The 111,165-nt window shown below is 66.7% G+C and carries 109 protein-coding genes (2 of these 109 cut by a window edge); 59 read left to right on the forward strand and 50 right to left on the reverse strand.

What is annotated here, in order from left to right:
• From E5CHR_RS05525 to E5CHR_RS05560, 8 genes are all read left to right on the forward strand, one after another.
• Window positions 1–627, forward strand: the 3' portion of a protein-coding gene (locus tag E5CHR_RS05525; protein ID WP_162578754.1) for a 2,5-dihydroxypyridine 5,6-dioxygenase. 417 nt of this gene lie to the left of the window's left edge; the window shows 627 of its 1,044 coding nt (coding positions 418–1,044); the start codon falls outside the window, past its left edge; the stop codon is at window positions 625–627.
• The gene (locus E5CHR_RS05530; protein WP_162578755.1) at window positions 624–1,247 is read left to right on the forward strand and encodes an isochorismatase family protein; all 624 of its coding nucleotides are present in this window, start codon (window positions 624–626) and stop codon (window positions 1,245–1,247) included. Before E5CHR_RS05525 ends, E5CHR_RS05530 begins: the two co-directional genes overlap by 4 nt.
• A gap of 107 nt (window positions 1,248–1,354) precedes the next feature.
• Complete coding sequence (locus E5CHR_RS05535; protein ID WP_162578756.1) at window positions 1,355–2,533, forward strand: ABC transporter substrate-binding protein; 1,179 nt, start codon at window positions 1,355–1,357, stop codon at window positions 2,531–2,533.
• A 15-nt stretch (window positions 2,534–2,548) separates the two neighbouring features.
• A complete protein-coding gene (locus tag E5CHR_RS05540; protein ID WP_162578757.1) occupies window positions 2,549–3,418 on the forward strand; it encodes a branched-chain amino acid ABC transporter permease in 870 nt (289 codons plus the stop codon).
• Window positions 3,415–4,428 (forward strand): branched-chain amino acid ABC transporter permease, encoded by a 1,014-nt coding sequence (locus E5CHR_RS05545; RefSeq protein WP_162578758.1) that lies wholly within the window; start codon window positions 3,415–3,417, stop codon window positions 4,426–4,428. Before E5CHR_RS05540 ends, E5CHR_RS05545 begins: the two co-directional genes overlap by 4 nt.
• Complete coding sequence (locus E5CHR_RS05550) at window positions 4,425–5,189, forward strand: ABC transporter ATP-binding protein (RefSeq protein ID WP_162578759.1); 765 nt, start codon at window positions 4,425–4,427, stop codon at window positions 5,187–5,189. Before E5CHR_RS05545 ends, E5CHR_RS05550 begins: the two co-directional genes overlap by 4 nt.
• Window positions 5,170–5,892, forward strand: coding sequence for an ABC transporter ATP-binding protein (locus tag E5CHR_RS05555; protein WP_162578760.1), 723 nt, complete (start codon window positions 5,170–5,172; stop codon window positions 5,890–5,892). The genes E5CHR_RS05550 and E5CHR_RS05555 overlap by 20 nt, the downstream gene beginning before the upstream one ends.
• 52 nt (window positions 5,893–5,944) lie before the next feature.
• Complete coding sequence (locus E5CHR_RS05560; RefSeq protein ID WP_162578761.1) at window positions 5,945–6,817, forward strand: LysR substrate-binding domain-containing protein; 873 nt, start codon at window positions 5,945–5,947, stop codon at window positions 6,815–6,817.
• Window positions 6,818–6,988: 171 nt separating this feature from the next.
• On the opposite strand, the gene E5CHR_RS05565 is transcribed toward E5CHR_RS05560, so the two are convergent.
• From E5CHR_RS05565 to E5CHR_RS05600, 8 genes are all read right to left on the reverse strand, one after another.
• Window positions 6,989–7,975: a Bug family tripartite tricarboxylate transporter substrate binding protein gene (locus tag E5CHR_RS05565; protein WP_162578762.1), complete on the reverse strand. Its 987-nt coding sequence runs from the start codon at window positions 7,973–7,975 to the stop codon at window positions 6,989–6,991.
• 46 nt (window positions 7,976–8,021) lie between these two features.
• The gene (locus tag E5CHR_RS05570; protein WP_162578763.1) at window positions 8,022–8,981 is read right to left on the reverse strand and encodes a tripartite tricarboxylate transporter substrate-binding protein; all 960 of its coding nucleotides are present in this window, start codon (window positions 8,979–8,981) and stop codon (window positions 8,022–8,024) included.
• A gap of 125 nt (window positions 8,982–9,106) precedes the next feature.
• Window positions 9,107–9,883 (reverse strand): enoyl-CoA hydratase/isomerase family protein, encoded by a 777-nt coding sequence (locus E5CHR_RS05575; RefSeq protein ID WP_162578764.1) that lies wholly within the window; start codon window positions 9,881–9,883, stop codon window positions 9,107–9,109.
• Window positions 9,884–9,893: 10 nt separating this feature from the next.
• Window positions 9,894–11,084, reverse strand: coding sequence for a CaiB/BaiF CoA transferase family protein (locus E5CHR_RS05580; RefSeq protein WP_162578765.1), 1,191 nt, complete (start codon window positions 11,082–11,084; stop codon window positions 9,894–9,896).
• 5 nt (window positions 11,085–11,089) lie between these two features.
• Complete coding sequence (locus tag E5CHR_RS05585; RefSeq protein WP_162578766.1) at window positions 11,090–12,043, reverse strand: Bug family tripartite tricarboxylate transporter substrate binding protein; 954 nt, start codon at window positions 12,041–12,043, stop codon at window positions 11,090–11,092.
• Window positions 12,044–12,069: 26 nt separating this feature from the next.
• Window positions 12,070–12,849, reverse strand: coding sequence for an SDR family NAD(P)-dependent oxidoreductase (locus tag E5CHR_RS05590; RefSeq protein ID WP_162578767.1), 780 nt, complete (start codon window positions 12,847–12,849; stop codon window positions 12,070–12,072).
• 11 nt (window positions 12,850–12,860) lie between these two features.
• Window positions 12,861–13,997, reverse strand: coding sequence for a thiolase family protein (locus tag E5CHR_RS05595; protein WP_162578768.1), 1,137 nt, complete (start codon window positions 13,995–13,997; stop codon window positions 12,861–12,863).
• Window positions 13,998–14,003: 6 nt separating this feature from the next.
• Window positions 14,004–14,360, reverse strand: coding sequence for a Zn-ribbon domain-containing OB-fold protein (locus E5CHR_RS05600; RefSeq protein ID WP_162578769.1), 357 nt, complete (start codon window positions 14,358–14,360; stop codon window positions 14,004–14,006).
• Between the two features lie 171 nt (window positions 14,361–14,531).
• Here E5CHR_RS05600 and E5CHR_RS05605 point away from each other — a divergent pair, with 171 nt between their 5' ends.
• Window positions 14,532–15,737, forward strand: coding sequence for a 2-methylaconitate cis-trans isomerase PrpF family protein (locus E5CHR_RS05605; RefSeq protein ID WP_232061969.1), 1,206 nt, complete (start codon window positions 14,532–14,534; stop codon window positions 15,735–15,737).
• The gene (locus tag E5CHR_RS05610; RefSeq protein WP_162578770.1) at window positions 15,734–16,513 is read left to right on the forward strand and encodes an SDR family oxidoreductase; all 780 of its coding nucleotides are present in this window, start codon (window positions 15,734–15,736) and stop codon (window positions 16,511–16,513) included. The genes E5CHR_RS05605 and E5CHR_RS05610 overlap by 4 nt, the downstream gene beginning before the upstream one ends.
• Before the next feature lie 38 nt (window positions 16,514–16,551).
• Here the strand turns inward: E5CHR_RS05610 and E5CHR_RS05615 are convergent, their stop codons facing one another.
• Window positions 16,552–17,307, reverse strand: a complete 756-nt coding sequence (locus E5CHR_RS05615; RefSeq protein WP_162583579.1) for an AraC family transcriptional regulator — start codon at window positions 17,305–17,307, stop codon at window positions 16,552–16,554.
• A 214-nt stretch (window positions 17,308–17,521) separates the two neighbouring features.
• On the opposite strand from E5CHR_RS05615, the gene E5CHR_RS05620 reads away from it, so the two are divergent.
• The 5 genes from E5CHR_RS05620 to E5CHR_RS05640 are packed head-to-tail and all read left to right on the forward strand — an operon-like array spanning window position 17,522 to window position 23,204.
• Window positions 17,522–19,543, forward strand: a complete 2,022-nt coding sequence (locus E5CHR_RS05620) for an FUSC family protein (protein ID WP_162578771.1) — start codon at window positions 17,522–17,524, stop codon at window positions 19,541–19,543.
• Complete coding sequence (locus E5CHR_RS05625) at window positions 19,540–19,746, forward strand: DUF1656 domain-containing protein (protein WP_162578772.1); 207 nt, start codon at window positions 19,540–19,542, stop codon at window positions 19,744–19,746. Before E5CHR_RS05620 ends, E5CHR_RS05625 begins: the two co-directional genes overlap by 4 nt.
• A gap of 27 nt (window positions 19,747–19,773) precedes the next feature.
• Complete coding sequence (locus E5CHR_RS05630) at window positions 19,774–20,763, forward strand: efflux RND transporter periplasmic adaptor subunit (RefSeq protein WP_162578773.1); 990 nt, start codon at window positions 19,774–19,776, stop codon at window positions 20,761–20,763.
• Window positions 20,760–22,214 (forward strand): efflux transporter outer membrane subunit, encoded by a 1,455-nt coding sequence (locus E5CHR_RS05635; RefSeq protein WP_162578774.1) that lies wholly within the window; start codon window positions 20,760–20,762, stop codon window positions 22,212–22,214. Before E5CHR_RS05630 ends, E5CHR_RS05635 begins: the two co-directional genes overlap by 4 nt.
• A gap of 54 nt (window positions 22,215–22,268) precedes the next feature.
• Window positions 22,269–23,204: a LysR family transcriptional regulator gene (locus E5CHR_RS05640; RefSeq protein WP_162578775.1), complete on the forward strand. Its 936-nt coding sequence runs from the start codon at window positions 22,269–22,271 to the stop codon at window positions 23,202–23,204.
• 59 nt (window positions 23,205–23,263) lie between these two features.
• Here E5CHR_RS05640 and E5CHR_RS05645 read toward each other — a convergent pair whose 3' ends face one another.
• Genes E5CHR_RS05645 through E5CHR_RS05675 form a run of 7 tightly spaced genes read right to left on the reverse strand, consistent with a single transcriptional unit; the run spans window position 23,264 to window position 30,673 of the window.
• Window positions 23,264–23,974, reverse strand: a complete 711-nt coding sequence (locus E5CHR_RS05645; protein ID WP_232061970.1) for an isochorismatase family protein — start codon at window positions 23,972–23,974, stop codon at window positions 23,264–23,266.
• A gap of 4 nt (window positions 23,975–23,978) precedes the next feature.
• Entirely contained in the window at window positions 23,979–25,196 is a 1,218-nt protein-coding gene (locus tag E5CHR_RS05650) for an FAD-dependent oxidoreductase (RefSeq protein WP_162578776.1), read from the reverse strand.
• Complete coding sequence (locus E5CHR_RS05655; protein WP_232061971.1) at window positions 25,193–25,705, reverse strand: (2Fe-2S)-binding protein; 513 nt, start codon at window positions 25,703–25,705, stop codon at window positions 25,193–25,195. The genes E5CHR_RS05650 and E5CHR_RS05655 overlap by 4 nt, the downstream gene beginning before the upstream one ends.
• Window positions 25,702–26,565, reverse strand: coding sequence for an FAD binding domain-containing protein (locus E5CHR_RS05660; RefSeq protein ID WP_162578777.1), 864 nt, complete (start codon window positions 26,563–26,565; stop codon window positions 25,702–25,704). Before E5CHR_RS05660 ends, E5CHR_RS05655 begins: the two co-directional genes overlap by 4 nt.
• A complete protein-coding gene (locus E5CHR_RS05665; RefSeq protein ID WP_162578778.1) occupies window positions 26,565–27,365 on the reverse strand; it encodes a CoxG family protein in 801 nt (266 codons plus the stop codon). Before E5CHR_RS05665 ends, E5CHR_RS05660 begins: the two co-directional genes overlap by 1 nt.
• A 10-nt stretch (window positions 27,366–27,375) precedes the next feature.
• Window positions 27,376–29,676: a xanthine dehydrogenase family protein molybdopterin-binding subunit gene (locus E5CHR_RS05670; RefSeq protein ID WP_162578779.1), complete on the reverse strand. Its 2,301-nt coding sequence runs from the start codon at window positions 29,674–29,676 to the stop codon at window positions 27,376–27,378.
• A gap of 31 nt (window positions 29,677–29,707) precedes the next feature.
• Entirely contained in the window at window positions 29,708–30,673 is a 966-nt protein-coding gene (locus E5CHR_RS05675) for a Bug family tripartite tricarboxylate transporter substrate binding protein (RefSeq protein ID WP_162578780.1), read from the reverse strand.
• Between the two features lie 145 nt (window positions 30,674–30,818).
• Here E5CHR_RS05675 and E5CHR_RS05680 point away from each other — a divergent pair, with 145 nt between their 5' ends.
• Complete coding sequence (locus E5CHR_RS05680; RefSeq protein ID WP_162578781.1) at window positions 30,819–31,595, forward strand: IclR family transcriptional regulator; 777 nt, start codon at window positions 30,819–30,821, stop codon at window positions 31,593–31,595.
• A gap of 7 nt (window positions 31,596–31,602) precedes the next feature.
• Here the strand turns inward: E5CHR_RS05680 and E5CHR_RS05685 are convergent, their stop codons facing one another.
• Together E5CHR_RS05685 and E5CHR_RS05690 are read right to left on the reverse strand one after the other, a co-directional pair.
• Window positions 31,603–32,646 (reverse strand): leucyl aminopeptidase, encoded by a 1,044-nt coding sequence (locus E5CHR_RS05685; RefSeq protein ID WP_162578782.1) that lies wholly within the window; start codon window positions 32,644–32,646, stop codon window positions 31,603–31,605.
• Window positions 32,643–33,470: an alpha/beta fold hydrolase gene (locus E5CHR_RS05690; RefSeq protein WP_162578783.1), complete on the reverse strand. Its 828-nt coding sequence runs from the start codon at window positions 33,468–33,470 to the stop codon at window positions 32,643–32,645. Before E5CHR_RS05690 ends, E5CHR_RS05685 begins: the two co-directional genes overlap by 4 nt.
• A 252-nt stretch (window positions 33,471–33,722) precedes the next feature.
• Here E5CHR_RS05690 and E5CHR_RS05695 point away from each other — a divergent pair, with 252 nt between their 5' ends.
• From E5CHR_RS05695 to dctA, 6 genes are all read left to right on the forward strand, one after another.
• On the forward strand, window positions 33,723–34,319 hold the full coding sequence (locus E5CHR_RS05695; protein ID WP_162578784.1) for a DUF938 domain-containing protein: 597 nt from the start codon (window positions 33,723–33,725) through the stop codon (window positions 34,317–34,319).
• 244 nt (window positions 34,320–34,563) lie between these two features.
• Window positions 34,564–35,424, forward strand: a complete 861-nt coding sequence (locus E5CHR_RS05700) for an FAS1-like dehydratase domain-containing protein (protein WP_162578785.1) — start codon at window positions 34,564–34,566, stop codon at window positions 35,422–35,424.
• Between the two features lie 27 nt (window positions 35,425–35,451).
• Window positions 35,452–36,642, forward strand: coding sequence for a CaiB/BaiF CoA transferase family protein (locus E5CHR_RS05705; RefSeq protein ID WP_162578786.1), 1,191 nt, complete (start codon window positions 35,452–35,454; stop codon window positions 36,640–36,642).
• Between the two features lie 10 nt (window positions 36,643–36,652).
• Window positions 36,653–37,483, forward strand: coding sequence for an HpcH/HpaI aldolase/citrate lyase family protein (locus tag E5CHR_RS05710; RefSeq protein ID WP_162578787.1), 831 nt, complete (start codon window positions 36,653–36,655; stop codon window positions 37,481–37,483).
• Between the two features lie 36 nt (window positions 37,484–37,519).
• Window positions 37,520–38,866: a class-II fumarase/aspartase family protein gene (locus E5CHR_RS05715; protein WP_162578788.1), complete on the forward strand. Its 1,347-nt coding sequence runs from the start codon at window positions 37,520–37,522 to the stop codon at window positions 38,864–38,866.
• 86 nt (window positions 38,867–38,952) lie between these two features.
• Window positions 38,953–40,287, forward strand: coding sequence for a C4-dicarboxylate transporter DctA (gene dctA / locus E5CHR_RS05720; RefSeq protein WP_162578789.1), 1,335 nt, complete (start codon window positions 38,953–38,955; stop codon window positions 40,285–40,287).
• Window positions 40,288–40,323: 36 nt separating this feature from the next.
• Here dctA and E5CHR_RS05725 read toward each other — a convergent pair whose 3' ends face one another.
• Window positions 40,324–41,253, reverse strand: a complete 930-nt coding sequence (locus E5CHR_RS05725; RefSeq protein WP_162578790.1) for a LysR family transcriptional regulator — start codon at window positions 41,251–41,253, stop codon at window positions 40,324–40,326.
• Between the two features lie 147 nt (window positions 41,254–41,400).
• Here E5CHR_RS05725 and E5CHR_RS05730 point away from each other — a divergent pair, with 147 nt between their 5' ends.
• Both E5CHR_RS05730 and E5CHR_RS05735 read left to right on the forward strand, forming a co-directional pair.
• Window positions 41,401–42,372, forward strand: a complete 972-nt coding sequence (locus tag E5CHR_RS05730) for a Bug family tripartite tricarboxylate transporter substrate binding protein (protein ID WP_162578791.1) — start codon at window positions 41,401–41,403, stop codon at window positions 42,370–42,372.
• Window position 42,373: 1 nt separating this feature from the next.
• Window positions 42,374–44,401: a 4-oxalomesaconate tautomerase gene (locus E5CHR_RS05735; RefSeq protein WP_162578792.1), complete on the forward strand. Its 2,028-nt coding sequence runs from the start codon at window positions 42,374–42,376 to the stop codon at window positions 44,399–44,401.
• A gap of 14 nt (window positions 44,402–44,415) precedes the next feature.
• On the opposite strand, the gene E5CHR_RS05740 is transcribed toward E5CHR_RS05735, so the two are convergent.
• Window positions 44,416–45,312 carry a LysR family transcriptional regulator gene (locus E5CHR_RS05740; protein WP_162578793.1) on the reverse strand — a complete coding sequence of 299 codons (897 nt, stop codon included), beginning with the start codon at window positions 45,310–45,312 and terminating at the stop codon, window positions 44,416–44,418.
• A gap of 150 nt (window positions 45,313–45,462) precedes the next feature.
• Window positions 45,463–45,828, reverse strand: a complete 366-nt coding sequence (locus tag E5CHR_RS05745; protein WP_162578794.1) for a TIGR02444 family protein — start codon at window positions 45,826–45,828, stop codon at window positions 45,463–45,465.
• A 62-nt stretch (window positions 45,829–45,890) separates the two neighbouring features.
• Here E5CHR_RS05745 and E5CHR_RS05750 point away from each other — a divergent pair, with 62 nt between their 5' ends.
• The 14 genes from E5CHR_RS05750 (at window position 45,891) to E5CHR_RS05815 (ending at window position 62,295) form a co-directional block, all read left to right on the forward strand.
• On the forward strand, window positions 45,891–46,508 hold the full coding sequence (locus tag E5CHR_RS05750) for a UbiX family flavin prenyltransferase (RefSeq protein WP_162578795.1): 618 nt from the start codon (window positions 45,891–45,893) through the stop codon (window positions 46,506–46,508).
• Window positions 46,505–47,374, forward strand: a complete 870-nt coding sequence (locus E5CHR_RS05755; protein WP_162578796.1) for an FAD binding domain-containing protein — start codon at window positions 46,505–46,507, stop codon at window positions 47,372–47,374. The genes E5CHR_RS05750 and E5CHR_RS05755 overlap by 4 nt, the downstream gene beginning before the upstream one ends.
• Complete coding sequence (locus E5CHR_RS05760) at window positions 47,371–47,883, forward strand: (2Fe-2S)-binding protein (protein WP_162578797.1); 513 nt, start codon at window positions 47,371–47,373, stop codon at window positions 47,881–47,883. The genes E5CHR_RS05755 and E5CHR_RS05760 overlap by 4 nt, the downstream gene beginning before the upstream one ends.
• The gene (locus tag E5CHR_RS05765) at window positions 47,880–50,192 is read left to right on the forward strand and encodes a xanthine dehydrogenase family protein molybdopterin-binding subunit (protein ID WP_162578798.1); all 2,313 of its coding nucleotides are present in this window, start codon (window positions 47,880–47,882) and stop codon (window positions 50,190–50,192) included. Before E5CHR_RS05760 ends, E5CHR_RS05765 begins: the two co-directional genes overlap by 4 nt.
• The gene (locus E5CHR_RS05770) at window positions 50,189–51,340 is read left to right on the forward strand and encodes a CobW family GTP-binding protein (RefSeq protein ID WP_162578799.1); all 1,152 of its coding nucleotides are present in this window, start codon (window positions 50,189–50,191) and stop codon (window positions 51,338–51,340) included. The genes E5CHR_RS05765 and E5CHR_RS05770 overlap by 4 nt, the downstream gene beginning before the upstream one ends.
• Before the next feature lie 36 nt (window positions 51,341–51,376).
• The gene (locus E5CHR_RS05775; RefSeq protein ID WP_162578800.1) at window positions 51,377–52,312 is read left to right on the forward strand and encodes an amidohydrolase family protein; all 936 of its coding nucleotides are present in this window, start codon (window positions 51,377–51,379) and stop codon (window positions 52,310–52,312) included.
• A gap of 23 nt (window positions 52,313–52,335) precedes the next feature.
• Entirely contained in the window at window positions 52,336–53,250 is a 915-nt protein-coding gene (locus E5CHR_RS05780) for an amidohydrolase family protein (RefSeq protein WP_162578801.1), read from the forward strand.
• A 61-nt stretch (window positions 53,251–53,311) separates the two neighbouring features.
• Window positions 53,312–54,709: a UbiD family decarboxylase gene (locus tag E5CHR_RS05785; protein WP_162578802.1), complete on the forward strand. Its 1,398-nt coding sequence runs from the start codon at window positions 53,312–53,314 to the stop codon at window positions 54,707–54,709.
• Window positions 54,710–54,740: 31 nt separating this feature from the next.
• Entirely contained in the window at window positions 54,741–56,135 is a 1,395-nt protein-coding gene (locus E5CHR_RS05790; RefSeq protein ID WP_162578803.1) for a nucleobase:cation symporter-2 family protein, read from the forward strand.
• Between the two features lies 1 nt (window position 56,136).
• Window positions 56,137–57,750, forward strand: a complete 1,614-nt coding sequence (locus E5CHR_RS05795) for an ABC transporter ATP-binding protein (protein ID WP_162578804.1) — start codon at window positions 56,137–56,139, stop codon at window positions 57,748–57,750.
• Window positions 57,734–58,825 carry an ABC transporter permease gene (locus E5CHR_RS05800; RefSeq protein WP_162578805.1) on the forward strand — a complete coding sequence of 364 codons (1,092 nt, stop codon included), beginning with the start codon at window positions 57,734–57,736 and terminating at the stop codon, window positions 58,823–58,825. Before E5CHR_RS05795 ends, E5CHR_RS05800 begins: the two co-directional genes overlap by 17 nt.
• Window positions 58,810–59,742, forward strand: coding sequence for an ABC transporter permease (locus E5CHR_RS05805; protein WP_162578806.1), 933 nt, complete (start codon window positions 58,810–58,812; stop codon window positions 59,740–59,742). The genes E5CHR_RS05800 and E5CHR_RS05805 overlap by 16 nt, the downstream gene beginning before the upstream one ends.
• A gap of 37 nt (window positions 59,743–59,779) precedes the next feature.
• Window positions 59,780–60,880 (forward strand): BMP family ABC transporter substrate-binding protein, encoded by a 1,101-nt coding sequence (locus E5CHR_RS05810; RefSeq protein WP_162578807.1) that lies wholly within the window; start codon window positions 59,780–59,782, stop codon window positions 60,878–60,880.
• Entirely contained in the window at window positions 60,877–62,295 is a 1,419-nt protein-coding gene (locus tag E5CHR_RS05815; protein WP_162578808.1) for an amidohydrolase family protein, read from the forward strand. Before E5CHR_RS05810 ends, E5CHR_RS05815 begins: the two co-directional genes overlap by 4 nt.
• Window positions 62,296–62,297: 2 nt before the next feature.
• On the opposite strand, the gene E5CHR_RS05820 is transcribed toward E5CHR_RS05815, so the two are convergent.
• Genes E5CHR_RS05820 through E5CHR_RS05830 form a run of 3 tightly spaced genes read right to left on the reverse strand, consistent with a single transcriptional unit; the run spans window position 62,298 to window position 65,137 of the window.
• On the reverse strand, window positions 62,298–63,566 hold the full coding sequence (locus tag E5CHR_RS05820; protein ID WP_162578809.1) for an NAD(P)/FAD-dependent oxidoreductase: 1,269 nt from the start codon (window positions 63,564–63,566) through the stop codon (window positions 62,298–62,300).
• Window positions 63,563–63,904 carry a non-heme iron oxygenase ferredoxin subunit gene (locus E5CHR_RS05825; protein ID WP_162578810.1) on the reverse strand — a complete coding sequence of 114 codons (342 nt, stop codon included), beginning with the start codon at window positions 63,902–63,904 and terminating at the stop codon, window positions 63,563–63,565. Before E5CHR_RS05825 ends, E5CHR_RS05820 begins: the two co-directional genes overlap by 4 nt.
• A 9-nt stretch (window positions 63,905–63,913) precedes the next feature.
• Window positions 63,914–65,137 carry a Rieske 2Fe-2S domain-containing protein gene (locus E5CHR_RS05830; protein ID WP_162578811.1) on the reverse strand — a complete coding sequence of 408 codons (1,224 nt, stop codon included), beginning with the start codon at window positions 65,135–65,137 and terminating at the stop codon, window positions 63,914–63,916.
• A 333-nt stretch (window positions 65,138–65,470) separates the two neighbouring features.
• Between E5CHR_RS05830 and E5CHR_RS05835 the strand changes: the two genes are divergently transcribed.
• From E5CHR_RS05835 to E5CHR_RS05865, 7 genes are all read left to right on the forward strand, one after another.
• Entirely contained in the window at window positions 65,471–66,325 is an 855-nt protein-coding gene (locus E5CHR_RS05835) for a MarR family winged helix-turn-helix transcriptional regulator (protein ID WP_162578812.1), read from the forward strand.
• 142 nt (window positions 66,326–66,467) lie between these two features.
• Window positions 66,468–67,676 (forward strand): ABC transporter substrate-binding protein, encoded by a 1,209-nt coding sequence (locus E5CHR_RS05840; protein ID WP_162578813.1) that lies wholly within the window; start codon window positions 66,468–66,470, stop codon window positions 67,674–67,676.
• Window positions 67,676–68,497 (forward strand): ABC transporter ATP-binding protein, encoded by an 822-nt coding sequence (locus E5CHR_RS05845; RefSeq protein ID WP_162578814.1) that lies wholly within the window; start codon window positions 67,676–67,678, stop codon window positions 68,495–68,497. The genes E5CHR_RS05840 and E5CHR_RS05845 overlap by 1 nt, the downstream gene beginning before the upstream one ends.
• Entirely contained in the window at window positions 68,494–69,213 is a 720-nt protein-coding gene (locus E5CHR_RS05850; protein ID WP_162578815.1) for an ABC transporter ATP-binding protein, read from the forward strand. The genes E5CHR_RS05845 and E5CHR_RS05850 overlap by 4 nt, the downstream gene beginning before the upstream one ends.
• 12 nt (window positions 69,214–69,225) lie before the next feature.
• Entirely contained in the window at window positions 69,226–70,098 is an 873-nt protein-coding gene (locus E5CHR_RS05855; protein ID WP_162578816.1) for a branched-chain amino acid ABC transporter permease, read from the forward strand.
• Window positions 70,091–71,128, forward strand: a complete 1,038-nt coding sequence (locus E5CHR_RS05860) for a branched-chain amino acid ABC transporter permease (protein ID WP_232061973.1) — start codon at window positions 70,091–70,093, stop codon at window positions 71,126–71,128. Before E5CHR_RS05855 ends, E5CHR_RS05860 begins: the two co-directional genes overlap by 8 nt.
• An 18-nt stretch (window positions 71,129–71,146) precedes the next feature.
• Window positions 71,147–71,992 carry an SDR family NAD(P)-dependent oxidoreductase gene (locus tag E5CHR_RS05865; RefSeq protein WP_162578817.1) on the forward strand — a complete coding sequence of 282 codons (846 nt, stop codon included), beginning with the start codon at window positions 71,147–71,149 and terminating at the stop codon, window positions 71,990–71,992.
• Between the two features lie 36 nt (window positions 71,993–72,028).
• Here the strand turns inward: E5CHR_RS05865 and E5CHR_RS05870 are convergent, their stop codons facing one another.
• From E5CHR_RS05870 to E5CHR_RS05920, 11 genes are all read right to left on the reverse strand, one after another.
• Window positions 72,029–72,748, reverse strand: a complete 720-nt coding sequence (locus tag E5CHR_RS05870; RefSeq protein WP_162578818.1) for a type 1 glutamine amidotransferase — start codon at window positions 72,746–72,748, stop codon at window positions 72,029–72,031.
• A complete protein-coding gene (locus E5CHR_RS05875; RefSeq protein WP_162578819.1) occupies window positions 72,745–74,514 on the reverse strand; it encodes an amidohydrolase in 1,770 nt (589 codons plus the stop codon). Before E5CHR_RS05875 ends, E5CHR_RS05870 begins: the two co-directional genes overlap by 4 nt.
• Window positions 74,489–75,262 carry an ABC transporter ATP-binding protein gene (locus E5CHR_RS05880; protein ID WP_162578820.1) on the reverse strand — a complete coding sequence of 258 codons (774 nt, stop codon included), beginning with the start codon at window positions 75,260–75,262 and terminating at the stop codon, window positions 74,489–74,491. The genes E5CHR_RS05875 and E5CHR_RS05880 overlap by 26 nt, the downstream gene beginning before the upstream one ends.
• The gene (locus E5CHR_RS05885) at window positions 75,255–76,034 is read right to left on the reverse strand and encodes an ABC transporter ATP-binding protein (protein ID WP_162578821.1); all 780 of its coding nucleotides are present in this window, start codon (window positions 76,032–76,034) and stop codon (window positions 75,255–75,257) included. Before E5CHR_RS05885 ends, E5CHR_RS05880 begins: the two co-directional genes overlap by 8 nt.
• Window positions 76,031–76,993, reverse strand: coding sequence for a branched-chain amino acid ABC transporter permease (locus tag E5CHR_RS05890; RefSeq protein WP_162578822.1), 963 nt, complete (start codon window positions 76,991–76,993; stop codon window positions 76,031–76,033). Before E5CHR_RS05890 ends, E5CHR_RS05885 begins: the two co-directional genes overlap by 4 nt.
• Entirely contained in the window at window positions 76,990–77,850 is an 861-nt protein-coding gene (locus E5CHR_RS05895) for a branched-chain amino acid ABC transporter permease (RefSeq protein WP_162578823.1), read from the reverse strand. Before E5CHR_RS05895 ends, E5CHR_RS05890 begins: the two co-directional genes overlap by 4 nt.
• A gap of 52 nt (window positions 77,851–77,902) precedes the next feature.
• Window positions 77,903–79,102: an ABC transporter substrate-binding protein gene (locus E5CHR_RS05900; protein ID WP_162578824.1), complete on the reverse strand. Its 1,200-nt coding sequence runs from the start codon at window positions 79,100–79,102 to the stop codon at window positions 77,903–77,905.
• 69 nt (window positions 79,103–79,171) lie between these two features.
• Window positions 79,172–80,413 carry an NAD(P)/FAD-dependent oxidoreductase gene (locus E5CHR_RS05905; protein WP_162578825.1) on the reverse strand — a complete coding sequence of 414 codons (1,242 nt, stop codon included), beginning with the start codon at window positions 80,411–80,413 and terminating at the stop codon, window positions 79,172–79,174.
• Complete coding sequence (locus tag E5CHR_RS05910; protein ID WP_162578826.1) at window positions 80,413–80,736, reverse strand: 2Fe-2S iron-sulfur cluster-binding protein; 324 nt, start codon at window positions 80,734–80,736, stop codon at window positions 80,413–80,415. Before E5CHR_RS05910 ends, E5CHR_RS05905 begins: the two co-directional genes overlap by 1 nt.
• Window positions 80,737–80,743: 7 nt before the next feature.
• Entirely contained in the window at window positions 80,744–82,183 is a 1,440-nt protein-coding gene (locus tag E5CHR_RS05915) for a glutamine synthetase family protein (protein WP_162578827.1), read from the reverse strand.
• A 16-nt stretch (window positions 82,184–82,199) separates the two neighbouring features.
• Window positions 82,200–83,522 (reverse strand): aromatic ring-hydroxylating dioxygenase subunit alpha, encoded by a 1,323-nt coding sequence (locus tag E5CHR_RS05920; RefSeq protein WP_162578828.1) that lies wholly within the window; start codon window positions 83,520–83,522, stop codon window positions 82,200–82,202.
• Window positions 83,523–83,784: 262 nt separating this feature from the next.
• On the opposite strand from E5CHR_RS05920, the gene E5CHR_RS05925 reads away from it, so the two are divergent.
• On the forward strand, window positions 83,785–84,516 hold the full coding sequence (locus tag E5CHR_RS05925; RefSeq protein WP_162578829.1) for a GntR family transcriptional regulator: 732 nt from the start codon (window positions 83,785–83,787) through the stop codon (window positions 84,514–84,516).
• An 84-nt stretch (window positions 84,517–84,600) separates the two neighbouring features.
• On the opposite strand, the gene E5CHR_RS05930 is transcribed toward E5CHR_RS05925, so the two are convergent.
• Window positions 84,601–85,605 (reverse strand): LysR family transcriptional regulator, encoded by a 1,005-nt coding sequence (locus tag E5CHR_RS05930; RefSeq protein ID WP_162578830.1) that lies wholly within the window; start codon window positions 85,603–85,605, stop codon window positions 84,601–84,603.
• Between the two features lie 100 nt (window positions 85,606–85,705).
• Here E5CHR_RS05930 and E5CHR_RS05935 point away from each other — a divergent pair, with 100 nt between their 5' ends.
• The 6 genes from E5CHR_RS05935 to E5CHR_RS05960 all read left to right on the forward strand — a co-directional run bounded on the left by E5CHR_RS05935 (window position 85,706) and on the right by E5CHR_RS05960 (window position 89,865).
• Window positions 85,706–86,359, forward strand: coding sequence for an NAD(P)-dependent oxidoreductase (locus E5CHR_RS05935; protein WP_162578831.1), 654 nt, complete (start codon window positions 85,706–85,708; stop codon window positions 86,357–86,359).
• A gap of 318 nt (window positions 86,360–86,677) precedes the next feature.
• Complete coding sequence (locus E5CHR_RS05940; RefSeq protein ID WP_162583583.1) at window positions 86,678–87,145, forward strand: low affinity iron permease family protein; 468 nt, start codon at window positions 86,678–86,680, stop codon at window positions 87,143–87,145.
• Window positions 87,142–87,597 (forward strand): DUF6766 family protein, encoded by a 456-nt coding sequence (locus E5CHR_RS05945; protein WP_162578832.1) that lies wholly within the window; start codon window positions 87,142–87,144, stop codon window positions 87,595–87,597. Before E5CHR_RS05940 ends, E5CHR_RS05945 begins: the two co-directional genes overlap by 4 nt.
• Window positions 87,528–88,808 (forward strand): hypothetical protein, encoded by a 1,281-nt coding sequence (locus E5CHR_RS05950; RefSeq protein WP_232061975.1) that lies wholly within the window; start codon window positions 87,528–87,530, stop codon window positions 88,806–88,808. Before E5CHR_RS05945 ends, E5CHR_RS05950 begins: the two co-directional genes overlap by 70 nt.
• A 136-nt stretch (window positions 88,809–88,944) precedes the next feature.
• Window positions 88,945–89,160: a hypothetical protein gene (locus E5CHR_RS05955; protein ID WP_162578833.1), complete on the forward strand. Its 216-nt coding sequence runs from the start codon at window positions 88,945–88,947 to the stop codon at window positions 89,158–89,160.
• 24 nt (window positions 89,161–89,184) lie between these two features.
• A complete protein-coding gene (locus tag E5CHR_RS05960) occupies window positions 89,185–89,865 on the forward strand; it encodes a DMT family transporter (RefSeq protein ID WP_162578834.1) in 681 nt (226 codons plus the stop codon).
• Window positions 89,866–89,884: 19 nt separating this feature from the next.
• On the opposite strand, the gene E5CHR_RS05965 is transcribed toward E5CHR_RS05960, so the two are convergent.
• The 5 genes from E5CHR_RS05965 to E5CHR_RS05985 form a co-directional block, all read right to left on the reverse strand.
• Entirely contained in the window at window positions 89,885–90,802 is a 918-nt protein-coding gene (locus tag E5CHR_RS05965) for a tryptophan 2,3-dioxygenase (protein WP_162578835.1), read from the reverse strand.
• A 38-nt stretch (window positions 90,803–90,840) separates the two neighbouring features.
• Complete coding sequence (locus tag E5CHR_RS05970) at window positions 90,841–91,884, reverse strand: glutathione S-transferase family protein (protein WP_174255694.1); 1,044 nt, start codon at window positions 91,882–91,884, stop codon at window positions 90,841–90,843.
• Window positions 91,881–93,326, reverse strand: a complete 1,446-nt coding sequence (locus tag E5CHR_RS05975) for an amidase (protein WP_232061976.1) — start codon at window positions 93,324–93,326, stop codon at window positions 91,881–91,883. The genes E5CHR_RS05970 and E5CHR_RS05975 overlap by 4 nt, the downstream gene beginning before the upstream one ends.
• Window positions 93,323–94,435, reverse strand: coding sequence for an iron-containing alcohol dehydrogenase (locus E5CHR_RS05980; RefSeq protein WP_162578837.1), 1,113 nt, complete (start codon window positions 94,433–94,435; stop codon window positions 93,323–93,325). The genes E5CHR_RS05975 and E5CHR_RS05980 overlap by 4 nt, the downstream gene beginning before the upstream one ends.
• Before the next feature lie 119 nt (window positions 94,436–94,554).
• Window positions 94,555–95,466, reverse strand: a complete 912-nt coding sequence (locus E5CHR_RS05985; RefSeq protein ID WP_162578838.1) for a LysR substrate-binding domain-containing protein — start codon at window positions 95,464–95,466, stop codon at window positions 94,555–94,557.
• A 189-nt stretch (window positions 95,467–95,655) separates the two neighbouring features.
• On the opposite strand from E5CHR_RS05985, the gene E5CHR_RS05990 reads away from it, so the two are divergent.
• The 3 genes from E5CHR_RS05990 to wrbA are packed head-to-tail and all read left to right on the forward strand — an operon-like array spanning window position 95,656 to window position 97,968.
• Window positions 95,656–96,333: a nitroreductase gene (locus tag E5CHR_RS05990; protein WP_162578839.1), complete on the forward strand. Its 678-nt coding sequence runs from the start codon at window positions 95,656–95,658 to the stop codon at window positions 96,331–96,333.
• A gap of 49 nt (window positions 96,334–96,382) precedes the next feature.
• On the forward strand, window positions 96,383–97,333 hold the full coding sequence (locus tag E5CHR_RS05995) for a ring-cleaving dioxygenase (RefSeq protein ID WP_162578840.1): 951 nt from the start codon (window positions 96,383–96,385) through the stop codon (window positions 97,331–97,333).
• Window positions 97,330–97,968, forward strand: a complete 639-nt coding sequence (wrbA, locus tag E5CHR_RS06000) for an NAD(P)H:quinone oxidoreductase (RefSeq protein ID WP_162578841.1) — start codon at window positions 97,330–97,332, stop codon at window positions 97,966–97,968. The genes E5CHR_RS05995 and wrbA overlap by 4 nt, the downstream gene beginning before the upstream one ends.
• Window positions 97,969–97,987: 19 nt before the next feature.
• Here wrbA and E5CHR_RS06005 read toward each other — a convergent pair whose 3' ends face one another.
• Together E5CHR_RS06005 and E5CHR_RS06010 are read right to left on the reverse strand one after the other, a co-directional pair.
• Complete coding sequence (locus E5CHR_RS06005) at window positions 97,988–98,593, reverse strand: glutathione S-transferase family protein (RefSeq protein ID WP_162578842.1); 606 nt, start codon at window positions 98,591–98,593, stop codon at window positions 97,988–97,990.
• 121 nt (window positions 98,594–98,714) lie between these two features.
• Window positions 98,715–99,641, reverse strand: a complete 927-nt coding sequence (locus E5CHR_RS06010) for a LysR family transcriptional regulator (protein WP_162578843.1) — start codon at window positions 99,639–99,641, stop codon at window positions 98,715–98,717.
• A gap of 127 nt (window positions 99,642–99,768) precedes the next feature.
• Here E5CHR_RS06010 and E5CHR_RS06015 point away from each other — a divergent pair, with 127 nt between their 5' ends.
• Both E5CHR_RS06015 and E5CHR_RS06020 read left to right on the forward strand, forming a co-directional pair.
• Window positions 99,769–100,758, forward strand: coding sequence for a Bug family tripartite tricarboxylate transporter substrate binding protein (locus E5CHR_RS06015; protein WP_232061977.1), 990 nt, complete (start codon window positions 99,769–99,771; stop codon window positions 100,756–100,758).
• An 11-nt stretch (window positions 100,759–100,769) separates the two neighbouring features.
• Window positions 100,770–102,236 carry an amidase gene (locus E5CHR_RS06020; RefSeq protein WP_162578845.1) on the forward strand — a complete coding sequence of 489 codons (1,467 nt, stop codon included), beginning with the start codon at window positions 100,770–100,772 and terminating at the stop codon, window positions 102,234–102,236.
• 45 nt (window positions 102,237–102,281) lie between these two features.
• Here E5CHR_RS06020 and E5CHR_RS06025 read toward each other — a convergent pair whose 3' ends face one another.
• The 3 genes from E5CHR_RS06025 to E5CHR_RS06035 all read right to left on the reverse strand — a co-directional run bounded on the left by E5CHR_RS06025 (window position 102,282) and on the right by E5CHR_RS06035 (window position 104,923).
• The gene (locus E5CHR_RS06025) at window positions 102,282–102,770 is read right to left on the reverse strand and encodes an H-NS family nucleoid-associated regulatory protein (RefSeq protein ID WP_162578846.1); all 489 of its coding nucleotides are present in this window, start codon (window positions 102,768–102,770) and stop codon (window positions 102,282–102,284) included.
• A 235-nt stretch (window positions 102,771–103,005) separates the two neighbouring features.
• A complete protein-coding gene (locus E5CHR_RS06030) occupies window positions 103,006–103,986 on the reverse strand; it encodes a Bug family tripartite tricarboxylate transporter substrate binding protein (RefSeq protein WP_162578847.1) in 981 nt (326 codons plus the stop codon).
• A 46-nt stretch (window positions 103,987–104,032) separates the two neighbouring features.
• Window positions 104,033–104,923, reverse strand: coding sequence for a dihydrodipicolinate synthase family protein (locus E5CHR_RS06035; protein ID WP_162578848.1), 891 nt, complete (start codon window positions 104,921–104,923; stop codon window positions 104,033–104,035).
• 181 nt (window positions 104,924–105,104) lie between these two features.
• Between E5CHR_RS06035 and E5CHR_RS06040 the strand changes: the two genes are divergently transcribed.
• Together E5CHR_RS06040 and E5CHR_RS06045 are read left to right on the forward strand one after the other, a co-directional pair.
• A complete protein-coding gene (locus tag E5CHR_RS06040; RefSeq protein ID WP_162578849.1) occupies window positions 105,105–105,836 on the forward strand; it encodes a GntR family transcriptional regulator in 732 nt (243 codons plus the stop codon).
• 107 nt (window positions 105,837–105,943) lie between these two features.
• Window positions 105,944–106,912: an AraC family transcriptional regulator gene (locus tag E5CHR_RS06045; protein ID WP_162578850.1), complete on the forward strand. Its 969-nt coding sequence runs from the start codon at window positions 105,944–105,946 to the stop codon at window positions 106,910–106,912.
• Window positions 106,913–106,952: 40 nt separating this feature from the next.
• Here the strand turns inward: E5CHR_RS06045 and E5CHR_RS06050 are convergent, their stop codons facing one another.
• The 4 genes in view from E5CHR_RS06050 to E5CHR_RS06065 are tightly spaced (at most 49 nt apart) and all read right to left on the reverse strand, a layout consistent with a single transcriptional unit that may run on beyond the window.
• A complete protein-coding gene (locus E5CHR_RS06050) occupies window positions 106,953–108,179 on the reverse strand; it encodes a PP2C family protein-serine/threonine phosphatase (RefSeq protein ID WP_162578851.1) in 1,227 nt (408 codons plus the stop codon).
• Window positions 108,180–108,189: 10 nt separating this feature from the next.
• Window positions 108,190–108,684, reverse strand: a complete 495-nt coding sequence (locus E5CHR_RS06055; protein ID WP_162578852.1) for a Rab family GTPase — start codon at window positions 108,682–108,684, stop codon at window positions 108,190–108,192.
• Window positions 108,685–108,700: 16 nt separating this feature from the next.
• Window positions 108,701–110,563, reverse strand: a complete 1,863-nt coding sequence (locus E5CHR_RS06060; RefSeq protein WP_162578853.1) for an OmpA family protein — start codon at window positions 110,561–110,563, stop codon at window positions 108,701–108,703.
• A 49-nt stretch (window positions 110,564–110,612) separates the two neighbouring features.
• Window positions 110,613–111,165 carry the 3' portion of a hypothetical protein gene (locus tag E5CHR_RS06065; protein WP_197893841.1) on the reverse strand. The gene runs 71 nt beyond the window's last position, so the window shows 553 of its 624 coding nt (coding positions 72–624); the start codon falls outside the window, past its right edge; it ends in the stop codon at window positions 110,613–110,615.

Genomic DNA, 111,165 nt, shown 5'->3' on the forward strand with positions numbered 1-111,165 from the left:
AAGCGCGTGCTGGACGCATCGAAGCTGCTCAAGGCGGCCAGGAAGATGCACGTGACGTCGCCGGCCGGCACCGACGTGACCTTCCGGCTCGGCGATTTCCCGACCATCTGCGAGTACGGCTTCTGCGAAGAACCCGGGCGCTGGGATCACTGGCCAAGCGGCTTCCTCTTTACCTTCGCCAACGAGGGCGGCAGCGACGGCACCATCGTGATCGACCGCGGCGACATCCTGCTGCCGCAGAAGAACTACGTCTCGGACAGGATCACATTGAAGCTGCGCGAAGGCTTCGTGCGCAGCATCGAAGGTGACATCGATGCCGCCTTGCTGCGCGAGTTCATGGAGGCGTACAAAGACCCCGAGGCCTATGCCATCGCGCATATCGGTTGGGGAATGCAGCCACGCTGCTACTGGCACACCCTGTCGCTGGTGGACCGCGAAGCGACCTCCGGACAGGATGCGCGAGCGTTCGAAGGAAATTTCCTGTTCTCGCTCGGGCCGAACAACGAGGCAGGAGGCCCGCGCACGACGCCTTGCCACCTTGACATCCCGTTGCGCAACTGCACGGTGAAGCTCGATGACATCGTCGTGGTTCGTGATGGCAAGGTCATCGACGAGGCCTTTCAATGAGCACCGCTCCGGACGTCTACCAGAAGCAGGGCTTCGGCCATGCCGTCGCGCCCAAGGCGCCATACGGCCTGCTGATCATCGACTTCGTCAATGGCTTTGCCGACCCGCTCACGTTCGGCGGCGGCAACATCGACCCCGCCATCGAATGCACGCGCGGCCTTCTGGCTGCGGCACGCACGCGCAAATGGCCGATCGCGCACACGCGGGTCGTGTACCAGGACGATGGAGCGGACGCCAACATCTTCGCCCTCAAGGTGCCGCCCATCCTCGCCCTGCGCGAGGACGCGCCGCAAAGCCAGATCGTCCCGCAGCTTCAGCCCGACAGCGGCGAACTGGTGCTGCGCAAGATCCATCCTTCGGCCTTCTTCGGCACCTCGCTGGCGGGCTGGCTGTCTCAACGCGGCGTGCAGACCTTGCTGATCGCGGGATGCACGACCAGCGGGTGTGTTCGTGCAAGCGTGGTCGATGCCATGTGTCACGGCTTCCGTCCCCTCGTCGTCACGGACTGTGTGGGCGACCGATCGCTGCCGGCGCACGAGGCCAATCTGTTCGACATGAACCAGAAGTACGCGACCTTGATGCCCCGCGATGTTGCCCTGGAGGCGACTGCTGCGCATTAGCGCGGTGCCTCGGCCTCGGGCCCACCCATTCACCCACTGTCCCGTCCCACCTTTCGTCAAACCTCGGGCGCATACCCTGCCAGCGACCCCACTACCTGGAGAAGCAGATGACCACTAAACTCATTGCCGCACTGGCGGTCTCACTCGCGACAGTCGCGTTCCAAAGCCGCGCCGACGTCATCAAGGTCGGTGTCATCGCACCGATGTCCGGACCGTTCTCTGCGGTAGGCCAAACTTGGGAAGGTGCGACCAAGGCCTACCAGAAGCTCAACGGCACCACGGCGGGCGGACACACGATCGAAGTCATCTACCGTGACTTGCCGGACATCAATCCCGCGCAAGCCAAGGCGCTGGCGCAGGAGCTCGTCATCAAGGAGGGCGCGCAGTACCTCGCAGGCCTCTATTTCACGCCCGATACATTGGCTGTCGCAGCGCTCGCGCAAGAGGCGAAGGTGCCAGTGGTGATCTTCAACGCATCGACCTCGTCGCTTCTCGAAAAGTCGGACTACCTGCTGCGTACCTCGTATACCCTGCCGCAGATGGCCGTCCCTGTGGCCAAGTACGCGCTGGAGAAGAACGTCAAGAACGTCGTGACGCTGGTCAGCGACTTCGGCCCCGGCCTCGATGCCGAGAAGGCCTTTACCACCGCCTTCGTGAGTGGCGGCGGCAAGTTGCTCGAAGCAATCCGTGCGCCGCTGAAGACCACGGATTTCGGCCCCTTGATGCAGCGTGTCAAGGCGCTCAAGCCCGATGCCCTCTACGTCTTCGGCCCCGGCGGCCCGGCCACCTACGCGATGGTCAAGGCCTACAACGAAGCGGGTTTGAAAGCCGCAGGGGTGCGCTTCCTGGGCACGGGCGAGACGGATGAAGATCAACTTCGTGCGATCGGCCCCGAGGTGCTCGGAATCGAGACCGGCATGTTCTATTCGGCATCGCACAACTCGCCTCTGAACAGTGCCGTCATCAAGGCCCTGGGTGACGTGGCACCCAAGGCCATTCCTACCGTGCAACTCGCGAATGCGTTCGACGGGCTGCATGTGATCTATCACATGGTCAAGGCGACCGACGGCAAACGCGACGGCGCCAAGGCCGTTGCCGCCGCCAAGGGCTTTTCCTGGGAAAGCCCGCGTGGCCCGGTGAAGATCGACCCGATCTCCCGTGAGTTTGTGCAGAACGTCTACATGCGAGTGGTCGAGAAAGATTCGTCCGGACGATTCGTCAATCGGGAATTCCGAACCTTCGAGATGCAACCCGACTACGGACGCATTCAGAACACGTCCAAGTAACGCAGGGACTGCAGCATGTCTGTTGCGCTTCTTAGCAGCATTCTGGTCGACGGGATCACGTACGCCATGATCCTGTTCATGATCACCGTGGGCCTGTCGATGACCATGGGTCTGATGCGGGTCGTGAATCTGGCCCATGGCGCCTTCGCGATGCTCGGCGGCTTTCTTGCGGCCAGCATTCCGCAGCGCCTGGGTGTGCCCATCGGGCTGGGGTTCGTGCTGGCGATCGCCATGGTGGCCCTGGTGGCGCTGCTGTTCGAGCGCATCCTGCTGCGCCACTTCTACCGGCGCGACGACCTCGACCAGATGCTGGTGACCATCGGACTGATGTTTGTCGCGACGGCCGCGGTCAACCTGATGTTCGGGTCTTCGGTGACCTCTGTCGCGCTGCCCGAGGCATTCAGCGGCTCGGTGGACCTGGGCTTTCGCACCATCCCCCGACACCGGCTCATCGTCGTCGCGTGCGGGCTCGTGGTGGTCGCCGTTCTCTGGCTGGCCGTGGACCGGTCGTCCTTTGGTATCCGGGTGCGCGCCGCCGTCGACAACGCGCCTATCGCGCGGGCCATCGGCATCGACACCACGAAGATCTATGCAGCCACCTTCGCGATCGGTGCGGCACTCGCGGCGCTGGGCGGCATCGCCGGTGCGGAGATGCTACCGATGGAGCCGACCTACGCCTCCAAGTACCTGGTGATCCTCCTGGCCGTTGTCGCCGTGGGAGGGAATGGAAATCTGTTTGGCTCGTTCTTCGCAGCGTTGCTGCTCGGCATCGTGGAGACCTCGATGAAGTACATGTTTCCGCAGCTTGCATCGGCTGCCTTTTTCCTGACGATGATCATCGTCTTGCTGATCCGGCCGCAAGGGCTGTTCGGGAGGCAGGCATGAGCGCGGTGAGTGCGCGCATAGCGATGGGGGCACCCTCCCGCGTCCGCCCTTGGATGCAGTTGCGTGTCGAGATCGTGCTGACGCTGGCGGGACTCGCGGCTTTCGTGCTGTTCCCGCAAGACCTCGGGTTGCTGACCAACATGGCGACCATGTCCATCTTTGCACTGTCGCTGAGTCTGGTGCTCGGCCAGGCGGGCATCGCGACCCTGGGCCAGGCCGCGCTGTACGGCACCGGTGCTTACGTCGCGGGCTGGACTGCGCTGTATCTGACGGCCGATCCGATCATCGGCCTGTTGCTTGGCGGGCTCGGCGGCGGCGTGATCGCGCTGCTGAGCGGCGCCGTGATGCTGCGCTCGACCAGGCTCACGCTGGTCATGCTCACCATCGCCGTGGCCCAGTTGCTGCTCGAGCTCGCCAACTGGGCCCGTTGGCTCACCGGCGGCGACGACGGCCTGGCCGGCTTCAACATCGGCCCCCTGTTCGGCATCTGGGAGTTCAACTTCCTGGGCCACACAGGCTACTTCTACGCCTTGGGTGCGCTCGTGCTGGTGTATTTCCTGGTGCGCAACCTGGTGGAATCGCCGTTCGGCCTGACGGCCAAGGCGATCCGGCAGGACCCCGGGCGCGTCCAGGCGCTGGGGGGGCGTGTGTACCTGCATTTGCTGGCCGTCTACGCCGTCGGCGGCGTCGTGGCGGGGCTGGCCGGCGCATTGACGGCACAGACCAGCAAGGTGGCCAATCTCTTCATGCTGGATTTCACAACGTCCGCGGGTGTGGTGGTCATGATCGTCCTGGGGGGAACGCGCCGCCTGGCCGGCGCCGTGCTCGGCACCGTCGCATACATGACCATCCAGCACATCGCATCGACACTGAACCCGTATCACTGGCTGTTCGTCATCGGTTCGATGCTGATCGTCGTACTCGTCGTCTTGCCCGAAGGCCTGATCGGGCTTCTGGACCGGGCCCTGGCATACGCCAGGCGGCTTGGCGGCAACAGGGGAGCCCAATGACCCCCCGACTGCAAACCCACAATCTCTGTCACTCGTTTGGCGGACTGGCCGTCACGCAGAACGTCGAGCTGTCGCTCCCCCAGGGTGCCCGCACGGCGCTGATCGGGCCGAACGGCGCCGGCAAGACGACGTTGGTCAACCTGCTGAGCGGGGCGCTGCGCCCGCAATCCGGTGACATCCGGCTGGATGGCCGCTCCATCGTCAAGCTGCCGCAGTACGCACGCGTGCGCAGCGGCATTGTTCGCACGTTCCAGATCAGCCGTCTGTTCAAGGACTTGACCGTGGCCGAGAACGTCACGGTGGCGGTGCTGCAGCGGCTGCGCGTTTCCATGCAGTGGTGGCCCTCGCCAGTGCGTTCCGCGCGCGTTCACGACGAGGTCTACGAGACGCTCGGCATGCTGGGCTTGCACCCCTATGCGAAGCGGGTGGTGGGCCAACTGGCGCTCGGCGAACAGCGCCTTGCAGAGATCGCCCTGGCGCTCGCGATGAAGCCGCAGGTGTTGCTGCTGGACGAGCCGGGCGCGGGTGTGCCGCAAGGAGAAGGTGGCCGCATCATGGACGCCATCGCGAGCCTGCCGAAGGAGCTGTCCGTCCTGCTCATCGAGCACGACATGGACCTGGTGTTCCGGTTCGCCTCGCACATCATCGTCCTGGTTGCAGGGGCGGTCCTGGTCGAGGGTTCGCCGCAGGAAGTCGCCGCCAACGAACAAGTCAAACAAATCTACTTCGGACGAGATGGCCATGCCCAAGCCCCCCATTGAACTTCGGTTCGACGACGTCACGACTGGCTATGGCGGCGTGCCGGTCGTCGAGCATCTCAGCTTCAGCGTGCGCGAAGGCGAGCGTCTGGGGTTGATCGGGCGCAACGGCGCCGGCAAGACAACCACGCTGGCAACGGCGATGGGCATGGCCGATCTGATGAAGGGACGCATCCACTTCGGCGGCAGCGACATCGGCGGCACCAGCACCTATGCGCGCGCACGGGCCGGCCTGGGCTATGTGCCGCAGAGCCGCGATATCTTCCCCTCGCTGACGGTGGAGGAGAACCTGCTGTCGGGCCTGCAGGGCCGCTCGGCCAGCGCGGCCCTGCCACCCATCTATGCATTGTTTCCAAGGCTCAAGGAGCGGCAGCGCAACGGTGGCACGCAATTGTCGGGTGGCGAGCAGCAGATGCTGTCCGTGGCGCGGGCACTCGTCGGGCAACCGCGAATTCTGCTGCTCGACGAGCCGCTGGAAGGCCTGGCACCGATGGTGCGCGAGGAGTTGATGCATGCCATCGTTCGAATGAGCGACCAGTTCGGCGTCGGCTGTGTCCTCGTGGAGCAGCACGTGGACGTCGTCCTCGACTTCTCCACGAACGTCATCGTGCTGGAGCGGGGCATCGCCGCCTATTCCGGGCCGTCCGCGGCGCTGCGTGATGAAGAGGAACTTCTGAACCGCACCATCGGCATCCAGAAATGCTGAGACCGGCTGCTCCTTCGGCGAGCGCTGCGATCTCACAGAACCCCGTCTTGTCATGCAGAACCTCCGCACGCTCCTGAGTCCGCTGCGAGTCTTCGATGCAGTGTGTCGGGCCAAAGGGGTTTCGCGAGCCGCTCATTTGCTCCACGTGACTCCCGGTGCCGTGAGCCAGCAGATCAAGCAGCTCGAAGTCGGACTCGGCGTCCAGCTGTTTCAGAAGTCCGGCCGCAGGATCGAACTCACGGCGGTAGGCGAACGACTCGCCCACCGCGTCTCGGATGCGTTCGGTCGCTTGCATGACGCGCTGGATGACCTCGCCGACAACCAGAGGGAAAAAAGGCTCCGTCTCAAGGTGACACCCAGCCTGGCCATCCGCTGGCTGGTTCCTCGCCTGCACGGCTTCTACGCGCATCATCCCGACATCGCGCTGGAGATTGCGACGATTGCAATGGCCGACGACGTCCAGCTCGAAGGCGCTGACTGCGCGATCCGCCACGGGATGGGTGAGTGGGCCGATGTCGAACTGGACCACCTTTTCGACGACGAGTTTCTCCCCGTGTGTGCACCGAGCCTGGCGGGGCAGTTGCAAGCACCCCAGGATCTGCTGCACGCCAACCTGCTGCACTCCATGCTGCGATTGCAAGCGTGGCCGCTCTGGTTCGGCTCCGCCGGTCTGGCGCCTCCCCCGCGCCAGCGGGGAATCACGTTGGCGAATGCTGCGTTGTGCTACCAGGCTGCAGCGGATGGCCTGGGCGTCGCGATGGCCCAGCGGGCCTACGTGGAGAACGACTTGCGCATCGGACGCCTCGTCGTTGCCGTGGACCACGTCGCCAGGACAGAACTCGGTTACTACCTTGTCTGCGATCCCGTGAAAGCGACCACGACCCCCGTCCGGCTCTTCCGCGACTGGATCCGTTCGGTCCGCTAGGACCTTTTCAAGGCCAGCACGCATCTCCGTATCGCGTGCCAGCCTCATGGACTCAGCAGGGAACATCACCCTTCGACTGCGGCCAGCAATCGATCGTCCGTATCTCCCGGCTCACCGGCCCACTGCCGGTGCGCAAGAAAACTGGGCGATGAGCTGGAGAACGCACCGTTGCTAGTCCACCTTGAATCCCGAGGCCCTTATCACGGGCTCCCAGAAATTACGCAGCTCATCGAACCTGGTATGCGCCTCGGCCGGGGTGCTGCCTGCGGTTCCGAAACCGAGCACACGCATCTTGCTCGCAAACTTCTCGTCGGCCACGGCTTTTCGGATCGCCGTGCTCCATTGCGCCACGATGGGCTGGGGCGTTAGCGGAGACATGCAGATCGCCAATATCCCGACCGCGGCAAGATCCTTGTGGCCGAGCTCGGTGAAGGTCGGAACATCGGGCAGAAGCGGCGAGCGCTTTGCGGACGTCACCGCAAGCACCCGGAGCTTGCCCGCATTGTGGTACTGCGCAAAGTCGCCCACGGTCGAACTTCCCGCTGCCACGTTTGCGCCGATGAGGCTCGTGATCATCGGGGCGGCCCCCTGGTAGGGGATGTCCTCCAGCGGTGTGCCGATGACCCTGCCGATCTGCAATCCGAGGATGTGCGTCGGCCCCCCGGCCGCGGCGTGCCCGAAGTTCGCCTTGTCGGGATGTGCACGGACCCACTGTGCGTATTCCGCGAAGGTCTTCACAGGCGAGGAAACCGGCACCGCGATCGCCATTGGAAATTCGACGACAGTCGATACCGGAAAGATGTCCCGCTCAGGCTCGTAGTTGAGCTTCCTGAAGACGAACGGATACATGGTCTTGTAGGAGTCCGGACACAGCATCGCCACGCTTCCGTCCGCGGGTGCGGCACGCAATGCATCAATCCCGATCCGGCCGCCGGCGCCGGGTTTGTTGTCCACCGTGACCACTCGGCCGAGCGAATCGTGGAGCTGCTCCGCAAGGGCGCGCGCCACGACATCGAGCGTTCCCCCCGGCGAAAAGCCCACGATTATCCGGGCAGGGGGGGCGCCTGCCTGCTGCGCGCGCGCAGGGGATATGAGAACGCAGGCGGATACGGCAAGCGCGGCGAGACTGTGAAGCCGAGAGATGGTTGCTTTGTGCAAGGCGGGTGTCCTGATGGATTGGCTAAGAGATACCGTGCGCAGTGGATCAGTCCAATGACTTGAAGCCGGAGTCTTCGACCACCTTGCGCCACTTCACGAAGTCGGCCTTCACACGCTGCGAGAACTGAGCGGGATCGGCGCCGGCCGGCTTGAAGGTGAGTTGGCGGAAACCGTCCCGTACGCTCGGCTGCTGCAGGGCGACCTTCACTGCCGCATGCACCTGATGCACGAACTCCTGAGGCGTCCCGGCGGGGTAGAAGAACCCGGCGTAGTCTTCGGTTGTCAGGTCGGGAAACCCCGCTTCGCCCGCCGTCGGGACGCCCTGCACGCTGCGTTGTGCACCGCTGGTGGCCAGGAGACGGACGCGCCCGCTGGCAAGGTGCGGCACGATCCCGGCGAGGATTTCGACGCCGAAGGGGACCTGTCCTCCGTTGAGCGCCTGCAGGTGCGGCGCACTGCCATTGAACGACACGTGGTTCAACTGGATCCCGGCGGACCGCGCGAGGACAGCGCCCAGGAAGTGCGGGATGGAACCCGAAGCCGGGGACCCATAGTTGCCGTTGTCCGGGTCCGACGTCACCCATTGCACATAGTCGGCCAGCGTCTTGACGCCGGGCGCCGCGACGGTGCTTGCCACGTAGCCGAACTCCAGATCAACGATGGACGTCACAGGCACGAAATCGCGCAGCGGATCGTACGGTAGGTTGTTGAATACGAACGGGTAGACCGCCATCAACGAGGACGTACACAGGACCAGCGTATTGCCGTCCGGCTTCGCGGCCTTCGCATAGGCGTTGGCGATGCGACCGCCGGCCCCGGGTTTGTACTCCACGACGATCCGCGCGTTGAGGGACTTCTCCAGGTGCGGGGCGATGAGCCTGACGACGGCATCTCCCGTGCCTCCCGCAGGAAATCCCTGAATGATCCGGATGGTGCGCGGTGAGGTGCCGAAGATCTGGCCACGCGCGACCTGCACGCTGCTGCCGGCGCCCAACGCGAGCGCCATGAGCACATGTCGGCGTCGGGTGGCGTAGCCTCTGCTTGCTGGCGCGGGCCGCGCGGACGGATTTTCCGCGGCATCGATCGCGGCCCTCACAGGAACGGGGGATTGCGGCATCGTGCGTGCGACGATCAGCGGCCGCGGAACACCGGGGGCCGCTTTTCCGCGAACGCGCGCCGCCCCTCCAGACGGTCTTCGGTGTCGCGCAGCACGCCGAAGGCCTGGCGCTCCAATTCCAAACCAGCCGCCAGCGGCAACTCGCGCCCCATCATGGCCAGGCGCTTGACTGCTGTCATCGCCAGCGGCGCATTGGCGGCCATGGTGCGCGCAAGTCCGAGCGCGGTCTCCAGCAAGTCAGGCAAGGGCACCACACGGCTGACCAGGCCGATCCTCAGCGCCTCCACGGCGTCGATGCGGTCGCCCGTCAACAGCAGTCGCATCGCATCCGATTGCCCCACGGCGCGGATCAGGCGCTGCGTGCCGCCGGCGCCCGGGATGCTGCCCACGCGCACTTCGGGCAAGCCGAACTGCGCATTGTCGGAACAGACGCGGATGTCCGCCAGCAGCGCCAACTCCAGCCCACCCCCCAACGCAAAGCCATTGATGGCAGCTAACACGGGTTTGTGGGTCTGCAGCGTGCCAAAGTTGAAATGCTTAGCGCCGCCGCGAAAGACCTGCCGAGCTGGGCTGTCAGCAGGTGGCATCGTCTTCTTGAGGTCTGCCCCTGTGCAGAACGCACGCTCACCCGCACCAGTCAGGACGAGCACGCGGATTTCCTCGTTGCTCGAAACCTCGTCCCAGATCTCGAGCAATTGCTCGTTGGACTCTGGATCGATGGAGTTCATGGCCTCGGGCCGGTCCAGCGTGACGATGGCAACGCCATCCTCGATTTTCGTGGTGATGGGCATGGATTTAAGTTCAGTTCCGCGGAGGGGTGGCGGCTGGCGCCGCCTCGATGTGGTCCGCTGGCACGCCGCACTCGACGAGCACTTCGCGGGTGTGCTGCCCGAGCGTCGGGGCGGCCCGTCGAGCCCGAGGCCGCTCGCCGACCGCACCCAGCACGCTGCGCGGCAGCGTCAACGCGCCTGCGACCGGGTGCTGCAACGACTCGGCGAGCGCGGCTTCAACGAAGGGCGCGGACTGCGCAACCTCGGCATAGTTGTTGATGGGACCGCAGATGATGTCCACGGCTGTGAACTGCTCGAGCCAGAAGGCGCGTGGTTGCCCAAGCATGCGCGCTTCGAGCAGGCGCAGCAGAGCCTCCCGGTGGTGCAGTCGACTATTGTTTTCAGCGAAGCGCGGATCGGATGCAAGCTCCGGCGCCCCGATTGCGGCACACAGCGCCTGCCATCGCGCGGGGTGATACGCCGCCACCATGATCCAACCGTCGGCACAACGCAGCGCTTCGTTCGGCGTCGAATACGACGCCGCGTGCCCCTGCGGGCCTGGCACATGACCGTCTGCAAAATAGGACGCAAAGCTCACGTGCTGCAGCGCGATGGCGCTGGCGAACATGCTTGCTTCCACGTGCTGGCCCAGGCCCGTGCGTTGACGCTCCGCCAGAGCGGCCAGGACCGAGATGGTCGCAAACGATCCCGTCACAAGATCGACAACAGGTACCGGGACCTTGCACGGCTCTCCATCGGGCGCGCCGGTGACGCTCATCAGACCGCTCACAGCTTGCAGCACGCCGTCCACGCCGGGCAGATCCCTTGCTGCGCCGTGCTGACCGTACGCCGAAACGGAACAGTAGATCAAGCCTGGATTGGCCGCAGACACCGTTGCGTAATCGAGCCCGAGGCGCGCCATTACGCCCGGACGAAAGCTCTCAACCAGGATATCAGCCTTGGCGATCAGTTGCTGAGCCGCCTGACATTGCTCTGGCTGCTTAAGATCAAGCATGACGCTTCGCTTGTTCCGATTAAGAGCCATGTACGGAACGCTCTCTCCGTGTATCCACGGTGAAAGTGCACGGGCGAGATCGCCAACAGGACTCTCAACCTTGATGACATCGGCGCCGAGGTCAGCCAGGCACAGTGTGCATGTGGGTCCTGCCATCACTTGAGTGAAGTCGATAACCTTCAGCCCCTCCAAAGAATTGGCCAGCATCCTCTTCACTCCATCTGGATATTGTTCGCGCGGATAACCGGCTCCCACTTCGCGCGTTCAGCCCGCAACATGCTTTGGTACTCCGCTTGTGTAACTGCCATCGGTTCGAACCCGGCTGCAGTGAGCGTCTTCCGTACATCGGCGTTTTCCAAGACCTTTGTGATCTCTGCATGCAGCCTGTTGACGACAGTCTGCGGTACGCCCTTCGCCACGCATATGTCGTACCAATAACTCGCGTCGTATCCTTTCACTCCACCTTCCGCGATCGTCGGAATCTCGGGCGCCAGTTCGGATCGCTTCAGGCTGCCCACACCCAGCACTTTCACTTGGCCACTGTGTGCGAATGGAATGGCTGTGGCCAGACCGACGATTGCAAGGGGCAGATGGTCGCCTATCACATCCTGAACAGCTGGCGCGGTGCCTCGGTAGCCGACGTGGGTCAGTGTCAATCCAGCCATAGAGCCGAGCAGCACGCCCGCAAGATGTTGGGGGGTCGTAGGCCCAGGCGTTCCATAGCTCATCCCGGGATTCTGTTTGACGTGAGCTATCAGCTCCGCCATGTTCGCAACCGGAAGCTTTTTGCTCGCAATCAGGACAATCGGCACTTTCGCCATTGGGGCTACCTGCACGAGGTCGGTTGCGGCATCAAATGACAATTTGCTGTTGAGCAGGTTCAGCAGCGATATATTTCCGCTGCCGGTAGTCAACGTGTATCCATCGGGCTTGTTGCGCAAGAGCTCGGCGTACGCTATTGCACCGCCCGCGCCGGGCTTGTTCTCCACGATGAGCGCCTGGCCCAACTGCTCACCCATCTTCTTCATGACGATGCGCGCTACGGTATCGGTGCCCCCCCCCGGCGTATAGGGAACGAGAATTCGGAGCGGTCGCGCCGGATATTCCTGTGCGAAGGCGAACGATCCGGCAGTCGCCGCGATGCTGACGAAAGTCCTGCGTTTCATGACACCTGTGCCCTGGCTGCCAAATATCAGACAGAAGGGCTGCTGAGGCTGCGCCCGCCGCAGACGTACAACAGCTGCCCCGTGACGTAGCTCGATCCTGGATCGGCGAAGAATCGAACCGCGCGACCGATGTCTTCTGGCTGGCCGATGCGTTCCATCGGCACCGTCTTGTGAAGGCCCTGCCGGACCTCTTCCGTGAGTGTTTCAAACAGTGGCGTCTCCACGATGCCCGGCGCGATGGCATTCACGGTGATGCCCTTGCGGGCATATTCCAGCGCCAGTGAGCGGGTCAGGCTCACCACTGCGCCCTTGGAGGCGGAATAAGCTGCTTGACCGCGGTTACCCAGCCAAGCACGAGAACCGATATTGATGATGCGTCCGAACCGGTTCTCCGCCATTTGCGTGAGGACTGCCTTGGAGCAAATGAATTGCGAATTGAGGTTGACCTCGATCACGCGACTCCAGAACGCGAGATCCATCTTGGAGACGAGCTTGTCGCCGCCGATGCCTGCGTTGTTCACCAGGATGTCGATGCGCGAGTGAGATGCCAGAAGCTGGGCCACCGTCGCCTCCACCTGTTCCACGGAGCTGACGTCGACCTTGAAGGTCTTCACGTCGAATCCGTCGCCCGACAAGGTCCGGTCGGCCTCCCGCAGCGCAGCGTCGTCGAAGTCCCACAGTGCGATGCGGCAGCCCGCCTCTGCAAGCTCGCGGGCAATGCCAAGGCCAATGCCCTTGGCGCCACCGGTCACGACGGCCACGAGACCTCGCAGCGAGGTGGGAGCGGTTGTGGTTGTCTGGTTCATGGGGGCCACCCTCAGAGCGAAAGAATGTTGATCGAGCAGGCGGCGTGGTCCACGCCCCAGATTCCGCCGCCCGTCACTTGCGTGAGGCCGATGCGCGCCCCCTGCACTTGCCGCGCGCCGGCGCGGCCTTGCAGTTGCTCGCAGATCTCCACGACTTGCGCAACGCCGGTGGCCCCGGGGGGATGGCCCTTGGCGATCAGTCCGCCGCTGGGGTTGACCGGCACGCGTCCGCCCAGGGTGGTTGCGCCGCTTTGCAGCAGACTGGCCGCATCGCCCCGATCGCAAAGACCGAGGGCCTCGTAGTAGAGCAACTCGGAAATGGTGAACGCGTCGTGCACTTCCAGCAGGCTGAGATCCTGCGGGCCGATGCCGGCCTGCTCATACGCCAGCCTGGCGGCGCGCGCGGTGATTTCGGCCTCGGTCATGTCGACCGGCGTGGTCTCGAACAAGCCCGACTGCACCACGGACGCCAGGATCCGAACCGGCTTTCCAGCGCCCTTGGAGGGTTTGGTACTGAGCACGAGGGCCGCCGCCCCATCGACCACGGCGGGGCAACACTGAAGCAGCGTGAGCGGCTCGGCCACAGGGCGGGACGCCAGCACCTCCTCGCGGGTCGCCAGCTTTGCAAACTTGGCGATCGGATTCAGAGCCCCGTGCTTTCGATTCTTGACTGAGATGTCTGCCAGCGTCTCCAGCGTGAGACCCCGGTCATGCATGTACCGTTTGGCGCGCATGGCGTACAGGGCGGGCATGATCATGCCGCGCCTGTTGTTCCAGTCTTTCTGGCTGAGTTGCAGCGGCCCGCCGCCGAGGCTGCTCAGGTGGTCCATGCCGAATACCAGAACGGTGTCGTATTGGCCGACCTTGAGCGCCTGCAGGGCAAGATTCAGCGCAGTGGCGCCACTGGAGCAGGCGTTGTCCACGTTGTAGACCGCTCCGCCATTGACATGCAGTTCGCGCAATGCGCGCTGTCCAGGCAGCATGGCCCCGAGCGCGTTGCCGCAGTAGAACGCCTGCACCTCGGAGAGCTGCGTGCCGGCATCGGCGAGAGCATCGAGGATGGCGGCCTGAGCCATGGCCTCTTCGGTCAACTCGGGAAAGCGGCCGAAGTCCGTGATGCCGACCCCGGTGATCAGTGGTTGCTTCATGCCGCATTACTCCTGGAAGGCATAGTCGGGCGTGCCGTCCGGCAACGCGAAAGGCACCACCCGCAGGCGGCTTCCGATGGCAGGCGGCTGGGCGCCAAACAGCAGTCGCCCGAACGCACGGACGCCAGGCTCGAAGTCGACCATTGCCAGGCCGTAAGGCGGCTTTTCCTTGCCGGGGTGAACGATCGTGAAGCTGTAGAGAGAGCCGGTCGGTCCGAGCTCGATCTCTTCGACCTTCTGGTTGTCGTGAACGAATTCGATCGGCGGAAACTGGGGTGGCTGCCCGGCCACGCGTGTGGCGACAAGCACCATGCCGCCGGGGGATTCACGGAAGGGGGATTCCGTTCGCTTGATGATCTTCAAAGGTCTCTCCTGTTTGCGTGGAGCTCGCCACAGCAACAGAAAGTATGGTGATCCGCGCCCCCGTGGTCATTGGATTTCTGCGCGGCATTCTTTAGCAGCGCTAAAGAGTGAAAGCCTGCAGTCCTGCTAAAGAAAGGCCAGCCAAACTGAAAGGACGGCGGCCGGGCGGACATGCATACTGAACCGATGAAAGAACAAGTTCGCGTACCGGTCACCTTGATGCGCGGTGGCACAAGCAAGGCTGTTTTTCTCTCGCAGCAGGACGTGCCCACCGATCCCCAGGCACGCCTGCAATTTCTTCTGGCTCTGTTCGGCAGCCCGGACGTGCGCCAGATCGATGGGCTCGGTGGCGCCGATATCCTGACGAGCAAGTGCGCCATCATCGGGCCGCCCTCTCGCCCGGATGCAGACATCGACTACACCTTTGTGCAGATCGGCATCGACCAGCCCACCGTCAGCTTCGAGATCGTCTGCGGCAACATTTCATCGGCCACCGGGGTTTATGCGTTGCAGGAGAAGCTCATTCCTGTGCAGGAACCCGTCACCACCGTGCGAGTGCACAACACGAACACGGGAAAGATCCTCCGCATGGCCGTGCAGTGCGAGGATGGCGAGCCGCGCGTGGAGGGCGACAGCGAAGTGGATGGAGTACCCGGCACCGGCGCAGAGATCGCGCTGGACTACTCGGACACCAGCGGCTCCACGACCGGCAAGCTGTTGCCCACGGGGCAGGCGCGCGATCGGGTCCACGTCTCGAAGCTTGGCCGGGAGATACCGGTCTCGGTGGTGGATGTCGGCACGGCATGCGTGTTCATCCGCGCCGCGGATCTGGGCATCACCGGCACGGAACTCCCCGGTCAGCTCAGTCCCGACATCTACGAGATGGCCGAGGAGGTGAGGCGCTGGGCCGTCCAGCGCTGCAACCTCCCATCGTCAGGGACTCTGACGCCGTATCAGATCCTGATCAGTGAAGCGCAGGACTATCGAACCATTGCCGGTGACCGGGTCGTCCGGTCATCGGAGATCGACTTCGTTGCGCGCATGGTGCTCAACGGCGGGGCGATGCACAAGGCGTTTCCCGGCGGCGGCTCGGTCTGCCTTTCCGTTGCGGCGCAGATCGCGGGGACGATTCCGGCGGAAGCGCGAGGCACGCATGCCGGGCCGACGCGCATCCGCATCGGTCATCCGAGCGGGGTGCTCAAGATCTTTGCGAATGTCGAGCACGCGGGCGAGAACGAATGGGCAGTTCGCGAAGTGCACTTCACACGCACGGCTCGGCGGCTGTTGGATGGAACGGCCTATGTGCGGCGATCGCGTCTCGATGCCGCCTCGGGAGACATCTCCATGCGTGTGAATACAGCGGCGGCATTGCCATGAACGCTCAGGATCTTTTCTCGCTGCGGGGCCGCACGGCGCTCATCACGGGCGGCTCACGCGGAATCGGCCGCATGATCGCAGAGGGGTTCCTGGCCCAGGGCGCACGCGTTTACATCAGCGCGCGAAAAGCCGCGGCGTGCGATCTGGCGGCTCAGGAACTCGCAGAATTCGGTCACTGCGTCTCGCTGCCGCACGACGTGTCCACGGTCGCCGGCTGTCAAGCCTTGGCCGGGGCCTATGTCGAGCATGAGCCGACGTTGGACATCCTGGTCAACAACGCCGGCGCGGCCTGGGGAGAAGACTTCGACTCTTTTCCAGAAGGCGGCTGGGACAAAGTGGTCGATCTGAATTTGAAGACGCCTTTCTTCCTGACGAAGGCGCTGTCCGGACCGCTGCGCGCCGCAGCCAGGGCGCGCGTGGGGAAAGTCATCAACATCTCGTCCACCGACGGCATCGGGCTCAATCCTCAAGAGAACTATTCCTACGTCGCGAGCAAGGCAGGCTTGATTCACCTGACGCGGCGGATGGCGCTGCGTCTCGCGCAGGACAACATCGCGGTCAGTGCCATCGCACCTGGGGCGTTTCCATCCGAGATGAACCGCAATGCCCGCGACCATGGGGAGGCGTTGTCAGGGCACATTCCCGCCAGGCGCATCGGCACGCCGGAGGACATCGCGGGCGCCGCCATTTTCCTCGCCTCGCGCGCAGGAGACTACGTGATGGGTGCCACTCTGGTAGTCGATGGCGGTGTGACCCACGCCCGCGCCTACCGGTGAGGGCGTGACGCGAAGGATTACGCCAGCGCGGGCGCAAGCTATGCCACCGAACGCCCTTCACCCGCGGCCAGCAGCCGGTCGTTGATATAGGTGGCGGGAGGCTTTCCGAAGGCCTTCTTGAACATCGTGATGAAAGCGGGCGGCGATTCATAGCCCAGGTCGTACGCGACCTGCTGGACGGTCGCTCCCCCCGATAGCTCTCGAAGCGCCACCATCATGTGCAGCTGGCGACGCCAGCGTCCGAAACTCAGGCCGGTCAGCGATGTGCACAGCCGGTTCAGCGTCCGCTCGCTCATGCCAAGCTGGCGGGCCCAATCCGTGAGAGTCCGGCGGTCGGAAGGGTCGCGCATCATGGCGCGCGAGACCTTTCGCAGCCGCGCATCCTCGGGCATTGGCAGGAAGATTTCTTCCATCGGCATGGCGCAGAGTTGGTCGAGCAGCACATGGGCGAGTCGGTCGCTCGGCCCACCGGCCTCGTAGGATGGCGGTCGTCCTGCCAGGTACTGGATCATCTCGCTCAGCATCGGGCTGATGCGCAAGGTGCAGCAAGTTGCAGGCAACGGCGCAGCATTGGGCGCCACGAACAGGTAGAAGATCACGGCGTTCGCCGTGCTGTGGTTGCTGTGCGGCGTCCCGCCCGGGATCCACACGCCCGCCTGGGGCGGAACCATCCACATCGCACCTGGCACATCGCAGGACACGGCCCCGCGCAGCGCCATGACCAATTGACCCGACCGATGCGCATGAATCGGAATCTCGCGCTCGCGTGCCTCGACGTCCACGCGGTGGGCCATGACGGGCACGGACGGCTCGTAGTCCAGGTCGAGGCTCGAGCCAGAGGAAGTTCGAACGGAGCGAGTCACGCTGGATGGCCGAAAAAAGAAATCATCTGTCCAAGCTTGCAATTCTAGTCTTGCACGTCGAACCATAGCATCTACACATGCAAATGATTCGCAACAAGATGGAGGTCCGATCGACACGATCGGGCCTCATCTCACGGGGCGCGCCGTGATTGCGCTGCCTCGTTTCTCCAGGCACGAGTGGCTCTTTTCTTTTAAGACCTTTGCCGCGGCGATGCTCGCGCTGTACCTGTCCAGCCGCTTCGGGCTGCCCCGGCCCTTCTGGGCGGTGATGACCGCGTACATCGTGGCCCATCCTCTCGCAGGGCAAGTGCGCTCGAAATCGCTCTACCGGTTGTGCGGCACTGTGCTGGGATGCGCAGCCACCGTGACGTTGGTCCCGTCGCTGTCGGGATCGCCGGTGCTTCTGTCGCTGGCCCTGGCGCTGTGGGTGGGGATATGCCTTTACCTGTCGCTGCTGGACCGGAGCGCGCGCTCTTATGCCTTCATGCTGGGAGGCTACTCTGCCGCGCTGATTGGCTTCCCGCTGGTGGACGCGCCCATGTCGATGTTCGACACGGCCATCGCCCGAACACAGGAGATCGGGCTCGGCATCGTGTGCGCCGGCCTTGTGCACAGCCTCATAGTGCCGGCCGGCCTCGCGCCTTCCCTGCTCGGGCTGATGGACCGCACGCTGGGCGGCGTGCAACGATGGCTCGGCGATCTGCTCAGTCTCGGCGCCGGCGAGGAGACCCGCGAGCGGCTGACACAGGACCCACGGCGGCTCGCACTCGACGTCACCCAGTTGCGGCTGTCGGCGACCCATGTGCCCTTCGACGCCAGCAACCTGCGCTGGACCGAGGAGGCTGTACGAGTCTTGCCTGACTGCATTGCAGCACTGACGGCTTCGCTGTCAGCACTGGAAGACCGGCTTGAAGCCCTGCGCAATGCGGCTGGTGGTTTGTCCGACGAGATCGCGCGGGCCATGGCCCAGATCGCTGCCTGGCTGGATGCCGGCGCGCTGCGCAGCACCCTTGACGACGTTCGCGCCGCTTTCCGCGCGCGAGCGGCGGACGCGAAGGATTCGGCCTGGGTACGCGCACTGAACATCGACATCGCCGCCCACCTCGACGAGGTGGTTGCGGAATGGAACCGATGCACGGCGCTGCGCGGCGACATCGCCGCCGGCCTGGCCGGCCGTGCGTCGCCGCTGCGGCGAAGAAGGGCTTCGCCTTCACCGAGCCTTCATGTGGACAACGGCTTGGCGCTGCGTTCAGCTTTCACCGTCGTGCTCTCCACCTGTGCTGCATGCGCTGCATGGATCATCAGCGGTTGGCGGGCGGGGTCATCGATGGCCGTGGCGGCGGCAGTCTTCTGCAGCTTCTTCGCCACCCTGGACGACCCGGTGCCAGGCATGCACAAGTTCCTGGTCGCCCTGCTGTGGTCGATACCTGTGTCAGCGTTCTACATTCTTGGCGTCATGCCGCTGGCGAACGACTTCGGCATGCTGATGCTGTGTGTCGCACCTTTGTTTCTGGTCGTGGGCGGCTACCTCGCCCGCCCGGCCAACAGCCTTGCGGCCCTGGGCATGTTCTTCGGCGTGGCCGGCACGCTGGCCCTGCACGACATTGCCAGCGCCGATTGGGTCAGCTTTCTCGAGAGCAACCTGGCCTTGTTCGCCGGCGCTCTGATTGCCGCGCGCACGACCGCCATCGTGCGCAGCGTGAGCAGCGAGTGGAGCGCTGAGCGCATCCATCGGGCCACCTGGCGTGACTTGGGCGAGATGGCGACGCGCCCACAACGCGGGCTCGCACGCGATGCCTTTGCCGCCCGCATGCTGGACCGCATCGCCCTCCTGGTTCCACGCACCGCTGAAGGCACCGAGCCGCAAGGTAGAGCTGCGGCGCAGCTTGCCCTGCGCGAACTTCGCATAGGCGCCAGCATCTCCGTCCTTCAGCAGCATCGGCACTTGCTGCCCGAAGTGCCCTCACGCCAGTTGCTGGCCGCGCTCGGGCGCGCTTTCCGTGCCCTGGCCACGGGCTCGCTACCGCGGCTCGATGCACTGCTGCCGCAGATCGACCGTCTGCTGGTCCATTCCCTCGCAAGCACCGCCCGTGCCCCCGCAGTTACAGCGCTGGTGGGATTGCGCAGAGACCTCTTTCCTTCGGCGTCGACGGACCTGCAACCATGATCGAGACAAGCTTCCTTGGCGTGTACGTTCCATGCCTGCTCCTGTTTGCAGGCGGCGCAATGGTCTGCGCGTGGTGGCTTCGACGCCTGCTCTCGCTGGCCGGAGCCTACCGATGGGTATGGCATCCAGCCCTGTTCGATCTCGGCCTCTACGTCTTGGTGCTCTATGCGTGGGTCCGCCTCGCCGGCGCCATCGCCATCTGACCTGGTTACCTCTCTTGCTGCTCGACCATGAAATCTGAATCCACCGGTCTTCCTGCCTGGACCTTGCGCCCGGTCCCGCTCTCCCTGCGCGTGCTGTCGACTGCGCTGGTCACCATTGCCGCTTGCTGGGCCGCCCTGCAACTCTGGAATTTCTATGAGCTTGCACCGCGGACCCGCAACGGTCGGGTGCGAGCCGACATCGTTCAAGTGGCGCCCGATGTTTCCGGCATGGTGGCCGTTGTTGCAGTGCGTGACAACCAGCCGGTCGTGGCGGGCGAGCTGCTCTTCTCGGTCGACGAAGCCCGCTTCACGCTGGCGCTGCAGCAGGCCGAGACTGCGGTGGCTGCGCAGCGGATCGTCATCGGCAATCAGCGGATCGCGCTGGCCCAAGCGCAGCGCGAGAGTCGCCGGAATGACGACCTGGGGGGTCTGGTTGCCCAGGAAGTGCGCGAGCAGTCCCACCTGCGCGTCGAGCAGGCCAAGGGCGCACTGCGAGCTGCCGAAACGGCACTGCGCCAAGCACAGCTCACGGTCGACATGGCGCGCCTGAACTTGCAGCGCACACAAGTACGCTCGCCCGCCGCGGGACGCGTCACCAATCTCGACATGCGCCAGGGAGCCTATGCAACGGCTGGCCACCCCGCATTGGCGCTGGTGGCTGCCGATTCGATCTACGTCGAGGGCTATTTCGAAGAAAACAAGCTATCGCGCATCCGGTTGGGCGATCGGGTACGTGTGACCCCCATGAACGCGCCCGCACTCGAAGGCAAGGTCGACAGCATCGTTGCGGGCATCGGCGACCGCGACCGGAGCACTGGTGCCAATCTGCTGCCCAGCGTGAATCCGACATTCAACTGGGTTCGGCTGGCGCAGCGCGTTCCGGTACGCGTGAAGCTGGACCCGCTACCGGCCAACGTCCACCTGGTCGTTGGCCAGACCGTCTCCGTGGAGGTCCTGGGTGCTCACGGCGGCGCCACCGCCGACGCGGCGGCGCAGGTTCAGGCGTCGCGGACATGAAGCTCCCTCGCGTCTTCGCTCTCGCAACCACTGCCGCATGCGCTCTTTTGGTTGGATGCGTCCATGGCCCCGTCGGCCCCGGCTACGTCGCACCTGCTCCGCTCACTGCGGGGCAGGCTGCTTCGGCCGGGCCCTTTCTCTCCGCAGGCGCAGCCACATCGGACGCAGGGATGCCCGCGCACTGGTGGCGCCTTTTCGAAGATCCGCAACTCGACGGCCTGATCGCCCAGGCCTTCGAGCACAACACCGATCTACGGCAAGCCCTGGCCACGCTCGAACGCGCAATGGCGCTCGAAGCCGAGGCTCACGGGATCGAACAGCCATCCATCACCCTTGAGGGCGGCCCGAGCTTCGGTCACGTCTCAGGCTTGTCCCTGCTCCAGCACGACGATGCGCCGCCGAGCCGGCTCAGCTACAGCATGGGGTTGGCGGTGTCGTATCAAGTGGACCTCTTCGGCCAATTGCGCCGCGCGATCGAAGCCGCCGAAGCGGACACCGGCGCCGCACGTGCTGCGGTGGACCTGGTGCGCGTGACCGTTGCCGGTGGAACTGCGCAGGCGTATGCCGCGGTGTGCTCCAGCGGTCTGCAGCTGCGCGTGGCGCGGGCGTCCGTGCGCTTGCAGGAAGAAGCGCTCGCGCTTGCGCAGCGGCTGCAGCGCGCAGGCAGGGCCGGCACCATTGACGCTGCACGTATGCGCGCTCAGCTGGAAATCCTGCACGCCGCGGTGTCCCCGCTGGAAGCCCGGCGCCAGCAGGCGCTGTATCGGCTCGCCACGCTCACGGGCGCCGCACCCCGCGACTTTCCCAATGCCGTCAGCCATTGCGAACGACCGCCACGTGTTGCCGGACTGCTGCCGGTCGGCGACGGCGCTGCACTGCTCGCCCGGCGGCCCGATGTGCGGCAGGCTGAACGAAGCTTGGCGTCCGTCACGGCGCGAATCGGTGTCGCGACGGGCGATCTTTATCCCAAGGTGACTTTGGGCGTGTCATCGCGATCGTCCGGCTTTCTCGATCGATTCGCCAACCGTGAGACCTTCAGCTACAGCCTGGGCCCGGTGATCAGCTGGTCCCTTCCCGACACTGGCGTTGCGCGCGCGCGGATCACCCAGGCGGAGGCAAGCGCTCGCATGGCCGCGGCGCGATTCGAAGGCACCGTGCTGGGTGCTCTGCGAGAAGCTGAAACCGCGCTGGACGCCTACGCCCGCGAGCTCGACCGCCATGCAGCACTCGCTGCGGCGCGCGACCAGAGCCTGACCGTCGCCGATCAAACGCGCGCGCTGCAATTCAGCGGCAAGGTGGGCCAGCTCGATGCCCTGGACGCCCAGCGCACACTGGCCTCTCAAGAGGCCGCGCTGGCCGCCTCGGACGCCCAGTTGGCAGAGCATCAAGTCGCCGTGTTCATGGCCCTGGGTGGCGGCTGGGAGGGCAACCCGACGGCCCCCGCCCCATGAGGGCCGAGAGCACGCATTCACAACGCCCCCACTCCGTGAGCGACAGGATGAAAGATGGATGGATTCGAGCTTCTCAGAACCTTCGCGGAAGTTGCCGTCCAAGGCAGCTTCTCACGCGCCGCGGGCAGACTCGGCATCTCGAAGGCCAGCGCGAGCAAGCACGTCGCAACGCTGGAGTCTCGCTTCAACGTACGTCTACTCAACCGCTCGACCCGTTCGGTATCGCTGACCGACGCGGGCCGCCTGCTGCAGGCGCGATGTGCGCCCTTGATGGAAATGATCGAGCAGACCACGAGCGAACTGCAGGCACGCGGTTCGCACCCCAGCGGCCGCCTGCTGATCACGGCGCCCCACGGGATGGTCCAGACGTCATTCCCGCGGCTGCTGGGGGACTTCCTCACCTGCTATCCCGACGTGCAGCTCGACCTGAAACTGAGCAACCGCGCGATCGATCTGGTCGACGAGGGGGTGGACGTCGCCTTGCGGTTCGGGCGAATTGGCGACGAGAACCTGATCGTGCGCCGCCTGCGGCGGATGGGACTGACCCTTTGCGCCACACCGCGCTACTGGGCTCGGCGGGGTATTCCGGAACAGCCCGATGACATGCGAAAGCATGATGTACTCGCCTACTCGGTCACGCCGGGACCTCCACAAATCGCATTCGAAGTGGGTGGCCGGCCGTACCACGTTCCCATTCGCGGACGCATGGACGCCAACGACGCCAGCGCGCTGATCGGTGCAGCGTTGGCGGACATCGGTGCGGTGTGCGTTCCCGACCTGCTCGCGCAACCCTACATAGAAGGCGCCCACCTGGTTCCGGTGCTTCAGAACTTCATGCCCAGCGATATCTGGCTCTACGCAGCCTACACACAGCGCCGCCAAAATAGCGCTGCGCTGCGTGCATTGCTCGCGATGCTGGAAGTCCGGATGCAGGAGAGCACGGCTTCCCCTTCTGTCTCCATGGGCGCTGCACCTGCACCTCCCGTTTGACGGCGCACCCAAGGCCTCTTCGGTGCGCGACCTGCAGGCAGCGCTGGCGCCTCACAGGGTCAGCGTCGCGTGGTTTCCGCGTGCAGTCGCTCGACGAGTTCGTCCGTGGGCATCACGTCGGCATACTTGCTCGCCATGTCGAACAGGTTCACAGCGTGTGATGTCTGGGAGCGGTCGTAGACCGCATCCTCCGGGACCACGACCTTGAAGTTGAGCGAGCAAGCATCGACCACGGTCGCACGAACACATCCGCTTGTCGTGCAACCGGTGACCACGAGCGTGTCGATGCCGAGGCTGATCAGATAGCTGGTCAATGCCGTCCCATGGAATGCACTGGCCTGGAACTTGGGAATCGTGATGTCCTCCGGGCGCGGCTGGACCTCTGCGATGAAGTCGTATCCCCGCTGGGGCACGTTCATCACCGCGGGCACTTTCGTTTCGAACTGCCCGCGGTTGTGCACTCCCTTCGGGGCCACGTAGGGGTAGAGCACCGGCGCATGCAGCGCCCGGAACGCCGCCAGCAACCGCGCAATGTGCGGCACGGCACGCCAGCCGTACTCGCCGCAGCTCGTGGACATGTGGTCGATGGCCTGTCGAATCGGCATCGGCGTTTCGCCCATGGAGCGGTACTGGACGTCGATGATGAGCAGGGCGGGCCGGCGACCGAGGCCGCTGGGCGTGCCCCAGCCGGCCTCGCGATAGATGGCCTGCTCTTCCTCGGGAATGATGCCGTCCCACGGGCGGGGCCGGCGTTCGATGATGGAGGTCACGTTGTCAGATCTCCACCGTCGTCGCGTCGTAGGCGAGCAGCCAGTCGTAGCGTTCGCGCACGGCTTGGGACGACCACTGCTCTTCGATATAGGGCCATGCTGTCTCGCTGTTCGCCAAGGCGGGGCTGTGGAAGACGGACAGCATCTCCAGGGACTTTTGCTTGGTGCGGTTGGCGCGTTCGATGCGCGCGGTGTCGTAGCGTCTCAGCGCTGCCGCCACGTCATCCGGCGATTGTTCGAGGCAGCGTGCGAGCACGCAGGCGTCTTCCATCGTCAGGTTGACGCCCATGCCGAGGTACGGGGTCATCGAATGGCAGGCGTCGCCCACCAGCGTCACGCGGCCTTCGGACCAGCGCTCGAGCGGGTCGCGCACGAAAAGGCCCCAGCGAAAAAGGTTCTCGGAATGGATGAAGAGATCCAGGATGTCCTGATGCCAGCCTTCGAAGTCCTTGAGCGCGTCTGCGAGCTCTCCGCGCTCCGACCAGGACTCGGTCTGCCAGGTCGGGCTGTCCACCTGCGCGGAGAAGCTCACGAACTCCTCGCCATTGCGCTGCACGGGGTAGGTCGTGACGTGCGCGGTGGGGCCGATCCACGTCGAGGCGAGCGGCGCGCGGTGCTGGGGCTTGAGCTTGCCCATGGGAGCGAGACCGCGCCACGCGTTCGCGCCTGTGTAGCGCGCCGGCGCCGGGCCGAAGAGCGATTGGCGCACGCGCGAATGTGCCCCGTCGCAGCCGACCACCACGTCGCCCTCCACGAATGAGCCGTCCTCCAGCATCAGCTGCGCACGGCCGCCCGCGGTGCGCGCGCCGGTCGAGCGCACGCCGAAATGCACCGCGTCGGGCTTGAGCTTCACCACGGCCTCGTAGAGCACCCGCTGCAGCTCCGCTCGCAAGACCTGGATGAGCGTGTGGTTCGCCTTGGATGCATCGGCATCCCGGTTGTAGACGGAGCGCTGCTCGCCGGTCTTCCAGAAGCGAACGACGCGGTCCTGCGGCGGCAGGTTGATGGCCTCCACCGCCTCCTTCAGGCCGATGGCCTCCAGGACGCGGCCGCCGTTGGCCGAGATCCACAAGCCTGCGCCGACCTCGCGCAGCTCCGGCGACTGCTCGTACACGTCCACGTCGAAGCCCTTCCGCAGCAAGGAGGCCGCCAGCGTGAGCCCTCCCATGCCGGCGCCGGCAACGATCACGTGCAAGCGCCCTGGCTGTTTCGAATCCGTCATTGGTTCTCCATTTGATAACGCGATGGGTTGTGAATGAGGTCGAGGATGGCCTCGATGATCTTGACGTAGCCGGTGCAGCGGCAAATGTTGCCGCGCAGGTAGTGACGAACCGTCTCCTCCGACGGCTGGGGATGCAGCGCCAGCATCGACTTCACGGCGAGGATCATTCCGGGCGTGCAGAAGCCGCACTGCAATGCCCCGTGGGCGATGAAGGCCCGCTGCACGGGGTCCAATTGCTTGCCCTTGCCGAGCCCTTCGATGGTGGTGACGCTGCGCCCTTGCACATCGGCGCACAGCGTGGTGCAGCTCGAGGCAGGCAGCCCGTCGACCAGCACCGTGCACGCGCCGCAGACCTGCACGTCGCAGGAGCGCTTGGTGCCCTTGAGGCGCAGGCGATCCCGCAGGACGTCGATCAGCAGCTCGCGTGCTTCGATGTCGACGGAGGCTTCGACGCCGTTGAGCGTCATGTCGACGCGCATCAGCGGGAATTCGGTGGTGTGGGTGCTCATGGGAGGCAGGCGGCAATGGCGCGTTGCGCGAGGACTGAAACGAGGTGGCGCTTGTAGTCCGCGCCGCCGTGGAGATCGTCGTGAGCTTCGAGGCTCGCAGCGTCCGCGGCAACGGCCTCTTGCAGACGCTCCCAGACGGCCGGGCTCGGCAGGTCCGGTGCCAGCCGGCTCGCGGCTTCTTCGGCCTGCGCGAGCCGCACCGGAGCGGCGGTGAGCGCGCCGGCCCACAAGCTCAGCCGCTGCGGGTTGTCGGTGGACCAGACGGCTGCCACGCCCACTGCGGGTCGTTCGGTGTGGCCGAAGCATCGGTAGGCAGAGCGCGTGCCCGGCGACTGCGGCGCGACCTCGATGGCCACGAGCATCTCGTTGTCCTCGCGCGCGGTGGCGAACTCGCCGAGATGGAAGTCCCGCGAAGGGACTTCACGTTCGCCGTTCGGGCCGGCCAGCACGACCCAGGCGTCGAGCGCGCTCAGCATGGTGGGCGCGTCGGCATGCGGCTCTCCGAAACACAGCACGCCGCCGAGCGTGCCGGCGACGCGCACGCGGATGTTCGCCACCTGCTCGCTGAGTTCGGCGTAGCCGGGCAGGTGCTCGCGCACCAGCGGATCGTTCGCGAGCGCGTGGTGCGTGGTCAGCGCGCCGATCGAAAGCACGTCGCCTTCACGGATACGGACACCGCGCAGCGCCGGGATCTGCTTGATGTCGATGACGTGCGCATAGCGCAGCACGTGCGCCTTCAGCGCCACGAGCAGTTCGGTGCCCCCCGCGTGAAAGGTCGCGTCGTCGCCATGCTCGGCCTTGAGCGCCAGGGCCTGCGAAAGGCTGGTCGGGCGGTGGAGCGTGAAGCGTGCAGGACGCATCAGTCCCCTCGCTGTCCAAGCCCCGCGGCGACGCCGAGCAGGGGGGCGGCCAACCACCACCACGGCGACTGGCCGAACGCCACCGCCCCATGCGCGACGGCAACGCCGACGGCGACGCTGATGCCCACGCGGGGCCACAGGAGCACGAGTTCGACCCGCCGGCGATCCGAACGCGCGCCGGCGGTCGGGGAGGGCGCCGGCGAGCGGATGGCCTCCACGGCGGCCGCCGCGGGCTGCGATGGCGCAGGGCCCCCCGCCGGATGGTGTGCCGGTGCGGCCGGGCCCTGTGCGGCGGAGGCGGCAACGGGTGCCTGCTCCTGCGGCCGTGCATCGGGAAGACCGACGTCCGACAGCTGCGCACGCAGGCGCCGCTCGAACTCGGCGAAAAGCTCCTCCGATCGCTTCTTCACGATCGGATAGCCGAGCGAGGCCAGCCGCCCGGCCACCAGCATGCTGGCCTCGACGCCGAGCTGGCAGGCGGGGCCGCCGTCGGTGCGCTGCTCGGCGAGGTCGACCTTCATGCGCACGTCGATCGTCGTGCCCGTGAACTTGTCGGCGCCTGCGGCCACGAGCACGACCTGCTGCTGCGGCACGTGAGATTCGATCTCGATGCGCGTCGGCACCTCGAGCTTGAACGGGCCGATCTTCTGCTTCATCACCGCCGAGAAGCGCCGCAGCGGCTCGACCTCGGCCACGTTCTCGCAGCCCGGGATGAGGGTGGCGACACGCTGCACGTCGAAGAAGATGGCCCACAGCTGGGCCGCGGTTGCCGGCAGGACGGCGTCGATTCGGAAGTCCATGGGTCTCTCGTCAGTGATCGTTGTTGTCGGCCTTCGCGGCCTGCAGTGCGCGCCACACGCGTTCGGGCGTGAGCGGCAGTTCCTTGATGCGAATGCCCCAGCCCTGGAAGAGCGCATTCGCCACGGCCGGCGCCACGGGCAGGATCGCGCCCTCTCCGCCGCCGCGCGCACCGAAAGGCCCGGGCCCGTCGCCGCTCTCGATCAGCGTGGTGCCCACGTGCAGCGGGGCGTCCTCCATCGTCGGAACCTTGTAGTCGAAGAGCGTGCCATTGACGACCTGGCCGTCCTCGTAGATGTACTCCTCGGAAAGCGTGTGGCCCAGGCCCATGACCATCGCGCCCTCGTCCTGCCCTTCGGCGGCCTTGCGGTTGATCACATGCCCGAGGTCGGCGGCGCCGCCGACGCGCAGCATGCGGATGGCCCCCGTGCCTTCGTCCAGCGCGATCTCGCAGGCGTTCGCGCCCGTCTCCCAGAACAGCGGCGCGAGCTTGAAGGCGCCGTTCTTCGTGTTCGCATTGACACGGCCGACACCCAGGAACTCTCCCGCCGCCATGCCGTTGAAGCGGCGCAGAAGCTCGATGAACGCGATGGCGCCTTCCGGCCCCTTCACGCCCCCTTCCTCCAGCGCGTAGTCGTCCGGCGCGCCGCCGAGGACCTGGGCGGCCATGTCGCACACCTGCCGGACCACGTCCTCGCAAGCCATCTGCACCGCCAGCCCGATGATCACCGTGGAGCGGCTCGCGCCGGTGCCCCAGTCGTAGGGCGCTTGCAGCGTGTCGGGCTCCGCCGCGGCAATGACACGCAGCGGCTGGCGCAGCACCTTTGCCGCGATGATGCGCTGCACGCCCCGGTTGCCCTGGCCGATCTCCACCGTGTTGGCCGAGATGTTGACCGAGCCGTCCGCGCGCAGGCGCACGATGGCGCCGCCGATGGGCATGATCCCCGGGTCGCTGGCGCCGACTGCCACGCCGCGCCCGCGCCGGCCTTCGTGCGCCGGCTGCGGCAAGGTGTCGAGCGAACCGATGGCCGCGCGCAGCGAGCGACGCATGTCCACGTCCAGGGGGCGCAGGTCGGGCTTGATCGTCTGTCCCTTGTCGGCCATGTTGAGCAGGCGGAACTCGACCGGATCGAGTCCCAGGGCGGCGGCGATGATGTCCATCTGCGACTCCGTCGCCCACACGGCCTGGGGCCCGCCGATCGAGCGGAATGCCGCACCGGGCACGGTGTTCGTATAGACGCCCACGGCTTCGAGCGCGAGATGGGGGATGTGGTACGGCCCGATCGCGCGGATGGCCGACTTCACCGCGATCGACGGGCCGGTGTCGGCATACGCGCCGCCGTTGAGCACCGCGCGCACGGACTTGGCGACGATGCGCCCTTCGGCGCTCACCGCGGTCTTGAGCGTGATCTGCGCATCGAGCCGGCGGCAGGTGAGCATCGACTCCGAGATCGACAGGCACAGGCGCACCGGCGCTCGTGCCTTCCATGAAAGCGCGGCTGCCAGCGGATCGATCTTGACCGACGCCTTGCCGCCGAAGCCGCCGCCGACATAGGGCGAATGCACCCGCACGCAGGCGAGGGGCACGCCCAGGATCTCCGAGCAGACCCGCTGCACCGCGGTGGGCGTCTGGCCGCCGCTCCAGATCTCCAGCGTGTTGGGCTTCCAGTGCGCGACGCAGACATGCGGCTCCATCGCGAAGTGGAAGACCATCGGGAATGTGAAGGTGTCCTCGAACACGCGCACATCGCCGGCGAAGACCGCATCGACGTCGCCGCTCGCGTAGCGCCATTGCTGGAACTGGTTCGTTCCCTGCACCGGCGCGCATTCGCCGCGAAAGTAGTAGTCCTTGAGGACGTCCATGTCTTCGTGGACCAGGGGCGCGCCTTCGGCCAGCGCCTCGGCCGCCGTGGTGACGTAGGGCAGCGGCTCGTAGTCGACGACGATCGCATCGAGCGCCTCTTCGGCCGTGGCTTCGTCGACGGCCGCGATGGCTGCCACGGGGTCGCCCACATAGCGCACCTTGTCTTGCGCTATCACGGGGCGGTCGCGCAGCGAAAGGCCCCAGCGCGTCTGGGTGCCGGGCAGGTTCTTCAAATCTTCGCCGGTGAGGACGGCAACCACGCCCGGCATCGCCAGGGCCGCGCTCGCATCGACCCGCCGGATGCGCGCGTGGGGCACCGTGCTCCGCAGGATCTTGCCGTGCAGCATGCCCGGGACTTCCACGTCGCTTGCGTAGGTCGCCGTCCCTGTGACCTTCTGCAGGTAGTCGGCCCGCGGCTCCTCATGGAGCGGCAGCGGTGGCGGGTGCATGGAGGAATGCATGTGAGCCGGGCCCGCGGGCTCAGTCCTCGAGCGTGATCTTCGAGCGTGCGATCACGTCGCGCCACATCGCGGATTCGGCCGCCTGGCGCTTGACAACCTCTGCGGGTGTGCTCGACGTCGGCTCGACGCCCACCGCGCCCAGGCTGGCCTTGACCTCCGCCGAGGTCATGGTCTTCGCGACCTGCGGGACGAGCTTGTCCATCACGCTCCTGGGCGTGCCGGCGGGGGCATACAGCGCGAACCAGGTCACCGCCTCGAAGCCGGGCAGCGCCGTCTCCGACAGCGTGGGCACCTGCGGCAGGGCGATCGAGCGCTTCGCGGTCGTGACCGCCAGGGCCTTGAGCTTGCCGGACTTGATGTGGGTGAGGACGGCTGGCCCCTGCTCGATCGCCATGACCGTGCGGCCAGCGATCAGGTCCACCACCATCGGGCTGCTGCCCTTGTACTGCACGGGGAACACGTCGACGCCCGCACGCTGCTTGAACAGTTCCATGAACACGTGCTGCGAGGTGCCCTTGCCCGCGGAGGCGTAGCCGAATTTTCCGGGGTTGGCCTTCAGGTAGGCGATCAATTCCTGGATGGTGTTGACCGGCAGTGTTTCCGGAACGACCACATAGGAGGGATTGAAGCCAAGCATCGAGACCGGCTCGATGCGCTGGTAGACCTCCTTCATGCGACCGCTCAGCAGCGGCAGCACGGAGAACATCGACGAAGCGCCGATGAGCAGCGTGTGCCCATCGGCAGGCTGGCGTGACGCGTACTCGGCGCCAATGACCCCGGAAGCTCCCGCCCGGTTTTCGACCACGGCCGCCTGACCCAGTTCGGCGAGGCCGTTCGCGACGGCCCTCGCGTACAGATCAGTGGCGCCGCCTGGCGGATAGGGCGCGACGATGGTGATCGTCTTGCTGGGGAAGGTCTGTGCCTGTACGGCAGCCACCAGACCGATGGCGCATAGGGCGGTCAACCACTTTTTCCACGGGCGCATGGGCTCGACTCCTTGAAGAAAGATGAAGCGAAATCTCTTGGCGGCGCGCTCGATGGGAAAGAACGTCATTCCGTGCAAGAGAACGACATTCTGTGCAGCGGCACGATACAATGTCAAGCAGCTTTTTTCCTAGGTTGGACCATTCATGCCGCTGGAGTCCGAAACAGAACACAAATCTGGCGAGAAGGTCGACAAAGGCGGCGGCGTGGCCGCCGTCGAACGCGCGTTTGCCATCCTCAATGCGTTCCGCGCAAGCGACACGTCGCTCACGCTCAACGAGATCGCGCTGCGCACGGGCATGTACAAGAGCACCATCCTGCGGCTCATCGCCACGCTGGTGCAGGAGCACTGCATCGTGAGGCTGGACGACGGCAGTTACCAGCTCGGCTCCATGCTGCTGCATTGGGGCGGCCTCTTCCAGGCGTCGCTGCGTCTGGACGACCATGTGCCGCCGATCCTGCGGCGCCTCGTGCAGGAGACCGAGGAGGGTGCGTCCTTCTTCACGCGGGAGGGCAACCTGCGCGTATGCCTCTTCCGCGTCGACTCGCCCCGCTCGATCCGCGATCACATCCGTACGGGCGACCTGCTGCCGCTGGACCGCGGTGCCGCGGGCCGGGTGCTTGCAAGCTTCGACCGAACGATCAACCCGCCGGACAGCTTTCCGGAAGATCCCTGCATCGTGACCGTCGGCGAACGCGAGCCCGACATCGCCGCGATCGCGGCGCCGGTGTTCGGACCGCGCGACACCCTGCGCGGCGCGCTGGCGATCTCAGGACCCGCAGGGCGCTTTTCAGGCGACCTGGTTCCTGGCCTGGCACAAGCCGTGCTCAAGGCCGCGGCCGATCTGACCCGGCGCCTGGGCGGGGACTCTTCGCGGTTGGAGCGCGCAGACCGGGGCGGCGTGCCGCCGGCCGCAGGCTGAATCCGTCTCAGGAGGAGGTCGGCACCCGCATCTCGGGGTGGATCACGTCGCCTTCGTGCAGGATCTGCATGTCGTCGAGCCAGAGGCTGCAGCGGCGCATCGGCAGGTCGAGATGGCAGGCGGTGTCGTTGGTGCCGCCGAGTTCGAGATTGGGGCCGAGCGAGAACAGCACGTTGCCGTAGAACGAGAGGGCGTTCATGACGTGCTCGGCGGGCAGTTGACGCGTGACGGAGAACTGGTACCAGCGCGCCTTCTCGTTGAGTCCCCAGCCGATGTGCGAGATCGCATAGGCCCGCGGGTCGTCGAAGCTGTCGATGTAGCTCTTGATGAGTTGCGCATCGAGGCCGTCGCCCGAGATGTCGACCACCATGCCCTTTTCCACACGCAACGTCACGGGTGTCTGCACGTACTGCCTGAACGCGCAAAGGATGTCCCCGGGCTGCAGCACCACGACGCCGTCGACCCCGCCGTCATCGCCCTGCGTGAACGAGAAGCCCGATGGGAAATGATCCCAGCGGCCCGGCTCGCAGGTGTAGCCGTACTCCGAAATCACCGGGTACTGGCCGAGCCGGTAGACGATGTTGGTGCCCGCCGCGGAGGTGAAGCGCAGCTGGCGAGCCTTCTCGAGCAGGCCCTTGGCGTATTCCACCCGCCGGCGCAGGTCTTCCGTCGGGAACATCTGCTTGAGCACGTGGAAGGGCTCCATGACGCGCAGGATGCGCACGCCGGCCGCCTGGATCTCGGCCTGTTCGCGGGAAAAGAGCAGGCCCACCATGTCGATCACCATGCTCGCGGACTTGAGCGTGTGCATGGCCAGTTCGTTGCCCACGAGCGGATGGCGGCCCTGCACACCCACGGCATTGCGTTGGCCGCGCCGCACGTTGAGGTTGAAGGTGGTCGCTCCGAGCTGTTGCGCAGCGGCCATGAAGGCATGCGCGTTCTCCGCCCACTCGTCGTCCGCCGTGAGCACGACAACCGTCTCCCCCGGCTTCACGCCGCACATGGTGAGTTCGCGCGTGAAAAGATCCAAGATTTCCGCATCGAGTTTCATGAAGCGTGCCTTTCGGTTTCCGAGTCCTGATTTCCCAACATCGCGCCCAGCGCGCGGCTGAACGTCGCAAAGTCTTCCGCCTGCATCTGGTGGCCGACGCCGGCCAGCCGGACGGCCCGCAAGCCAGTGCGCACACGGCGCATCTCCTCGATGTCTGCATCCGACATCACGCCGCCGGTGCCTGCTGCGACCAGCGACACGGGCACCGTTGTACGCGCCAGGTCCTCGAACAGGTCCTGGGCGTGGAAGTCGTCATAAGCGGCGTGCACGGCGCGTTCGTCGCACGTCGGCAGCCACTCGAAGCGCAATCGCTGCAGTTCGCCAGGCCAGGGGCCGGCCCCGCCGGCCTGCGCCGCGGGGACGCCGTCGGCGCGCTGCGCGGATCGCAGCAGCTCCAGAGTGCGGGACTTGGGTATGGGGTAGGGCCTGCGTCCCGGTCCGCTCGTGGGGGGATCGATGAGGATGAGCGACTCGAAGAGTTCCGGCGCACCGGCAGCGGCGCGCACGGCGATGCGCGCGCCCATGGAGTGCCCCACGACAGCCAGAGGGCCGAGGCTCAGGGTGCGAACGAACGCCACGAGGTCGGCTGCGCAGGTATCGAAGCCGTAGTCGAGGTGGGCGCCGGACTCCGACAGGCCCCGGCCACGCACATCCAGCACGAAGCAGTCGTGGGTGGCGCAGAGCCACTCCCCCACATGGCGCCAGAGGATGGCAGGACTCACGATGCCCGGCACGATCAGCACGCGAGGGCCAGTGCCTGCGAAGTGCAGGTAGTGCTGGCGGATGCCGTTGGCCCGGATGTGGGCGCCCGAAGCAAGGGTCAAGAGTTTTCCCCAAGGTGCGTGACGTGCCGCAGCCACTGCCTTGCCGGTTCGACCTCTTCGGCCAGCAGAAGTGCATCTTGCGGTTTGTTCTATTGTACGAAATCACATTCTATTTTTGGAAACGACGGCAGTCAATCTAAGTGACCGCTGTGCCAAGGTTAGGGCGACCACCAACCCCTTTCAGATCGGCTCGACCTTGCACCAGGCGGTGCTGAAGCGATTGCGGACCGTGCACTCGCCTACCATTGCCGCATGGACGCACGCGAGATCGCTCCCGCCGCCGAGCGCAACAAGCAGCCCATCCTCGAGGTGCTCGCACGCGTATTGCCGCCGCGCGGCCTCGTGCTTGAGATCGGCAGCGGCACCGGGCAGCACGTGGCGCACTTTGCCAAGGCTTTGCCTGCCCTCACTTTCCAGCCCAGCGAAATGGACGTCGAACGCCATGCTTCCATCGTGGCGTGGGCGGCGGCAGGCAACCTGTCCAACGTAAAACCGCCGCTCGCCATCGATGTCATGAAGCGCCCCTGGCCGGTATCCGCGGCCGACGCGGTCGTGTGCATCAACGTGATCCACATCTCGCCGTGGGAAGCCACGCTCGCGTTGATGGCGGGCGCCGACAGGATCCTGCCTGCCGGAGGCTTGCTTGTCACCTACGGCCCGTACATGCGCGACGGCGCCCATACATCGCAGAGCAATGAAGCGTTCGACGCGAGCTTGCGCGCGAGGAATCCGCGCTGGGGTGTGCGCGACCTCGACAGGGTGGCGGAAGTCGCAGGCGATCAAGGCTTTGCACTGGAAGAGGCGGTCGCGATGCCGGCAAACAACTTCACGCTGGTCTGGCGGAAATAAAAACGGTACCTCGGGCGCCCGAAGCCGGGCTCCTTGAACTCCGACCCGCCCCATCGGAGCAGTGAAAAGTGGGCAGCGCGCCGGCCGCACGGCGCTTCGCTCCTGTCCAGCTTCTCACGAGGATCAGTCCTGCTGATGCTCTGAATGCATCAATACGACCAAACATTGCAATTCTCCTAACGAAGCGTGCGCCGCACACTTGCTCCCAGAACGGCTGCCGCCTGCAGCCAGCAAGGAGACAGCAATGGACGCACAGCAGGATCAACTGCAATCGTGGATCGGACGAAGCGAGACAGTCGAAGACACCGTCAACCCCACGCCGGTCGTCGCACTGACGGCGACGCTGGACCATCCGGCGACACCGGTGGTCGCGGGCACCAGGCTTCCGCCCCTGTGGCACTGGCTCTACTTCCTGCCGATGCATCGCCAGAGCGAGATCGGCGAAGACGGCCACGCCAGGCGCGGTGGCTTCCTGCCGCCGGTTCCGCTGCCTCGGCGCATGTGGGCCGGCGGCCAGTTCGAGTTCCGCTCCCCGATCCGCGTCGGCGACCTTGTCGCGCGAACCTCGACCATCGACGACGTCACGACCAAGGAAGGCCGCACGGGCAAGCTCGTGTTCGTGAAAGTCCGGCACGAGGTGCGCTGCAACGGTGCCACCGAGCCGGCGCTGGTCGAGTTTCACGACATCGTCTACCGCGAAGCGCAGCGTCCCGAAGATGTCGCGCCCTCGCCGCAATCCGCGCCGACCGAGGCCGCCTGGCGCCGCCAGATCGTGCCGGACGACGTGCTGCTGTTCCGCTACTCGGCGCTCACCTTCAACGGCCACCGCATTCACTACGACCGCCGGTACGTGACGCAGGTCGAAGGGTACCCTGGGCTGATCGTGCACGGCCCCTTGATCGCGACGCTGCTGATGGACCTCCTGCGCCGCCAGCTTCCCGAAGCCGACGTGGAGAGCTTTCGCTTTAAGGCCGTGCGCCCGACCTTCGACTTGAACGCGTTCCACGTCAACGGTCAACCGCAGGCCGACGGCAAGACGATCCACCTCTGGGCTTCGGACCACGAGGGGTGGCTCACGATGGACGCCACCGCGGTGCTGCGCTGATCCGTTCACCTACTCGAGAGAAAACCCATGCAGCCACTCAAGGGCATCACTGTCGTCACGCTGGAGCACGCCATCGCGGCGCCCTTCGCCACTCGCCAGCTGGCCGACCTCGGCGCCCGCGTCATCAAGATCGAACGCCCGGGATCAGGCGACTTTGCGCGCGGCTACGACGAGCGCGTTCGCGGCCTGGCGTCGCACTTCGTCTGGACCAATCGTTCGAAGGAAAGCCTCACGCTCGATGTGAAGCATCCCGAGGCTGCCCGCGTGCTCGAGCGGCTCGTCATCGAGAAGGCCGATGTCGTGGTGCAGAACCTCGCACCCGGCGCCGCGGCGCGCCTCGGCCTGGGCTACGACAAGCTCTCCGGGGCCAAGCCGGGCCTGATCGTTTGCGATATTTCCGGCTACGGTGACGACGCCCGCCATCCCGGACCGTACCGCGACAAGAAGGCCTACGACCTGTTGATTCAAAGCGAGGCCGGCTTTGTTTCCGTCACGGGCACGCCCGAAGAGCCTTGCAAGGCCGGCCCCTCGATCGCGGACATCGCCGCCGGCATGTACGCCTACAGCAGCATCCTGGCGGCGCTGCTGCAGCGCGGCCAGACCGGCAAGGGCCAACGCATCGACATCTCGATGCTGGAATCGCTGGCCGAGTGGACCAGCTACCCGCTCTACTACGCCTTCGAAGGTGCCGCCCCGCCACCGCGCACCGGCGCCAGCCACGCGACGATCTACCCCTACGGACCGTTCCCGGCCGGCGACGGCACGACCGTGATGCTCGGCCTTCAGAACGAGCGCGAATGGGTCAGCTTCTGCGACAAGGTGCTGGAGCAACCCGAGCTCGCGAAGGATCCGCGGTTCACCGCCAACTTCAAGCGCGTGGCAGAGCGAGCCGCGCTGCGTCAGATCATCGTGGACGCGTTCCAGCCGCTGACGGGAGGGCAGGTGGTCGAGCGACTCGAACGGGCCCAGATCGCCAATGCGCAGGTCAACACGATGAAGGAAGTCTGGGCCCATCCGCAGCTCCAAGCACGTGGGCGCTGGACCGAGGTGGGGACGGCCATGGGACCCGTGCCCGCCATGCTGCCCCCGGGCACCTGGAATACCGGCCCCCGCATGGACCCGGTGCCGGCACTCGGCGAGCACACGGACGCGATCCTGGCCGAGCTCGGCTACAGCGCGGCCGAGATCGCCGCGCTGCACACATCCGAAGCCGTTTGAGGTCGCTGTCATGGCCGCCGAACACCTGCCTTTCCCACGCACCTATCTCTTCGTACCCGGCACCCGGCCGGAACGCTTCGACAAAGCGCTGGCCAGCGGCGCCGACACAATAGTCCTGGACCTCGAGGACGCGGTGGCTTCCGACGACAAGGCCACTGCGCGCAGCACCGTCGCGGCTTGGCTGGCGGGCGCAATGCCCGCAGACCTTTCGCGCATCGTGGTGCGTATCAACGACGCCCACTCGTCCTGGTTTGCCGACGACCTTGCGGCATTGGCCGACGTCCGCGGGGTCGGCGTGCTCCTGCCCAAGGCCGAGTCGGCCGGGCAGATCGTCGAGGCCCAGGCAGCGTTGCCCGAGGCGGCCATCCTCGCGCTGATCGAAAGCGCGCGTGGTGTGGCGGAAGTCAACCGCATCGCGGCCGCCGGGGCTCGGCGCCTGGTGTTCGGCACGCTCGATTTCGCACTCGACCTCGACATGGACATTTCGACGGACGCCTCGGGGCTGGACTATGCAGCCAGCCGCATCGCGATCGCCTCGCGCGTGGCGGGGCTGCCGGCTCCGGTGGCGGGCGTGACGCCGCAACTCGAGGACGAGGCCCGCCTGCTGTCGGATCTTGCCGATGCGCGCAGGCTGGGCTACGGCGCCAAGCTTTGCATCCACCCACGCCAGGTACAGCCCATCCACGCGGCGCTGCGTCCGGCAGCCGAGGCGCTGGAGTGGGCCCGGCGCGTCCTGGCGGCCGATGCCGCATCCCCGGGCGCCGCCCGGCTCGACGGACGCATGGTCGACCGTCCGGTCGTGCTACAGGCGCAACGCACGCTGGCCCTGGCCCGCAACTGACCCCATTCACAACCTTCGCAGAAAGAGACAAGCACCATGGCCTCCACCATCATCGACTCGCGCATCTTCGGCGACATGTTCAGCGACGCACGCATGCGAGACGTCTGGTCCGACGAAAACCGCACCGCGAAGTACCTCGACATCGAGCGCGCGCTCGCGAAAGTCCAGGGCGAGCTCGGCATCATTCCGAAGGAAGCGGCGGACGAGATCGTCCGGAACTGCAATCTGTCGCAGATCGACTGGGCCCGGCTGAAGGCCAAGACCGAGCAGATCGGCTACCCGATCATCGCCGTCGTCAACCAGATCAACGCGAACTGCCGCGACAAGCTCGGCGAGTACTGCCACTGGGGCGCCACGACGCAGGACATCACGGACACGGCCGCCGTGCTGCAGATGCGCGAGGGCCTGGCGTTGGTGGAGCAGGATCTGGACGAGATCGGAGATGCGCTGGCTGCCCTGGCGACGAAGTACCGCGACACGCCTGTCATCGGCCGCTCCAACCTGCAGCAGGCCACGCCGATCACCTTCGGCTACAAGATGGCGAGCATCCTCGCAGGCATCGACCGGCACCGCCAGCGCCTGCAGCAACTCAAGCCCCGTGTCCTGATGGGCGAGTTCGGAGGTGCGTCGGGCACCTTGTCATCTCTGGAGAAGGGCGCCATGGAGACCCAGGCCGGCCTGATGAAGGAACTGGGACTGGCCCAGCCGCTGATCTCGTGGCACACGGTGCGCGACACGATCGCGGAGGTCGGCGCCTTCCTCGGCCTTGTCGGAGGCTCTCTCGGAAAGATCGCGATGGACGTCAAGCTGATGATGCAGACCGAAGTCGCGGAGGTCTACGAGCCCTTCGCGCCGGGCCGGGGCTCCTCGTCGACCATGCCGCAGAAGCGCAACCCGATCTCCTGCCTCTACATCCACGCCAACATCTCCGTGGCGCGCCAGCATGCGGCCGCACTGATGGATGCCATGGTTGCCGACCACGAGCGCTCGACCGGGCCCTGGGAGATCGAGTGGGTATCGCTCCCGGAAATCTTCTGCCTCATGTCAGGCGCCTTGAAGCAGACCCGGTTCATCCTCAAGGGGCTCGAAGTGGACGCCACTCGCATGCGCACCAACATCGACATCACCAACGGCCTCGTGATGTCCGAGGCCGTGATGATGGGCCTGGGTCCCTACATCGGCCGCGAGTACGCCCACGACCTGGTGTATGACCTGTGTCGGCAGGCGCTCGCGGAGAACCGGCCCTTGATCGAGATCCTGGCGGCCCACCCGGAGATCAGGAAGCACGTCACACGAGCCCAGCTCGATGCGATGTGCGACCCCGCCAACCATCTCGGCCAGGCCGGCGTCATGGTCGATCGCGTGCTGGCGGCACGGCGCTAGTCCACCCCTGCGTTTCACCTCGGCCGGGCCAACGCAGCGGCGCAGTCCGGCAGGCACCCATGCGCCCTGAATTCGGAGACAACATCATGAACATTCAAAAACTGCTGAAGCTGCTCTACGTCCAGGTCCTGATCGGCCTGGTCCTGGGCATCACCGTTGGCCACTACTGGCCCGAGTTCGGCGCCGCCCTCAAGCCGCTCGGCGACGGCTTCGTCAAGCTGGTCAAGATGATGATCGCGCCGGTGGTGTTCTGCACCATCGTGAGCGGCATCACATCGCTCGGAGACTCCAAGGAGATCGGAAAGACCTTGCTCAAGGCGATGGGGCTCTTCTACGCCCTGACGGTTCTTGCGCTCGTCACCGGCCTGGTCACCGTCCTGCTGATACAGCCGGGCGCGGGCATGCATATCGATCCGAAGAACCTCGATGCGTCCGTCGCGACCCGCTTCGCGAATCAGGTGCACATCCACGGCTTCACGGACTTCGTCATGCACATCATCCCCAACGCCTTCGTCGGCGCATTCGCCGAGGGCGAGGTGTTGCCGGTACTGCTGCTGGCCGTGCTCTGCGGATTCGGCCTGACGAAGATCGGGACGGCGGCAAAGCCGGTGCTGGAGGGCATCGAAGGCTTTTCCCACATGCTCTTTGCCGCCTTCGGCATCATCATGCAGCTCGCACCGATCGGCGCATTCGGCGCAATGGCATTCACCGTAGGGCGCTACGGCATCAAGTCGATCGGATCGCTCGGGCTGCTGATCGGGACCTTCTATGTCGCCTGCATCTTCTTTGTCGTCGTGGTGCTCGGTGTGTTGTCGCGTCTGCACGGGTTCAAGCTGTGGCAGCTCATGCGATACATCAAGGAGGAGTTGCTCGTGGTGCTCGGCACCTCGTCGAGCGAACCGGTGCTCCCTCGTCTGCTGCTGAAGCTCGAAAGGCTGGGCTGCAAGAAGGGGGTTGTCGGGCTGGTGCTTCCGACCGGCTACTCGTTCAACCTCGACGGGACGGCCATCTATCTCACGCTGGCGTCCATGTTCATAGCCCAGGCCTGCGACATCCACCTGACGTGGCTCCAGATCGGCTCCATGCTGGGCGTCATGCTGCTCACGTCCAAGGGCGCAGCGGGAGTGACGGGCAGTGGCTTCGTCGCCCTGGTGGCCACGCTGACGGTCATGCCGGACCTGCCGGTGGCCGGCGTGGCGCTGATCGTCGGGATCGATCGCTTCATGTCCGAGGCACGGGCGCTTACCAGCACCATCAGCAACGCGGTGGCCTGCATCGTGGTCTCCATGTGGGAGAACGCATGCGACCGCGACGTATTGAAGCGGGAACTGGCGGCGAACTACGCCAACACGGAGCACGAGCTCGAAGAAGGTTCGGGAGACCTCCAATTGCCGCTCGGCCACGCGGGTACGGCACGCTGAGACGGGTGGATGTCACGGCGCCCGCTTTCCTTCGCTTCAACGCACAGCGCGGCGGCCTTCCGGTTTGCCGCGTTTTGCCTTCATCTCAGAGAAGAACGCATAAAGCTGCTGTGCCGCCGGCGACAGGGTTCGGCCCTTGCGCTGGATGAGGCCGATCTTGCGGGTGATCACCGGGTCGTAGAGCGGGACGCTGACAAGCAGCGGATGGTCCGCGTCCGGCATGGCGATCGAAGGCACCGCAGCCACACCGAGGCCGGCCTCCACGAGGCCGAGCATCGTCGTGACGTGCTGGGTTTCGTAGATGCTCTGCGGTCGCCCCGCCAGCCCTGAAAGGGCCTGGTCCAGCAGCAACCGGTTGCCCGACGCCTTGCTGACCGAGATGTAGTCGTACTGCGCCAGCTCCGCCCAACTCGCACGGCGCTTCTTCGCGAGCGGGTGGTCGCGTCTGCAAGCCGCGACGAAACGCTCCTCCAGCAGAGGCTTGAATTCGATGTCGGGCTCCTGGCCGCCCACGAAGTTGAGCCCGAAGTCGGCCTCGCCGCGTGCCACCGCGGAGAGCACTTCGTTGGCGCTGGCGTCGAAGACCTTGACCCTGATCTTCGGGTAGCGCTCGTGGTAGCGCGAGATCACCTGCGACAGGAAGTAGTAGACGGTCGAAGGAACGCAGGCGATGGTCACCTCGCCCATCCGCGTCGCGGCGACACCACGGATGCCCAACAGCGTGTGGTCGAGTTCGTCCAGGAGCTGCTGCACCTTCCGATCGAAGTCGCGCCCGACCGAAGTCAGGCTCACCCGGCGGGTCGTACGGTCTAGAAGCCGCACGCCGAGCGCTTCCTCCAGCTTCTCGATACGCCGGCTGAAGGCCGGCTGCGACACGTGCAGGGCCTCTGCCGCCTTGCGAAAGCTGTTGAGCTCGGCGACTGCCCGGAACGCCTGCAGGTCGTTGAGATTGAAGTTGATCGCCATCGCTTCGCTCCGCAGGCATTGACTGATCGACAGTGTGCATCAATCGATCCTAAACATGCAATTCACAACAAGCATGCAACCGAGGACCATAGGGCCAAGCTTCAAGGAAGCACCTGTTTGCCAACTCTTCAACGATCGGAGACATCAATGCCACTACATAGAGCACCCGTCCTGTGTGCCATCGCCTCGGCGGCTGCGCTTTTCTGCGGCGGCGCGCTGGCTGCCTACCCGGAGAAATCGATCACGATCGTGGTGCCGACCGCGGCCGGCGGCGCCAACGACGCCATGGCGCGAGTCATCGGCCAGGCGATGTCGGCGGCGCTCAAGCAGCCGGTGGTGATCGACAACAAGGCAGGTGCCAATGGCGCGATCGCCAGCGAGTTCGTCATGCGCGCCCCGCCGGACGGCTACACGCTGATGCTGGGCTATGTCGCCACGCATGCAATGAATCCTGCCTTGCAGAAGTTGCGCTACGACCCGGTGAAGGACTTCGAGCCCGTCGGCATGGTTGGAACTTCCGCGACACTGATGGTCGTCCATCCGTCGGTGAAGGCGAACAATGCCAAGGATCTCGTCGCGGCGCTGAAGGCCGCGCCCGACAAGACCAGCTATGCGTCTGCCGGCAACGGGACGGCGCCGCATTTCGCCGCGGAAATGTTCAAGCTGTCGACGGGCACCAGCATGCTTCATGTTCCGTACAAGGGGTCCGCGCCCGCCATCACCGACACCATCGGGGGCCAGACCCAGGTCATGTTCCCGAGCCTCTTCACTGCCATTCCCTACGTGAGGGGCGGCAAGCTCAAGGCGATCGGCGTGGCAGGCAGCAAGCGTTCGCCGCTGATGCCGGAGGTCCCGACGCTCAAGGAGCAAGGCATCGACAACGTGGACGTCTCGCAGTGGTACGGCATCTTCGCGCCTGCCAAGACGCCCAGACACGTGACCGAGCAACTCAACAAGGTCCTCAACCAGGCCCTGGCCGACAAGAGCGTGGTCAAGAAACTGGAGGACCACGGTGCCGAGGTGGAGATCATGGCGCCCGAGCAGATGCGCACGTATGTCCAACAGGAGCAGGTCAAGTGGAAGAAGGTGGTCCAGGCAGCAAAACTGACGGCCGACTGAGATGAGCAGGACCCTCCCTTGCGTGCTGATGCGTGCGGGTACCTCGCGCGGCCCTTTTTTCCTGCGGGAGTGGCTGCCCGAGGGTGACGAGGAGCGCGACCAGGCGCTGATCGGTGCGATCGGCGCCTCCGATCCGCTGCAACTCGACGGCGTGGGCGGCGGCAGCACCCTCAACAGCAAGGTCGCCATCGTCTCCCGCTCGAAGGAGCCTGGTTGCGACCTGGACTACCTGTTCGCACAGGTGGGAGTCGGCCACCGATCCGTCGACACCCGTCCGAATTGCGGGAACATGCTGTCGGGCGTCGCGCCCTTCGCGATAGAGCAGGGCCTGGTCGCGGCGCAGGACGGGGTCACGCGGGTGCGCGTCTTCAACGTCAACACCCAATCGCGCATCGACGTCACGGTCAGGACGCCCGGCAGGCGCGTCACCTACGAAGGAGATGCGCGCATCGACGGTGTGGCCGGTACCGCCGCACCGATCCTCCTCAACTTCCTGGACGCATGGGGCGCCGTGACCGGCAGGGTCTTTCCGACCGGCCGGCGCATCGACACGATCGACGGCGTCGAGGTGACCTGCATCGATGCGGCGATGCCGCTCATGATCGTGCGCGCGCGGGACCTCGGCGTGACCGGCTCCGAAAAGCCCGCGGCGCTGGACTCCAATGCGGCGCTGCTGGAGCGGCTTGAGGGCTTGCGTCTGCAGGCTGGCTTGCTGATGGGGCTGGGGGATGTCTCCGCCAGTGTCATTCCCAAGCCGGTGCTGGTCAGCGCGGGCAACTCGCCCGAAAGCATCACCTCGCGCTACTTCACCCCGCACCGCTGCCATGCTTCGCATGCGGTCACCGGCGCCATCGGCGTTCTCAGCGCCTTTGCGCTTCCGGGCACGGTCGCCAGCGGCGCCGCGGCGCGTGAGCCGGGCCGCCACGACCTGGTGCTGCTGCATCCGGCCGGGCAGATCGACGTGGAGGTCGAACTCGACGGCCGGGCCGAGCAGGCGACCGTGAAGGCGGCTGCACTGGTGCGTACCGCTCGAAAGATCATGCAGGGCGAAATGCAGTTGCCCGACTATGTCTTCACCCGACCCGATGCCGTTGCGCCCATGGTGGCCAGCTTCCCGCGCAAACCGATCACTGTCATCGTGCCCACCCGGGCAGGGGGAGGCAACGACACGATGGCCAGGATCATCGCTGCCGAGCTGAAGCCCTTGCTCGGCCAGGAGGTCCTCGTGGACAACCGTGCCGGCGCGAACGGTGCCATCGCGAGCGAGTACGTCGCCAAGGCGGAACCGGACGGCCACACCCTCATGTTCGGGTACGTGGGCACCCACGCCATGAACCCGGCATTGCAGAAGCTGGGCTACCACCCGCTCAACGATTTCGAGCCCGTCGGATTGATCGGATCGTCCCCGACCCTGATGGTCGCCAACCGGCACGCGGGCTTCGACGACGTCCGCGGCCTCCTGCAGCGTCTGCGCAGCAGGCCAGGCAGCATCCGTTACGCATCGGCGGGTGACGGTACGCCGCCGCACTTTGCCGCGGAACTGTTTCAGCTCAACACGGGCACGAAGATGGAAGGCAGAACCTACGAAGGCGCAGCGCCTGCCATCGTGGACACTCTCGACGGCCGCTCGCAGGTGATGTTTCCCAGCCTGTTCACAGCGCATCCCTTCATCCTCGACGGTCGGCTGCGTGCCCTGGCCGTTGCCGGATCAGCGCGTCTCGCCGCGTTGCCCGCGGTGCCTGTGCTGTCGGAATCAGGCATCCGGGAAGTCGACGTGTCCCAGTGGTATGGGCTGTTTGCGCCCGCAAGCACCCCGCCCGCCGTCATTGCGCAGCTCAACCGCGCCCTGAACCAGGTTCTTGCCAACCCGCAAGTGGCCGCCCGGTTCGAGCGCCAAGGCGCGAGCGTCGAGGCCGGGCCTCCCTCTGCGCTTGGAGATCGCGTACGGCACGAACTGCATCGCTGGCAGGCCGTGGTGGCCGAGGCCGGGCTGGCGCCGCAAGACATCCGCCTGCTTGCCGCGGAGTGATCGTCCCCGCGGCCTCAGCCGTGCGTGCGCGACCAGTCGATCAACGCGTCGCTGAACTGCTTGGCTGCCGGCGACAGGGAGCGTCCGGTGTGAAGCACCAGCACCACTTCGCGCTGGATCGTCGGGCGGTGGATCGGCCGCAGTTGCAAGTGCAGCGCCTCAGCCAGCGGCTGCATCGAGCTGGTGAGGATGCCGATGCCCAGGCCGCCTTCGACCATGCCCGCGATCGTGAGCGGCAGCGAAACCTCGTGGCGCAAGGCCAGCACGAGGCCTTCGCTCGCCAGCGCGAAGTCCAGCAGCGTGCGCACCGGGTTGCCCTTGCGCGGGCCGATCAGCGGCTCGGCGAGCAGGTCGCGCCACGTCAGGTCGCGCTTGGTCGCCAGCGAGTGACCCTTCGGCAGCACCGCGAAGAAGTTCTCGTGCCACAGTGATCGCATGCCCAGTTCCTGGTGGCTGCCGAAGGCGGTGCCGAGCCCGAAATCGACCGCGCCGCTGTGCACCATGCTCAGCACCTCGTCTTGCGAGACGTCGAAAAGTTCGACCTTGATGCCCGGATGGCGCTCGGCAAAGGCGCCCATCACGCGCGGCAGCACCATGGCGGCCTGGAGCGAAGACGCAGCGATCGAGACCCGCCCGCGCCCGAGCGTCTTGAGCTCCGCCGAGCTCCCGACCACCGCGTCGAGGTCGGCCAAGGTCTTGCGCGCGAGCGGCAGGATCTCGGCGCCAGCCTCCGTCAGCCGCAGCATCCGGGTGTGACGGTCGAACAGGCGCAGGCCGAGCACATCCTCCAGCTCCCGCAACTGCGTGCTGACGCTGGACTGCGGCAGCCCCAGGGCGTCACCCGCCCGCGTAAAGCTGAGCGCCTCGGCGACGGCCACGAACACACGCAACTGGCGAAGGCTGATATTCATAGTCGAATGCGATGAATATATAGCGATGCGAGTGTTTTTCAGATAGCCGAGTTCTGCCAGCATGAGGCCATGCCCGTGGCGAAGCGGTTTTTCGCCGGGTCGGCTTCCAAAGTTCCCAGGAGCCCAAGCGCTGCCATGACGAGCCCGATGTCATCGCGCCTGCAGCCACTCGCACAGCATCTGCACCTGTGCGCGCTCCGCTGCCAGCTCGGCCGCCTTCACCTTGTCGCGGACCGCTTCACGCCGGGCCAGCTCGGCAGGCGTCTTCATCGAACGGCGCAGCGCGCGCAGCGGGGCGATGACCTCGGCGCGCCAACGGGCCACGAGCGCCTCGGCCTGCGCCAGCGCGTCGGCGTCCAGCGCATGGCCCTGCGAGGCGGCCCAGCGCGCGAACAGGTGCAGCACCACGTCCAGGTTTTCCTCGTCCTGGCGGCGCAGCAGCGAGCGCTCCAGCGAGGCATCGGCGTAGAGCGCTGCAATGCCGTTCCAGGCCGTGTCGGGGTCGATGGTGCGCATGCGGGTCGCGAAGTGGCGGCGCCACTATGCCCGAATGTGCGCGCCAGCGGGAGGGCTGGCGCATGACGGCCGCGTCGCGCCTGGTGGTTGCCATCACCGGCGCCTCGGGCTTTGCCTACGGCCACCGCCTGCTCGAACTGCTGCGGCCCACCGGCATCGAGGTGCACCTGATCGTGAGCCGCGCCGCTCAGCTCACCATGGCCTGCGAGACCACGCTGCACCTGTCGGACGTCACGGCCCTCGCCGCGCAGGTCCACAAGAACGAGGACATCGGTGCCTGCATCGCCAGCGGTTCCTGCCGGACCCTCGGCATGGTGGTCGCGCCCTGCTCGATGAAGACGCTGGCCGAGATCGCCCATGGCACCGGCGGCACGCTGGTGGCGCGCGCCGCCGACGTGATGCTCAAGGAGCGCCGCCGGCTGGTGCTGCTGGCGCGCGAGACGCCGCTGACGCTCACGCACATCCGCAACATGCTGGCCGTCACCGAGATGGGCGCGATCGTCGCGCCCCCGGTGCCGGCCTTCTACGCACGGCCGCAGAACCTGGACGAGATGGTGGACCACACCCTCGGCCGGGTGCTGGACCTGTTCGACATCGACGTTGGCGCAGTCAGGCGCTGGACGGGGCCCGCTTCGGGGCGTTCCTTCGACGAAGCCAAGGCAGGAAACAACGATTCATGAAGTACTTCGAGTACAGCGAGCCGGCCTCGCTGGACGAGGCGGTCGCGCTGCTGCGCGGCGGGCCCGTGCCGGCCAGCCTGATCGCCGGCGGCACCGACCTGATGGTGCAGATGAAGGAACACGTGCGCCAGCCGGCCCACGTGATCAACATCAAGAAGATCCCGGGAATGGACGACTTCGCGTTCGACCCGCGCGCAGGCCTGGTGCTGGGCGCGCTGGTGACCACGCGGCAGGTCGAGACATCGCCCGTCACCCTTCGCCACTATGCGAGCCTGGCGCGGGCGGCCACCGATTTCGCCTCCATCCAGGTGCGCCATCGCGCCACCGTGGTCGGCAACGTATGTCGCGCCTCGCCCTCGGCCGACACGCTGCCGGCGCTGATCGCCGACGGCGCGGTGCTGCGCATCCACGGGCCCACCGGACAGCGCCGCTGCGCGGTGGAGGATTTCTGCACCGGCCCGGGACGCACCGTGCTCGCACCGGACGAGATCGTCACCCACATCGACATCCCGGCGCCGCCGCCGCGCACCGGCAAGGCCTACATCAAGCATGGCCGGCGCGCGCAGATGGAACTGGCCACCGTCGGCGTCGCGGTGCGGGTCACGCTCGATGAACGCGGCGTGACGCAAGACGTGGCCATCGTGCTGGCCGCGGTGGCGCCCACGCCGCTGCGCGCAGCCAGGGCCGAAGCGGTGCTGCGCGGACGCAGGCCCACGGCCGAACGGCTGGCCGATGCCGCGCTGGCCGCGAGCGGGGAAGCCCGTCCCATCGGCGATGTGCGCGGCAGCGCTGCCTACCGGCGCGACATGGTGCGCGTGCTGACGCGCCGCGCACTCGAGCAGGCCCTTGAGGAGATCCAGGCATGAAGCAGAGAACCGTTTCCTTCACCGTCAACGGCGAGGCGCGCGAGATCGCGGTGGCGACCAACCGCAGCCTGCTCGACGCGCTGCGCAACGAGGCCGCGCTCACCGGCACCAAGAAGGGCTGCGACGTCGGGGAGTGCGGCTCTTGCACCATCCTCATGGACGGACGCCCCGTCAATGCATGCCTGGTCCTCGCGCTGGAAGCCGACGGCAGCGAGATCACCACCGTCGAGGGGCTGCAGGCCGCCGACGGCACCCCCCACCCGCTGCAGGAGTGCTTCATGCAGTGCGGCGCGGCGCAGTGCGGCTTCTGCACGCCCGGCATCCTGGTCGCCGCCAAGGCGCTGCTGGACGAGAACCCCAAGCCCAGCGTGGACGAGATCCGATTCGCCATCGCCGGCAACATCTGCCGTTGCACCGGCTACACCAAGATCATCGACGCCATTTCACTGGCCGCGCGAAGCGGCGGCTGCGAGGAGCGGCGCAACCGCCAAGAGGAGGTGGCGCCATGAAGAAGCCCGCCCAGGCCATCGTGGGGATGAGCGTCAAGCGCTCCGACCTGCTCGCCAAAGTCACCGGCGATGCCAAGTACGTCGCCGACATGACGCTGCCCGGACTGCTCCATGCCCGCAGCAAGCGCAGCAATATCGCGCATGCGCGCATTCGCCGCATCGACACCGCCCGTGCCCTGGCGCTGCCGGGCGTCAAGGCGGTGCTGACGCACGAGAACGTGCCGCGCGTGCTGCACGCGGGCTCCCCGCATCCGCGCTCGGCCTCGGTGACGTGCGACCAGTACATCCTCGACGACAAGGTGCGCTACTGGGGCGAGACGGTCGCGGTGGTGGCGGCCACCAGCGAGGAGATCGCCGAGGCAGCGCTGGAGCTGATCGAGGTCGAGTACGAGGCCCTGCCCGCGGTCTTCACCGTCGAGGACGCCGCTCGGCCCGAAGCCCCGCAGATCCACGACCGCGAGCCCGGCGGCAACCTGGTGCTCCCGCCCGTGGTGGTGAGCCGCGGCGACATCGCGCAAGGGTTCGCGCAGGCCGATCTCGTCATCGAGGGCGAGTACGAGGGCGGCCGCCCCACGCCGGCCTACATGGAACCCAACGCCTGCATGTGCCAGTGGGACGGCAATGGCAACCTCACGGTGTGGATCTCGACGCAGACCGCCTTCATGGTGCGCGGCATCATGGCCGAGGTGCTGGGGCTGCCGCTGCACAAGGTGCGCGTGCTGGTCGACCACATGGGCGGCGGCTTCGGCGCGAAGCAGGACCTGTTCCAGAGCGAGTTCCTGTGCGCGCTCCTGGCGCGCCAGACGCGCCGGCCGGTGCGCATGGAATACACCCGCGAGGAAACCTTTCTCGGCGGGCGCACGCGGCACCCGGTCAAGATCTGGCTCAAGCAGGGCTTCCGCAAGGACGGCACCCTGACCGCGCGGCAGGCGCGCATCGTCTACAACTCCGGCGCCTACGGCTCGCACGGCCCCGGCGTGACCATCGTCGGCACCAACGCGATGACCTCGCTCTACCGCTGCGACAACGTGCAGCTCGAGGGCCGCTGCCTCTACACCAACAGCCCGATCGCCGGCGCTTTCCGCGGCTACGGCGTGGTGCAGACTTACTACGCGCTCGACATCCAGATGGATGAGGCGGCCCAGCAGCTCGGCATGGACCCGGCCGAGCTCAAGCTGAAGAACGCGGTGCGCGAGGGCGATCTCGCGCCTTCGAACCATCCGCTGATCGGCCATGGGCTGGAAGACTGCATCCGCCGCGGCATGCAGGAGGTGGGCTGGGCAGCACTGCGCCGGCGCTCGCGTGATGCGCACGGGGCCCAGCGCCGCGGCTGGGGCATGGGCTGCGAGATGCACGGCAGCAGCGCCTACCCCGGCATCAAGGAACAGGGCAACGCCATCGTGAAGATGAACGAAGACGGCACGGTGGTGCTGCTCACCGGCACCGCCGGCCTGGGCACCGGCGCGCACACCGCGCTGGCGCAGATCGTGGCCGAGGAGCTGGGCGTGCGCTTCGAGTCGGTCTCCGTGATGCATGGCGACACCGATGTGGTGCCGTGGGACATCGGCGCCTTCGCCAGCCACACGACATACCTGGGCGGCAGGGCGGCACAGATGGCGGCGCAGGAGATCAAGCGCCAGCTCTTCGAACGCGCCGCCGCGCTGCTGGAAGTCGCCCCCGGCGATCTCGAGTCCGCCGACGGCACGATTTACGTGCGCGGCACGGACCGCAGCCTCGGCGTGCGGGATGCCGTCGCGCCGCGCAAGGGCATCCCGGCGGCGCAGTTCGTCGGCAGCGCGACCTACCACCCGACCAAGTCCTACTCGTTCGCGGCCCATTTCGTCGAGGTCAACGTCGACGTCGAGACCGGGCAGATCACCGTGCTGCAGGTGGTGCCGGTGCACGAGATCGGCAAGGTGATCCATCCGGTCGCCGCGGCAGGGCAGATCGAGGGCGGCATCCAGCAGGGCATCGGCCACACGCTGTACGAGGACTACCAGATCGACCTGCAGACTGGCCGCTCGCTGAACGCGAACTTCGTCGACTACAAGATGCCGCTGTCGATGGACATGCCGACGATCCGCACCGTGATCCTGGAGACCGCGCCCGATCCCGGCGGACCATTCGGTGCCAAGGGTGTGGGTGAAGACCCGATCGTCGCCATCGGCCCGGCCATCGCCAACGCCGTGTACGACGCCATCGGCGTGCGCTTTCGCCATTACCCGATCAAGCCCGAGCAGGTGCTGCAGGCGCTGCGCGAACAGCAGGCCGCTCTCCCATCCCCGCACGAAGAAGGAGTTCCCGCATGAACCACAACGAAGCGCAACGCCCGGTGCCCGTCACCATCCTCACCGGCTTCCTGGGCGCCGGCAAGACCACGCTGCTCAACCACATCCTGACCGAGCGCCACGGCCACCGCATCGCGGTGATCGAGAACGAGTTCGGCGAGGTGGACGTGGACTCCGACCTGGTGCTGGCCTCCGAGGAGGAGATCTTCCAGGTCGCCAATGGCTGCATCTGCTGCGTGGTCGACGTGCGCAACGACCTGGTGAAGATCCTGCAGAAGCTGCTCGAGCGGCAGGACCAGTTCGATCACATCCTGGTGGAGACCAGCGGCCTGGCCGATCCGTCGCCGGTGGCCGCCACCTTCTTCATGGACAACGAGGTCGCCAGGAAGGTGGTGCTGGATGGCGTGGTCACGCTGGTCGACGCCTTGCACGTGCAGCCTCACCTGGACGATCCGGCCCTGGCCGAGTACGACAACCAGGCGGTGACGCAGATCGTCGTGGCCGACCGCATCCTGCTGAACAAGTCCGACCTGGTGGCGCCCGCGCAGCTGCAGGAAGTCGAGCGCCGCATCCGCTCGCTGAACCAGAGCGCGCCCATCCTGCGCACGGTGCAGGCACAAGTGGACCTGTCGCTGATCCTGGGGCTGCAGTCCTTCGAATCGGATGCGCTGTCGATGACCGACCCGCACTTCCTGGAGGACGCGCACGGACAGGCGGACGACCAGCACCACGACCATGACCATGACCATGACCACGATCATGTTTGCGACGCGCACTGCGGCCACGGTCCCGTGCCGGGCCTCTTCGCGGCACCCGGACACACACACGACCCATCCGTCGCGTCGGTCTCCTTCACCTTCGACCGCCCCTTCGACGCGCAGCGCCTGCAGCGCTCGCTGCAGGACCTGCTGTCGATCCGCGGCGACGACATCTTCCGGGTCAAGGGCATCCTGCACGTGCAGGGCGACGATCGCCGGCACGTCCTGCAGGGCGTGCACCGCATCCTCGAGCTCAAGCCGTCCATGCCCTGGTGGGACGAAACGCCCGCCAGCAAGCTCGTCTTCATCGGCCGCCACCTGCAGGACCACAAGCTGCGCGCCCGCCTGGAGGCCTGCCTGGCCGACGCCCTGTCCCCGACCGCATCCCACGAGGCGCTGGAAGCCGCCTGAAGCGCTTCGATTTTTTTCGACCAGGAGATTTCATTCATGATCATCGACATCAGCTGCTATCCCACCGACCAGGTCGACCTGGCCTGGTGGCATGACGGCGAGGCCTACAGCGCCGAACGCCTGCTGGAGACGATGGACGGCCCCTACTGGGTCAACGGCAAGCCGCGGCGCATCGACAAGGCCTTCATCCAGCCGCCGCAGGGCAACACCATCTACACCTGGACCGACGGCGACAAGTCGGGGCGCCAGTCGATCGACGACTACATGGCCTACACGCTCAAGTGCGTGCAGGACCATCCGGACCGCTTCATCGGCTGCTTCGTCTACAACCCGCGCTGCGGCGTGAAGAACGGCGTGGAGGCCATCGAGCGCTACGTCGTCGAGCACGGTTTCAAGATGGTGCAGATGCAGGCCAACATGCATGCGTACCGGCCCGACCGCGCGCTGGACTGGGTGCGCCCCGCCTTCGAGAAGTGCGCCGAGCTGGGCATCCCGGTCAAGCTGCACACCGGCGACGGGCCCTACAGCATTCCCACCGAGTGGGTGCCCATGATCAAGGCCTTTCCGAGCGTCAACTTCATCATGGCGCACTTCGGCGTGCAGACCGGCGGCGTCTATTGCTTCGAACCCTTCCAGTGGGCGCAGGAGCTGCCCAACGTGTTCTGCGAATCCGGCTGGTGCCTGCAGTCGCGCATCGTGGAGTTCGCCAAGGTGCTGCACCCGAGCAAGATCATCTTCGGCTCGGACACGCCGCCCAACGAGCCCGGCATGTGGCTGCGCCTGCTGGAAGTGCTGTGCACCAACCCGCCGCAGGGCCTGAACCTCAGCGAGGAAGCGCTCGAGGACTACCTGGGCAACAACATCGCGCGCATGGTGGGCATCGAGGCCACGCCCGCGCCGCGCAGCTTCGAGGACGCCTGCAAGCGACTCGGCCGCCAGCTCGATCCGCAGCCCGTGATCGACCTCTACTGACAAGACCTCCCGGAGACGAGAACATGATCATCGACACCCACCTGCACCCGACCAACCTGGTCGACGAGGCCTGGCGCCACACCGGCACGCCCTTCAACGGCGAGCGCATGCTCAAGCTGATGGACGGCCCCTACATGATCAATGGCAAGCCGCGCCGCATCGACATGGGCTTCATCCAGCCGCCGCCGGGCAACACCGGCTACCGCGACGGCAACCGGCGCGGCCGCGAAGGCATCCGCGACTACATGGCCTACATCGCCGAGCTGACGCAGAAGTACCCCGACCGCTTCATCGGCAACTTCAACTACAACCCCCGCTGGGGCCCGGAGAACGGCGCGGCGGAGCTCGAATTCCACATCAAGGAGTACGGCTTCAAGATGATCAAGCTGCACGCCAACATGCACGGCTACCGGCCCGATCGCGCCCTCGAATGGCTGCGCCCCGCGATGAAGGTCTGCGCCAAGTACAACACCGTGGTGCTGATCCACACCGGCGACGGGCCGTTCACCATCCCGACGATGTTCTATCCGATCATCCGCGAGTTCCCGATGGTGAATTTCGTCATTGCGCACTTCGGCATCCAGACCGGCGGCAACTACTCCTTCGAGACCTTCTGGATGGCCATGGACACGCCCAACGTGTATGTGGAATCGGGCTGGTGCTTCCAGGCCCGCATCGCGGAGTTCGCCAAGGAACTGCCGCGCCACAAGCTCGTGTTCGGGACGGACAGCCCGCCCAACGAGCCCGGCATGTGGCTGCGCGAGCTCGAGATGCTGTGCCGGCCCCCGCCGCACGGCATCGGCATCGACGAGGACCAGCTCGAGGACTACCTGGGCAACAACATCGCGCGCCTTTGCGGCATCGAGACCACGCGGCCACCGCGCAACCAGGAAGAGGCCAAGGTGCGCCTGGCCGACACCTACGCCACGCTGAAGTAGAGCGTCCTGCGGCGGCCCGCGAGGCCGGCGCACGGACCCGGAACCGCCCAGGAGTTGCTTCATGACATCGCAAGCCAAGCTGCTCGAGGACACCGGCCAGGACCTGCACAGGTTCATGGCCGCCTACCGCGAGCTCTTCCCGGACGACGTGCTGACCGTGCGCGAGCCCGTCGGGCCGGACCAGGACGTGACCGCGGCGGTCTGGTCGCTGGCCGCGCAGGGCCGCCATCCTGCGCTGGTGTTCGACAAGGTCGAGGGGGTCGGCGCGCCGCTGGTCACCAACCTGTTCGGCTCCCGCGAGCGCGTGGGGCGCATGCTCGGCGGCGTCCCGCCCGCGGGCATCCACGCGGAATACCAGGCACGCAGCCGTCGCATGACGGCCCCGCGCGAAGTCGCCTCCGGCGCGGTGACGCAGCGGGTGAGCCGTGGGCCGGTGGATCTTTCCGAACTGCCGACCATCCGCCATTTCGCGACCGACCGTGGTCCCTACATCACCAACGCCATCATTGCCGCGGAAGACCGGGAGGCCGGCATCGGCAACCTGAGCTATCACCGCTCGATGGTTCATTCACGCGACGAGATCGCCACCAGCCTGCACTCGCGCGGCCATCTGTGGCGCATGCTGCAGGCGGCCCAGGCCCGCGGCAGGCCGCTCGCGGTGGCGATGGTGGTCGGCGCACATCCGCTCTTCATGCTGGCCGGCGCGGCGCGGCTGCCCTACGGCGTCGACGAGCGCCACGTGGCCGGCGGGCTCTTCGGCGCCCCGCTGGAGGTGGTGCGCACGCCGAAGTACGGCATCGCCGTGCCGGCGCACGCGGAGTTCGTGCTCGAAGGCGTGATCGACCCCGAGGCCCATGCCGAGGAAGGGCCCTTCGGCGAGTTCACCGGCTACTCGTCGGACCGCTCCACCAACAACCTGCTGCGGGTGGAAACGCTGATGCGCCGCGACGACGCCTGGCTGCTCGACGTGGTCGGCGGCAATTCGGCCGAGCACCTCAACCTGGGCCGCATCCCGCGCGAATCCGAGATGGTGGAGAAGCTCAGGGAGCGCTTCCCCGGCGTGACGGCGGTGCACTACCCGAGTTCGGGCACGCACTTCCATGCCTACGTGGCGCTGAAGCAGTCGCGTCCCGGCGAGGCGCGCCAGGTGATGCTGGGGCTGCTGGGCTGGGACCCATACCTCAAGACGGTGATCGCCGTGGACGAGGACGTCGACATCACGCGCGACGAAGAAGTGCTGTGGGCATTGGCCACGCACTTCCAGCCGCACCAGGACATGTTGATGGTCGAGGGCCTGCCCGGCAGTGCGCTCGATCCCTCGGCGTCCGGCGTGGGCACCACCTCGCGCATGGGGCTGGACGCGACGCGCGGCCCTGCCTTCGATGGCGTGCGCGCTCGCATCGACGATGCGGCCATGGCGCGCGCCGCGGGCTTCCTCGCCCGCGCCGGCCGCCGCTGAATGCAAGGATAAAAACCAGGAGACAAGCACCATGACTGAATCTGCCAACGCGCGGTCCGACACGTCGCCCGTGCATCCCGTCGACGAGATCCTGCCGCTGCACAAGATGGGCACGCTGGCGCTGCAGCACGTGCTGGTGATGTACGCCGGCGCCATCGCGGTGCCGCTCATCATCGGCGGCGCGCTCAAGCTCCCCAAGGGGGACATCGCCTTCCTGATCTCGGCCGACCTGTTCTGCTGCGGCCTGGTGACCATCCTCCAGTGCGTGGGCATCGGCAAGGTGGGCATCCGCCTGCCGATGATGATGGGTGTCACCTTCACGGCCATCGCGCCCATCATCACGGCCGGTTCCAATCCGGATCTCGGCTTGCGTGCGGTGTTCGGTGCCGTGATCGTCGCGGGCCTCTTCACGCTGCTGGTCGCGGGCCAGGTCGGCAAGATGGTGCGATGGTTTCCGCCCGTGGTCACCGGCACGGTGGTGCTCGTCATCGGCATCTCGCTGATGCGCGTGGGCATCAACTGGGCGGCCGGCGGCAGCCCGACCTTGCCGAGCCCGAGCGGCCCGATCCCCAATCCGAACTACGGCGTGCCGCTGCACCTGGCGATCTCCGGCGTGGTGCTGCTCTCCATCCTGTTCATCATCGCCACCTGCAAGGGCTTCCTGTGCAACATCGCGGTGCTGCTGGGCATCGCGACCGGCTTCGTCATCGCGCTGGCGCTCGGCCAGGTGAGCTTCGCCGGGCTGGACACCGCCTCTTGGGTCCAGGTCATCACGCCCTTCCACTTCGGGCTGCCGACCTTCGACCTGATGACCTCCGTCACGCTGTGCGTGGTGATGGTGGTCATCATGGTGGAGGGCGTCGGCCAGTTCCTCGCGCTCAGCGAAGTGGTGGGGCGCCCGCTGCAGAAGGACGACGTGGCGCGCGGGCTGCGCGCCGATGGCGTGGGCGCGATCGTGGGCGGTGTGTTCAACACCTTCACCTACACCTCCTACGCGCAGAACATCGGCCTGGTGCAGGTCACCGGGGTGCGCAGCCGCTGGGTGTGCGCGGCGGCGGGCGTGCTGCTGATGGTGCTGGGCTGCCTGCCCAAGCTGGCCGTGCTGGCCGCCTCGATCCCGCAGTACGCGCTCGGCGGCGCGGCGCTGGTGATGTTCGGCATGGTGGCGGCCACCGGCATCCGCATCCTCGGGCATGTGGACTTCGTCGGCAACAAGAAGAATCCGTACATCGTGGCGGTCAGCCTGGCGCTGGGCATGATCCCGCTGGTGGCCGACCGCTTCTTCGCGCAGCTGCCGGAGCTGCTGGCCCGCTTCTGCCAGAACGGCATCCTGCTGGGCACGCTGACGGCCGTGCTGCTGAACCTGCTGTTCAACACCCGCGAGTCGGCGAATCCGTCGACCAGCATCGCGCGCGGAGTCGCCTGACGTGGCCGCGCATCTGCGCAGCGCGGCCGGTGCACTCGCCGGGCCGCAGCTGGAGCTCGCCGGTATCCGCAAGGTCTATGCCTCGGTGGTCGCCAACGACGGCATCGACCTGGTGGTTCAGCCCGGCGAGATCCACGCGATCCTCGGCGAGAACGGCGCGGGCAAGTCCACGCTGATGAAGATCATCTACGGCGTGACCGCGCCGACCTCGGGCGAGATCCGCTGGCGCGGCGAGCGCGTCGCGATCGGCAGTCCGAGCCGCGCGCGCAGCCTGGGCATCGGCATGGTGTTCCAGCACTTCGTGCTGTTCGAGACATTGACCGTGGTGCAGAACGTAGCCCTCGCGTTGCCGGGCCGGCCCGACCTGGACGACCTGGCCCAGCGCATCGATGCCGTCGGCCGCCGCTACGGGCTGCCGGTGGACCCGCGCCGGTCGGTGCATTCGCTGTCGGTCGGCGAGCGCCAGCGCGTGGAGATCATCCGCTGCCTGCTGCAGAACCCGCGCCTGCTCATCATGGACGAGCCCACCTCGGTGCTCACGCCGCAGGCGGTGCGCAAGCTGTTCGAGACGCTGCGGCAGCTGGCCGACGAGGGCTGCAGCATCCTCTACATCAGCCACAAGCTCGACGAGGTGCGCGAGCTCTGCCACAACGCCACGGTGCTGCGCGGCGGGCGCGTCACGGGCCATTGCGTGCCCGCCTGCGAGACGCCGGCCTCCATGGCCCGGATGATGATCGGCAAGGACCTGACCGCCTGCAGTCGCGGTGTGCCGGCCGCGCCTGGCGAGGTGCGGCTCGCGCTGCACGCACTCACGCAGCCAGCACAGCATCCCTTCGGCGTCGCGTTGCGCGAGGTGGGGCTGGAGGTGCGCGCGGGCGAGATCGTCGGCATCGCGGGCGTGTCGGGCAACGGCCAGCAGGAGCTCCTGCAGGCCCTGTCCGGCGAGGCGCCGTTGCCGCGCGAGGTGCGCGCTTCCGTTTCGCTGGACGGGCGGCCCGTGGGCCACCTGGGCAGCAGCGCTCGCCGCGCGCGTGGCCTGGGCTTCGTGCCGGAGGAGCGGCTGGGCCGCGGCGCCGTGCCGGCCATGAGCCTGGCTGACAACGCGCTGCTGACGGCGCACCGGCAAGGCCTGGTGCGGCGCGGACTGGTCCGGCGCGGCGCGGTGCGCGCTTTCGCGCAGCGCTGCATCGCCGAGTTCTCGGTCAAGTGCGCGGGCCCGCAGGCGCAAGCCGATGCCTTGTCGGGCGGCAATCTGCAGAAGTTCATCGTGGGACGCGAACTGATGCAGCGCCCGCGCGTGCTGGTGGCTGCACAGCCCACGTGGGGCGTCGACGTCGGGGCGGCGGCCTTCATCCGCCAGTCGCTGGTCGCGCTGCGGGACGCGGGCGCGGCGCTGCTGGTGGTGTCGGAGGAACTGGACGAGCTGTTCGAGATCTGCGACCGCATCGCAGTGATGGCCAACGGCCGGCTGTCGCCCGCCGTGCCCACGCACCAGACCGACGTGGAAACCATCGGCCTCTGGATGAGCGGCATGTGGCCCGAAGCCGGCGCCGCGACTGCCTCGCCAGCCACGCCCGCAACGGGCCCGGAGGTGCGCCATGTGGCCCAGGCTTGAGGCGCGTCCCGAGGCTTCGCGCCGCATGCGCTGGCTCTCGCCGCTGCTGGCGATCGGGCTGACGATGGCAGGCGGCCTGGCCTTGTTCGCCGCGCTGGGGCAGAACCCCGTGGCGGGCTTCAGGGTGTACTTCCTGCAACCCTTGCACGACGTGTATGGCCTGAGCGAGCTGCTCCTGAAAGCCACGCCGCTGATGCTGATCGGCGTCGGGCTGGCGGCGGGCTTCCGCGCGGGCGTGTGGAACATCGGCGCGGAGGGCCAGTTCATTCTCGGTGCGCTGTGCGCGAGCGCCGTCGCGCTGCAGGTCGGCGATGCATCGGCGCCGTGGGCGGTGCCTGCCATGGTGCTGGCCGGCGCCCTCGGCGGCGCGCTGTGGGCGGCCATACCGGCATGGCTTCGCACCCGCTGGGGCACCAACGAGATCCTGGTGTCGCTGATGCTGGTCTATGTGGCGCAGATGCTGGCGTCCTGGCTGATCTACGGCCCATGGAAGGACCCGGGCGGCTACAACTTCCCGCAGACCCGCAGCTTCGGCGACAGCGCGCTGCTGCCGATCCTGGTGGAGGGCACGCGCCTGCACGCGGGCTTCCTGCTGGCGCTGGCGGCGCTGCTGGCGGGCTACGTGTTCCTGCAGCTGAGCTTCCAGGGCTTCCAGCTCCAGGTGGCGGGCCAGGCCGGGCAGGCCGGGCGCTACGCCGGCTTTTCCGGCCGCCGCGCCGTGTGGGTCGGACTGCTGGCCGGCGGCACGCTGGCTGGCGTGGCGGGCATGACCGAAGTCGCCGGGCCGATGGGGCAACTCACCGCCCAGGTGTCCGCGGGCTATGGCTTCGCGGCCATCATCGTCGCGTTCGTCGGCCGGCTGCATCCGGCCGGCATCTTCGGCGCCAGCCTGCTGATGGCGCTGCTCTTCCTCGGCGGCGAGCAGGCGCAGCAGCACCTGAACCTGCCCTCGTCGATCTCGAAGGTGTTCCAGGGGATGCTGCTGTTCTTCCTGCTGGCCTCGGATCTTTTCATCGGCTACCGGCTGCGCTGGGAGCCCATCGCGTGGAGGGGGTTCACATGGACACGTCGCTGATCGCGTCCGTCATCGCCGCGACGCTGGTGGCCGGCACGCCGCTGATCATCGTCGCCATCGGCGAGCTGGTGACCGAGCGCGCGGGGGTGCTCAACCTCGGCGCCGAGGGCATGATGGCCGTCGGCGCGGTCGCCGGTTTCGCCGCGGCCCACGCGGGCGCCCATCCCTCGCTGGCCGCGCTCATGGGCATGGCCGCAGGTGCCGCGATGGCGCTGCTGTTCGGCTATCTGGCCCTGAGCTTGCAGGCCAACCAGGTGGCCTCGGGCCTGGCGCTGGCGATCTTCGGTGTCGGCCTGGCGGCCTTCTTCGGCAAGTCCTACGAGTCGGCACCGCTGCCTGCGGTGCCGCCGCTGCGCATCCCCGGCCTGGCAGACCTGCCGCTGATCGGTCCCGCGCTGTTCAACCAGCAGGTGCTGGTGTACGTGTCTTGGCTGCTGGTCGGCGGGACGGCCTGGTTCCTCGGGCGCAGCCGCGCGGGGCTGGTGCTGCGCGCGGTGGGCGAGTCGCCCGCGGCGGCGCATGCGGTCGGCTATCCGGTGATCGCCATCCGCTACGCGGCGGTGGCCTTCGGCGGCGCGATGGCCGGGCTGGGCGGGGCGTTCCTGTCGGTGTTCTACACGCCGCTCTGGTCCGAGGGCATGGTCGCCGGACGCGGCTGGATCGCACTGGCGCTGGTGGTCTTCGCGACCTGGAGGCCGCTGCGCGTGATGCTGGGCGCCTATTTGTTCGGTGGCGTGCTGGTGTCGCAGTTGTTCGTGCAGGGTGCCGGGCTGCGCATCGAGGTCCCGGCGCAACTGCTCTCCGCGCTGCCGTACCTCGCCACCATCGGCGTGCTGGTGCTGATCTCGCGCAACCCCGCCACCATCCGGCTGAACTCGCCGGCATCCCTGGGCCGCGCCTTCCGCCCCGACCGCTGATTTCCTCGCTCGTTCCACAACACCACGGAGACAACCCATGACACCCCGATTTCCGCTCGCGTGCCGCAAGGCCCCCCGCATCGTTTTGGCCGCCGGCCTCTTGGCCTTGCTGGGTGCGACCGCATCGGCCAGCGAGCCGCTGCAGACCTGCTTCCTCTATTCCAATCCGATCGGCGAAAGCGGCTGGACCTACCAGCACGAGCTGGCCCGCAAGGAGCTGGCCGCCGCGATGGGCAACCGCATCACCACCAAGTACGTGGAGAACATCGCCGAAGGTCCGGATGCCGAGCGCGTGATCCGCAACTTCGTGCAGGAGGGCTGCAAGCTGATCTTCACGCCGTCGTTCGGCTTCATGGAGCCGACCCTCAAGGTGGCGCGCCAGGCGCCGAAGGTGATCTTCATGAACGGCACCGGCTACAAGACCGCGGCCAACGTCGGCGTGTACAACGCGCGCTACTACGAGGGGCGCTACCTCGAAGGCGTCATCGCCGGCTCCATGAGCAAGAGCGGCGTGGTCGGCTACGTGGGTGCCTTCCCGATTCCGGAGGTGCTGCAAGGCGTGAACGCGTTCGCGCAAGGCATGCGCAGCGTCAACCCGAAGGCGCAGCTGCGGCTCATCTGGGTCAATGCCTGGTACGACCCGGGGCGCGAGCGCGACGCCGCCAATGCGCTGGTGAAGCTCGGCGTGGACACGCTCGCCTACGCCACGTCGGGCGTGTCGATCGTCACCACCGGCGAGGAGAAGGGCATCTACACGCTCGGCTACTACTCCGACATGTCGCGCTTCGGCCCGAAGACGAATCTCACCTCGGTGGTGCAGAACTGGGGCGGCTACTACATCAAGGTGGTCGAAGACGTGCTTGCGGGGCGATGGAAGTCCGACAACGTGATGGGTGGCCTGCGCGAAGGGATGATCAAGATGGCGCCGCTCAACCCGTCGCTGCCGGCCGAGGTGCGCGAGAAGGTCGGCCGCCTCGAGAAGGACATCGCCGAGGGGCGGCTGCATCCCTTCGCGGGGCCGGTGCTCGACCAGGAGGGCAAGTTGCGCGTGGCGGCCGGGCAAATCATTTCCGCGGCCGACCTGGCCAGCATGAACTACCTGGTGCAGGGCGTCGAAGGCCTGCTGCCCAAGCCATGACCGGGCGCTTGCTGATCCAGCACGCCCACAGCCTGTTCACCGGGTTGCGCGGCGCCCCGGCGCGCAGCGACGCGACCGACCTGCGCATCGCCGATGGGGTCATCACCGAGATGGGCCGCGGCCTTCGTGCGCACGCGGGCGAGCGCGTGCTGGACGCGAGCGACTGCGTGATCTACCCGGGCTGGGTCAACACCCACCACCACCTGTTCCAGTCGCTGCTGAAGGGTGTGCCCGCCGGGCTCGACGCCACGCTCAGCCCTTGGCTGCAGGCCGTGCCTTTCGCCTTCCGGCGTGGCTTCGACGAGCAGCGCCTGCGCATCGCCGCGCGCATCGGGCTGGTAGAGCTGCTGCGCTCGGGCTGCACCACCGTGGCCGACCACCATTACCTGTTCCAGCCCGGCGCAGACCACGACGCCGCCGCGCTGTTGTTCGAGGAGGCGCAGGCGCTCGGCATGCGTTTCATGCTGCTGCGCGGCGGCGCCACCGTCACGCGGCAGCTGGAAGACAGCGAGCGGCTGCACCAGGCGCCCGAGACGCTCGACCAGATGCTGGCCGCCGTCGAGCAGACCGCGGCGCGCTTCCACCAGCACGGCCCCTTCGCGCGCCGGCGCGTGGCGATGGCGCCGACTTCCGTGCACGTGTCGCTGCCGCGCGAGGAGCTCAAGGTGGTGGCGCGCGCCGCCCGCGCGCTCGGCCTGCCGCTGCACAGCCACATGTCGGAGTCGGTCGCCTATATCGAGTACTGCCGCGAAGTGCACCGCTGCCTGCCCATCGAGTACCTCGCGGACAACGAATGGCTCGGGCCGGACGTCTGGCTGGCGCACCTGGTCCACCTCTCGCCCGCCGAGATGAAGATGCTGGGCGACAGCGGCACCGGCATCGCGCACTGCCCGCAGAGCAACGCACGCCTGGCCGACGGGATCGCGCCGGTGCCGACGCTGGATCGCCTCGGCGTGCGAGTCTCCATCGGGGTCGACGGCGCGGCCTCGAACGAGGCGGCCGACATGATCAGCGAGTTGCATTTCGCCTGGCTGGTGCACCGCGCGCAGGCCGGCGCGCTGTCGCGGCCACGCCCGGAAGGCGAGGGCGAATCCGGCGCCGACGCGGTGACGGTGGAGCAGGTCGTGCACTGGGCCACGGCCGGCGGCGCCGCCGTGCTGGGGTTCGAGGGCGTCGGCACGCTGCAGGTGGGCCAGGCCGCCGACCTCGCCGTGTTCGACCTGGACGACCCGCGCTACTTCGGCCTGCATGATCCGGCGATCGGCCCGATCGTCAGCGGAGGCCGCCCGCGGCTGCGCTGGCTGCTGTGTGCCGGCGAGGTGGTCGTGGAGGACGACGGCATTCCGGGGCTGGACCTGGCGCGGCTGCGCGCGCAGGCCGGGGAGGCGGTGCGGGCGCTGCTGCGGGCGGGCTGAGGTCAATCGAAGCCGAACCCTTCCTGCAGCAGTTCGGACCTTGGCAGCTGGGGGCGCTCTGTCAGCAGCTTTCGAAGCCGCCGCATTTCACGCGGCTTGTTCATGCCGACGGCACCGACCACCAGGTCGCCTCGCAGGTGGACGAAGAGCCGCTCGCGTGCGCTCGACTGGCAGGCCAGCACGGCGTCGCCGCGCACCGGCGCGCCGACCACCTGCAGGTTCATGTCGTACTGGTCCGACCAGAACCAGGGCGGGGCTGCGCGCCCTGGCGCCTCGGGTTCACCGGTGCCGGTCGCAAGGGCTGCCATGTGCATCGCGGCCGTCTCGCCCTGCCGGTTGGCGTTCTCCCATGTTTCGATGCGAAGGGAATCGTCATGCCAGTGGCAGGCCTGCTCGGCGACGTCGCCGGCCGCGTAGATCTCCGGCACCGAGGATCGGCAATGACGATCGACCACGATGCCGGAGCGAACCAGCAGGCCCAGCCGCTGCGCCAGGGAGGTGTTCGGCGTGATGCCGATGCCGCCGACCACTGCACCGACCGAGAGCACGGACCCGTCCGACAGCCGCGCGCGCCGGACCTCCCGGCCGCCATCCAGGCCGGCGACGGACGTCCGCAATCGAAGGTCCACGCCGTGCGCTGCGTGAAGTGCGTGGAGCAAGGCTGCCGGCGCGCAGGGAAGCGTACGGCGGCAAAGCTGTTCCGCCTGCTCGACCACGGTGACCTCGACGCCCGCACCCCGGGCGGCGGCTGCCACCTCCAGCCCGATCCAGCTGCCTCCGACGACCAGCAGCCGCAGGGCCATCCGCGAGCACCGTCGAATGGATTCCTTCAGGGCAATGGCATCGCTCGCGTGCCGCAGGCAATGCACGTTGTCCAGATCGGCGCCGGGCATGCCGAGGCGGCGAGGCATGCCGCCGGTGGCGATCAGCAGGAAGTCGTACTCCAACGCCGTGCCGTCATTGCAGCTGATGGTTCTGGTGCGCACATCGCCGGCGACGGCCGTGCGCTCGGTGGCGATCCGCTCGTTCGGCCTGTGCCCCGGCGCCACCCACCGCAGCTCGCGCTCGGTGCCGCTCAGGTACTCCTTGGACAAGGGCGGTCTCTCGTAAGGGACATGAGCCTCGTCGCTGACGAGCGCGACGGGGCCGGGATAGTCGAGCTGTCGCAGCCTGCGCAAGGCGGCCCCTGCTGCCTGCCCACCACCCACGATGACGACACGTTGTCCAATGGCCCGCGCTGCGCGGGAAGCTGTCGGCGTCGTCGCACTCATGATTCGCCGGTGCTGGTCTTCGGAAGCTCGACCATGACCGCATCGTCTTCGACGCGCACCGCATAGGTCGCCAGATCGGCGCTCGCCACCGCCAGGCACTTGCCGGTGCGGATGTCGAAGAGCGCGCCATGCAATGGGCACTCGACGGACTCACCTTCGATGTACCCTTCGGAGAGCAGCGCGTAGGCGTGCGTGCAGACATCGTGGGTGGCGTAGATGCCGTCATCGAGGCGGTAGAGCGCCACGGGGATGCCCGAAAGCTTCACGCCCTTCGGCTCTCCCCGCTTGACGTCGTCCACGGCGCAGGCCCGCACCCAGTGCTTCGGTTCGCTGTTCATGGCCTGTGCTCAACGCGGCATGTTGCGCCAGTCGTCCTCCATGGACTTGAGGCGGCCGCCGGTCGCGGTGATGCCGGAATAGTCGCGCGCCTCGGCGGCAGCGCTCGCGGGCAGCTCGTCGGCCATGTATTGCCGCACGGCCTTCAGCAGGTGGCGGCGCAGCCGGATGATGGCCTGGTCCGCCGAGCACAGGTACTCGTCGGAACGCTCGACGATGGGCCCCATGCTGACCTGCGTCACGAAGTCTTCCACGACGATCTCAGTGAAGCCGGTGTGATTCCCGTTGGCCATCAGGCGACGGTTCTGTCCCCAGGCGCGATCGGCGTCGTGGCAGACGCCGCCGGCCATCGGCCAGGTGTTGGCGCGCTGGGCGCGCTTCATCGAATCGGTCGGCCGCTTCGTGTTGTAGTAGATGTACCACTGGATCAGGTGCGTGTCGTCGACCGGCACCGCGATGATGACGGTGCGGTCCTGCTCGTCGCCGGTGTTGATCGGCGGGATCAGCCCGTAGTAGGGCATCACGAACTCGGTGACGCGCGCCACGCACTGCCCGTCGGGCGCCTCGCGCAGGGCGGCCGCGCGGTAGCCGTAGGGCGTGTCGTCGAACTTGTAGCGCACGGCGTTGTTCACCCGCGCCGCGGCCATGTCCATGGTCGAATGAGCCAGGTGGCTCTGGTGCAGCAGGGCGATGTGCGAGGAGTCGATGGTGGCCTCGACACCCTGGAGCCAATTGGAGTTGAGCTCGAGCCCGCAGGAATACGCCTGTTCGGGGCCCAGGTTCATCCACTCGAAATTCGGAGCGGCCGGTGCTTCGCCGGTGCCCAGCCACGCCCAGACCAGCCCTGCGCCTTCGACGGTCGGATAGTGCTTCACATTCACGGTCTTGCGAAAGCATTCCGGGTTGGCGGCCTCGTTCGGCACTTCGAGGACTTCACCCGAAACGCAGATCTTCCAGCCGTGAAAGATGCAGCGCAGCGCGTTGTCTTCGTTGCGCGCCAGTGCGAGCGACACGCCGCGATGCGGGCATGCCTCGTTCAGGAAGCCGACGCGGCCGTCGTGCGTGCGATAGGCCACATACCGATGGCCGAACAGCTTCACGCGCACCGGCGCACCGCCAGGCTCCAGCCTGGAAGACAGGACCGCGGGCACCCAGTAGAGCTGCCGCAGCATCCGTCCCATGGGCGCATCGCCTTCGACCCGCGTGAGGAGTTCGTTCTCTTCCTTGGTTGTCATGGTGGCTCCTGATCCGATCGCAAAGTAGTTGAAAGTCGCCGGACTGTCTTCCTGAGAAGATAGATTGTCAAGTGACCAAAGGGTTTCTCCTATGGATGGTGACTGGGTTTGTCTCGAGGTGAATTGGGTAAATTGGATAAATCACCCTGTGCTGCCCGTGCATGAAGACGGCTGCCCTTGTGACACACCGAAGACGCGGTCCCGTCACCATCGCTCGCACAGCAAGACGCACCGCGGCGCAGGCGGCATGGCAAGGCCTGCGCCGGGCCCGTTTCTGCTTTGAAGAGTTGGGTAACTTGGGTAAACTCCGTGTTGGACAAACAGCCGACACACATGCCTGATCCCAACACTTCCCGGTTCGTCGATCTCTCTTCGCGTTCGGCGCGCGGAGCCTTGCCGCTGCGCGCCAAGCCTTATTGGCATATCCACTCGCCGCGAACCCACCTCGGGTACTACAAGGGCAGCCGTGGCGCTGCGTGGTATGGCCGGGTCTTCGTCGGCGAAGGCAAGTACCGGCAGATCAAGCTCGGCCCCAGCCACGACGACGGGCCGGACGGATTGACGTTTGAGACCGCCGTCGAATCGCTGTTGCGATGGGCGGACGGCGAGCAGGGCGGCCAGGCTGCGCTCGGCGGGCGTGCGGCGCCGAGGCCGTCTCCGGTTGACGCGGCCCGGCACGCGCGCAGGGCCAGCCAGTTGCAACCGAACCGGCTCGATGCCATCTCGCAAGCATGGGCACAGGAGCGCCCGGATGTCGATTTCTGGCTGCCGGGCTTCTTTCTGCGCATCGAGTTTGCCCACCACCTGCACGACCGCCGTGTGCAGGAAGTCGCCAAGCAGGCGGGGACGACGGTCGGCGATCTTCATGTGCTGCTCGCCCTGCGCCGCAACGGTGCCGACAGTGCCATGAGACCGACGGATCTCTACCGCGAATTGCTGGTGACCTCCGGCGCCATCACGAAGCGGCTGGACAGTCTTCGCGAACAGAAGCTCATCCAGCGCGCTGCCGCAAGCGACGATCGCAGATCGGAACTCGTGAAGCTCACGAAGCGGGGCCTCGCCGTGGCCGACACTGCGATGACGAGGATTGCGCAATCCCTCGAACAGATCGTCAAGGCCAGCGGCCTCGAGCGAGCGGAATTGCGGCGGATGGATGAGTCCTTCCGGCGACTGATCGCGGCCATGTAGGCCGAGGGGACAGGGTTAATGCTAGTGACTTTTGTCTTTCTAGGAAGATAATCGTTGGACAGTAATAGTTGGGCAAGTCGAGTCGAGTGAGTCCGGCATCTGCGGACGGCCACGGCCGCTTGTTCCAGTGATCGGATCCAACATGAATGTCCCCCGCAACGCTCTTTCCCGCCGCACGCTCCTGAAGGCTTCCATGGCGCCATTCGCCATGTCCCTCGGCACGGCAAGCTCGCAAGCTGCCGCCGACTTCCGCGGCGAGATCAAGCTGGGGCAGACGATGCCCTACAGCGGGCCGCTGTCGGCCCTGAGCGCGATCGGAAAAGTGCAGACGCGCTACTTCAAGATGGTCAACGATGGCGGCGGCATCAATGGTCGCAGCGTCAACCTGCTCACCGTCGACGATGCCTACAACCCCGCCAAGGCCGTCGAGCAGACGCGCAATCTGGTGGAGCGTGAAGGCGTCAAGGCGATGTTCGCCAGCATGGGGACGGCGCAGAACGTCGCCGTGCAGAAGTACCTGAACGGGAGAAAGGTCCCGCAGCTTTTTGTCTACGCCGGCAGCGACCGGTTTGCCGATCCGCAGAACTATCCGTGGACGCTCCCAGGCCTGCCGACCTTCTCGACGGAAGCCTCGGTGTACGCCGACTACGTTCACAAGGTGAATCCGGGTGCGAAGGTGGCGGTGCTCTACCAGAACGATGACTTCGGCAAGGAGTACCTGGCCTCCTTCAAGCGGCGCTTGCAGGAACTCGGGGGCAAGGCGCAGGTGGTGGCAGCGGCCGGCTACGAAGCCACGGCGCCCACCGTCGAGTCGCAGCTCATCACGCTGTCCGGCTCGGGCGCCGACGTGTTCATGAACATCACGAGCCCGAAGTTCACGATCCAGGCCATTCGCAAGGTCAGCGAACTGCCGTGGAAGCCGCTTCACATCATCCCCATCACCAGCAACTTCGTTGCGACGGTGCTGCGTGTGGCGGGGTTGGACAAATCGGTGGGACTGATCTCGGCGACACCGAGCAAGTCCGCCGGCGATCCGGAGTGGGCCGGCGACGCGGGCTTTCAGGAATGGCTTGGCTTCATGAAGAAGTACTACCCGGAAGGCGACACGACGGAGCAGTTGAACCTGGTGGGCTACAGCATGGGCTGCCTGATGACCGAGGTTCTGCGCCGCTGCGGCGACGAGCTGAGCTCCGAACGCATTCTCAAGGAGGCGACCTCTCTCAATAACGTTGCTCTTCCTGCGCTGATTCCCGGCATCACGGCGAACACATCGCCGAAGGACTACCGGCTGATCCAGCAGCTGCGGCTGCAGCGCTTCGACGGTTCTCGCTGGGTCCCGGTGACGGCTTGATGAATGCCGTGCTTTCGCGCAGCGATGCCGCGGCCGGGCTCGCCGCGGTGCAACGCGCGCCGCTTCTGCGGGTCGACAACCTGGGCGTGCGCTTCGGCGGCATCCAGGCGCTGTCGAATGTCTCCTTCTCGGTGCCGGGCGGCTTGATCTGCGGGATCATCGGGCCGAACGGTGCAGGCAAGACGACGCTCTTCAATTGCCTGAGCCGCATCTACGAACCGCATGAAGGGGGCATCACCTTCGACGGCAAGAACCTCTTGAAGGTGCAGTCCCACCAGGTTGCCGCTCTCGGGATTGCACGCACCTTCCAGAACGTGGCACTGTTCGATCGCCAGTCGGTCAGGAAGAACATAGAGACCGGCTGCTTCCTGCAGTTCGGCGGGCGCCATTTTTCTTCGCTGCTGCGCAACCGCAGGGGCATGCAAGACCGCCGCGAGGTGGACGACTGCGTCGACGCGCTGTTGGCGTTCGCGCGGCTGGGCGAAGTCGCCGCGACGCCGGTTTCGCAACTGTCGTTCGGCACCCGCAAGCGCGTGGAGCTGGCACGCGCACTTGCCATGCGGCCGCAGATCCTCTTGCTGGACGAGCCGGCGGCAGGGCTCAACCATCAGGACGTGGAGGAACTGATGGGCTGGATCCTCGAGATCCGGGACCGGATGGGGGTCACGGTGCTGCTCATCGAGCACCACATGAACCTGGTGATGCGAGTGTCCGACCAGGTCGTGGTGCTGGAGTTCGGCAGAAAGATTGCCGAAGGCACGCCCTGCGAGGTGGCGGCACACCCGGACGTGATCCGGGCTTACCTCGGAGCAGAGTCGTGACGCCCAACTTGCTGGAGGTCCGCGGGCTGTACTCGACCTACCAGTCGACGACCGTCCTCAAGTCGGTCGACCTCGACGTGGCCCGCGGCGGCATCACCGCACTGCTCGGCGCGAACGGAGCGGGCAAGACCACGGTTCTGCGCTCCATCAGCCAGGCCCTGGTGAAGACGCACGGCACCATCGTGTTCGATGGGCTGCGCATCGAAGGGCTGGCGTGCGACGCCATCGCACGCCTGGGCATTGCACACGTGCCGGATGGCAGAGGCACCTTCACGCAGTTGACGGTCGAGGACAACCTGTTCGTCGGTTGCATCACGCGTGCGCGTGGCGCCGACGCGAGGAACGACATGGAGCGCATGTATTCGCTCTTTCCGCGCCTCGCCGAGTACCGTAGAAAGCCGGCGGGCCTGCTCAGCGGCGGCGAGCAGCAGATGGTGGCGATCGCGCGGGCCCTCATGCTGCGGCCGCGCCTGCTGATGCTCGACGAGCCGTCGTTCGGGCTTGCGCCGATGGTCGTGCGGCAGATCTTCGACGTGCTCGCGCAGATCAATCGCGACACCGGCCTGAGCATTCTGGTGGTGGAGCAGAACGCACGGCTGGCGCTGGAACTCGCCCACAACGCCTATGTGCTCGAGGCGGGGCGGGTCGCCATCAGCGGCGCGGCCGAGGCGCTGCGCAACGACCCACGGGTGAAGTCAGCCTATCTTGGAATCTGAGGGGAGAGTCGAATGACGGAATTTGTGCAGCAGGTCGCCGCCGGCTTCGTGAACGGATGCATCTACGCGATGCTCGCCCTTGCGTTGGTCATGATCTATCGCGCGACCCATCATGTGAACTTTGCGCAGGGCGAGATGGCAATGTTCTCCACCTACATCGCCTGGTCGCTGATCCAGGCCGGACTTCCCTATGGCGTGGCTGCCCTGGCGGCCATCGCCTTCGGCTTCGTGGCGGGCGCCCTGGTGGAGCGTGTCGCCCTGCGTCCTCTTCACGATGCACCGCTGCTTGCGATCGTGACCGTCTTCGTCGCCCTGATGATCATCATCCAGAGTGCGGCCGGCCTGGTCTTCGGGCATGAGAGCCACAGCTTCGCGAGCCCGTTCGACACCTGGGGACGCTTCGGAGGCGGACTGGTTTCCGGACATGCGGTCGGTGTCGTGGCGGTCACCTTGCTGGTGCTGCTTTCCATGATGGCGTTCTTCCGCTTCACCCGGCTCGGGCTGGCCATGCGGGCGGCCGCGCTCAACCCGCTGTCGAGTTCGCTGTCGGGCGTGAACGTGAACCGGGTTCTCATGATCGGCTGGGGCGTGGCCGGTGCCATCGGTGCCGTGGCGGGCGTACTCGCCGCGCCCGTCGTCTTCCTCAGCCCTCACATGATGAGCGGCATCATGATCTATGGTTTTGCTGCCGCGGTGGTGGGGGGCGTCGACAGTCCGCCGGGGGCGATCCTGGGGGGCTTGGTGCTCGGAGTCGGGGAGAACCTGCTGGGGGCCTACGTGACGGGCAACGAGCTCAAGCTGACGATCGCGCTGGCCATCATGTTCGCGATCCTCGTGGTGCGGCCGCAGGGGCTGCTGGGCGGAAAGGCCGTGCAACGTGTCTGAGCCCATCAACCGCACCCACCGGTCGATGCGCCTCCTGCCACGCCTCCAGGGTGCGCCGGCCGTGGTCCTCCTGGTCGTGCTGGCTGCCGTTTCGGCATTGCTCTTGCCGGGGTATTGGGCGTTCAAGGTCGCGAGCCTGCTCATCCTCGCGCTGGCCGTTCGCAGTCTCCAGTTGCTGATCGGCGCGAGCGGCCAGATTTCGCTGGGGCACGGTGCATTCTTTGCGATGGGCGCCTACGCGGCCGGCGTTGTGCTTTCGCACCACTGGCTGCCTTCGTACGCAGTCGTCCCTGTCGCGATGGTGGTCTGCGGATTGCTCGGACTTCTATTCGGCCTTCCTGCAACGCGCCTGTCCGGCCCCTATCTGGCGCTGGCGACCTTTGCACTGGCGGTCGCGCTCCCACAACTGCTGAAGCACCCGCTTCTCGAATCATTGACGGGCGGCGTCAGCGGACTCAGCCTCGACCCGGCCGGCGCTCCGTTTGCCTTCCTGGGCATGCAGGCCGATCAATGGAACCTGCTGCACACGGCACTGTGGACGCTGCTCATCTATGGCGCCCTGCGCCGACTGCTGGAGGGACCCGCAGGCCTCGCGTGGATGACGCTGCGAGATCACCCGACTGCCGCCACGGCCGTGGGCGTCGACGTCAGGAAGTGGAGGATTGCCGCCTTCGCAGTCAGTGCCGCCGCCGTCGGAGCCGCCGGCGCCTTGAACACCCAACTTACCAACTTCGTGTCACCCGACAGCTTCACGGTGTTCCTGTCATTGAGCCTGCTGGTGGGTGTCGCACTCGCCGGCCCGAGTTCCGGGGTCGGAACGATGGTCGCGGCAGTGTTCCTGTCGGTGGTGCCGGACATCGCGGAGAAGCTGTCGCAGGAACTCACGGGCGTGATCTACGGCTGCGTGATGCTGGCGGCGGTCTTCGTGCTGCCCATGATCGGCAAGTGGCGCAGGCGCGTGGCGCTCGCCAAGGCACGCGCACCTGAGGCGGACCCGTCCCTGCGGCTGCCCACCCGAATCGGATCGTAGTCAAGGAAAGATGCAGGAATGCAAAGTCACAACAGGCCGCTCGAAGGCAAGGTGGCCGTGGTCACTGGTGCGACACGGGGCGTGGGCAAGGGCGTCGCCCTGGCCCTGGGCGAGGCGGGAGCCCTGGTCTATGCGACGGGCCGCACGCTCGAGTCCGGTTCATCGAACTGGCCGGGTTCCCTCCAGGAGACGGCCGACGAAATTGCGCGTCGCGGCGGGACGTGCATTCCCGTCGTCTGCGACCACGCCGACGACGGCAGCGTGAAGCGCTTGTTCGAGCGCGTGCACGACGAGCAGTCCGGCACGATCGACGTGCTGGTCAACAACGTCTTCGCGGCGCCTGCGCGGATGCCCGTCAATGTCCCGTTCTGGGAACTGGACGACGACATCTGGGAAACACTGTTGCGCGTCGGCCTGCGTTCCCATTACGTGGCCAGCCGCTGCGTGGCGCCGCGCATGGTCGCCCGGCGGCAGGGATTGATCGTCAATACCTCATCGGGCGGGGCGGTCAGGTACACCTTCAACGTGCCCTTCGGCGTACAGAAGGCCGGCGTCGACAAGATGGCCAAGGACATGGCGCACGACCTCAAACCCTTCAACGTTGCAGCGGTGGTGATCTGGCCCGGCTTCATCAAGAGCGAAAAGTTTCTCGCGCAGCCCGACCGCATGCCGGCAGCCCTGGCGCAGCGCATCATGGCCGACGGGGAGTCGCCGGAGTTTGCAGGCCGTGCCGTGGCGGCGCTCGCCGCAGATCCGCGGATCATGGAAAAGACCGGTCAGCTCCACCTGGTCGCCGAACTGGCGCAGGAGTACGGCTTCACCGATGTGGACGGGCGCATGCCCGCGACGCCCGCTCGCGTCTGACCCGTCGTCGGCCGCATTCCACACTCGTGGAAGAGGTCACGCGAGCCACCGTGAATAAAGGCGCTGCAGCAGGACGTGCATCTGCTGCGTCCGGCGAGGCAGGTCCCGGAGAACGTCGCGATAGTCGCTCGTGGCCGGGTTCGCCAGTGTGTTCTGCCGCAGCATCTGGTGGCCGTTGCGCTCGACCGCCAGGTGAACGAGTGCCGGCGTCATTTCCAGATGCGACTGGAGCAGCAGGTGGATGTTCTTGAGGACAAGGGCCTGGTTGCGGCAATGCACGCCCGTTGCAATGGCAACGGCATCTTCCGGTGGTTCGAAGCTGTCGGCATGCCACTGGAAGGTCGGCAGCACCTGGCCCGCATGCTCGCCCCACCATTCTCTTGCGGTCGGGTTGGCGTCCGCCGTGATCTCGCACCAGCCGATCTCGGGCCTCTCGAGCGTTCGGATGTCGCCGCCCAGTGCCAAGGCGATGATCTGGCTGCCCAGGCAGTGCCCTGCCACCGGAATGCCACGCCGGTCGGCATCGCGGATCAACGCGAGTTCGTCGGCGATCCACGGAAGTGGATCGCGTGCGCTCATGTAGCCGCCCATGAACACCAGCCCTCCGAAGCGCGACGCGTCCGTCGGCACGGCATCGCCGGCCACGACCCTGATCAGCTCGACCTCGCAGCCGAGGGACTCGAGGATCGGCACGGCCGCGCCGGGCGCACCCACTTCGGTGTGCTGGAAGACCGCGACAGGGCGGCGTGTCTTCATAGCGACCGCGCGGCGGCGTCGTAGACGACCTTGCCGTCGACGATCGTCTGCAAGGGCTTGATGTCCTTGATCTGTGCATCGGGGACCGACAGGTAGTCCGCCGAGAGCACGACCATGTCCGCGAACTTGCCCGCCTCGATCGACCCCTTCTTCTTTTCCTCGAAGGTGTAGTAGGGCCCGGCGTTCGTGTACAGGCGCAGCGCTTCCTCGCGCGTGAGCGCCTGGTCGGCGCCATAGACCTTGCCGTTCGGGTCCTTGCGCGTCACCATGACGTACAGGCCGACGAAGGGATTGAGGATGTTGACCGGGTTGTCGGTGCCGGCCGCGGTGCCCTCGACGCCGAGCGTGTCCAGCAGCCAGCGGCTGGGCACCGCGCGGTTGGCCAGCACGGGGCCCATGTAGCGCTCGACCGTGGCCGCCTTGTCCCACATGAAGATGTTCTGTGCGTCGACGCGCACGCCCAGCTGCTTGGCGCGCACGATCTGGTCCTTGGTCATGAGGCTGCCGTGAATCACGATGAAGCGCCCGCCCATGATCGACTTCTGCTTGTCTGCGGCTGCATACGCGTCGAGGACGAGATCGACCGCCGCATCGCCGACTGCATGAGTACCCACGCGCCAGCCGTACCGGTTGGCCAGCACGACGCTCTGCTTGTAGGCCTCGGGGTCGAGCGCGAGCGTGCCGTGGTTGTGCGCATCGTCGGCATACGCCTCGCGCACGCGCGCCGATTTCAGCGTCATGCCACCGTCAGCGACGATCTTGATCCCCGCGAGGCGCACCCAGTCGTTCCCGCTGTTGTCCTTGTACTTGGCCCGCTTGAGCATCTGCTCGAACTCCGCGGCTGTGGCAGCCCGGCTGATCCACTTCACGCCCGTGCGAACCGTTGATCGGCCGCGTTCGGCAAGCGCGAAGTAGGCGGCGATCTGCTCCTCGGTGAGCGCTGCGTCCACCGTGCTGGTAATGCCCGACTCGTTATAGATCCGTTGCGCGGCAGTGAGCTGGGTCACCAGCTGGTCGAAGCTCGGCTTCGGGATCTTGTTGGAGACGAGGTCCATGGCCGTTTCCTCGAGCACTCCCGTCGCGTCGCCGTTCGCATCGCGGAAGATCTTTCCTCCCACCGGGTCTTGGGTGGTGCGCGAGATCCCGGCCAGCTGCAAGGCCTTGGTGTTCGCCATCGCGAAGTGCCCCACGGTCTCCACGAAGAGCGGGTTGTTCGGCGAGACCGCGTCCAGCTCCTGGCGCGTCAGGTAACGCTGCTCGCGCAATTGCGAGGGCGGATGCCAGCGGCTGGTCTGCACCCATTCGCCAGCGGGGATCTTCTTCGACTTGATGAAGTCGGCAATGATGGCCTGGGCGTCGGCCACCGTCTTGGCCTTGATCACCTGCGCCGTGGTCTCCGCGGTACCAGCGCCGATCATGTGGCTGTGGCTGTCCATGAGGCCGGGGATGACCGTCTTGCCCTGCAGGTCGACGACGCGCGTGCCGGACCCGACGTACTTGCGAATCTCCTCGGAAGTCCCCACCGCGACGAACTTCCCGTCCTTGACTGCGATGGCCTGGGCGATGGAGAAGCGCTGGTCGACCGTGATCACCTTGCCGCCGAGATACACGGCGTCCGCGGTGGTGGTGGCGATGTTGGCGCACGAGGCCAGCGTAACCGCCGCCGACACGGCCGCGAGCGCCTTGAAGAGCAGCCTTCGGCCGGTGGCCGGTTGGCGCGGGTTACGCGGGTTACGCGGGTTACGCGAGGCGATCGTTGAAGTCATTGGAATCATTGGAAGCTCCTGTGTTGTTGTGGATGTGTTGTTCAGTGGCGCTGACGCCGAGAAAGCCTTCGAGCAGGCCGGCATTCCCGGCCAATTCGGCGCTCGGCCCTGCGTGCACCACGGTGCCGCGCTCCAGGACGATGGCCTGGTGCGTCATCTCCAGCGCGAGCACGGGGTGCTGCTCGACGACGATCGAGGGCAGGCCCTCGCTCTCGCACAGCCGGCGTATCGATCGGGCAAGCTCCTCGACGATGATGGGCGCCAGCCCCTCCATCGGCTCGTCGAGCAGCAGCAGCTTCGGATTGGTCATCAGCGCGCGGCCGATGGCCAGCATCTGCTGCTCACCCCCGGAGAGCTGGTTGCCGTAGTTGCCACGGCGTTCGCGCAGGCGCGGAAAGAACTCGTAGACGCGCCGAAGCTGCCAGGGGCCCGGCCGCGCGACCACTGTGAGGTTCTCCTCCACGGTGAGGGACGGGAAGACCTCGCGTTCCTGCGGCACCCAGCCCAGCCCGGCGCGCACGCGCCGGTACGAGGGCCGGCGGCTCAAGTCCTCGCCGCACCAGCGCACCGACCCGCGCATCAGGCGCGTGTTGCCCATCAGCGTTTCCAGCAGCGTGGTCTTGCCGACGCCGTTGCGTCCGAGCACGGCCAGGCTCTGGCCCGGCGCGAGCGAGAAGCTCAGCCCGTGCAGCACCACGGCGCTGCCGTAGCCGGCGACCACCTTGTCGAAGGCAAGCATCTCAGACATGCGCGACTCCGGCGCGCGCCGCGCCCGAGCGCCCGAGATAGACCTCGCGCACCCGCGCGTCGGCGCCGATCTCGGCCGGCGTGCCCTCGGTCAGGATCTGGCCGGCCACCAGCACGGAGATGCGGCGGGAGAAGCGGAAGACGAGGTCCATGTCGTGTTCGATGAACAGGATGCTGATGTCCTGGGGCAGTTCGGCGATGGCCTCGAAGAGCTCGCCGCTTTCGTCCTGAGGGACGCCTGCGGCGGGCTCGTCGAGCAGGAGGATGCGAGGCCGGGCCGCCATGGCAAGCGCGATCTCGAGCAGCCGCTGCTTCCCGTAGGCGAGCTCGGCCACCGGCACATCGGCGAGCGCGTCCAGCTTCAATCTGCCGAGCAGGGCATGTGCTTCGTCGTACACGGCCTTGTGGCGGGCGAGCGGGCGCCACCAGACGGCCCCCAGTCCCTCGCGCTCGCTGATGGCAAGCACCACCGACAGCAGGGGAGTGAGGCTCGGGAACAGCGTGTTGATCTGGAACGTTCGCGCGAGCCCCAGGCGCGCCCGCTTGTCGGCCGACAGCGTGGTGATCTCGTGTTCGCCCAAGTGGATGCTGCCGGTGCTGGGCCTGAAGACCCCCGTCAGCAGGTTGATGAGCGTGGTCTTGCCCGCGCCGTTCGGGCCGATGAGGGCCTGGCGGGCGCCGGGCTCCAGCACCAGCCGGACGTCGCTCACGGCCCGAAAGGCTCCGAACGAAATCCCCAGGTCGTGCGTGCGCAGTGTCGTCGCGCCGCTCATGTCGGCCTCCGCATCTTCACCAGGCGCGACAGCACGCCCATGATTCCGCCGCGGCCGAGCATCACGACGGCGATGAGGAAGATGCCCAGCCAGAACATCCAGTACTGGGGATTCAGGTCCGCAAACGCGTCGTGCACCAGCATGTACACGATGGCCCCTACGAGCCCGCCGTAGAGGCGGCCGGTGCCGCCCAGCACCAGGATGATTAACACCTCGGCCGAGCGGTTGAAGCCGATGGACTCGATGCCGACGAACTGCGTCGTCTGGGCCAGCAACGCGCCCGCGATGCCGGCGACCCCTGCGGACAGTGCATAGGCCATGCGCAACCGCGACTCGACCGGCGAGCCGACGGCCAGCATGCGTTTGCGGCTGTCATGGATGCCGCGCAACGCCAGTCCGAAGGGCGAGCGTGTGATGAGCCGCACCATCAGAAAGACGGCCAGCACCACGCTGTAGGCGTAGACGAAGGCGGTCCTGCCGAAGAGGTCGAACTCGAACAGGCCCAGCACCGGCGAGACCACCATGCCCTGCAGCCCATCGGTGCCGCCCGTGATGGAAGACAGGCGGTTGGCCAGCTCTGCCAGCAGCACGCAGACGCCGATGGTGATCATGAGCCGCGTGAGATCGGCGCCGCGGACCACCAGGTAGCTCAGCACGTAGCCGAGTGCCACGCACACGAGCAGGGCCAGGAGCACCCCCGAGAAGGCCTCCCCCCAGCCATGTCTGGCCAGCAAGCCGGCCGTGTAGGCCCCCGCGCCGAAGAAGGCCGCGTGGCCCACCGTCAGGATGCCCGCGTAGCCGAGCGCCAGGTCGAGCGCCACTGCGAACAAGCCGAAGATCAGGATCTGGCTCATCAACGTGAGCTTGTCCGGCAGCAGGAAGAAGCTCGCGGCCAGGACCAGCCAGAAAGCGATCTCTGCAAGGCGCAGCTGCCCCGCCGAAAGGTGAATGGCTCTCATGCGAGTCCCTTGCGCGGGATGATCCCGTTCGGCCGCAGCAGCAGCATGATGATCATCACGACGTAGATGAGGAATGCGCCGGCTTGCGGCAGGTAGTACTTCCCCGCAACGTCGACGACGCCTACCAGCAGCGCGGCGACGAACGGACCGGTGATGGTGCCGGCGCCGCCGACGCACACCACGATCAGGAAATACACCAGGTACTTGAGCGGAAAGGACGGCTCCAGCCCCAGCATGCCGAGGCTCAGCGCACCGCCGAGGCCCGCCAGTCCACAGCCGAGCGAGAAGGTCAGGAAGAACAGGCGTTGCACGTGGATGCCGGTGCCGCCGGCCACGCGCTGGTTGTCCACCGCAGCGCGCACCATCGCGCCGTAGCGCGTCCTGCCGAGCACGAGCAGCAGCGCGGCGAGCACCAGCGTGCCGCACAGGATGAGGAACAGGCGGTAGCGGCCCACCTCCACCCCGAGCAGCGAGATCCGGCCGTCCAGCACCGCCGGCAGTTCGAAGGCCTGCGGGCTCGGGCCGAAGAAGTAGGTGAAGGTGGCGACAGAGACGAACACGATGCCGATGGACAGCAGCACCTGGTCCAGCGGATGCGCGCGATAGAGCCGCCTGTAGAAGACGAACTCCAGCACCGCCCCGACCACGGCCGCCGCCACGAATGCCGCCGCCAGCGAGGCCACGAAGCCCATGCCGAAGCGGCTCATCAGTACGCTGGTCGCATACCCGCCGACCATCGCGAAGCTGCCGTGCGCGAGGTTGACGAAGTTCATCAGTCCCATCGTGATGGAAAGGCCCACGCCGATGAGGAAGAGGAGCATGCCGTAGGCCACCCCGTCGAAGATCACGATTCCCATGGATTGCCCGATGCTTGGGTGCAGTGCGATGCCGTGCTGGCGCCGGCTTCGACTACTTGCCTTCCTTGGCCGGGTCCTTCACGCGCTCGAACTTGTCGAGTTCGACGTTCACGAGCTCGCCCTTGACGCGCTCGGTCCTGCGGATGTAGACCGTCTGCACGATGTCGCGCGTAGCCGGGTCGATCTCGACCGGGCCGCGCGGGCTCTCGAACTTCACGCCCTTGAGCGCTTCCATGACCTTGTCGCCGGAAACGTCGCCCTGGGTCTTTGCCAGCGCGAGCTCGATGGCCTCCATCGCGTCGTAGGCGGTGACCGCGAAGTAGCTGGGGCGCAGCTTGCCGCCGAACTCTGCCGCGAAGTCCTTCACGAACTTCTGGTTCTTCGGCGAGTTGTGGGCATAGGAGTAGTGATGGCTCGTGAGCAGGCCCAGCGCCACGTCGCCGGTGGCGTCGAGGTAGCTGTCGTCGGTCGCCTCCCCCGTGGCAAAGAGCTTGATGCCGGCTTCTTCCATGCCCCGCTCCTTCCACACCTTGAGGAAGGCCGGCGGCATCACGCCCGAGGGAAAGAAGAAGAACACGGCTTGTGGCTTCGCGTCCTTGATGCGTTGCACGTAGGCCGAGAAGTCCGGGTTGTTCATCGGCGTGCGCACCTCACCGGCGATCTTGCCGCCGCCGGCGGCGAAGGCCTTCTTGAAGGCCGTTTCGGCGTCGACGCCCGAGGCGTAGTCCGCCACCACGGTGTAGGCCTCCTTCACGCCCTGCGCGAGCATGTACCGGGCCATCGGTTCGGTGACCTGTTGCACCGTGAAGGACAGGCGGGCAACGTAGGGAGAACTGGTGGTGATGGCCGAGGAGGCCGCGTTCATCACGATGGCGGGGATCCTGGCCTGCGTGGCAATCGCGCCGACGGCATAGGCGTTGGGACTGAAGTCCAGGCCGGTGAGGATGTTGGCCTTGTCCCGGACGATCAGTTCCTGCGCAATGCGCTTGGCTGCGTCGGGCGCGGGACCGCCGGTGTCCTTCTTGATGATCTCGACCTTGCGGCCCGCGATCTTGCCGCCGTGTTCCTTGAGGTAGAGGGCGATGCCCGCATCGAACTGGCGGCCGTAGTCGGCGTAGGGGCCGGAGTAGGTCGCGATCAGGCCGATGCGAAGCGGCTCGTCGGCTGCGCTGGCGTGGCCCGCGAAGCCCATGGCGCCGATGCAGGTCAGGGCCAGGCTCAAAGTCGCGAGCACGTTTCTCTTGTTCATCATCGTGGAAGCTCCGTTCAGTGGGGATGGCCGGCGTACCGGCGGGAGGAGGGAAGTGGAAGAGGAGGAGGTTCAGGACGGGACGGCGCCCGCCTTGAGGTCGAAGGATTCGTCGGCAATCTGTGCGGCGGTGAAGCGCGCCCGCGCAGCGATCAGCTTGCGGCTCAGCATGTGCTCGGCGGGCCGGTTGACCGAATGGGAGGCGACCAGCGTTCCGTCGCGCAAATAGAAGACGCTGAAGCGATCGCTGCTCATGTCTCCGCGCGTGACCACCTCGTCGCCGTGCACGGGCAGGCCGGCCATCTGGAACTTCAGGTCGAACTGGTCGCTCCAGAACCAGGGCACCGCCGTGCAGGGCTGTTCCTTGCCGACCAGCAGCGAAGCCAGTGCCTTGGCGCCGTCGTTGGCCGCCTGGATGGACTCGAGCCGCATGCGTGCCGGGCCGCCAGGCACCGGTGCAAGCGCCATGTTGGCCACGTCGCCTGCCGCAAGGACATGCGGCGCAGAGCTGCGCCCGAGCGCATCGACCACGACGCCGTTGTCGGTCGCAATGCCTGCCTGCTGCGCGAGCTCCACATTCGGTGTGACGCCGATGCCGAGCACGACCATGTCGCAATCGATGCGGCTGCCGTCGTCCATCTCGACCGCGCCGATGCGCCCTTGGCTGCCGTGCAGCGCGCGCACGCCGCGGCCGGTGAGGAGATGGATGCCTCGGCGCCGTTGTGCGCTTTCGACATAGGCCGACATGAGGGGCGGGAGGGCGCGGGTCAGAAGATGCGGCTGTGCCTCGACCACCGTGACCGCGACGCCTCGCGAGCACAGTGCCGAGGCCACTTCCAGGCCGATGAAGCCACCGCCGATCACGCAGCAGCGCTGCACCCTGTCTGCCGCCGCGGAAATTCGCATCGCATCGTCGAGCGTGCGCAAGTCGAACACGCCTTCCAGTGCCGAGCCGGGAAGCGGCAGCCGCCTGCAGCGTGCGCCGGTGGCCAGGGCCAGCCAGCCGTAGTCGAGCCTCGTACCGTCGTCGAGCGTGACGGTGCGCGCGCCGATGTCCATGGCTTCCGCGCGGCGGCCGAGCAGGAGCTCGATGTCGTTCTGCGCATAGAAGTCCGGGCCGCGCAGCGCCAGCCTGTCGATGCTGGTCTTGCCGGTCAGGAAGCCTTTGGACAGAGGCGGACGCTGGTAGGGTGCATGCAGTTCGTCTCCGACGATCACGATCCGTTCCGCAAAGCCGAGTTCGCGTGCGGTGGCAGCGATCTGGACGCCCGCGTACGAGGCACCGACGATCACGAGGGCAGGGGCGGCCGACATCAACTTTGCGATTCCGGCACGCGCACGGTCAAGCCGTCCAGCTCGGCCGTCACCGGGAGCTGGCAGCTCAGGCGGCTGGTGGGCAGGCGCTCGGACGCGACGCCGTCCAGCAGCTCGTTTTCCATGTCGTCCGGCGGCGCAAGCATGTCGACGAAGGCCTCGTCCACGTAGACATGGCATGTCGCGCAGGAGCAGGAGCCTCCGCACTCGGCGTCGATGCCGCGGACGTTGCCGCGGATGGCGTTCTCCATCACGCTGGAGCCGAGCCTGGCGTCGACGCTCTGGGTCGTGCCGTCCTTGAGGATGTAGTGGATCGTGGGCATGTCGGGCCTAGAACATGTCGAAGTACTCGCGGTGTTCCCACTCGCTGACTTCGAGGTTGAAGCGGGCGATCTCCGCTTGCTTGATGTGGCAGAAGTAGTCGACGAAGGCCTTGCCCATCTGCTCGTTCAGCATCGTGTCCTGGCGCAGGCAGGCCAACGCTTCGTCCAGCGAGCGGGGCAGTTGCTCGGCGGGTGTCTCGTAGGGCGCATCCGCGGAGGGTCCGGGATTCGTCGCCTTGCGCATGCCGTCCAGGCCCGAGAAGAGCTGAGAGGCCAGGTAGAGGTAGGGGTTGGCCGTCGGCTCGCCCACGCGGTTCTCGATGCGGGTCGCGTTCTGGCCAGCTCCCCCGAGCACGCGCAGCATTGCGCCGCGATTGTCGCGAGCCCAGATGGCGCGGTCGGGCGCGAGCGAGAAGGGGCGGTAGCGGCGGTAGCCGTTGATCGTCGGGCTCGCCAGTGCTGCGGCACCGCAGGCGTGTTCCTTGAGCCCGCCGAGGTAATGCAGCCCCAGCTCGCTCAGGTCCTGGCCGGCCGTTTCCGGCATGAAGGCGTTGACGCCATCGGTCTTGCGCTTGAGCGACTGGTGCAGGTGCCAGCCGCTGGACATCACGTTGGGAATGCGCGGGCGGCACATGAACGTGGCGTGATAGCCGTGACGCTGGCAGATCTGCTTGATCGCGCTGCGCAGCAGCACCATCGTGTCGGCCGGCAGCAGGCCAGGGGTCGGGCCGAAGGTCAGCTCGAACTGGCTGGGGCCGAACTCGATCTCGAGCGAGCGCAGCGGCAGGCCCAGCGCAATGAGCTGCGAGCGCAGCAGCTCCATCACGGAATCGACGCGGTCGTAGCGCAGCTCGGTCAGGTACTGGTGGCCATGGGACAACAACGAGACGCTCGGCGGCTCGCCCGGTTGCCCCGAGTCGGCCAGGCCCAGGCGCGGGTCGTCCAGCTTGAAGACGTGGAACTCCACTTCGAGTCCGGCGATGAAGTCCAGGCCCCTGGCGTCGAGCTGGCGCAAGGCGCGCTGCAGGATCTGCCGGGTCGCATAGGGACAAGGACTGCCGTCGCCCATGTAGGCGTCGCACAGCACCCAGCCGGTTCGAGCTGTCCACGGCAGCACCTTGAAGGTCGACGGATCGGCCACGATGGTGAAGTCCGCCCCGCCCTGGAAGCCTTCGATGGCGAAGCCGCCACCGGTCGAGAAAACCGGGAACACGGTCTTGTGCGAGGTGTCCTTGGCGAGCAGGGTCGAGGTGAGGTTGACACCCTCCCACAGCGCCGCGCGGGCTTCGCTCGCGACCAGCGTCTTGCCGCGCAGCAGTCCGTGCTGGTCGGGCCACGCAAAGCGCACCAGGTCGAACTCGCCGGCGTCGATGCGGCGGACCAGTTCCTGTGCCTGCTTCAGTTGGTCATCGGTCCACAGGCCGTGACGGTCGACAAATGAGCTCATTGGCGGGCCGCCGTGCTCAAGCCGAAAGGCGGGCGGAAGCCCAGTCCGATTTGAGGCGGCGCTCGCGGTCGGCGCTCTGCCAATAGTCGTTGGCGTCGCCAGCCTGGCCGATGCCGTCGATGGAGGGCGGCCCCGTCAGCGTGCGCGCCTGCGCCGCATCGATGAGCATCGGCGCGCCCTCGCCGGCCAGCGCGCTTTCGATGGCCTTCACCAGCATGCGCCGGTAGGCAATGATTCCCTTGTCGGTCGAGCCCAGGTGCTCGCGCGTGCGGTCCTGGATCGGGCCCTGCGATTCGACCGCCCACTGGTCATGCACGTTGATGTCGTCGCCCATGCCGGTGTAGGTCTGGGTGAGCTGCTCCTCGACGTTGAAGCCGTAGTTGTTGCGCTTGTTCTTGCGCGAGGTGTAGTCGGGCAGCTCGTAGAGCTTGAGCCGCTGCTCCCGCATCTGCTGCTTGTCCACGGGTCCGGTGAAGCTGGTGAAGATGGCGTACCAGTAGCAGTGGGTGTCGTCGACGGGCACATGCCATTGCGAGATGGTCATCTCCGCGCTCATCGGGATGACGAAGGCCTGGGGGAACACCACGTTGGTCACGCGCACATGCGTGCTCGATCCGTCGAGCTTGCGCAGGGCAGTGAGCCGCAGGCCGTAGTCCGTCGGCTCGACGCTGATCTCGGGGCGGTCGTACTCGCGCAGCACCTTGGTGATCGGCAGGTCGGAGTCTGCCGAGGCGCCGCGAAATTGCTTGCCGTAGCTCTCGGAGGTGTCGGCGTCCTCGAAGAAGCGGTGCAGGTAGGAAGCGTGGGCCGGATCGATGCCCACCTCGAGCGCCTGCAGCCAGTTGCATTCGAACAGGCCCTTGAACGCAAAGGTGTGGCTGTCGGGCGCGACGAAACAGTCGAAGTCCGGAAAGGCCGGCGGCTCGCCCTCTCCGAGGTAGGCGAAGACAGTGCCGGCGCGTTCGACCACCGGGTAGGCCGACTGCCGGATGCGCGTGCACAGCTTGCTGGTTGCCGGCTCGGCCGGCGTTTCAAGGCAGTTGCCTTTGGCGTCGAACAGCCAGCCATGGAAAGCGCAGCGGATGCCGCCGTCCTCGAGCCGGCCGAACGCCAGGTCGGCCCCGCGGTGGGGGCAGTCCCGATCCAGCATGCCGAGTTGACCTTTGTCATCCCGGAACAGCACGAAGTGCTGGCCCATCAACTGGACGGGGCGGATGGGACGCGGCCCCGCCAGGTCATCCGAGAGTGCGACGGGTTGCCAATAGCGGCGCAGCAGCTGTCCTGCCGGCGTGCCCGGGCCTACGCGGGTCATGAAATCGTTCTGTTCAGCGCTGATCATGGGTGCTCCATCGAGGTGTGAGTTGATTGCATGCAATGGCATACATTGTTGGAGCCGAGATGCTTTCTGGTCAATTGTTTGGTGCGATAAAGGTAAAAAACAAAGGGTTAACACCTAACAAAACCGAGGAATGGCGGTCGCAAATCCATTCCACGAATCAACTTTGGATCGTTGCATGCAACATCCGGGCCATGCTTGTGGTTTGCGTGCAGCAGGTCGCCTTCTTCATACAATCAGGCTTGCTTCCTCCTCGTGGAAATCGATGGACTCTCAACAATCCCGTGTGCTCGTGCAGCTTCGTGACCTCATCCTCAAGGGCGAATTCGGCCCCGGAGAAAGGCTGGCGGAGATTCCGTTGGCGGAAAAACTCGGTGCATCGCGCACGCCGGTGAGGCTGGCGCTCACCAGCCTGGAGCACGAAGGCTTGATCGAGCTGTCGCCGAGCGGCGGCTATCAGATGCGCCGCTTCACCTCGCAGGAAATCGCCGATGCGATCCGCGTTCGGGGCGTGGTCGAAGGCTTCGCGGCAAGGCTGCTTGCCGAAGACGGCGCATCACGGCAATTGCTGCGCGAGTTGCATGAATGCCTGGAGGCGGGCGACAAGGCCGTGAACAAGCCCGAGATGGACCTCGACGACTACACGGCGTACGTCGAGATGAACGACCGCTTCCACAAGCTGATCATGCAGGGCTGCGGCAATGTCGCCTTGCAGCGCGTGATGGAAATGCTCGACCGGCAGCCCTTTGCGTCGCCCAGTGCCATGCTGCCCATGCAGTCGTCCATGGAGGAAGGTCACCAGTGGATGAAGCAGGCCCACCGCACCCATCACTCACTGGTGCAGGCGATCGAACGGGGGCAGGGCTCGCGCGCGCAAGCCCTGGGAGAAGAGCATGTCGAGATCGCCCGCATGAACCTCGACTACGCACTGGAGCGCCCGGAGCTCGCCGCGGAACTCATGCCGGGCATCCGCCTGGTTGGCAAGGCGCGAGGCTGAGGCTGGCCGGTCGCGGGTCGCCGCCAGCCTCGCCTGCCTGCGTGCGCGCCTCTTCCCTGGAGCCGGCAGTTCCGTTTCAAGACCTCATTTCTTCGGCGCGGGAAGCGCCGCGAAGTACCGTTTGAGGTAGTCGAGCGCGGCGCTCACTTTCGCCGCCTCGCGGTCGCGTTGCGGCGTCATCGCCCACACGGGCATCGAAGGCAGCCGCCACGGGGCCATCACCTCGACGAGCACGCCTCGCTGCAACGAGGGCAGCACGTCGGCGCGCGCCAGCCGCGCGATGCCCAGGCCGTGCTCGCACATCTGCTGCAGCGCGATCACGTTGTTGCTGGCAATGCGTGCTTCGACGTGCACGCGTTGGTGCTGCCCATCGGCGGCGTACAGGTCCAGCGGCATCGACACGGCCTCCGAGGGCGACAGCGCGCGCTTGACGGTGGCGCGCCCGGAGCCCTGCGTCGCAGCACCTTCCGGTGCGACGAAGCCATTCCGCGGTGGCTCGATCGAGGTCTCTTGCCAGAGGGCCAGCCACTGATGCGCAGGCAGTTCCTCGGGTGCCCCCGGCGCGCCGCGGCGCTCGAGGTAGGCGGGCGAGGCGCAAAGCAGCGTGCCGAAATCGCACAGCCGCCGCGCCACCCAGCTGGAATCGGCGAGCCGGCCCACGCGGATGGCAACGTCGATGCGCGCATCGATCAGGTCGATCAGCGCATCGTCCACCAGCAATCGGAGCCGAAGCTGCGGCGCTTCGGCCAGCAAGGGTGCGAGCGCCGGTGCGATGTGGTTGGCGAAGCCCACGGGCGCGGACACCCGCAGCTCCCCCGTGGGCGCATCGCGCGCCTGCTGCAGCGACTCGGCCGCCGCGCGCGCGGCCTCCAGCAGGCGCTTGCAGTGGGGGTAGTAGCGCTCTCCGGCCTCGGTCAGCGCGAGCTTGCGCGTGGACCGGTGCAGCAGCGTCACGCCGCCTTGCAGCTCCAGCGCCCGGATCAGCTGGCTCACGGCCGAGGGGCTCATGCCCAGGCGGCGCGCCGCCGCGCTCATGGAGCCGGCCGCCACGGTTTCGGCAAATACCGCCAGCGGCTTCAGATCGTCCACTTATAAGCTCCGCTTCAAGTTCATAGCGATGGGCCCCGGCTTATCAGGCCCGCAGGCGCTGGCTATCGTAGCCGTCGACAACAACCTGCTGGAACAACCCATGAAAATCGCTCTGATCGGTGCCTCCGGATTCGTCGGCACCGCCGTTCTCGCCGAGCTCCTCGCGCGTGGTCACCACGTCACCGCGCTGCTGCGCAACCCCGCCAAGCTCCAAGCGAACCCCCAGCTCAGCCCCCGGGCGCTCGACGTGAACGACGGTGAGGCCTTGGCCGCCGCCCTGCGCGGCCACGATGCGGTGATCTCCGCGTTCAACCCGGGCTGGGACGCCGAAGGCCTCTACGAAAAGTTCATGCAGGGCGCCGCCAGCATCAACCGCGCGGTCGAGGCCTCGGGCGTGAAGCGCCTGCTGGTCGTCGGCGGCGCCGGCAGCCTGTTCGTCGCGCCCGGCGTGCAGGTGGTCGACACGCCCGAATTCGCATCGCACGTGCCTCCCAACGTGGTACCAGGCGCCAAGGCGGCGCGCGACACGCTGACCGCGATGCGCGGCAACACCACGCTCGACTGGACCTTCCTGAGCCCCGCGGCCATGCTGGCGCCGGGCGAGCGCACCGGCAGCTACCGCGTCGGCGGCGAAGACCTGCTGCTCGAAGACGGCAAGCCAGCCGGCATTTCGGTGGCCGACCTGGCCGTGGCCATCGTCGATGAGATCGAACAGCCGAAGCACCTGCGCAAGCGCTTTACCGTCGCACGGTGACAAGGACTCCATCCAGCTGATCGGCTCGAAGTCGGGCCTCTCGGTGTCCGAATGCTCGGGCCGCGGCGCCTTGGAGGCGGTGCTTGAATGAGGGCCGTGCACAAAGCAGGCTGCGGTGTGCGAGTCGCTACAGCAGATTTTGCTATGGCGCGTCAGCTCGAGCAGTCGAACTCGAAGGGCAGCATTGAACGCGTGTTCGCAAATAGCTTGCGACTCACAGCGCCGTGCGAATTTTCAGCGTGCTTCTGTGGGAATTGGACGACCGTGGCTGGCCTGGGAATGCGTCAGTCTGGCTTCAAAGCATTCCAACACGCACCCATGGACAAGTTCTTTGCTTCCTTCGCCAACGCCACCGCGCGTGCTGCCGGCAGCCCGTTCGCCTTTCTTGTCTGCGTCGCACTGGTCGTCGGCTGGGCCATTTCGGGCCCGTACTTCCAGTTCTCTGAAAACTGGCAGTTGGTCATCAACACCGCGACCACCATCATCACCTTCCTGATGGTGTTCCTGATCCAGAACACGCAGAACCGCGACGGGGTGGCGCTCCAGACCAAGCTCGACGAACTGATCCGTTCATCCAACGCCGGTGATGAATTCATCGGCATCGAGAAGCTGACCGACCAGCAACTCGCCGCGCTTCATGAACGCTGCGAAGCAGCGGCCAAGCGCAGCCATGCGGCGTTGGAGGGCGCCATTCATGAACGCAAGCGGCGCGCTGGCCAACGCGCGGATCAACCCGGAGATCGAGGCGGCAATGGAAACGCGCCGCAAGCAGGAAGGAAGAGATGAAGAAATCCATCTGGCATCTGTACGGCTATGGCTGGGTCACCCTCGGCTTCTTCCTTGTGTCCCTGGTCGGCCATTGGGTGTTCGCGTGGTTCGCCTATGTGGATGAGCAGGCTGCGGTCCACGCGCCTGTCGAGGTGTCGGGCTACCTGGTCCAGGTCTCGAGGGACACCTTGGAGAACTGGCAATCCGAGTTCTTGCAGCTGCTGTGGCAGATCGGCGGCCTGGCCTTCCTGCTTTACGTCGGCTCTCCGCAGTCGAAGGAAGGCGACGATCGGATGGAGGCCAAGATCGATGCGATCCTGGCGGCGGTTGATCCGAAGAATGCCGATGTGCTGATCGATCAGATCGACAAGGCTTATGCGGGGCGGCACACCGATCCGCGATGGACGGAATTGGCCAAGAAGGACTCTGCCGGCAGGCCCCGGAGCGCACCTGCCGGATCTCCGAAGTAAACAGCGGGCGACAAACAGCCCCGGGGCATCCCGGCGCTCTCGATGCGGTACAAAGCCGCATGAACGTCCCACTCGCGGCTTCGCTCCTCGATCTCGTGCTCGGCGTGGAACTCGGGCCTGCCGACAAGGCGGCCCCCGATCGCTGCACGCTCGAGGGCATCACCTGGCAGTCCAGGCAAGAGGAGGGCGCGTTCGATGTGCGGATCCGCAAACTCGAGGCGACGGCGCTTCGGCTGGCGTCGGGCGCGCTCGTCCTGGAGATCGGCCGCATTGCCTTGCATGAAGTGGCAGGGCAGGTGCGGATCGAGGGCGGCGTGCCGCGCCTGTCTGCCCTGGCAGCGGCAGAAGCCGAGTTCGCGGGAGTGAAGCTGCATGGCCCGTTGAGCCTGTCGCCGGAGCTCCAGCAAGTGTGGAACGGCTTTCTGGGAACGGGCAGGGTGGCACTGCCGGCAGAGGCCGAGGTGCGCCAGACTGCGGCCGATGCCTGGTGTCTCGGTCCGCTCGGCGAGGCCGACGGCACCATCCGCAGCAAGATCACCGACGCGCACCTGCTGTTCGACGCCGACGTGACCGTGCCGATACGCCACGGGCTGATCGACTTCAACGACGCGACCGTCGAGCACGTCGGGCCGGACTCGCGCATGGGTGTGAGCCGGCTGGGCTTCTACGTCGATGCGCCGGACGGGCGCAGCTATCTCTATCAGTTCGCGTCGGCACCGCTCGCAGGCGTGGAATTCGAGCGCCGCGGGGCCTTGCTGAGCCCGTGGGTCTCCGAGCGCGGCACGCTGCAACTGCAGCCGTTCGCCGAATCGATGCTGCGCCAGGGACGCGGCGGCCAAGGCCAAGGATTGACGGAGCAGGCCCGCCTGTTGCTCGGCCGCACCGCGCTGTCGGGCGAAGTGCAACTCGGCGATGGGCGCATTGCCCTGCCGGGCCTCGAGGCGCAAATGGACGGGCGCACCGAAGGCCGCAACACGGTGGGCCTACGCTCCGAGGCCGTGGGCCGCGGGCTGACTGTAGCAATGACTTCCATGTTGGCGCGCAACGCAACCGCAAGGTGGAAGGGCGTGCAGCTGGCGTGCGGCGAAGTCGGGGCGGGGTTCAAACTTCAGCTTCTCGTGGATGACCAGCACGTCCACTTTGTCCTCGATCTCGAGGACGGCAAGGCGGCGGCGCTACGGTTCGATCCTGGCGGCCCAGGTCATGTGTAACAAACAGGAAAGCGAACTTTCTCCGGACTTGATTTGTAGGAAGTATCCTACTAACCTTGGAACTGGTTTCTCCCGGGTGGGCATCAAGGACCAACCCTTTCAGGCCCGCCTCGTGCGGGCCTTTTTTCGAGCTCGCATGGCCGCGCAATCCCTCTCCCCGCCTTCTTCCGCTCGCGTCAATGGGCGTGCCATTGCCATGATGATCGGTGCGATGTGCTGCTTCGTGTGCAACGATGCACTCGTCAAGTACGTCAGCCAGACCATGCCCTCGGCCCAGCTGATTTTCGTGCGTGGGGTGATGGCCTCGGCGCTGGTGCTGCTGGTGGCCCGGCACCTGGGGGCGCTGCGCTAGGCCAGGGCGCTGCTGAATCCGCTGGTGGCACTCCGCGGGACGGTCGATGCTTGCGCGACCATGATGTACCTGCTGTCGCTGTTCCGGTTGCCGATAGCGAACGCCACTGCCATCAACCTTGCCGCGCCGCTTTTCATGACGGTGTTCGCGGTGCTCTTCCTGGGCGAGCGCGCGGGCGTGGCGCGCTGGTCCGCCGTGATGCTCGGCTTTGTGGGCGTGCTCTGCGTGGTGCAGCCTCGCGGCGAAGGCTTCAACGCCTGGGCGCTGCTGTGCCTCGGCGGCACGCTGTTCCACGCCACGCGCGACCTGATGACGCGGCGTATCGATCCGGCCATCCCGTCGGTCATCATCACCCTTGCCACGGCACTGGCCGTCACCGTGCTGGCCGGCTGCGTGACCCTGCTGACCGGCTGGCAGGCATTCGCGCTGCGCGAGCTGGCCCTGCTGGGCGTCGCGGCGGGCTTCCTGGCATCCGGCTATTTCCTGCTGGTGCAATGCATGCGCACTGGCGAGGTCTCGCTCACGGCGCCCTTCCGCTACACGGCGGTTCTCTTTGCCATGCTGCTGGGCTACGCCGTATGGAGCGAAGTCCCCAGCGGATGGGCCTGGCTGGGAATCGCCCTGCTCGTCGGGTCGGGCCTGTACATGCTGCACAGCGAGCGCGGCCGGACCCGCGCAGCGGCGCTGGACGCGCAGCCCGAATGAAAATCGGGCCCACGCTCCCTCACTTCGTGTGGTCGCTGCGCCCCGACGTGTGCGGGCACACCGCGGCCGAAGCAGCGCGCGGATCACCGATGAAGGTGCGAGCCGACCAGAGCTCGGGGAACGGGATCTCGTCCATCGTGGGCGCCAGCCACGCAATGCCCTCGGTGCCGAAGTACGCAGGCCTGGCGCCGAAAGTCCGGCGCGTTGCCATCAGGTGGCGGTACTTCCAGTGCATGAAGCCCTCCGCGATGTCCGCCAGTGTCTCGCCAAGCTGCTGCATTTCGACATGGGTGTCCGGGGCTGCATAGATGTTGCGCCAGACCTGTTCCACCTCTTTGCTGGGGCTGTAGCGCGCACTCAGGTCACGCTCGAGCCAGGCACGCGGCACCTCCATGCCCTGGCGTGCCAAGCAGGCCAGCACGTCGTCGTAGAGGCTCGGTTCGGCCAATGCCTTGGTGAGCTGCGCCAGGCGCTCAGGCTGGGGAGCGAAGTGCTGCAGATGCTCCGCCTGCTTGATGCCCAGCAGATAGGCCATGTGCCGGTAGGTCCATCCCTGCAGTGCCGTGTCCTTGCCGTGCGTCGCGGCGGCGCGCGAGAGAATCGCCAGCAGGTCGTTGGGTGTCATCCAGGCAATGGAACGCCAGATCGCGTCCAGAGGCTCCTGGTGGGCAACCACCCGCAACAGGGTCCGTTGAGCCTGGGCCAGGTTGTCGGCGCGCAGAAAAGCCTGCGCCGTCTGGATCTCCTTGATGATGAGCATCCAGTAGAGCTCGGACACCTGCACGTGAACGATCCACGCATGCTCGCCCGGATGGTCGCTGACCGTGCGTTGCAGCGAGTGAAGCACGTCGGTCTGGATCCACTTGCTGTACGGTGTCTGGCCGGCGGCCCCGCGCAGTGCTTCGGGGCTTTCGAGGCTTTGAGGACTATGGCTCATTTCATGCTCCTGGTTGTATTCACGGCGTGCAGACGGCTTCAGGCCGCGGCGGCGGCGGGACAGTCCACGACGGCATCCATGTGCGCGGAGTACGGCATCGATCGGACCGATGCCTGGATCGCTTCCTTGCAGAGCGACGGCCGCCTGGCGAGCGCATCGAAGTAGCGCTCGACATGGGGCAGCCCTGCCCACATCGAGGACAGTCCGAGATAGTTCATGCGGACAAGATTGACGCCCCACAGCACATCGGCGAGCGAGAAGGCATTGCCCCACAGGCAGGAGAAGGACTTAGCCGCGAGGTCCCGCTCCAGGCCCTTCAGAAGATCGCCCGCATGCTGGCGGGCCGCACGCTGGAACGCCGGGTCGTGGCACACCTTCTTGCCTGCGCTCTCCTTCTCGATCTTGGCGCGGCAGGCGGCCACCAGCTCGGCGTCGCCGGCATGGATGGCGATCAAGCCTTCCAGCGCCATGATCTTGTAGTCGTAGACCGTCTCCATGGACGACTTGAGAGCATCGGGCCGCCGGTCGGCGTCCGGATGGAAGCCGTAGAGCAGCGCTCCGTTCGGGATCCTGTCGACGATGCCGACCTGGCGCATCACCTCCGTGCGTGCCTCGGGGTTGTCCGGCACGAGCTGTACCGGCGTGCGCGAGACTGCGTCGAGATAGGTGCAGATCCGGCGCGAGTCCGCCACCACGCGACCTGCCTGGTAGTCCACCAGCAACGGCACCACGCAAGGGTCGAAGCCTTCCGTTTCGACCGAGGTGCGGCCGCTGTAGCCGCTCACGAATTGCAGATCCAGTTCGCGCGCTGCGATCAGCCGCAGGCGGATGTAGGCCGGGCTGTAGTGCTCGGCCGGAACCAGGCCGCTCGGTCCCATCGAACTGAGGATGAGCATGTCGTTGGAACGATAGGGCAGCGCCTTTTCGTGCAACACCGTGCGCACCTTCTGCGAGCAGAGGGAGCTCGCCGCGTGGAACAGCTCGAAGCGCGGGTTTGCGCTGTCGCCCACGACCGTGCTGCGGCGTGGGTCCTGGATGGCGGCGCGGGCGGAAGCGGCCATGGTCATCAACGGGTGCGTCATTGCATTTCTCCTTCTCTGCGCGTCGGGCAGGTGGACAGTTCACGATCGGTTTGGCGAGGCGGGCGGGCAGATGAACGGGGTGAATCGTTTGGATGCAGCAGCCGCTCCATCCGCCGTGCGATCTGCAGCAGTGCAGCGTCGTCGCCCGGGCGGCCAACGACCTGCAGCCCGACCGGGAGCGCGCCGACACTTCGGCGCAGCGGGATCGAGATCGCGGGGCAGCCTGCGAGGTTGAAGGGCGCCGTATAGGTCATCAGGGCTTCCCGCACGGTGCCGCTCCAGTTGCCGATCGCCAGCCTTGTCTCGCCGACCCGCGGCGCGGTGCAGGGCGTGGTGGGCAGCACGATGAAGCGGTGCCTGGCCATGAGGCGCTCGAGCCCCGCGGCGAACTTGCGGCGCGCCTGTTGTGCCGACGCGTAGTCTTCCACTCGCGTCGCCATGGCCCGCGTGAGCCGTTCGACAGTTTCCGCGCCGTAGTTCGCGGCAATCCAGTCCGGGTCTCTGCGCGCGAAGTGCACGAGTCCGCCTTCGGCCAGCACGATGCGCGCAAAAGCGTCGAAGCTGCCGCCGAAGAGATCCCCCGCGTTCAGTGCCTCGAGAGAGAAAGCAGACGCCAGCGCATCGGCCGCGACGGCGAATGCGCATGCGATGTCGGCGGCCGGGGGCAGCGAAGCGATGCTGCAGATGACACCGATACGTGCGTCGCCGAGTTCGTCCGCAGCGTCGCTGCCGCCGACGATGCGCAGCGCCTCGGCAAGAACGCTCACGTCGCTGACGCTCGCTCCGAGCAGACCCGGATGGTCGAGGCTCGCGGCCAGTGGAAAGATGCCCTGGGTCGGCACCACCCCGTAGCTCGGCTTGAATCCTGTAACGCCGCAGAGTGCGGCGGGAATGCGCACCGAGCCCCCCGTGTCCGTGCCGAGTCCCGCGGCCATCACGCCGTCGGCTATGGCCACGGCCGCGCCGCCGCTCGAGCCACCCGGAATGCGCCGGGCGTCCAGCGGATGGAGCGTGTCGCCGAAGGCGGCGCTCGCGGTGGTGACGCCCCAGGCGAACTCGTGCGTGGTCGTCTTGCCGACGACGATTGCGCCTTGCTCCACGAGCGTGCGCACCACAGCGGCGTCCGCCGAAGGGACGTTGCCGATGAAGGCGGGCGATCCGTAGCGGGTTTCGATCCCCTGGGTGTCGATCAGGTCCTTGACGCCGATGGGCAGGCCTTCCAGCGGACGCTGCGTGCCTTCGGCGTAACGGCGGTCACTTTCGGCGGCGGCCGCAAGCGCGTGTTCGCGTGGAATGCAGGCGAAGGCGTTCAGCCGGCGCTGCGTATCGTCGGCACGTTGGAGCGTGACCAGCGCGAGCTCGCGCGCGCTGATCCGCCTGCTGGCGAGATCGTCCAGCGATTGCCGCAGCGATGGCGCGGCGCGCGGTGCATGCAGGTTCACCACAGACGCTCCAGCAGCGCATCGAGGCGCGCGGGTGCGTCGTCGCCGAGGTCCGCGACCTCGTCGGGGTAGTTGGCCTCGAGCAGCGCGGCCACTTCCGGCAGCCTCGCACGGTCGAGGTCGAAGTCGGACACGCGGCTCGGCAGGCCGAGCGCCGCGACGGCAGCAGCGATGCGCGCTGCCAGACGCTCCGCGGCGCCCGGCCCGCCTGGGGACAGGGCTTCGAGCTTGTCGCCATAGAAAGCCGCGCACGCCCGGATGACCGGCGCGAGCGTGATGCACGAGGTCGCGCTGTGCGGCAGGCCGAAGGTGCCGCCCAGGATGTGGCCGATGCGGTGGCTCAATCCATAGATCACGGAGGCGGGCGAAAAATAGCACTGCCAGGCGCCGAGCTGGAGCTGCAGCAGGTCGTCGTCCGTCACCAGCCCGGCCTCGATGGCCTGGCGCGTCTCGAGCCTGGCGGGCCACTTCTCGATCACCCGCAGGAAGCGGTCCACGCCGCTGGCGGCCATGATCGCGTGCGGATGGCTTGGCATGACCTTGCGCATGCCCTCCACGGCGTGGTCGATGCCCTTGATGGCGGACGACAGCAGCAGCGCCCGCGGTGTGCCGCGCACCAGCAGCGGATCGATGAGCACGACCTTCGGCGTGGTCTCGCGGACCGCGTAGCTGCGCTTGAACTTCTGCGGCCCGCCGGTCTCGGTGATGCCGAAATAGTGCGAGAACTCCGAGCCGGAGAGCGTTGTCGGCAACGCGACGATCGGAAGATGCCTGCCGGTGCGGCCGTGATGCAGGTGGGAGACTGCCTTGGCGGCGTCGAGCACCGAGCCGCCGCCGACGCCCACGATGGCGCCCGCATTCGAGCGCAGGCAGGCCTCGAGCGCTGCGTGCACTGCCACGCCGGGAACGTGCGCGGGGAGATCGAGAAAGTTGCCGACGCTGCGATTCAGGTGTGGCTCGACATGGTCGCGAACCAGTGCCTCGAGCGGTTCGACGGTGAAGACGATCGGCCGCTCGATGCCGAAATCTGCAATGCGCGGCAGCGCAGTGGCCAGCGTGTTCTCGCCCCAGAACACCGCGTCTTGCGGCAGGCAGTTGAGATGGTTCATGTCGGCGGTCCTGATCCGATGGAGTCGGTGGACCGCGACGATAAGGCCGATGGAGTCTGGCTGGAGCCCCCCGGGCGAGGACTCTGCGTCCAAGCTTCTGGACGATCGCCGTGGCGGCTTCAGTGGCCTGCGAAGCCCGTGACCTTCGGGATCTCCAGCGCCAGGAAGTCGACCAGCGATCGCACCGCGGGCAGCAGTCCGGTTCGATAGGGAATGAGTGCCGCGATGCGGGCATCGGCCGCGATCCAGCCCGGCAGGATCTGGCGAAGCGAGCCGGCCACGAGCTCATTGCGGCAGATATAGCCCGGCAATGCCGCGATCCCGACGCCGGCACACGCGGCTTCCTTGAGCGACACCATGCTGTTGCTCTGGAAGCGCGGGGCCATGGCGACGACGAACTCCTTGCCACCGGGGCCCTTCAGCTGCCACTGCACCGGGCCGTTCCGCACGATGGAGATGCTGGCGTGGTGCAGAAGATCTTCGGGGCTTTGCGGTTCCTTCATCTTCGCCAGATAGGCCGGGCTGGCGAACAGGTACCAGGGCGCGCTCGCGATGGCGCGCTGCACGAGGGTCGAATTCTGCAGCGGCGACGTATGCCCGCGAATGGCCAGGTCGAAGCCCTCGCCCACGATGTCGACCAGCCTGTCGGTCGCGATCTCGACGATCTGGACCTTGGGGTGGCGGTTCAGGAAGACCGGCAGCAGGTCGCGCAATGCGAACTGCGCGATCTCCACCGCCGTCGTGATGCGGATGACCCCGCTGGGTTCGGCGAGACGCTGTCGAATGGCCTCTTCGGCAATGTCCGAACTGCGCAGCATCGCGACCGCGTACTGGTAGAACTCCTTGCCGATGTCGGTCGTGCCGAACTGGCGCGACGTCCGGTTGAGCAGCCGCACGCCCAGCGACGCCTCGAGTTCCTGCACGCGGTGGCTCAGCGTCGATTTGGGCAGGCGCAGCGCCTGGCCGGCGGAGGTGAAGCCGCCGCGGTCGACGACCTGCACGAAGTAGTAGACGTCCTTGAGATCGAGCATCGGGGTGCCGTGTCGGGGGAATCGCGGCGAGCATAACGCCGCGGCGCTCCCGATGACCCATCGTCCAGGAATCCGCAACCTTGCGTGCAAGCCGCACCGGCTTCTCAAGCGTGCCCGCGGTTCATACGATTTGCCAGCCGGTCGACGCAACCGCTCACGACCGCCACCACCACGCATGGAGACACTTCAATGAACTCGCTCATCGACGAACTCATTTGCGAGCGGCGCACCAAGCGCGGCTTCCTGGACCGACCCGTACCCGTCGAGACGGTGAGGGACATCCTCTCCGTCGCGAAGTACGCGCCCAGTTCCAGCAACACGCAGCCGTGGCGATGCTACGTGGTCACGGGCGAGGCACGCAACCGCGTGACCACGGCGGCCGTCGAGGCGTTCCGCGCCGGGCCCGAGAAGCTCGCTCCCGAGTACCCCTTCTTTCCGCAGCCGCTGCACGATCCCTACTCGTCGCGCTTCAACACCTTCCGTGGCCAGCTCGGCGACGCGCAGGGCGTGCACCGCAGCGACAAGGTGGGCCGCATGCGGGACGTGGAGCGGCAGTTCCTCTTCTTCGATGCCCCGGTCGGGATCATCTTCACGATGGACAGGCGCCTGGAATGGGCCAGCTTCATCTGCTACGGATGCTTCCTGCAGAACATCATGCTTGCTGCCAAGGCACGGGACCTGGACACCTGTCCGCAGCAGATCTGGTCTCTCCAGTACCCGGTGCTCCGCGCCGAACTCGGAATTCCCGAAGGCGAGATGGTCGTCGCGGGAATGTCGCTCGGCTATGCGGACAACAGCATGCCGGAGAACCGGATGGCCTTGCACAAGCTGGAAGTGGAGGAGTTCACCACCTTCATCGCCGCCTGAAACGGGACTCGACGCTTCACCCTACCCAACCACTCAACAAGGAACTTGGATGTCGATCATCAAAGGCTTTCATCACCTGACCGCCTGCGTCAGCGGGGCTCAGGAAGACGTGGATTTCTACGTCAAGCTGCTCGGCCAGAGCCTGGTCAAGAAGACCGTGCTGCTGGACGGGGAAGACCCGATCTACCACCTCTACTACGGCAACCCGAAGGGCGATGCCGGAACGCTGGTCACGTCTTTTCCCTTCAGCCAGAAAGGCGTGAAGGGACGGCGCGGCTCCGGCCAGATTCGCGTCATCAACTACTCCGTGCCCGCGGGTTCGCTGGACTTCTGGCGCGCGCGCTTCGCCGCCCATGGGGTCGCCTTCGACAAGGACGTGGTCGAGCGCTTCGGCGAGCAGCGCCAGCGCTTTCATCACCCCTGCGGCATCGAGTTCGACCTGGTCGCTTCCGATCGCGACCCGCGCTTGCCGTGCCTGGCCGATGACATCCCCGAAGCCTTCGCCATCCGTGGCGTGCACAGCATCACGCTGTCGCTGCGCGAGGTGGCCGAATCGATCACCTTCATGCAGGAGGCCATCGACTTCCGCTATGCGGGCCAGGCGGGGCCGTACCACCGCTTCGAGACGCATGGCGGTGCGCCCGGCACCATCGTCGAGTTCCTTCATGAGCCGGATCGCCTGCAGGGGTCGTCGATCTATGGCGAAGGCACCATCCACCATGTCGCCTTCGCGGTCGACAGCGAAGCGCAGCAGATGCAGATCAAGGACAAGCTGATGGGCATGGGCTACATCGACACCTCCGAGTCGGTCAACCGGAACTACTTTCGCTCGATGTATTTCAAGATGCCGGGGGGCGTGATCTTCGAGGCGGCCACGACCGACATCGGGTTTGCCATCGACGAGGAACCGGGTCACTTCGGCGAAGAGTTCCAGCTGCCGCCATGGCTCGAAGATCGCAAGCATGAACTGCTCGGCCGCCTGGAGCCGATCTCGGTATGAACGCCTTCTTCAAACCCAAGGTCCTGGTCGCCTTCTACTCGCGCAACAGCTCGACCGAGCTGCTGGCCAAGGCGATTGCCGAAGGTGCGGCAGGCGAGGGCGCCGAGGTGCGGCTGCGCCGGGCTCGCGAAGTGGTCGGTCCGGCCGTCATGCAGCAGTCGCCCGGCTGGTCAGAGCGCGCGGAACAGATGAACGCGCGGTACGAGGCGCCGACCGAAGCGGACGCCGAATGGGCCGACGCGATCGTGCTGGGCACGCCGACACGCTTCGGCTCCATCTCTTCGGAGCTGAAGGCCTACATCGATGGGCTCGGGGGACTGTGGTTCCAGGGCAAGCTCAACGGCAAGGTGGGCTCGGCATTCGGTGCGACCTCGTCGCTGCATGGCGGCAACGAGTCGACCTTGTTGTCGATGTACACGCCGATGGCGCACCTGGGGCTGGTCATCGTTCCGCTCGGCTATGCCGATGCCGCGATGTTCAAGGCCGGTACGCCGTATGGCGCAACGCATGTATCGAAGCTCGACACGGTCGAGCCCGATGCCGAGCACCTCGACGTGGCGCGCTTTCAGGGGCGGCGCGTGGCCACGGTCGCCAGGGCACTGCGAGGCGGAGCAAACGTCGAGTCTGTCGCCTGAGAAGCGCAGCAAGCGCAGTTCAGTCGCCGCTCAGCAGCGGCATCCATCCGGGCTGCTCGCCGACGCGGCGTGTCCACGCCTGGATGGCGGGGTAGCGGGCCATGTCGTAGCCGCCTTGCCCGGCGAGCGACACATAGCACGAGACCGCCAGGTCGGCGAGCGTGTACCGCTCGCCGACCATCCAGGTGTGCCCGTCGAGCCAATGTTCGAGTTTCGCCAGGGCAGCGTCGCCGTCCTTCTGAAAGCGGGCGATGTCTTCCGCCCGGTCGGCAGCCAACCCCCGCAGGTGGAAGACGCGTGGTATCGCAATCGGCTTCTGAAGATCCGCCTGCTCGAAGAACAGCCAGCCCAGCACCTCTGCGCGCAGGAACGGGTCCTCGGGCACGAAGCGGGTGCCCTCGGCCAGGTAGAGCAGGATGGCGCCCGACTCGACCAGCGTTCGACCGTCCTCGAGTTCGAGTGCCGGGACCCGCGCGAAGCGGCTCTTCTGCTGGAACGCCGGGCTTGCGGCTTCTCCTTTGACGAGATCGAGTGTCACCCGTTCGAACGGAATTCCGAGCTGGTTCAGCAGGAGGCGGACTTTCCAGCAGTTGCCGGAGAAACGGCTGTCATAGAGGCGAAGCATGGGTGGACTCGCAAGAGGCAGAGGGGAACGAATGGGCAGGTAGGGATGATCCCGTTCCGCCCGGCTGCTGGCAAGCCTCTTGAGTCCTCCCGTGCGGCCTTCGGCAGCACGCACCGCACCGCTATCGCCTCCTCGCGGGAGGACTCATGACTGCCGGAGGCATCAAGCCGGCGACAACCTGCCGGAGCCACGCGTTGCCCGGGTCCCTGTGAAAGCGCGCGTGCCAGTGCTGCTTGACCGTGTAGCGCGGCAGTTTGCAGGGAACGGGCAGGTGGCGGATCGGCTCGCGCGCGAGCATCACGCTCGCATAGTGGCGCGGCACCGTGGCCAGCAGCTCCGTCTCGGCCACGATCTGCGCCACGGCGAGGAAGCTCGGCACCCGCAAGGCAACGCTGCGCTGGATGCCGGCTGCGGCGAGCGCTTTTTCCACGATCGCGGTGTGGCCGGTGCCCGAGGTGCTCACTTCGACATGGCGCTCGGTGCCGTAGGCCTGCTTGCCCAGCCGCTTGCCGATGCGTGCATGGGAGGCGCTTGCGATGCAGAGGAAGTCCTGTTCGAAGAGCGACTGCTGGTAGAAGCCGGCGTCGAGCTGCGGCATATAGCCCACCGCGAGGTCGACTGCGCCATCTTCGAGGCGCCTGGGCGTGTCGGCAGAGATCTTCTCGGCCTCGATGTCGATGCCCGGCGCGCGGGACTGCAGGTGGTTCAGCAGCCGCGGGAGCAGGGAGATCTCACCCAGGTCCGTCATGCAAACGCGAAACGAGCGCCTGGCACTGGACGGGTCGAAGGCAGGGGCCCCGGTCCTGGCGTTCTCGAGGCTCTCGCGCACCTGCCGCAGCAGAGGGTGCAGCGCGTCTGCCCGCGGTGTCGGCCGCATGCCGCGCGACGTGCGGGCAAAGAGCGGGTCGCCGTAATAGCTGCGCAGGCGGCCCAGCGCCGTGCTCGCGGCGCCCTGGCTGATGCCGAGTGTTTCCGCGGCGCGCGAAACATTCAGGGCCTTGTAGATCTCGTCGAAGACCGAGATCCATTCCAGATCGAGCGACGCCATCGGGTTGACTCCTGTGATATCGAAAACCTCGATACAGAGTATCCATGCATACGGTTGATCCTGATAGCGCGCTCGCTCAAGAATGCGTGCTCTCACCCACCAAGGAGCCGATGTGATTTCAGGATTCATGCGCACAGTTCTTGGCGGCCGCGTCGTGTCCGCGCTCCTTCTTGCGGCTGGAGGGTGCCTGCACGCAGCGGCCTCGGCGCAGGCGGCTTTTCCGTCCAAGCCAGTGACGATCATCACGACCTTTTCGGCCGGCAGCGGCCCGGACGCCATGATGCGCGCCGTCGGAGAGAAGCTCTCCGCGCAGTGGAAGACACCGGTGCTCGTCGACAACCGGCCCGGCGGCGCAGGCTTCATCGCCATCAATGCCGCGCGCGCCGCAGCGCCGGACGGTCATACGCTGCTGATGCACGAAGGCGATGCGATCAGTGCCTTGCCGCATCTCTTCAAGAGCCGCAGGTTCCGCGTGTTCGATGCCTTCGAGCCGGTCGGCGTGCTCTACGACACGCCCTTCTTCGTCGTGGTCTCGTCGACCTCGCCCTGGAAGAACGTCGGCGACTTGCTGGCGGCGGCCAAGGCGAAGCCGGGCGCGCTTACCTACGGCACCTGGGGCGTCGGAAGCACGGCGCACCTGCAATCCGCATTGTTCGAGGGCAAGGCGGGCGTGCGGATGCTGCACGTGCCCTATAAGGAAATGGGGCAGCTCTACACCGGGGTGAGTACGGGCGAGACCGACTGGGCGCTGGGCGCCATGGCGTCGACCCAGTTCGCCTACCAGGCCGGGCGGGTGAAGTACCTGGCGGTCACGCGCGCGCGGCGCCTGCCGGACATGCCGGACGTTCCGACGCTGGCCGAGGCCGGAGGGCCTGCGAACTTCGAGGCGAGCGGCTTCGTCGCACTGCTGGCCCCCAAGGGAACCCCGGAGCCGATCTGCGAGAGGATCAACAAGGACCTGCTCGCCGCAGTCGCCAGTCCCGAGGTGCAGGCCCGCTTCAAGACTTTCAATTTCGAAGCTGCGCCCTGGTCGCCGGCGCAGACGCGCCGCGCGATCGAGACACGCACCGCGGCCTATGAACAGGTCATCACGAGCAATGGCATCAGGCTCGATTGAGGCGCGTGCGCATGACTCGAATCAGCAATCCAGGTGCACCGGCTGCGTCAGCGTCGGCTGGCACGCTGCCACCTGACGTGTGCCGGTGGGGAGCGACGGACATCGCTGCGCGCATTCGCGACGGAGCCATCTCCAGCGTCGAAGTGACGCAGGCCTTCCACGCCCGCATCGATGCCGTGAATCCAAGGCTGAACGCTATCGTCCACGCAGACCGTGAACGCGCCCTGCAGATGGCGCGCGAAGCCGATGCGCTGCGGGCTCGCGCACCGCAAGAGATGGGATGCCTTCACGGGGTGCCCGTCACCATCAAGCTCAACGTCGACGTGGCGGGAGAGGCGACGACGAACGGCGTTCCGGCTTTCGCAGACCGCATCGCACCGGCCGACAGCGCCGTGGTGGCCAACCTGCGGCGCGCCGGCGCGGTGATCCTCGGCCGGACCAACGTGCCGCCCTTCTCCTTCAGGTGGTTCACCGAGAACCCGCTGCATGGAAGGACCTTGAACCCTTGGCGCACTGAGATCACCTCCGGCGGCTCGAGCGGCGGTGCGGCGGTTGCCGCGGCTTCGGGTATGTGCGCCTTGGCGCATGGCACCGACATTGCGGGCTCGATCCGCTACCCGGCCTATGTCAACGGGGTGGTGGGCCTGCGTCCGACGCCGGGTCGCGTCCCGGCCTGCCATCCCACGACCACGACGCGCTTTCTCGGATTGCAGCTCTTCTCGGCGCAGGGCGTGCTGGCGCGCGGCGTCAGGGACGTCGAGTTGGGCCTGCGCGCGATGGCGGCCGAAGGCGCCAGCGATCCGACCTGGATCTCTGCGCCACTGGACTTCCCCGACGACGGCGCACCTGTGCGCGTGGCGTGTGTGGATGAAATCCCCGACACGCGGCTGGCCCCTGAAGTCAAGGCTGCCCTGTCGCAGGCAGCGCGCTCACTGGAAGCGGCGGGCTATCGGGTCGAGCGCGTCGTGCCACCCGGCATCGACGAAGCCCTGGAGATCTGGCTGGCCGTGGTGATGAACGAAGTGCGCATGGGCATGTTGTCCGCTGTCGAGGCCATGCAGGACGCCAGCATCCTGAGTTCAGTCCGCTCGATGGCAGCCTGCGCTCCGGCCCCCGAACTGCACGCGTATGCCACGGCACTGGCGAGGCGCGACGTGCTGCGCCGAGAGTGGAACGAATTCTTCGAGCGCTATCCGCTGCTGCTCATGCCGACTTCGTGCCGGGCCCCGATGCCGTGGGGCGAAGACTTGCAGGGGCCGGAAAAGATGCGTGAACTGCTCGCGGACCAATCTCCTCTGATTGCGGTCGCGGCGCTGAGCCTGCCGGGACTCCATGTTCCGACCGGGCTGCAGGCGGGTTTGCCGAGCGGCGTGCAACTGGTGGCCGCAAGCTTTCGTGAACGGCGCCTGCTCGAAGCCGCACGGATCATCGAGCGCGACGCGGAGCCTTTTCCCGACGCCGCGATGAACAGAGCCTGAACGTCGGGAACGAGCACTGCGCGAACGTGCGGGCAGGATGCTTCGTCAGGCCATCATTTGCTCGAGCGTCTTTCCGGCGTCGAGTGCTTCTTTCAGCCAGCGGGGCTTCGGGCCCATGCCGGACCATGTATGTCCGGCATCATCCTTGTAGGCAATCTTCGCCCTGCGCTTCTTGGCCGCTTTGCGCTTGCCGCCAGTCATTTCCGCGGAAGGGGCTTGCGTGGCGAATTCCTCGAGTGTCCTGCCCCCGTCGAGTGCACTGCGCAACCAGCCCGGCCGCTTGCCCATGCCTGACCAGGAATTGCCTTGGCCGTCACTGTATTTCGCAGCGCGGACTGGAGCCGCCTTTTTCGCATTTTTCTTCGCACCGTTGGACGCAGTGCCAAAACCCAGTTGCTGAGCGCTGAGTCCGTAGTGCTTGATCGCGACCTTGATACGGGCGACGACTTCGTCGATTTCCCGCACGCGCAGCTTTTCAGCCTGGCGCTGGAGAGTCTCGATTTGCTTCTGAATCTGCTCGTAACTCTGAGTCATTGGATTTGGATTCCAGTATGTGAAGAAGACTCGACTTTAATCTTATTGGCGAGCCCTGCAAAACCGGGTGTCCAGAAACGGCAGTTCTTCAAGCGAGTGCGCTTTGCAATGCACTCGATTGGCGGTGAAGCCAGGAGCCGCCACGCGGCGTGCATCGGCGACTCAGGCCGTCGAGCATTTCGTCGCGTGGTCGGCGGGCTCGTCGAGGATCTTCTTTACAGGTGAGAGCCTGTTCCTAGTCCGCCTTGAGCCGGCCGTCCTTGGTGGCCTGGGTGGCCAGCGCGTATTCGGCATCGAGGATGCGCGCGAACTCCTGCGGCGTGCCGGAGAAGGCGACGCTTCCGAGCTCCCGAGCACTGTTGACTGTCTGCGGGTCCTTGACGGCCTGGGCCAGCGCTGCGGCGAGCTTGTCCTGCACGTCTTTCGGGGTTGCGCTGGGCGCCACCACGCCGACATAGGTTGTGCCGTCGAGCTCGCCGAAGCCTTGCTCGGCAACCGTCTGCACGCCTGGCAGCGACGGGTCCTGCGTGGGCCCGAGGACCGCCAACGCCTGAAGTGTGCCGGCCTTCACGTGCTGGAGCGAGCTCGTCACCTGGTCGAAGTGCACGTCGACCTGGCCGCCGATCAGGTCGACCAGCGCGGGGCCCGAGCCCTTGTAGCTGACGACGGTGAACTTGGCCTTGAGCAGGCTCTCCAGCTGCAGCAGCGCGAGATGGTTCGGCGTGCCCGGTCCGGAATGGGCCGCGACCAGCTTGCCGTCGCCCGAGCGTGCATAGGCGGCGAGCTCCTTGAAGTTCTTGAAGCGGGTTTCGTTCTTGCGCGACAGCAGCACCATCGAGCTCTTGTTCACCAGTCCGATCGGCGCGAAGCTCGATCGGCCGTAGCTGGTCTTGACCATCTCCGGGACGGTGACGATGACGCCGGCGCCGCACAGCAGCAGCGTGTAGCCGTCGGCCGGGGCGCGGGCGACCTGCATCGCGCCGATCGAGCCGCCGGCGCCGGCGCGGTTGTCCACGATCACCGACTGGCCCAGCACCTTGCCCAGCGCAACGGCCACCGTGCGCGCGACGATGTCGGTGTTGCCGCCCGGCGAGAAGGGCACGACCAGCGTGATCGGCTTGCTGGGAAAGGCCTGCGCCCAGGCGCTCGTGCCCAGCAGGCTGCCCGCGGTTGCGGCCGCGCCGAGGTTCAGCAGTTTGCGACGTTGAATGTTCATGGCTTTGTGTCTCCGATACCTGTGTCGATGGAAGCTGGGCCGCGCGTCAGTTTTCGAAGCGCAGGACGTCGTCGAGCGCGCTCTTGATCCCGGCGAGCTGCGCGTCGGTCGTCGGTGGCATCGGGGCGCGCGGCAGCCCCGCGTTGCAGCCTTGCAGCGTGATGGAGGTCTTCAGGTTCGCGGGCAGGTTGTCGGCCACGATGGCGTTCCAGAACGCCAGCATCGACTTGTGCATCTCCAGCGCCTTGGCATGGTCGCCGGCCTGCACGGCGTTCCAGAGCGCGACGCACACGCCCGGCAGCGCAGCCGGCGTCGCGGCGATCGTGCCGTGCGCGCCGAGCGCGAAGGACGAATACAGCAGCGCATCCACGGCCGAGAAGACCTTGCAGCCCTGCGGCACGCCCAGCAGCAGGTCGGCCATGAGTTTCAGGTCGCCCTGGCTCTGCTTGATGCCCTGCACGCCGGGCAGATCCTTCATGAGCCGGATCATCTGCGCCGGGTTCAGGTAGTTCCACGGCACGACGTTGTAGATGATGACCGGGATGTCCACCGCCTCCGTCAGCGCCTTGAAGTGGCGGAAGGTCGCGTCCTCGTCGGGCTTGAAGAGGTAGTGCACCGGCGTGACCTGCAGTGCCGCGATGGGCAGGTGCGAGATCGCCCGGGCGCGGTTGATCGCGTCGCGCGTGCTGTTGGAAATGATGCCGGCGACGATCGGCACGGCGCCCGCCACTTCCTCCGCGGTGATTTCCAGGAGGCGCTTGAACTCGTCGATCGTGAGCGTATGGCCTTCGCCGCTGCTGCCGCCTGGGCACAGGCCGTGCACCTTCTTGTCGAGGTTGAAGCGAATGACCTTGCGGAAGGCGGCTTCGTCGATGTCGCCGCTGGCGGTGAATGGCGTGACGAGGGGCGGGATGACGCCCGAGAGATCAAGACCCATGAAAGGCTCCAGTTTTTCCGGTGGTGAATGGTTTCTTTGACGTCCGGCAGGCGATGCGCCGCGTGGACGTTGCTGGCTGCGTCGAACTATACCCCGACTAACATGTCAGACAAGTGCTAGTGATAACCCTAGTCAGCTCACCAGTGCAACCTGACGAGACGTTTGCCCGTACCATCCGGGCATGAACACCTCCGCCATTGCCCCGTCCGAGTTGCCGAAAGCGCCTGGGCGCCGGGCCGCCGCGCCCGAGCCGGTCACGCAGCGAAACCGGGCCTACCAGGGGTTTCGCCAGCAGATCATCGATGCGCGCATCCGGCCGGGGCAGTTCGTCTCGCAGCGCGAGTTGATGCAGCTGCTCGAGATGCCGCTGGCCGCCGTGCGCGAGCTGGTGCCGAGGCTCGAGGCTGCCGGGTTGATCAAGGCGGTGCCCAAGCGAGGTCTGCAGATCGCCACCGTCGACATGAAGCTGATCCGCAACGCCTGGCAGGTTCGTGCGATGGTGGAGCGCGAAGCCGTCGTGAATTTCGCGCGCGTGGCCAGTGCCGAGACCCTCGCCCGCCTCATTGCCGACCACGAGGCCATCCTCGAGCGCGCACTGCAGCCCCGTCCCGACGAAGCGCTCGAGAAGGACGCCCAGGCGGTCGATTGGGGGCTGCACGACATGATGGTCGACGCGATCGGCAACGAGATCCTGTCGGAGATCTACCGGGTCAACAGTCTGCATGTCCGCTTGATCCGGTACGACGCGGATTCGATGCGCCCGGTGCAGGTCGTGCCTGCCATGCGCGAACACCTCGAGTTCCTGCGCGCCTTGGCCGACGGGGATGCGGATGGCGCGCTGGATCGCATGATGGCCCACATCGAGCAGTCCAAGCACCGGGTGCTCGGCGGCATGCTGCGGGTGGGGCAGTAGCGCACGGGCCGATCCGGCTTGCAGGATCGTTGCCCATGTTTGCACGATCCTGCAACCCGCAAGCCTCGTTCGAGACAAACGGGGGCGAGCTGCTTAAGCTTGCGCGCATGCTGACATCCATCCAGAAAGCGCCGCAAGACGACCGGTCCTCGGAGCAGTTGCAGGTTACCGTGATGCGGGCCGAGCTCGCGGCCCTGATCGACCAACTCACCGGCGGCGTCGACGGCCTGCGCCCGACCGCGATCCCGCGCCTGTCGATCGCGCGTGCCACGCAGTCGCAGCATCCGGTGCACGCGATCCACGATCCAGCCTTCTGCGTGCTGGCGCAGGGCAGCAAACGCGTGCTGCTGGCCGACGAGGTCTACATCTACGACAGCGGCCAGTACCTGGTGGTCGCACAGAACCTGCCCGTTTCGGGCCAGGTGATCGACGCCTCGCCCGATGCGCCGTACCTGGGCTTGAAACTGAGCTTCGACGTCAAGGACATCGCTGCCGCAGCGCTGGAGTTCAGGTTCGGCGAGACCGCCCCGCAGCGCGCGTCGCCGCGGGGGATCTACACCGGCGAGTTGTCCACGGCCGTGCTCGACCCGGTGCTGCGCCTGGTCAAGCTGCTGGCTTCGCCCGAAGACGTGCCCGCGCTGGCGCCGCTGGTCGTCCGCGAACTCCTGTACCGGCTGCTGAAGTCGCCCGACGGCTGGCGCCTGGCCCAGATGGCAATGGTGGACAGCCACAGCCAGCGCATCACCCAGGCCATCAGCGTGCTGTCGCGGCGCTTCCAGGAGCCGCTGCGTGTCGAGGCCCTCGCCGAAGAGGTTCACATGAGCGTGTCTTCGCTGCACCATCACTTCAAGGCTGTCACGGCGATGAGCCCGCTGCAGTTCCAGAAGCAGCTGCGCCTGCAGGAGGCGCGGCGCATCATGATCGGCGAGAACGTGGACGCCGCCACGGCCGGCCACCGCGTGGGCTATGAAAGCCAGTCGCAGTTCAACCGGGAGTACAGCCGCTTCTTCGGCTCGCCGCCGGCGCGCGACGTGAAGCGGCTGCGGGAGCTGCAGCTCGGGCGCGTGGGCGGTTAAGGAGCCGAGCGCTGCGCACGCGCATCGAAGCCGCGCTCGCTCACAACGCCATCTCGATGATGGTGAAGTCGTCCTCGAGCACGCCGGGCCCGTGCGCCTCCCGCGCGAACGCCAGCAGTCTGTCGAGCTCGCATTGCCCGTCGGGCACGGCCTGCGCGAGTGCGCCGGTGAAGTCCGAAAACGCCAGCATGGAGCCGTCGGGCCTTGTGATCTCGTAGGTGCCGTCGCTGAACACGAACAGCCGCGCGGGCGAGCGCAGGATGCACTGTTCGTCAACATAGCGCGCCGCCGGCGACAAGCCGACGCACGGGCCGCTTGCCTTCAGCGCTTGGCATTCCCCGGGCGCATCGCGCGTGCCGCTCACCAGCATCGCCGGCGGGTGGCCGGCCGACGCGTAGCGCAGCCGCCCTGAGCCGCGGTGGTAGACGCCGTACCAGACGGTGCAGAACAGCTCGTTGTGGCGCTCCATCTGGTAGGCCAGGTTGAGCGCGGCGAGCACCTCCGCGGGCCGGCGGAAGTTGGTTCGTGGCAGGGCTTCGGAGCGCAGCGTATCGGCCACCGCCACCGAGAGCAGTGCGGCGCCCACGCCGTGGCCGCAGACGTCGATCAGGTAGAGAGCGAAGTGATTCCCGTCGATCCAGTGGTAGCCGAACGAGTCGCCGCCCAGCTCGGTCGAGGGCACGAAGCGCCAGTCGACCGTCATCGGCTCCGACAGCGGTGCCGGCAGGATGGAGAGGACATAGCGCTCGGCCTCGCGCAATTCCTGCTGCAGCCGGTCGTGGGTGCGCTGCAGCGCTTCCTGCGATGCAGCGAGCTCGCGATGGGCCCGCGTGAGCTCCTGGTTGGCGGCCTCGAGCTGCTCGATCAGCCTGGCTTCACGCTGGCTGAGCAGGGTCATGTCGTAGGCCTTCTGCTGGACCCGCTGCGCCTCTTCGTGTTCGGTCGTCACATCGAGCAGGACGATCCAGACCGTGGCGTCGTCGGCAAAGAAATGCACGTCGGCCACTCGCCCGCTGGGCATTTCCATGGAGCGAAGGAGGAAGGGGTTCTCCGCCAGCGGCAGCAGGCCCTCGAGGAAGGGGACCTGGTCGCAGGCGGAATCGCCGGGCCGGATGCCGGCCAGGCCGTAGTGCGCCAGCTCGCCGCCGGCATGCACCAGTTTCTGCGCCTCATCGACGGCCAGGTGCGCCAGCACGCGCTGCCCATGGACCAGCACCATGAGCGAATCGGAAATGCGTTCCGGCAGGTCCAGCATGGCGCGGGACAATGGGCAGGCCCTAGCGCGCCAGAAGCGCCGCGAGGTCCGAGAAGCTCGCCTCGACCCCGTCGCCGGTCTTGGCACTGGTGCGGCGGAAGGTCCACCCGGCCGCCTGCAGCGTCTCGATGCGTCGCGGCGGAAGTGCCCAGTCCTCGACGAGGTCCGCCTTGTTGAGCAGCGCGAGAAAGGGAATGCGGCCGACCTCCGCGTCGACGCGCGACTGGATCGAGGCGGCCGTCTCCAGGGTTTCGGGCCGCGTGCCGTCCACCACCAGCAGGTAGCCGGCCGCGCCGCGCAGGTAGCTCAGGCGCACCGCGGCCATGTCGTCCTCGCCGGCGATGTCCCAGAGGATCAGCGCGAGTGGTTCGGTGCCGAGGGTCATCACCTTCTTGTCGATCTTCACGCCGACCGTGGTGAGATAGGCGTCGGAGAAGATGGTGTCCACGTAGCGGCGCACCAGGCTGGTCTTTCCGACGCCGAATGCACCGAGCAGGCAGATCTTTTTTTGCAGCATGGGCAAAGGTCCGGTTTCAGTCGCTGGTGCCGACGACGAACGACACGCGCCGGTTGATCGACAACTCGTCGGCGCTCGCGCCGGGACGAAGCGGCTCCAGCGGGCCGGCGCCTCGAACGGAAAGCAGGTTGGGGTCGATGCCGCGGGCCCGCAGCATCGAGCGCACGACCTCGGCGCGCCCCAGGCTGAGGGCCAGGTTGGCGGTGTCCTTGCCGGTGGCATCGGCGTGGCCGACGATCGTCACGCGCACCGAGAAGCCGAGGCCGCGTGCCACGCGCACCAGCTCGCGAAGTTCCGTGGCCACGGTGTCGAGCTCGATGCCCTGCTCGGCCGTGGGGCGCGGTGCGTTGTTCTCGAAGGGGATGACATGGGCCTGGAGCGCGTCGCGCAGCCGGATGTAGTTCGGGTCCTGCACGTCCTTGAGCGCGCTCAGGTCCACCGGCGGCGCGCCCGCGGGCAGGCTCTGCACGTAGGCGCGCGCCTTGTCCATCCAGTGCTGCGGAGCGCTGCCGTCGGCGCGGATGCCGTCCGCGTCCTGCGACAGGCTGACGGTCGGAGGCGGATTCAGGGTCGCCTGCAGGCGCTTGAGCATGATGGCCGGATGCAGCGCCTGGTACGGCTCCCAGCGTCCGACGATGAGCCCCGGGTCCAGCTTCGCGGGCTCCAGCAGAGCTTCCGGGCGCGTGGCCAGCGGGTCGCGCAGCCCCGACACCCACCACTTGCCGTCGTGGCGATCGGCGCCCATCACGACGATGCCGGGTTGGTCGCGCAGCGCCGCGACGTAGTCGTCCACGCGCTGGCTCTCGATCACCCGCTGCCCGATCCACCCACCGAGTGCCAGCAGGAGCGCCACCGGCACGGCCCACAAGAACGGCGACAGCTTTCTCTTCGACTCCGCCGACTGGGACCACAGGGTGGGCCGAAGCCGCTGCTGTGCGCTCTCTTCGAACGGTGCGGTATCGCCGTCGAATTCATCGAGCGCGCTGCGCCATTCCTCGTGGATGGCGGCCAGCGTCTCGCCAAGGCATTCGCGCAGTGCTGGCGGCGGGTTGCCGTGGATCACCGCGGCAAGGAAGGCGGACGGGCCTTCCTCGCACCACAGCAGCAGGTCGCCCAGGCGCAGGCTGTCGATGCTGCGGCCCTTGGCGCCGCCCTCGGCGGATTCGTCGAAGGAGTCGCGCACGAAGTCCTGGATGGCCGACAGCATGGCCGAGACGAGTTGCGGGTCGCGCGTGGTCGCGTCTTCCGCCGCCTCGTGCGCCAGCAGCAGGCCGGTCTTGCGGTGCACCAGGAACAGGTGCTCGACGCGGAACACGGCGGTATGCCTGAGCACCACATCCGCAAAGGCGCTGCCGCTGCGCCAGGCTTCGAGGCGCCATTTGAGGCCGCGCCACGAGAGGCTGTGCTTGAGCGCCTGGTTGAGGGACTGCAGCTTGCCTTCCAGGGTCTCGGCGATCGCCTTGCGGATGGCCGGCCCCATCACGGGGTACAGGATGTCGACCATGGTTTCGGGATTCTTCCGGATCGACGCCTGCGTGGCCCGTTCCACAGTGGGCGCGAGCACCTGCCCCAGGCGCGCGTCCTGCGCGGCCAGCTCGAAGGCGGCGGGCAGCACCGCGCCTACCGCATCGGCGAACTCCTTCGGATCGTCGAACTTGCGCTGCAGCCGCGCCAGCGCGACCTGCTCGCGTTCCAGCAGCATGTCGCGCATCGCCTCCAGCCGCGGATCGATGGCGGGTCGGGGCGGCAGCGTCGCCACCACGGTCGGGTCGACGCAGCGCGCCAGCTCGAGCAACAGCCCAGCCAGCCGCTGATTCGGACTTTCCTCGGACGCATCGCCGGGCCCAAGGGTCGCGGCGAGCGGCAGGCGCGCCGTCACGCGGCCTCCGCGCAATTCACAGCGGCCTTCGGCTCAGCGGCCGTGCGGCTCAAACCCGCTCGCCGTTGCCACCCTTCGGGGTCGTGTCCTGGTTCAGGCATTTGGCGATCTCGACGAACAGCCCCGCGAGCAGGTTGCGGTCGGTCTTGACGTTGCTGAGCTCGGAGAACATGCGCTCGATGGTGGCGCGGGTGTCGTCCTGGCGCTTGCGCATGTCGTCGCGCAGTGCCTGGACCTCGTGGCCGAGGCTCTCGGTGAACTCGCGCCCCTGGCGCGCGAGCTGGTCCGACAGCTGGGCGAGGCGCTTTTCGAGGGTCTGCGTCTGCTCCCGCAGGTTGCGCTCCAGCTCCTTGTCGGCATCGGTGCGCAGGTCCTTCTCTTCACGGAACTGCCCGGCAACGGATTCGAGCTGCTTCTTGATCGTCCCCTCGAGGTTGGTCAGGCTGCGGGACGACTCGGCCTCCAGGTCGCGCATGCGGTGCTGGAAGCGGTCTTCGAGGACCGAGAAGCGCTTGTCGTAGTCCTGCATCTGGTTGCCGAACAGCAGCTCGCGCATCTTGTCGACGCCCGAGGCGGCCTCGCCCTGTCCGTTGGACTGGGTG

The organism is Variovorax sp. PBS-H4, from assembly GCF_901827205.1.
Lineage (GTDB): Bacteria > Pseudomonadota > Gammaproteobacteria > Burkholderiales > Burkholderiaceae_C > Variovorax.

Coding starts and splice junctions, on each gene's coding strand:
- E5CHR_RS05530 (WP_162578755.1), top strand. CDS start 624: ATGAGCACCGCTCCGGACGTCTACCAGAAGCAGGGCTTCGGCCATGCC.
- E5CHR_RS05535 (WP_162578756.1), top strand. CDS start 1,355: ATGACCACTAAACTCATTGCCGCACTGGCGGTCTCACTCGCGACAGTC.
- E5CHR_RS05540 (WP_162578757.1), top strand. CDS start 2,549: ATGTCTGTTGCGCTTCTTAGCAGCATTCTGGTCGACGGGATCACGTAC.
- E5CHR_RS05545 (WP_162578758.1), top strand. CDS start 3,415: ATGAGCGCGGTGAGTGCGCGCATAGCGATGGGGGCACCCTCCCGCGTC.
- E5CHR_RS05550 (WP_162578759.1), top strand. CDS start 4,425: ATGACCCCCCGACTGCAAACCCACAATCTCTGTCACTCGTTTGGCGGA.
- E5CHR_RS05555 (WP_162578760.1), top strand. CDS start 5,170: ATGCCCAAGCCCCCCATTGAACTTCGGTTCGACGACGTCACGACTGGC.
- E5CHR_RS05560 (WP_162578761.1), top strand. CDS start 5,945: ATGCAGAACCTCCGCACGCTCCTGAGTCCGCTGCGAGTCTTCGATGCA.
- E5CHR_RS05570 (WP_162578763.1), bottom strand. CDS start 8,981: ATGGCGCTCGCGTTGGGCGCCGGCAGCAGCGTGCAGGTCGCGCGTGGC.
- E5CHR_RS05575 (WP_162578764.1), bottom strand. CDS start 9,883: ATGCCCATCACCACGAAAATCGAGGATGGCGTTGCCATCGTCACGCTG.
- E5CHR_RS05580 (WP_162578765.1), bottom strand. CDS start 11,084: ATGCTGGCCAATTCTTTGGAGGGGCTGAAGGTTATCGACTTCACTCAA.
- E5CHR_RS05585 (WP_162578766.1), bottom strand. CDS start 12,043: ATGAAACGCAGGACTTTCGTCAGCATCGCGGCGACTGCCGGATCGTTC.
- E5CHR_RS05590 (WP_162578767.1), bottom strand. CDS start 12,849: ATGAACCAGACAACCACAACCGCTCCCACCTCGCTGCGAGGTCTCGTG.
- E5CHR_RS05595 (WP_162578768.1), bottom strand. CDS start 13,997: ATGAAGCAACCACTGATCACCGGGGTCGGCATCACGGACTTCGGCCGC.
- E5CHR_RS05605 (WP_232061969.1), top strand. CDS start 14,532: ATGCATACTGAACCGATGAAAGAACAAGTTCGCGTACCGGTCACCTTG.
- E5CHR_RS05610 (WP_162578770.1), top strand. CDS start 15,734: ATGAACGCTCAGGATCTTTTCTCGCTGCGGGGCCGCACGGCGCTCATC.
- E5CHR_RS05615 (WP_162583579.1), bottom strand. CDS start 17,307: ATGGCCCACCGCGTGGACGTCGAGGCACGCGAGCGCGAGATTCCGATT.
- E5CHR_RS05625 (WP_162578772.1), top strand. CDS start 19,540: ATGATCGAGACAAGCTTCCTTGGCGTGTACGTTCCATGCCTGCTCCTG.
- E5CHR_RS05630 (WP_162578773.1), top strand. CDS start 19,774: ATGAAATCTGAATCCACCGGTCTTCCTGCCTGGACCTTGCGCCCGGTC.
- E5CHR_RS05635 (WP_162578774.1), top strand. CDS start 20,760: ATGAAGCTCCCTCGCGTCTTCGCTCTCGCAACCACTGCCGCATGCGCT.
- E5CHR_RS05640 (WP_162578775.1), top strand. CDS start 22,269: ATGGATGGATTCGAGCTTCTCAGAACCTTCGCGGAAGTTGCCGTCCAA.
- E5CHR_RS05650 (WP_162578776.1), bottom strand. CDS start 25,196: ATGACGGATTCGAAACAGCCAGGGCGCTTGCACGTGATCGTTGCCGGC.
- E5CHR_RS05655 (WP_232061971.1), bottom strand. CDS start 25,705: ATGAGCACCCACACCACCGAATTCCCGCTGATGCGCGTCGACATGACG.
- E5CHR_RS05660 (WP_162578777.1), bottom strand. CDS start 26,565: ATGCGTCCTGCACGCTTCACGCTCCACCGCCCGACCAGCCTTTCGCAG.
- E5CHR_RS05665 (WP_162578778.1), bottom strand. CDS start 27,365: ATGGACTTCCGAATCGACGCCGTCCTGCCGGCAACCGCGGCCCAGCTG.
- E5CHR_RS05670 (WP_162578779.1), bottom strand. CDS start 29,676: ATGCACCCGCCACCGCTGCCGCTCCATGAGGAGCCGCGGGCCGACTAC.
- E5CHR_RS05675 (WP_162578780.1), bottom strand. CDS start 30,673: ATGCGCCCGTGGAAAAAGTGGTTGACCGCCCTATGCGCCATCGGTCTG.
- E5CHR_RS05680 (WP_162578781.1), top strand. CDS start 30,819: ATGCCGCTGGAGTCCGAAACAGAACACAAATCTGGCGAGAAGGTCGAC.
- E5CHR_RS05685 (WP_162578782.1), bottom strand. CDS start 32,646: ATGAAACTCGATGCGGAAATCTTGGATCTTTTCACGCGCGAACTCACC.
- E5CHR_RS05695 (WP_162578784.1), top strand. CDS start 33,723: ATGGACGCACGCGAGATCGCTCCCGCCGCCGAGCGCAACAAGCAGCCC.
- E5CHR_RS05700 (WP_162578785.1), top strand. CDS start 34,564: ATGGACGCACAGCAGGATCAACTGCAATCGTGGATCGGACGAAGCGAG.
- E5CHR_RS05705 (WP_162578786.1), top strand. CDS start 35,452: ATGCAGCCACTCAAGGGCATCACTGTCGTCACGCTGGAGCACGCCATC.
- E5CHR_RS05710 (WP_162578787.1), top strand. CDS start 36,653: ATGGCCGCCGAACACCTGCCTTTCCCACGCACCTATCTCTTCGTACCC.
- E5CHR_RS05715 (WP_162578788.1), top strand. CDS start 37,520: ATGGCCTCCACCATCATCGACTCGCGCATCTTCGGCGACATGTTCAGC.
- dctA (WP_162578789.1), top strand. CDS start 38,953: ATGAACATTCAAAAACTGCTGAAGCTGCTCTACGTCCAGGTCCTGATC.
- E5CHR_RS05725 (WP_162578790.1), bottom strand. CDS start 41,253: ATGGCGATCAACTTCAATCTCAACGACCTGCAGGCGTTCCGGGCAGTC.
- E5CHR_RS05730 (WP_162578791.1), top strand. CDS start 41,401: ATGCCACTACATAGAGCACCCGTCCTGTGTGCCATCGCCTCGGCGGCT.
- E5CHR_RS05735 (WP_162578792.1), top strand. CDS start 42,374: ATGAGCAGGACCCTCCCTTGCGTGCTGATGCGTGCGGGTACCTCGCGC.
- E5CHR_RS05740 (WP_162578793.1), bottom strand. CDS start 45,312: ATGAATATCAGCCTTCGCCAGTTGCGTGTGTTCGTGGCCGTCGCCGAG.
- E5CHR_RS05745 (WP_162578794.1), bottom strand. CDS start 45,828: ATGCGCACCATCGACCCCGACACGGCCTGGAACGGCATTGCAGCGCTC.
- E5CHR_RS05750 (WP_162578795.1), top strand. CDS start 45,891: ATGACGGCCGCGTCGCGCCTGGTGGTTGCCATCACCGGCGCCTCGGGC.
- E5CHR_RS05755 (WP_162578796.1), top strand. CDS start 46,505: ATGAAGTACTTCGAGTACAGCGAGCCGGCCTCGCTGGACGAGGCGGTC.
- E5CHR_RS05760 (WP_162578797.1), top strand. CDS start 47,371: ATGAAGCAGAGAACCGTTTCCTTCACCGTCAACGGCGAGGCGCGCGAG.
- E5CHR_RS05765 (WP_162578798.1), top strand. CDS start 47,880: ATGAAGAAGCCCGCCCAGGCCATCGTGGGGATGAGCGTCAAGCGCTCC.
- E5CHR_RS05770 (WP_162578799.1), top strand. CDS start 50,189: ATGAACCACAACGAAGCGCAACGCCCGGTGCCCGTCACCATCCTCACC.
- E5CHR_RS05775 (WP_162578800.1), top strand. CDS start 51,377: ATGATCATCGACATCAGCTGCTATCCCACCGACCAGGTCGACCTGGCC.
- E5CHR_RS05780 (WP_162578801.1), top strand. CDS start 52,336: ATGATCATCGACACCCACCTGCACCCGACCAACCTGGTCGACGAGGCC.
- E5CHR_RS05785 (WP_162578802.1), top strand. CDS start 53,312: ATGACATCGCAAGCCAAGCTGCTCGAGGACACCGGCCAGGACCTGCAC.
- E5CHR_RS05790 (WP_162578803.1), top strand. CDS start 54,741: ATGACTGAATCTGCCAACGCGCGGTCCGACACGTCGCCCGTGCATCCC.
- E5CHR_RS05800 (WP_162578805.1), top strand. CDS start 57,734: ATGTGGCCCAGGCTTGAGGCGCGTCCCGAGGCTTCGCGCCGCATGCGC.
- E5CHR_RS05805 (WP_162578806.1), top strand. CDS start 58,810: ATGGACACGTCGCTGATCGCGTCCGTCATCGCCGCGACGCTGGTGGCC.
- E5CHR_RS05810 (WP_162578807.1), top strand. CDS start 59,780: ATGACACCCCGATTTCCGCTCGCGTGCCGCAAGGCCCCCCGCATCGTT.
- E5CHR_RS05815 (WP_162578808.1), top strand. CDS start 60,877: ATGACCGGGCGCTTGCTGATCCAGCACGCCCACAGCCTGTTCACCGGG.
- E5CHR_RS05820 (WP_162578809.1), bottom strand. CDS start 63,566: ATGAGTGCGACGACGCCGACAGCTTCCCGCGCAGCGCGGGCCATTGGA.
- E5CHR_RS05825 (WP_162578810.1), bottom strand. CDS start 63,904: ATGAACAGCGAACCGAAGCACTGGGTGCGGGCCTGCGCCGTGGACGAC.
- E5CHR_RS05830 (WP_162578811.1), bottom strand. CDS start 65,137: ATGACAACCAAGGAAGAGAACGAACTCCTCACGCGGGTCGAAGGCGAT.
- E5CHR_RS05835 (WP_162578812.1), top strand. CDS start 65,471: ATGCCTGATCCCAACACTTCCCGGTTCGTCGATCTCTCTTCGCGTTCG.
- E5CHR_RS05840 (WP_162578813.1), top strand. CDS start 66,468: ATGAATGTCCCCCGCAACGCTCTTTCCCGCCGCACGCTCCTGAAGGCT.
- E5CHR_RS05845 (WP_162578814.1), top strand. CDS start 67,676: ATGAATGCCGTGCTTTCGCGCAGCGATGCCGCGGCCGGGCTCGCCGCG.
- E5CHR_RS05855 (WP_162578816.1), top strand. CDS start 69,226: ATGACGGAATTTGTGCAGCAGGTCGCCGCCGGCTTCGTGAACGGATGC.
- E5CHR_RS05865 (WP_162578817.1), top strand. CDS start 71,147: ATGCAAAGTCACAACAGGCCGCTCGAAGGCAAGGTGGCCGTGGTCACT.
- E5CHR_RS05870 (WP_162578818.1), bottom strand. CDS start 72,748: ATGAAGACACGCCGCCCTGTCGCGGTCTTCCAGCACACCGAAGTGGGT.
- E5CHR_RS05875 (WP_162578819.1), bottom strand. CDS start 74,514: ATGACTTCAACGATCGCCTCGCGTAACCCGCGTAACCCGCGTAACCCG.
- E5CHR_RS05880 (WP_162578820.1), bottom strand. CDS start 75,262: ATGTCTGAGATGCTTGCCTTCGACAAGGTGGTCGCCGGCTACGGCAGC.
- E5CHR_RS05885 (WP_162578821.1), bottom strand. CDS start 76,034: ATGAGCGGCGCGACGACACTGCGCACGCACGACCTGGGGATTTCGTTC.
- E5CHR_RS05890 (WP_162578822.1), bottom strand. CDS start 76,993: ATGAGAGCCATTCACCTTTCGGCGGGGCAGCTGCGCCTTGCAGAGATC.
- E5CHR_RS05895 (WP_162578823.1), bottom strand. CDS start 77,850: ATGGGAATCGTGATCTTCGACGGGGTGGCCTACGGCATGCTCCTCTTC.
- E5CHR_RS05900 (WP_162578824.1), bottom strand. CDS start 79,102: ATGATGAACAAGAGAAACGTGCTCGCGACTTTGAGCCTGGCCCTGACC.
- E5CHR_RS05905 (WP_162578825.1), bottom strand. CDS start 80,413: ATGTCGGCCGCCCCTGCCCTCGTGATCGTCGGTGCCTCGTACGCGGGC.
- E5CHR_RS05910 (WP_162578826.1), bottom strand. CDS start 80,736: ATGCCCACGATCCACTACATCCTCAAGGACGGCACGACCCAGAGCGTC.
- E5CHR_RS05915 (WP_162578827.1), bottom strand. CDS start 82,183: ATGAGCTCATTTGTCGACCGTCACGGCCTGTGGACCGATGACCAACTG.
- E5CHR_RS05920 (WP_162578828.1), bottom strand. CDS start 83,522: ATGATCAGCGCTGAACAGAACGATTTCATGACCCGCGTAGGCCCGGGC.
- E5CHR_RS05925 (WP_162578829.1), top strand. CDS start 83,785: ATGGACTCTCAACAATCCCGTGTGCTCGTGCAGCTTCGTGACCTCATC.
- E5CHR_RS05935 (WP_162578831.1), top strand. CDS start 85,706: ATGAAAATCGCTCTGATCGGTGCCTCCGGATTCGTCGGCACCGCCGTT.
- E5CHR_RS05940 (WP_162583583.1), top strand. CDS start 86,678: ATGGACAAGTTCTTTGCTTCCTTCGCCAACGCCACCGCGCGTGCTGCC.
- E5CHR_RS05945 (WP_162578832.1), top strand. CDS start 87,142: ATGAAGAAATCCATCTGGCATCTGTACGGCTATGGCTGGGTCACCCTC.
- E5CHR_RS05950 (WP_232061975.1), top strand. CDS start 87,528: ATGGACGGAATTGGCCAAGAAGGACTCTGCCGGCAGGCCCCGGAGCGC.
- E5CHR_RS05955 (WP_162578833.1), top strand. CDS start 88,945: ATGGCCGCGCAATCCCTCTCCCCGCCTTCTTCCGCTCGCGTCAATGGG.
- E5CHR_RS05965 (WP_162578835.1), bottom strand. CDS start 90,802: ATGAGCCATAGTCCTCAAAGCCTCGAAAGCCCCGAAGCACTGCGCGGG.
- E5CHR_RS05970 (WP_174255694.1), bottom strand. CDS start 91,884: ATGACGCACCCGTTGATGACCATGGCCGCTTCCGCCCGCGCCGCCATC.
- E5CHR_RS05980 (WP_162578837.1), bottom strand. CDS start 94,435: ATGAACCATCTCAACTGCCTGCCGCAAGACGCGGTGTTCTGGGGCGAG.
- E5CHR_RS05985 (WP_162578838.1), bottom strand. CDS start 95,466: ATGCTCGATCTCAAGGACGTCTACTACTTCGTGCAGGTCGTCGACCGC.
- E5CHR_RS05990 (WP_162578839.1), top strand. CDS start 95,656: ATGAACTCGCTCATCGACGAACTCATTTGCGAGCGGCGCACCAAGCGC.
- E5CHR_RS05995 (WP_162578840.1), top strand. CDS start 96,383: ATGTCGATCATCAAAGGCTTTCATCACCTGACCGCCTGCGTCAGCGGG.
- wrbA (WP_162578841.1), top strand. CDS start 97,330: ATGAACGCCTTCTTCAAACCCAAGGTCCTGGTCGCCTTCTACTCGCGC.
- E5CHR_RS06005 (WP_162578842.1), bottom strand. CDS start 98,593: ATGCTTCGCCTCTATGACAGCCGTTTCTCCGGCAACTGCTGGAAAGTC.
- E5CHR_RS06010 (WP_162578843.1), bottom strand. CDS start 99,641: ATGGCGTCGCTCGATCTGGAATGGATCTCGGTCTTCGACGAGATCTAC.
- E5CHR_RS06015 (WP_232061977.1), top strand. CDS start 99,769: ATGCGCACAGTTCTTGGCGGCCGCGTCGTGTCCGCGCTCCTTCTTGCG.
- E5CHR_RS06020 (WP_162578845.1), top strand. CDS start 100,770: ATGACTCGAATCAGCAATCCAGGTGCACCGGCTGCGTCAGCGTCGGCT.
- E5CHR_RS06025 (WP_162578846.1), bottom strand. CDS start 102,770: ATGACTCAGAGTTACGAGCAGATTCAGAAGCAAATCGAGACTCTCCAG.
- E5CHR_RS06030 (WP_162578847.1), bottom strand. CDS start 103,986: ATGAACATTCAACGTCGCAAACTGCTGAACCTCGGCGCGGCCGCAACC.
- E5CHR_RS06035 (WP_162578848.1), bottom strand. CDS start 104,923: ATGGGTCTTGATCTCTCGGGCGTCATCCCGCCCCTCGTCACGCCATTC.
- E5CHR_RS06040 (WP_162578849.1), top strand. CDS start 105,105: ATGAACACCTCCGCCATTGCCCCGTCCGAGTTGCCGAAAGCGCCTGGG.
- E5CHR_RS06045 (WP_162578850.1), top strand. CDS start 105,944: ATGCTGACATCCATCCAGAAAGCGCCGCAAGACGACCGGTCCTCGGAG.
- E5CHR_RS06055 (WP_162578852.1), bottom strand. CDS start 108,684: ATGCTGCAAAAAAAGATCTGCCTGCTCGGTGCATTCGGCGTCGGAAAG.